The sequence below is a fragment of the Pseudoxanthomonas sp. UTMC 1351 genome, assembly GCF_040948865.1.
Lineage (GTDB): Bacteria > Pseudomonadota > Gammaproteobacteria > Xanthomonadales > Xanthomonadaceae > Pseudoxanthomonas_A.
In genome coordinates this window covers 230687-346029 of sequence record NZ_JAVGJT010000006.1, presented here as the reverse complement: position 1 = coordinate 346029, position 115343 = coordinate 230687, and the positions used below count along the sequence as shown (strand labels likewise).

The 115343-nt window shown below is 62.6% G+C and carries 98 protein-coding genes, 1 tRNA gene and 3 pseudogenes (2 of these 102 running past the window's edge); 38 read left to right on the top strand and 64 right to left on the bottom strand.

All coding sequences use genetic code 11. The features are described from left to right. The 3 genes from ahpF to AB6O04_RS05455 all read left to right on the top strand — a co-directional run. A protein-coding gene (ahpF, locus tag AB6O04_RS05465; protein ID WP_368562807.1) for an alkyl hydroperoxide reductase subunit F crosses the window boundary here: on the top strand, window positions 1–310 show its 3' portion. It extends 1286 nt beyond the left edge of the window; the window shows 310 of its 1596 coding nt (coding positions 1287–1596); its start codon lies off the left edge, out of view; it ends in the stop codon at window positions 308–310. Window positions 311–539: 229 nt separating this feature from the next. Beyond that, window positions 540–1502 carry a DNA-binding transcriptional regulator OxyR gene (gene oxyR / locus AB6O04_RS05460; protein ID WP_368562805.1) on the top strand — a complete coding sequence of 321 codons (963 nt, stop codon included), beginning with the start codon at window positions 540–542 and terminating at the stop codon, window positions 1500–1502. A gap of 134 nt (window positions 1503–1636) precedes the next feature. Further along, window positions 1637–2620, top strand: coding sequence for a transaldolase (locus AB6O04_RS05455; RefSeq protein ID WP_368562804.1), 984 nt, complete (start codon window positions 1637–1639; stop codon window positions 2618–2620). Window positions 2621–2795: 175 nt separating this feature from the next. Here AB6O04_RS05455 and msrA read toward each other — a convergent pair whose 3' ends face one another. The 3 genes from msrA to AB6O04_RS05440 form a co-directional block, all read right to left on the bottom strand. Further along, entirely contained in the window at window positions 2796–3470 is a 675-nt protein-coding gene (gene msrA, locus AB6O04_RS05450) for a peptide-methionine (S)-S-oxide reductase MsrA (protein WP_368562802.1), read from the bottom strand. A gap of 48 nt (window positions 3471–3518) precedes the next feature. Next, complete coding sequence (locus AB6O04_RS05445; RefSeq protein ID WP_368562801.1) at window positions 3519–3782, bottom strand: DUF2007 domain-containing protein; 264 nt, start codon at window positions 3780–3782, stop codon at window positions 3519–3521. A gap of 201 nt (window positions 3783–3983) precedes the next feature. Beyond that, window positions 3984–4652, bottom strand: coding sequence for a glutathione S-transferase family protein (locus AB6O04_RS05440; RefSeq protein WP_368562800.1), 669 nt, complete (start codon window positions 4650–4652; stop codon window positions 3984–3986). A gap of 97 nt (window positions 4653–4749) precedes the next feature. Between AB6O04_RS05440 and AB6O04_RS05435 the strand changes: the two genes are divergently transcribed. From AB6O04_RS05435 to AB6O04_RS05410, 6 genes are all read left to right on the top strand, one after another. Beyond that, a complete protein-coding gene (locus AB6O04_RS05435; RefSeq protein WP_368562798.1) occupies window positions 4750–6498 on the top strand; it encodes a glutamine--tRNA ligase/YqeY domain fusion protein in 1749 nt (582 codons plus the stop codon). Window positions 6499–6608: 110 nt separating this feature from the next. Continuing rightward, a complete protein-coding gene (locus AB6O04_RS05430) occupies window positions 6609–7022 on the top strand; it encodes a hypothetical protein (protein ID WP_368562796.1) in 414 nt (137 codons plus the stop codon). Next, window positions 7022–7582 (top strand): nucleoside deaminase, encoded by a 561-nt coding sequence (locus tag AB6O04_RS05425; protein WP_368562794.1) that lies wholly within the window; start codon window positions 7022–7024, stop codon window positions 7580–7582. Before AB6O04_RS05430 ends, AB6O04_RS05425 begins: the two co-directional genes overlap by 1 nt. A 123-nt stretch (window positions 7583–7705) precedes the next feature. Next, window positions 7706–8749 carry a 23S rRNA (cytidine(2498)-2'-O)-methyltransferase RlmM gene (gene rlmM, locus AB6O04_RS05420; protein ID WP_368562792.1) on the top strand — a complete coding sequence of 348 codons (1044 nt, stop codon included), beginning with the start codon at window positions 7706–7708 and terminating at the stop codon, window positions 8747–8749. A gap of 171 nt (window positions 8750–8920) precedes the next feature. Next, entirely contained in the window at window positions 8921–9259 is a 339-nt protein-coding gene (locus AB6O04_RS05415; protein ID WP_368562790.1) for a hypothetical protein, read from the top strand. Between the two features lie 183 nt (window positions 9260–9442). Next, window positions 9443–10165, top strand: coding sequence for a hypothetical protein (locus AB6O04_RS05410; protein ID WP_368562789.1), 723 nt, complete (start codon window positions 9443–9445; stop codon window positions 10163–10165). Window positions 10166–10451: 286 nt separating this feature from the next. On the opposite strand, the gene AB6O04_RS05405 is transcribed toward AB6O04_RS05410, so the two are convergent. The 3 genes from AB6O04_RS05405 to ubiH are packed head-to-tail and all read right to left on the bottom strand — an operon-like array spanning window position 10452 to window position 13991. After that, window positions 10452–11558, bottom strand: coding sequence for a Gfo/Idh/MocA family protein (locus AB6O04_RS05405; protein ID WP_368562787.1), 1107 nt, complete (start codon window positions 11556–11558; stop codon window positions 10452–10454). A gap of 49 nt (window positions 11559–11607) precedes the next feature. After that, window positions 11608–12786, bottom strand: a complete 1179-nt coding sequence (locus AB6O04_RS05400; protein ID WP_368562786.1) for a UbiH/UbiF family hydroxylase — start codon at window positions 12784–12786, stop codon at window positions 11608–11610. Further along, complete coding sequence (ubiH, locus tag AB6O04_RS05395) at window positions 12783–13991, bottom strand: 2-octaprenyl-6-methoxyphenyl hydroxylase (protein ID WP_368562784.1); 1209 nt, start codon at window positions 13989–13991, stop codon at window positions 12783–12785. The genes AB6O04_RS05400 and ubiH overlap by 4 nt, the downstream gene beginning before the upstream one ends. 109 nt (window positions 13992–14100) lie before the next feature. Between ubiH and AB6O04_RS05390 the strand changes: the two genes are divergently transcribed. From AB6O04_RS05390 to AB6O04_RS05345, 10 genes and pseudogenes are all read left to right on the top strand, one after another. Then, window positions 14101–14700, top strand: coding sequence for a hypothetical protein (locus tag AB6O04_RS05390; RefSeq protein WP_368562782.1), 600 nt, complete (start codon window positions 14101–14103; stop codon window positions 14698–14700). 25 nt (window positions 14701–14725) lie between these two features. Continuing rightward, window positions 14726–15283 (top strand): cob(I)yrinic acid a,c-diamide adenosyltransferase, encoded by a 558-nt coding sequence (locus AB6O04_RS05385; RefSeq protein ID WP_368562781.1) that lies wholly within the window; start codon window positions 14726–14728, stop codon window positions 15281–15283. Window position 15284: 1 nt separating this feature from the next. After that, window positions 15285–16193 carry a histone deacetylase family protein gene (locus AB6O04_RS05380; protein WP_368562779.1) on the top strand — a complete coding sequence of 303 codons (909 nt, stop codon included), beginning with the start codon at window positions 15285–15287 and terminating at the stop codon, window positions 16191–16193. A 159-nt stretch (window positions 16194–16352) separates the two neighbouring features. Next, window positions 16353–18785 carry an LPS assembly protein LptD gene (lptD, locus tag AB6O04_RS05375; RefSeq protein ID WP_368562777.1) on the top strand — a complete coding sequence of 811 codons (2433 nt, stop codon included), beginning with the start codon at window positions 16353–16355 and terminating at the stop codon, window positions 18783–18785. Between the two features lie 2 nt (window positions 18786–18787). Continuing rightward, window positions 18788–20116 (top strand): peptidylprolyl isomerase, encoded by a 1329-nt coding sequence (locus AB6O04_RS05370; RefSeq protein WP_368562876.1) that lies wholly within the window; start codon window positions 18788–18790, stop codon window positions 20114–20116. Between the two features lie 5 nt (window positions 20117–20121). Then, window positions 20122–21129 carry a 4-hydroxythreonine-4-phosphate dehydrogenase PdxA gene (pdxA, locus tag AB6O04_RS05365; RefSeq protein WP_368562775.1) on the top strand — a complete coding sequence of 336 codons (1008 nt, stop codon included), beginning with the start codon at window positions 20122–20124 and terminating at the stop codon, window positions 21127–21129. A gap of 232 nt (window positions 21130–21361) precedes the next feature. Beyond that, on the top strand, window positions 21362–22153 hold the full coding sequence (gene rsmA / locus AB6O04_RS05360) for a 16S rRNA (adenine(1518)-N(6)/adenine(1519)-N(6))-dimethyltransferase RsmA (RefSeq protein WP_368562773.1): 792 nt from the start codon (window positions 21362–21364) through the stop codon (window positions 22151–22153). Between the two features lie 109 nt (window positions 22154–22262). Further along, on the top strand, window positions 22263–22643 hold the full coding sequence (gene apaG / locus AB6O04_RS05355) for a Co2+/Mg2+ efflux protein ApaG (protein ID WP_368562772.1): 381 nt from the start codon (window positions 22263–22265) through the stop codon (window positions 22641–22643). Further along, window positions 22643–23461: pseudogene (locus AB6O04_RS05350) on the top strand (symmetrical bis(5'-nucleosyl)-tetraphosphatase); the annotation flags it as partial. The gene apaG and the pseudogene AB6O04_RS05350, both read left to right, overlap by 1 nt. A gap of 111 nt (window positions 23462–23572) precedes the next feature. Then, window positions 23573–24289: a DUF1287 domain-containing protein gene (locus AB6O04_RS05345; RefSeq protein ID WP_368562771.1), complete on the top strand. Its 717-nt coding sequence runs from the start codon at window positions 23573–23575 to the stop codon at window positions 24287–24289. Window positions 24290–24353: 64 nt separating this feature from the next. On the opposite strand, the gene AB6O04_RS05340 is transcribed toward AB6O04_RS05345, so the two are convergent. From AB6O04_RS05340 to AB6O04_RS05320, 5 genes are all read right to left on the bottom strand, one after another. After that, window positions 24354–24848 (bottom strand): dihydrofolate reductase, encoded by a 495-nt coding sequence (locus AB6O04_RS05340; RefSeq protein ID WP_368562769.1) that lies wholly within the window; start codon window positions 24846–24848, stop codon window positions 24354–24356. 4 nt (window positions 24849–24852) lie between these two features. Next, window positions 24853–25647: a thymidylate synthase gene (locus AB6O04_RS05335; RefSeq protein WP_368562767.1), complete on the bottom strand. Its 795-nt coding sequence runs from the start codon at window positions 25645–25647 to the stop codon at window positions 24853–24855. After that, the gene (gene lgt, locus AB6O04_RS05330) at window positions 25644–26546 is read right to left on the bottom strand and encodes a prolipoprotein diacylglyceryl transferase (protein ID WP_368562766.1); all 903 of its coding nucleotides are present in this window, start codon (window positions 26544–26546) and stop codon (window positions 25644–25646) included. The genes AB6O04_RS05335 and lgt overlap by 4 nt, the downstream gene beginning before the upstream one ends. A 323-nt stretch (window positions 26547–26869) precedes the next feature. Next, on the bottom strand, window positions 26870–27619 hold the full coding sequence (locus tag AB6O04_RS05325) for a TerC family protein (protein WP_368562765.1): 750 nt from the start codon (window positions 27617–27619) through the stop codon (window positions 26870–26872). Between the two features lie 33 nt (window positions 27620–27652). After that, window positions 27653–28033, bottom strand: coding sequence for a diacylglycerol kinase (locus AB6O04_RS05320; protein ID WP_368562763.1), 381 nt, complete (start codon window positions 28031–28033; stop codon window positions 27653–27655). 123 nt (window positions 28034–28156) lie between these two features. Here AB6O04_RS05320 and AB6O04_RS05315 point away from each other — a divergent pair, with 123 nt between their 5' ends. Further along, window positions 28157–28999, top strand: a complete 843-nt coding sequence (locus tag AB6O04_RS05315; protein WP_368562761.1) for an SGNH/GDSL hydrolase family protein — start codon at window positions 28157–28159, stop codon at window positions 28997–28999. Between the two features lie 105 nt (window positions 29000–29104). Here the strand turns inward: AB6O04_RS05315 and AB6O04_RS05310 are convergent, their stop codons facing one another. The 8 genes from AB6O04_RS05310 to AB6O04_RS05275 all read right to left on the bottom strand — a co-directional run bounded on the left by AB6O04_RS05310 (window position 29105) and on the right by AB6O04_RS05275 (window position 37323). Further along, window positions 29105–29485 carry a VOC family protein gene (locus AB6O04_RS05310; RefSeq protein ID WP_368562760.1) on the bottom strand — a complete coding sequence of 127 codons (381 nt, stop codon included), beginning with the start codon at window positions 29483–29485 and terminating at the stop codon, window positions 29105–29107. A gap of 26 nt (window positions 29486–29511) precedes the next feature. After that, a complete protein-coding gene (locus AB6O04_RS05305) occupies window positions 29512–30144 on the bottom strand; it encodes an RNA polymerase sigma factor (protein ID WP_368562759.1) in 633 nt (210 codons plus the stop codon). A gap of 150 nt (window positions 30145–30294) precedes the next feature. Beyond that, a complete protein-coding gene (locus AB6O04_RS05300; protein WP_368562757.1) occupies window positions 30295–31266 on the bottom strand; it encodes an isoaspartyl peptidase/L-asparaginase family protein in 972 nt (323 codons plus the stop codon). 278 nt (window positions 31267–31544) lie between these two features. After that, window positions 31545–32783: an ABC transporter permease gene (locus AB6O04_RS05295; protein WP_368562756.1), complete on the bottom strand. Its 1239-nt coding sequence runs from the start codon at window positions 32781–32783 to the stop codon at window positions 31545–31547. A gap of 106 nt (window positions 32784–32889) precedes the next feature. Beyond that, window positions 32890–33645: an ABC transporter ATP-binding protein gene (locus tag AB6O04_RS05290; RefSeq protein WP_368562755.1), complete on the bottom strand. Its 756-nt coding sequence runs from the start codon at window positions 33643–33645 to the stop codon at window positions 32890–32892. Window positions 33646–33647: 2 nt separating this feature from the next. Then, window positions 33648–35183, bottom strand: coding sequence for an efflux RND transporter periplasmic adaptor subunit (locus AB6O04_RS05285; protein WP_368562754.1), 1536 nt, complete (start codon window positions 35181–35183; stop codon window positions 33648–33650). 90 nt (window positions 35184–35273) lie between these two features. Further along, window positions 35274–36545, bottom strand: coding sequence for a sensor histidine kinase (locus AB6O04_RS05280; protein ID WP_368562753.1), 1272 nt, complete (start codon window positions 36543–36545; stop codon window positions 35274–35276). A gap of 76 nt (window positions 36546–36621) precedes the next feature. Beyond that, entirely contained in the window at window positions 36622–37323 is a 702-nt protein-coding gene (locus AB6O04_RS05275; protein ID WP_337343237.1) for a response regulator transcription factor, read from the bottom strand. Between the two features lie 236 nt (window positions 37324–37559). Here AB6O04_RS05275 and AB6O04_RS05270 point away from each other — a divergent pair, with 236 nt between their 5' ends. Beyond that, the gene (locus tag AB6O04_RS05270) at window positions 37560–37898 is read left to right on the top strand and encodes a DMT family protein (RefSeq protein ID WP_368562751.1); all 339 of its coding nucleotides are present in this window, start codon (window positions 37560–37562) and stop codon (window positions 37896–37898) included. Between the two features lie 173 nt (window positions 37899–38071). Here AB6O04_RS05270 and AB6O04_RS05265 read toward each other — a convergent pair whose 3' ends face one another. The 5 genes and pseudogenes from AB6O04_RS05265 to nudE all read right to left on the bottom strand — a co-directional run bounded on the left by AB6O04_RS05265 (window position 38072) and on the right by nudE (window position 41158). Next, window positions 38072–38374 carry an Mpo1-like protein gene (locus tag AB6O04_RS05265; protein ID WP_368562750.1) on the bottom strand — a complete coding sequence of 101 codons (303 nt, stop codon included), beginning with the start codon at window positions 38372–38374 and terminating at the stop codon, window positions 38072–38074. A 28-nt stretch (window positions 38375–38402) separates the two neighbouring features. Then, window positions 38403–38726 carry a YnfA family protein gene (locus AB6O04_RS05260; RefSeq protein WP_368562749.1) on the bottom strand — a complete coding sequence of 108 codons (324 nt, stop codon included), beginning with the start codon at window positions 38724–38726 and terminating at the stop codon, window positions 38403–38405. Between the two features lie 200 nt (window positions 38727–38926). Continuing rightward, complete coding sequence (gene mazG, locus AB6O04_RS05255; RefSeq protein ID WP_368562748.1) at window positions 38927–39754, bottom strand: nucleoside triphosphate pyrophosphohydrolase; 828 nt, start codon at window positions 39752–39754, stop codon at window positions 38927–38929. Between the two features lie 46 nt (window positions 39755–39800). Next, window positions 39801–40610, bottom strand: a pseudogene (gene cysQ / locus AB6O04_RS05250) (3'(2'),5'-bisphosphate nucleotidase CysQ); the annotation flags it as partial. After that, on the bottom strand, window positions 40607–41158 hold the full coding sequence (gene nudE, locus AB6O04_RS05245) for an ADP compounds hydrolase NudE (RefSeq protein ID WP_368562746.1): 552 nt from the start codon (window positions 41156–41158) through the stop codon (window positions 40607–40609). The gene nudE and the pseudogene cysQ, both read right to left, overlap by 4 nt. A 110-nt stretch (window positions 41159–41268) precedes the next feature. Between nudE and bioA the strand changes: the two genes are divergently transcribed. Together bioA and AB6O04_RS05235 are read left to right on the top strand one after the other, a co-directional pair. Beyond that, window positions 41269–42636, top strand: coding sequence for an adenosylmethionine--8-amino-7-oxononanoate transaminase (bioA, locus tag AB6O04_RS05240; RefSeq protein ID WP_368562744.1), 1368 nt, complete (start codon window positions 41269–41271; stop codon window positions 42634–42636). Continuing rightward, the gene (locus tag AB6O04_RS05235) at window positions 42633–43367 is read left to right on the top strand and encodes a 16S rRNA (uracil(1498)-N(3))-methyltransferase (RefSeq protein ID WP_368562743.1); all 735 of its coding nucleotides are present in this window, start codon (window positions 42633–42635) and stop codon (window positions 43365–43367) included. The genes bioA and AB6O04_RS05235 overlap by 4 nt, the downstream gene beginning before the upstream one ends. A gap of 426 nt (window positions 43368–43793) precedes the next feature. On the opposite strand, the gene AB6O04_RS05230 is transcribed toward AB6O04_RS05235, so the two are convergent. The 7 genes from AB6O04_RS05230 to pilG form a co-directional block, all read right to left on the bottom strand. Then, window positions 43794–44171: a hypothetical protein gene (locus AB6O04_RS05230; RefSeq protein WP_368562742.1), complete on the bottom strand. Its 378-nt coding sequence runs from the start codon at window positions 44169–44171 to the stop codon at window positions 43794–43796. Between the two features lie 227 nt (window positions 44172–44398). Further along, the gene (locus tag AB6O04_RS05225) at window positions 44399–44869 is read right to left on the bottom strand and encodes a chemotaxis protein CheW (RefSeq protein ID WP_368562741.1); all 471 of its coding nucleotides are present in this window, start codon (window positions 44867–44869) and stop codon (window positions 44399–44401) included. A 264-nt stretch (window positions 44870–45133) separates the two neighbouring features. After that, window positions 45134–46366, bottom strand: a complete 1233-nt coding sequence (locus tag AB6O04_RS05220; protein ID WP_368562740.1) for a chemotaxis protein CheB — start codon at window positions 46364–46366, stop codon at window positions 45134–45136. After that, window positions 46353–52721 carry an Hpt domain-containing protein gene (locus AB6O04_RS05215; protein WP_368562738.1) on the bottom strand — a complete coding sequence of 2123 codons (6369 nt, stop codon included), beginning with the start codon at window positions 52719–52721 and terminating at the stop codon, window positions 46353–46355. The genes AB6O04_RS05220 and AB6O04_RS05215 overlap by 14 nt, the downstream gene beginning before the upstream one ends. 86 nt (window positions 52722–52807) lie before the next feature. Continuing rightward, window positions 52808–54844 carry a methyl-accepting chemotaxis protein gene (locus AB6O04_RS05210; protein ID WP_368562737.1) on the bottom strand — a complete coding sequence of 679 codons (2037 nt, stop codon included), beginning with the start codon at window positions 54842–54844 and terminating at the stop codon, window positions 52808–52810. Window positions 54845–54896: 52 nt separating this feature from the next. Further along, window positions 54897–55427, bottom strand: coding sequence for a chemotaxis protein CheW (locus tag AB6O04_RS05205; protein WP_368562875.1), 531 nt, complete (start codon window positions 55425–55427; stop codon window positions 54897–54899). A gap of 56 nt (window positions 55428–55483) precedes the next feature. Then, window positions 55484–55885 carry a twitching motility response regulator PilG gene (gene pilG / locus AB6O04_RS05200; RefSeq protein ID WP_337343250.1) on the bottom strand — a complete coding sequence of 134 codons (402 nt, stop codon included), beginning with the start codon at window positions 55883–55885 and terminating at the stop codon, window positions 55484–55486. 248 nt (window positions 55886–56133) lie between these two features. On the opposite strand from pilG, the gene gshB reads away from it, so the two are divergent. Beyond that, window positions 56134–57081: a glutathione synthase gene (gene gshB, locus AB6O04_RS05195; protein ID WP_368562735.1), complete on the top strand. Its 948-nt coding sequence runs from the start codon at window positions 56134–56136 to the stop codon at window positions 57079–57081. Window positions 57082–57092: 11 nt separating this feature from the next. Continuing rightward, a complete protein-coding gene (locus AB6O04_RS05190) occupies window positions 57093–57965 on the top strand; it encodes an energy transducer TonB (protein ID WP_368562734.1) in 873 nt (290 codons plus the stop codon). Window positions 57966–58124: 159 nt separating this feature from the next. On the opposite strand, the gene lepB is transcribed toward AB6O04_RS05190, so the two are convergent. From lepB to mrcB, 5 genes are all read right to left on the bottom strand, one after another. After that, complete coding sequence (lepB, locus tag AB6O04_RS05185; RefSeq protein ID WP_368562733.1) at window positions 58125–58745, bottom strand: signal peptidase I; 621 nt, start codon at window positions 58743–58745, stop codon at window positions 58125–58127. A 186-nt stretch (window positions 58746–58931) separates the two neighbouring features. Further along, window positions 58932–59627, bottom strand: a complete 696-nt coding sequence (gene tsaB, locus AB6O04_RS05180) for a tRNA (adenosine(37)-N6)-threonylcarbamoyltransferase complex dimerization subunit type 1 TsaB (protein ID WP_368562732.1) — start codon at window positions 59625–59627, stop codon at window positions 58932–58934. A gap of 54 nt (window positions 59628–59681) precedes the next feature. After that, entirely contained in the window at window positions 59682–61751 is a 2070-nt protein-coding gene (locus AB6O04_RS05175; RefSeq protein WP_368562730.1) for an ATP-dependent DNA helicase, read from the bottom strand. 8 nt (window positions 61752–61759) lie between these two features. Continuing rightward, complete coding sequence (locus AB6O04_RS05170) at window positions 61760–62368, bottom strand: hypothetical protein (RefSeq protein WP_368562729.1); 609 nt, start codon at window positions 62366–62368, stop codon at window positions 61760–61762. 4 nt (window positions 62369–62372) lie between these two features. After that, complete coding sequence (gene mrcB, locus AB6O04_RS05165; RefSeq protein WP_368562728.1) at window positions 62373–64787, bottom strand: penicillin-binding protein 1B; 2415 nt, start codon at window positions 64785–64787, stop codon at window positions 62373–62375. A 95-nt stretch (window positions 64788–64882) separates the two neighbouring features. On the opposite strand from mrcB, the gene AB6O04_RS05160 reads away from it, so the two are divergent. Further along, window positions 64883–67009 (top strand): glycosyltransferase, encoded by a 2127-nt coding sequence (locus AB6O04_RS05160; protein WP_368562727.1) that lies wholly within the window; start codon window positions 64883–64885, stop codon window positions 67007–67009. Window positions 67010–67227: 218 nt separating this feature from the next. Here the strand turns inward: AB6O04_RS05160 and AB6O04_RS05155 are convergent, their stop codons facing one another. Next, on the bottom strand, window positions 67228–68829 hold the full coding sequence (locus AB6O04_RS05155; RefSeq protein WP_368562725.1) for a hypothetical protein: 1602 nt from the start codon (window positions 68827–68829) through the stop codon (window positions 67228–67230). A gap of 180 nt (window positions 68830–69009) precedes the next feature. Beyond that, window positions 69010–71169, bottom strand: a complete 2160-nt coding sequence (locus AB6O04_RS05150) for a bifunctional (p)ppGpp synthetase/guanosine-3',5'-bis(diphosphate) 3'-pyrophosphohydrolase (RefSeq protein ID WP_368562724.1) — start codon at window positions 71167–71169, stop codon at window positions 69010–69012. Between the two features lie 74 nt (window positions 71170–71243). Here AB6O04_RS05150 and AB6O04_RS05145 point away from each other — a divergent pair, with 74 nt between their 5' ends. Next, window positions 71244–71753: a hypothetical protein gene (locus tag AB6O04_RS05145; protein WP_368562722.1), complete on the top strand. Its 510-nt coding sequence runs from the start codon at window positions 71244–71246 to the stop codon at window positions 71751–71753. A 29-nt stretch (window positions 71754–71782) separates the two neighbouring features. Continuing rightward, a complete protein-coding gene (locus AB6O04_RS05140) occupies window positions 71783–72256 on the top strand; it encodes a hypothetical protein (protein WP_368562720.1) in 474 nt (157 codons plus the stop codon). 19 nt (window positions 72257–72275) lie between these two features. Here AB6O04_RS05140 and hrpA read toward each other — a convergent pair whose 3' ends face one another. Continuing rightward, entirely contained in the window at window positions 72276–76415 is a 4140-nt protein-coding gene (gene hrpA / locus AB6O04_RS05135) for an ATP-dependent RNA helicase HrpA (protein ID WP_368562719.1), read from the bottom strand. A gap of 103 nt (window positions 76416–76518) precedes the next feature. Between hrpA and AB6O04_RS05130 the strand changes: the two genes are divergently transcribed. From AB6O04_RS05130 to AB6O04_RS05120, 3 genes are all read left to right on the top strand, one after another. Further along, window positions 76519–77058 (top strand): Dps family protein, encoded by a 540-nt coding sequence (locus AB6O04_RS05130; protein ID WP_368562717.1) that lies wholly within the window; start codon window positions 76519–76521, stop codon window positions 77056–77058. A 760-nt stretch (window positions 77059–77818) separates the two neighbouring features. Next, on the top strand, window positions 77819–79615 hold the full coding sequence (recQ, locus tag AB6O04_RS05125) for a DNA helicase RecQ (protein ID WP_368562715.1): 1797 nt from the start codon (window positions 77819–77821) through the stop codon (window positions 79613–79615). A 142-nt stretch (window positions 79616–79757) separates the two neighbouring features. Further along, on the top strand, window positions 79758–80192 hold the full coding sequence (locus AB6O04_RS05120) for a hypothetical protein (protein WP_368562714.1): 435 nt from the start codon (window positions 79758–79760) through the stop codon (window positions 80190–80192). Window positions 80193–80558: 366 nt separating this feature from the next. Here the strand turns inward: AB6O04_RS05120 and AB6O04_RS05115 are convergent, their stop codons facing one another. Both AB6O04_RS05115 and bglX read right to left on the bottom strand, forming a co-directional pair. Then, window positions 80559–81731: an MFS transporter gene (locus AB6O04_RS05115; protein WP_368562713.1), complete on the bottom strand. Its 1173-nt coding sequence runs from the start codon at window positions 81729–81731 to the stop codon at window positions 80559–80561. Window positions 81732–81775: 44 nt separating this feature from the next. Then, window positions 81776–83956 carry a beta-glucosidase BglX gene (bglX, locus tag AB6O04_RS05110; RefSeq protein WP_368562711.1) on the bottom strand — a complete coding sequence of 727 codons (2181 nt, stop codon included), beginning with the start codon at window positions 83954–83956 and terminating at the stop codon, window positions 81776–81778. Window positions 83957–84148: 192 nt separating this feature from the next. Here bglX and AB6O04_RS05105 point away from each other — a divergent pair, with 192 nt between their 5' ends. After that, complete coding sequence (locus AB6O04_RS05105; RefSeq protein WP_368562710.1) at window positions 84149–84517, top strand: VOC family protein; 369 nt, start codon at window positions 84149–84151, stop codon at window positions 84515–84517. A 628-nt stretch (window positions 84518–85145) separates the two neighbouring features. After that, complete coding sequence (locus tag AB6O04_RS05100) at window positions 85146–85913, top strand: hypothetical protein (protein ID WP_368562709.1); 768 nt, start codon at window positions 85146–85148, stop codon at window positions 85911–85913. Between the two features lie 870 nt (window positions 85914–86783). On the opposite strand, the pseudogene AB6O04_RS05095 reads toward AB6O04_RS05100, so the two are convergent. Then, window positions 86784–86927, bottom strand: a pseudogene (locus tag AB6O04_RS05095) (IS110 family transposase); the annotation flags it as partial. Window positions 86928–87123: 196 nt separating this feature from the next. Here AB6O04_RS05095 and AB6O04_RS05090 point away from each other — a divergent pair. Beyond that, on the top strand, window positions 87124–87519 hold the full coding sequence (locus tag AB6O04_RS05090) for a RidA family protein (protein WP_368562708.1): 396 nt from the start codon (window positions 87124–87126) through the stop codon (window positions 87517–87519). A 492-nt stretch (window positions 87520–88011) separates the two neighbouring features. Here the strand turns inward: AB6O04_RS05090 and AB6O04_RS05085 are convergent. The 11 genes from AB6O04_RS05085 to ruvB form a co-directional block, all read right to left on the bottom strand. Continuing rightward, a tRNA-Lys gene (locus tag AB6O04_RS05085) sits at window positions 88012–88087 on the bottom strand. A 110-nt stretch (window positions 88088–88197) separates the two neighbouring features. Then, window positions 88198–88863, bottom strand: coding sequence for a 7-cyano-7-deazaguanine synthase QueC (gene queC / locus AB6O04_RS05080; RefSeq protein ID WP_368562706.1), 666 nt, complete (start codon window positions 88861–88863; stop codon window positions 88198–88200). Between the two features lie 225 nt (window positions 88864–89088). After that, the gene (queE, locus tag AB6O04_RS05075) at window positions 89089–89766 is read right to left on the bottom strand and encodes a 7-carboxy-7-deazaguanine synthase QueE (protein WP_368562705.1); all 678 of its coding nucleotides are present in this window, start codon (window positions 89764–89766) and stop codon (window positions 89089–89091) included. Window positions 89767–90000: 234 nt separating this feature from the next. Beyond that, the gene (gene ybgF / locus AB6O04_RS05070; protein ID WP_368562704.1) at window positions 90001–90822 is read right to left on the bottom strand and encodes a tol-pal system protein YbgF; all 822 of its coding nucleotides are present in this window, start codon (window positions 90820–90822) and stop codon (window positions 90001–90003) included. A gap of 15 nt (window positions 90823–90837) precedes the next feature. Continuing rightward, a complete protein-coding gene (gene pal / locus AB6O04_RS05065) occupies window positions 90838–91353 on the bottom strand; it encodes a peptidoglycan-associated lipoprotein Pal (protein WP_368562703.1) in 516 nt (171 codons plus the stop codon). Window positions 91354–91406: 53 nt separating this feature from the next. Further along, window positions 91407–92726: a Tol-Pal system beta propeller repeat protein TolB gene (tolB, locus tag AB6O04_RS05060; RefSeq protein ID WP_368562701.1), complete on the bottom strand. Its 1320-nt coding sequence runs from the start codon at window positions 92724–92726 to the stop codon at window positions 91407–91409. A 137-nt stretch (window positions 92727–92863) separates the two neighbouring features. After that, complete coding sequence (tolA, locus tag AB6O04_RS05055) at window positions 92864–93868, bottom strand: cell envelope integrity protein TolA (RefSeq protein ID WP_368562700.1); 1005 nt, start codon at window positions 93866–93868, stop codon at window positions 92864–92866. Next, window positions 93858–94298, bottom strand: coding sequence for a protein TolR (gene tolR, locus AB6O04_RS05050; protein ID WP_368562699.1), 441 nt, complete (start codon window positions 94296–94298; stop codon window positions 93858–93860). The genes tolA and tolR overlap by 11 nt, the downstream gene beginning before the upstream one ends. A 12-nt stretch (window positions 94299–94310) precedes the next feature. Further along, on the bottom strand, window positions 94311–95087 hold the full coding sequence (gene tolQ, locus AB6O04_RS05045; protein WP_368562697.1) for a protein TolQ: 777 nt from the start codon (window positions 95085–95087) through the stop codon (window positions 94311–94313). A gap of 57 nt (window positions 95088–95144) precedes the next feature. Continuing rightward, window positions 95145–95558, bottom strand: a complete 414-nt coding sequence (gene ybgC, locus AB6O04_RS05040) for a tol-pal system-associated acyl-CoA thioesterase (RefSeq protein ID WP_368562696.1) — start codon at window positions 95556–95558, stop codon at window positions 95145–95147. A gap of 220 nt (window positions 95559–95778) precedes the next feature. Further along, on the bottom strand, window positions 95779–96831 hold the full coding sequence (ruvB, locus tag AB6O04_RS05035; protein ID WP_368562695.1) for a Holliday junction branch migration DNA helicase RuvB: 1053 nt from the start codon (window positions 96829–96831) through the stop codon (window positions 95779–95781). 153 nt (window positions 96832–96984) lie between these two features. Here ruvB and AB6O04_RS05030 point away from each other — a divergent pair, with 153 nt between their 5' ends. Both AB6O04_RS05030 and AB6O04_RS05025 read left to right on the top strand, forming a co-directional pair. Further along, window positions 96985–98319, top strand: a complete 1335-nt coding sequence (locus AB6O04_RS05030) for a TrkH family potassium uptake protein (protein ID WP_368562694.1) — start codon at window positions 96985–96987, stop codon at window positions 98317–98319. Continuing rightward, window positions 98312–98983 (top strand): TrkA family potassium uptake protein, encoded by a 672-nt coding sequence (locus tag AB6O04_RS05025; protein WP_368562693.1) that lies wholly within the window; start codon window positions 98312–98314, stop codon window positions 98981–98983. The genes AB6O04_RS05030 and AB6O04_RS05025 overlap by 8 nt, the downstream gene beginning before the upstream one ends. A 361-nt stretch (window positions 98984–99344) precedes the next feature. On the opposite strand, the gene AB6O04_RS05020 is transcribed toward AB6O04_RS05025, so the two are convergent. From AB6O04_RS05020 to AB6O04_RS04985, 8 genes are all read right to left on the bottom strand, one after another. Continuing rightward, on the bottom strand, window positions 99345–101267 hold the full coding sequence (locus AB6O04_RS05020; RefSeq protein WP_368562692.1) for a potassium transporter Kup: 1923 nt from the start codon (window positions 101265–101267) through the stop codon (window positions 99345–99347). Window positions 101268–101320: 53 nt separating this feature from the next. Next, on the bottom strand, window positions 101321–101905 hold the full coding sequence (gene ruvA / locus AB6O04_RS05015; RefSeq protein ID WP_368562690.1) for a Holliday junction branch migration protein RuvA: 585 nt from the start codon (window positions 101903–101905) through the stop codon (window positions 101321–101323). Window positions 101906–102041: 136 nt separating this feature from the next. Then, complete coding sequence (ruvC, locus tag AB6O04_RS05010) at window positions 102042–102563, bottom strand: crossover junction endodeoxyribonuclease RuvC (RefSeq protein ID WP_368562689.1); 522 nt, start codon at window positions 102561–102563, stop codon at window positions 102042–102044. 516 nt (window positions 102564–103079) lie between these two features. Beyond that, on the bottom strand, window positions 103080–103811 hold the full coding sequence (locus AB6O04_RS05005; protein ID WP_368562688.1) for a YebC/PmpR family DNA-binding transcriptional regulator: 732 nt from the start codon (window positions 103809–103811) through the stop codon (window positions 103080–103082). Between the two features lie 191 nt (window positions 103812–104002). Further along, a complete protein-coding gene (locus AB6O04_RS05000; RefSeq protein WP_368562686.1) occupies window positions 104003–104611 on the bottom strand; it encodes an esterase/lipase family protein in 609 nt (202 codons plus the stop codon). A 277-nt stretch (window positions 104612–104888) separates the two neighbouring features. Beyond that, entirely contained in the window at window positions 104889–106013 is a 1125-nt protein-coding gene (locus tag AB6O04_RS04995; RefSeq protein WP_368562685.1) for an efflux RND transporter periplasmic adaptor subunit, read from the bottom strand. Then, a complete protein-coding gene (locus AB6O04_RS04990; RefSeq protein WP_368562684.1) occupies window positions 106010–109228 on the bottom strand; it encodes an efflux RND transporter permease subunit in 3219 nt (1072 codons plus the stop codon). The genes AB6O04_RS04995 and AB6O04_RS04990 overlap by 4 nt, the downstream gene beginning before the upstream one ends. Before the next feature lie 144 nt (window positions 109229–109372). Next, window positions 109373–110362, bottom strand: a complete 990-nt coding sequence (locus tag AB6O04_RS04985) for an aldo/keto reductase (protein ID WP_368562874.1) — start codon at window positions 110360–110362, stop codon at window positions 109373–109375. A 191-nt stretch (window positions 110363–110553) separates the two neighbouring features. Between AB6O04_RS04985 and AB6O04_RS04980 the strand changes: the two genes are divergently transcribed. Beyond that, on the top strand, window positions 110554–111504 hold the full coding sequence (locus AB6O04_RS04980) for an AraC family transcriptional regulator N-terminal domain-containing protein (RefSeq protein WP_368562683.1): 951 nt from the start codon (window positions 110554–110556) through the stop codon (window positions 111502–111504). A 99-nt stretch (window positions 111505–111603) separates the two neighbouring features. Here the strand turns inward: AB6O04_RS04980 and AB6O04_RS04975 are convergent, their stop codons facing one another. The 3 genes from AB6O04_RS04975 to aspS all read right to left on the bottom strand — a co-directional run bounded on the left by AB6O04_RS04975 (window position 111604) and on the right by aspS (window position 114588). Then, window positions 111604–112116, bottom strand: a complete 513-nt coding sequence (locus tag AB6O04_RS04975; RefSeq protein ID WP_368562682.1) for an N-acetyltransferase family protein — start codon at window positions 112114–112116, stop codon at window positions 111604–111606. A 268-nt stretch (window positions 112117–112384) separates the two neighbouring features. After that, a complete protein-coding gene (locus AB6O04_RS04970) occupies window positions 112385–112660 on the bottom strand; it encodes a DNA primase (RefSeq protein WP_368562873.1) in 276 nt (91 codons plus the stop codon). A gap of 179 nt (window positions 112661–112839) precedes the next feature. After that, the gene (aspS, locus tag AB6O04_RS04965; protein WP_368562681.1) at window positions 112840–114588 is read right to left on the bottom strand and encodes an aspartate--tRNA ligase; all 1749 of its coding nucleotides are present in this window, start codon (window positions 114586–114588) and stop codon (window positions 112840–112842) included. 166 nt (window positions 114589–114754) lie between these two features. On the opposite strand from aspS, the gene AB6O04_RS04960 reads away from it, so the two are divergent. After that, window positions 114755–115343, top strand: the 5' portion of a protein-coding gene (locus AB6O04_RS04960; protein WP_368562680.1) for a DUF3011 domain-containing protein. 143 nt of this gene lie beyond the right edge of the window; the window shows 589 of its 732 coding nt (coding positions 1–589); the start codon lies at window positions 114755–114757; the stop codon falls past the right edge of the window.

Here is a 115343-nt window from a genome sequence, read left to right as displayed (position 1 = left end):
TTACAAGGACCGCACGGGCGGCGATTCGCATCGCCTGGAGCTGGAAGGCATTTTCGTGCAGATCGGCTTGCTGCCGAACACAGAATGGTTGAAGGGCACCGTTGCACTGTCGCCGCGCGGCGAGATCATCGTCGACGACCGCGGCCAGACCTCCGTGCCGGGCGTGTTCGCCGCCGGCGACGCCACCACGGTGCCTTACAAGCAGATCGTGATCGCGATGGGCGAAGGCTCCAAGGCGGCGCTCAGCGCGTTCGACCATCTGATCCGAACCTCGGCTCCCGCCGAGGCCCCGGATGCGGTGGCGGCCTGAGGCGTAGTAGGGGAAGTCGCCCGCTGTGCGGGCTGTTAAGGGCAAAGTCGGCGGCGACGCCGCCTGCCAAGGTAAACGGCGGTCAATCGTTTGCCGTTTACCCTTTGCAGCGCCAAAGGCGCGACTTCTCCCTTCACCGCAGCGCAGCGGCGACTTCACTCTCCACAGCCGGCGCAGCGGGTAACTTTCCCGCTAAAGTGGCTGCCATAGGCTCAGGAGCGGCCCCGCCATGAATCTTCGCGATCTCAAGTATCTGGTGGCGCTGGCCGACCACAAGCATTTCGGCCATGCCGCCGCTGCGTGCTTCGTCAGCCAGCCCACACTTTCCACCCAGATCAAGAAGCTCGAGGACGAACTGGGTGTCTCGCTGGTGGAGCGTGCGCCGCGCAAGGTGATGCTGACCCCTGCTGGCCGCGATGCCGCGGAACGCGCCCGGCGCATCGTGGCGGAAGTGGAACAGATGAAGGAAGCCGCCCGCCGCAGCCAGGACCCGGAAGCGGGCACTGTGCGTCTGGGTATTTTCCCCACGCTGGGACCATATTTGCTGCCGCACGTGGTGCCAACCATCCGCGCACGGTTTCCGCATCTGGAATTGTTGCTGGTCGAAGAAAAAAGCGACCTGCTGCTGTCGTATCTGCGTGAAGGCAAGTTGGACGCCGGATTGTTGGCGTTGCCGGTGCAGGACGAGCAACTGCATACCGAATTCTTGTTCGAAGAACCTTTTGTGCTGGCGGTACCGGAGTCGCATCCTCTGGCTAACCGCGAGTCGCTGAGCCTGCACGAGCTATCCGAGCAGAAACTGTTGTTGCTGGAAGACGGCCATTGCCTGCGCGAACAGGCGCTGGATGTCTGCCGTATCTCAGGAGCCAACGAGCGCGCCGAATTTCGCGCCACCAGCCTGGAGACGCTGCGACAGATGGTGGCGGCCGACGTGGGCATCACGCTGTTGCCTATGTTGGCGGTGAAACCGCCGGTGGCGCGTTCGGAAAACATCCACCTGCTGGGCTTCAGCGATTCGCACCCCAGCCGTCAGATCGCCATGGTCTGGCGCAAGAGTTCGGCCATGAGCGGCTTTCTGACCGAGTTGGCGAAGATCATCCGCGCTCTGCCCGTGGATCTGCTGTCCATGGACACGCGCTCGACCGCCGGAAAGACCGGCTCCGTGATCCGGCCGAAACCGAAGGCCGCCTAAGGCGTGCCATCAGCCGGTGGCGCCAGCGTATCGGATACCAAATCCGGTATCGCTCCCATGCTTCTTGAAGCTGAAGCGACGGGCATTCCCGGGCATACTGGCGGGCCCCTCCCGATTCCCCACGAAGAGAGCCGATGAATACCGCTGCGACACCTTCCAAATTGGACCAGCTACGCGAACTTTCCGTGGTAGTCGCCGACACCGGCGATTACGAAGCGATCCAGCGCCTCAAGCCGGTCGATTGCACCACCAACCCCACGCTGGTTCGCAAGGCGTTGGTCCTGCCTGTCTATAACGATCTGATCGAACGCGAACTCGCCTGGGCGCGGCAGCAGGGCCAGGCCAGCGACGCGTTGATCGAGGAAGTGGCCGACCGCCTGACCGTGGGCGTTGGCGCGCGTTTGAGCGCATTGATCCCCGGCCGCGTCTCCACCGAGGTGGACGCCGACCTGGCGCACGACACCGCCGCCACTGTGAAAAAAGCACACAAGTTCATTGCGATGTACGCCGACCAGGGCATCGCCCACGACCGCGTGCTGATCAAAGTGGCTTCCACCTGGGAGGGCGTGGAGGCCGCGCGCCAGCTGCAGGCCGAAGGCATCGATTGCAACCTGACGCTGATCTTCAATAAGACTCAAGCACTCGCCTGTTCCGAAGCCGGCGCTTTCCTGATCTCGCCTTTCGTGGGCCGCATCCTCGACTGGTACGTTGCCAACGGCCAGACGCCGGCCAGCATCGATGAAGATCCGGGCGTGGTGTTCGTGCGGGGGGTCTACGATGAATTCAAGCGCCGTGGTTCCGCTACGGTGGTGATGGGTGCCTCGTTCCGCTCCACCGCACAGATCGAAGCCCTGGCCGGCTGCGACCGGCTGACCATCGCACCGGATCTGCTGGAAAAGCTGAGCCAGGATTTTGCCCCGCTACCACGCAAGCTCATTGCTCGCGAAGTTGAGCCGGTGACCGCATCGCCGGTGACCGCCGAGAGCTTCGCGCAAGCGCTGGAGGAGGATGCGATGGCCAAGGAAAAACTCGCCAGCGGCATCGATGCCTTCGCACAGGATCTGGTGGGATTGCGTAAGAGCATCGCTGAGCGCTTGGCGGAAACCGTCAACGCGTAAGCGGCGCATGTTCGCAAAAAGCTTTGGACGCGGATAAAACCGATAAATACGGATAAGGCTCAAAGCTTTATCCGTCGTAATCCGCGTTGATCCGTGTCTAAGCTTTTTGTTTGGTTCAGATCGCGGCACGCCCGTGCCGGCATGCCGGCACGACTCCCACATGGCCCGCGACGGATCAGGCTTCCAGGCCGATCGCGCAACTCACGCCGGTACCGCCGATGCCGCAATAACCACCGGGATTCTTCGCCAGGTATTGCTGGTGGTAGTCCTCGGCGTAGTAGAAGACCGGCGCGGGGTACAGGATCTCGGTGGTGATGTCGCCGTAGCCGGCCGCGTGCAGGCGCTCTTGATAAGCGTCGCGGCTGGCAATGGCGGCGTCGTACTGCGCTTGGGTGTCGCAGTAGATCGCGGAGCGGTACTGCGTGCCGGTGTCGTTGCCCTGGCGCATGCCCTGGGTAGGGTCGTGGTTTTCCCAGAACACCTGCAGCAGCGCTTCGAACGATGTCTGCGCGGAGTCGTAGACCACCAGCACCGCTTCGGTGTGACCGGTCATGCCGGAACAGACTTTCTCGTACGTCGCATTCGGCGTGCTGCCGCCGGCGTAGCCCACGGCAGTAGTGAAAACGCCCGAAAGGCTCCAGAACTTGCGCTCAGCGCCCCAGAAACACCCCATGCCGAACTGCACCTTTTCCAAACCGGCAAAGCTTGCGCCGGACTCCGATCCAGCCTCGCCGCGCAGCGGACGGCCATGAACGAAGTGGGCATTTTGCAGCGGCAGCGCGTCGGCGCGCCCGGGCAGAGCCTCTTCGGGACGTGGCAAACGTTGTTTATAGGCACCGATACCCAGCATGGCCGACCTCACTTTGTTTGGGATGCGGAACGGGAACCGCCCCATCGCTCAGGCTGGCAGGATGCCTAGCCCGTCGCTGTCGGATATGGGGTCTTCCGGCGGCGATTCCAGTCCCAGCCCGAGCACCACTTCGCGTGCCTCGGGCAGCGCGGCGTCAGGCACGCAGACTCGCAGCACGCCGAACAGCGGCAGCTCGCCCATCCCACCGATCAGCGATTCGCCGAACACGAACGCCGGCAATCCGGCATCTTCCAGCGCATGTTTGACCAGATGGGCGTCGAACAGATTGTCGGCAAGATAGGCGATGCGCATCGAAGTTGTTTCCTCAGGGTGAAGCGGTAGCGGTAAGGCTCTCGCTTTCGCCCCCTTTTTAAAGGGGGCTACGGGGGATTTGCTTTGGCTGTTGCTTCTAAAGAGCAAAAAGCAAATCCCACTGAATCCCCCCTTTAAAGGGGGAGGCAAAGCAAGTTTTTCGCTCACCCGCTCCCGGCTACCCGCTACCGGCTCCGTTCCTCAAGCAGGTTTGCGGAAAGCCTCCGTTCCCGGCACCAATTCAGTTTCGGCTTCCGCCGCCTCTCGCCATTCCCGCATGGCCGGCAGCGCGAACAGCGCCTGCATGTAGCGGGTGGCGACTTCATCCACAGGTACGCCGTAGCCATCGAAGCGGATCGCCACCGGTGCGAACATGGCGTCGGCAATGCTGAATTGACCAAACAGGAATTCACCCGCTTCGCCGTAGTTTTGCCGAAGTTCGCGCCACAGCGCCTGGACCCGGTCGATATCGCGCTGCGCCGCTTCATCCCAGCGGTACGCATCCGGCCGGCGGCGACTGTTCATCGGTAGCTGCGAGCGCAAACCGGTGAAGCCGGAATGCATCTCGGCGGCGGCCGTCCTGGCCATGGCCCGCGCTTCCAGTTCGCGGGGCCAACCGCGTCCGTCCAGCCAGCGCTCATTGGCGTATTCGCAGATCGCCAGCGAATCCCACATGGACAGACCGCCTTCCTGCAGCGCCGGCACTTTGCCCGATGGCGAGTACCGCCCGATTTCCGCGAAGAATTCCGGGGTATCCAGCAACAACCGGACTTCACGGAACTCCACGCCGAAATGCCGCAGCAGCAACCAGGGGCGCAACGACCAGGAAGAGTAGTTCTTGTTGCCGATGACCAGGACGGGAAGGCTCATTCAGGGTGACGCCGCACGAAAGGGGCGCTCAGGATAGACCAGAGCTGGTGCCCGCTCAGCTAAACTTGTGGTTTGCCCCGCGCAGTTGCCCAAACGCATGTCCGATACCCCCATTCCCGCCGCCATCGACGAAACCCCGGAAAAGAGGGACTTCATTCGTCAGATCGTCCGTGACGACCTGTCCAGCGGCAAGCACCATGCCGTCAAGACCCGCTTTCCGCCGGAACCCAACGGTTACCTGCATATCGGCCACGCCAAGTCGATCTGCCTGAACTTCGGCATTGCCGGCGAATTCGGCGGCGTCTGCAATCTGCGCTTCGACGACACCAACCCCGCCAAGGAAGACCCGGAGTACGTGGCAGCCATCCAGGACGACGTGCGCTGGCTTGGTTTCGAATGGCACTCGCTGCGTCATGCCTCGGATTATTTCGAGGTGTATTACCTGGCCGCGGAAAAGCTGATCCGCGACGGCAAGGCCTTCGTTTGCGACCTGAGCGCCGAACAGGTGCGCGAGTACCGCGGCACTCTGACCGAGCCCGGCCGCAATTCGCCCTACCGCGACCGCAGCGTGGAAGAGAACCTGGACCTGTTCCGCCGGATGCGCGCGGGCGAATTTCCCGATGGCGCGCGCACTCTGCGCGCCAAGATCGACATGGCCAGCGGCAACATCAACCTGCGCGACCCTGCGCTGTACCGCATCAAACACGTCGAACACCAGAACACCGGCAACGCCTGGCCGATCTACCCGATGTACGACTTCGCGCATGCGCTGGGCGATGCGGTCGAAGGCATCACCCACTCGCTTTGCACGCTGGAGTTCGAAGATCACCGTCCTCTGTACGACTGGTGCGTCGACAACGTCGACCTGACCGGTCATGCGGAACTGCTGCAGCCGGTGCTGGAGAAAGGACTGCCACGGGAGGCCGCCAAGCCACGCCAGATCGAGTTCTCGCGGCTCAACATCAACTTCACGGTGATGAGCAAGCGCAAGTTGATGGCACTGGTCAACGATGGCCTGGTCGACGGTTGGGACGACCCGCGCATGCCGACCTTGCAGGGTCTACGCCGTCGCGGCTACACGCCGTCGGCGATGCGCCTGTTCGTCGACCGCGTGGGCATCAGTAAGCAGAATTCGCAGATCGACTTCAGCGTACTGGAAGGCGCCCTGCGCGAAGACCTGGACTCTGCCGCGCCGCGCCGCATGGCCGTGGTCGAACCGTTGAAGCTGGTGCTGAGCAATCTACCGGAAGGCCACGAAGAAACGCTGACGTTCTCCAACCACCCAAAGGATGAGACGTTCGGCAAGCGCGATATCCCGTTCTCGCGCGAATTGTGGATCGAGCGCGAGGATTTCGAGGAAGTGCCGCCCAAGGGTTTCAAGCGCCTGATTCCCGGTGGCGAAGTACGCCTGCGCGGCGCCGGCATCGTGCGCTGCGATGAAGTGATCAAGAACGACGCCGGCCAGATCATCGAGTTGCGCGGTTGGCTGGACCCTGAGTCCCGCCCCGGCATGGCAGGTGCGGAACGCAAGATCAAGGGCACCATCCATTGGGTCAGCGCGCAGCATGCAGTGCCTGCGGAAATTCGCCTTTATGACCGCCTGTTCACCGTGGCTGATCCGGACGACGAATCCGAAGGCAAGAGCTACCGCGACTACCTGAATCCGGAATCCCGCAAGACCGTGCAAGGCTACGTGGAGCCCGCCGCCGCCATTGCCGCACCCGAGCAGTCGTTCCAGTTCGAACGTACTGGTTACTTCGTTGCCGACCGCCGTGATCATCAGGGTGATCGCCCGGTGTTCAATCGCAGCGTGACGCTGCGCGACACCTGGGCCGCCAAGGGCTGAGCAGGGCGAAATTTACGACGCGGGCGTGCGGTGCCGTTCACATGGCGCCGTGCGTCGTCGTCGTGTCCTGAGTAAGCTGCCCCCACTCCACACCGAAAGGAACGCCTACCATGCGCCGCTTAGCATTGATCCTCAGCTTGGCCACATGGATGCTGGCCGCCTGCGCCGCACCTGCCGCGGTATCGCCAGCCACGGATCCTACTGCTGTTGAAACGCCGGCCAAACCGGCGCCGCCAACGACCAAGCCTTATCCACCGCGCCAGGTTTCGCAGCCCGTCACGGTCGATTACAGCTGCAGTAACAACAACGATTGCGCGGTGAAGGATGTCGGCAACTGCTGCGGCACAATGCCGGCATGCGTCAACAAAGACAGCCCCACCGATCCGCAGGCGGTGCGGGCGCAATGCGCCGCCAGCGGCCAGATGGGCATCTGTGGTTTTCGGGAAATTTCATCTTGCCAGTGCGTGAGTGGCCGTTGCGAATCCGCGCAGTCCGGCGGCGCCAATCCTGTGCAGGTGAATTGATGCTTCATGCGCAAGTCCATCTGACACTGCCCGCATGGACGCACGACACCATTGATCTGTCGCGTGCTTATTCCAGCGACCAAGACAAAGTGACGCTGGCAATCGAACTGTCGCGCCGCAACGTGGAAGCTGCCAGCGGCGGGCCGTTCGGCGCGGTGGTGTTTGGTCCGGATCACCGGGTGATCTCGATCGGCGTCAACCGAGTGATGCCGCACACCTGCTCGCTGGCGCATGCCGAAAACATGGCGTACATGCTGGCGCAACAGCGCCTGCAAACGCCGCGTTTGAATGAGCGCATCGCGCCTATCACGCTGGCGACATCTTCCCAGCCGTGCTGCCAGTGTTACGGCGCCACGGTGTGGGCAGGCATCGATCGGCTGCTGATCGGCGCGCGCGCCGAGGATGTGATGACGCTGACCGAATTCGACGAAGGCCCATTGCCGGCCGATTGGATAGGCGAATTGAACAAGCGTGGCATCGAAGTCGTCCGCGATCTGTGCCGCGACGATGCGCGCGCGGTGCTGCGTGCGTATGGCGAGATGGGCGATGATCGTTATTAAGCGCGCGAACTTCCCTTGTGGGAGCGACGTGAGTCGCGACTGGAAACCTTGTGTACTGGAGATATCCCGGGTGGTGAAAATTGGTCGAGTCGCGACTGACGTCGCTCCCACACGGCAGGAATTATGACCGGCTTGATTTGCTATTGCCGCCAGGGTTTCGAGCCCGAACTCGCTGCCGAATTGACGGAACGTGCCGCACTCGCCAGCCTTCCAGGTTATGCCAAGGCCGGCCGCAATGACGGCTATGCCGTCCTGGTGGGCGAAGACGGCGAAGCGCTGCAACGTGCTCTGTCCTGGCGCGATCTGATCTTCGCCCGGCAGAGCTTGCGCATGATCGCGGAGTTACGGGGACTGGACCCGAAAGATCGCATCACGCCGATGCTGGAAGCACTGGGCGGTGGCGGACGCTTTGGTGATCTGTGGGTCGAGCACCCCGATTCGGATGTCGCCAAGCCGCTGGCCGGGTTGGCACGCAGCTTCGGCAATGCGCTGCGGCCGGCGCTGCGCAAACGCGGGCTGCTGACCGACAAGGAAAACCTGCGCCTGCCCCGGCTGCACGTGGTCTTCGTCGACGGCGACCACGCCTTCCTCGCCAGCAGCGTTCCTGGCGACAGCGCACCGTGGCCGCTCGGCATCCCGCGGCTCAAACTGCTACCGGATGCCCCTTCGCGGTCAGCACTGAAGCTGGAGGAAGCGCTGTTGAGCCTGCTGGATGCGGAAGAGCGCAGTGCGCTGCTGAAGCCCGGCATGACCGCTGCCGATCTGGGCGCCGCGCCAGGCGGCTGGACCTGGGTACTGACGCGCCACCATCTGCGGGTCACCAGTGTCGACAACGGACCGCTGCGCCAGCACGTGATGGACACTGGCTTGGTCGAGCACCTGCGCGCGGACGGGTTTCACTGGAAGCCTGCGCAACGGTTGGACTGGATGGTCTGCGACATGGTGGAACAGCCGCGCCGTGTCGCCGAGCGCATGGCAACCTGGTTCCGCGAAGGCTGGTGCCGCCACGCCATCTTCAATCTCAAACTGCCGATGAAGAAGCGCTGGGATGAAACGCGGCTGTGTTTGGATCTGTTCGAAGAGCAATCCGGCAAGTCGTTAACCGTGCGCGCCAAGCAGCTGTACCACGACCGCGAAGAGATCACCGTATTCGCCACCTCGCGATAATCGACACCTCGGTAATAGCGATTTCCAGGTAGGAGCGCCGTCTCGGCGCGAGCTCTTCGCTTCTATTGCGAGCCGCCAGGAAGAGCTCGCGCCGAGACGGCGCTCCTACCAGGCGAAGACGCTTCTACAATCCGCTTGAATCCAAAACAATCTGCATTGCCGGAGACCACCATGGCCGCCAGTTGGATCACCATCGTTGCACCGTACTTGCCGGAAATCATTCGGCTTGCACGCCCCATGTTCACTCGCACGCCGGTGCGCGACGCCAACACCGAAAAACTTCGCCTGGATGTGTTGAACGAGCAGATCGCCGAATTGCAGAACGCGGCAACCCAGAGCGCCGATTCCATCAAGCTGCTGGCAACCGATATGCAGAAGACCATTGAAGTCCTGCAGCTGGGTGCGGAAAAACTGGAGCGGCAGTCCAAACGTTCCGAGCGGTTGGCGTTGATTGCCGCGACCATCGCCGCACTGTCGTTTGCCCTGGCGGTATTCGCGTTGGTGCGCTGAGGTAGCTCCTTGTAGGAGCGGCGTCCCGCCGCGAGCTCTTCCTGTCAGATCGCGACAGAAGCGAAGAGCTCGCGGCGGGACGCCGCTCCTACACGGCCGGACACATTTGCGACGAACCGCACAGGTGATCTCACTCCATGCAAACCAGAGGTGGCACTATGCTCCCCGGACCAGGAGGCCGTCATGTTGCCGATCGAACTCAAAGACCCCGCCGGCTTCGGCAATGAATTCCTTCGGCTGACGTTGCTGCAGGGATTCCAGTCACTTACCAAGCGCGATCTGGAACTGCTGATCTTCGTGCTGCTGGAGCGCGATGGCGCCATCGACCGCAGCGAATCCAACTTCACCGTGGCTGGCAAGCTGCGGGTCACGCCAGCCAAGGTCAAGGCACTGCGCCGCGACGGCTATGCCCGCTGGCGCGCACTGGTGCCGGAGGAGCACGATGCCGCGCTGCAGCGCATCGTGGCCACCGTGTTGACGGAAGCCAATCTGCGCGCCGGCGCAAAACATGTCAGCGAACGTGCCCGCAAGGAGGGCTTCCTGGCCGTGCGCATCGAGCACCCCGACGATCAGCAGCAGTTCGAGCAGGCGATCCTGGATGTTGGCGCGCTACCCGTCTACGAGCGCAATCGCGACGTTGTCGCGGTGCGATTCGATACGCTTCTGACCATTGCCGAACGCTGGGGCTATCTGCAGAAGGACCCCGCCGTCATTGCCGCGGAACTCAAGAAACTGGCGCCCACTTCGGAAGAAGTGGCCGATCTATTGAAGAAAGACATCACCAAGCTGCGCTGGCAGGATGCGCGCAACGCGCTCAACAGCCTGGGCGCGAAAGCGATCGCCAGCACCGCCGAGGGTGCCTTGAAGGGATTACTGAAGATCGTCTTCCCCTTTATTCCCGGTTGACTTGTAGAGCGGAGCTGCGCCCCGTGATAGCGACAAGTCAGTGGCAATGAGGCCGTCGCAACGGCAGGCAATAGCGAATGGAAGCGCTTCCCGTAGAGCGGAGCTCGCTCCGCTGTTTTTTGCTTGTCACGTGTGGCTAAAAAAATAAGAGCAGCGGAGCAAGCTCCGCTCTACGAGAGCGTAAGCGGCTATTCGCGATCGCCTGCCGTTGCGACGGCCTCATTGCCACTGACTCGGTGCTATCGCGGGACGCAGCCCCGCTCTACGAAGACGAGGCGAGTCGGATTTACCTCTGCGACACCTGCACACGCTGGCCGCTGCGTACTGAAGCGAAAATCGCATCGACCACCCGCATATCACGCAGGCCTTCCTCGCCCGGCACCAGCGGTGGGGTTCCATTGAGAATGGACAAGGCGTCGTCATCCATCTGCCGCGCTTGCTGGTTCGGCACGCGTACGTCCAGTATTTCGCCGCTGCTAGTGCGGCCACGGATGCCGTCATAAGACTGGAAGGGCGATAGTTCGTACCAGCCGCGTTCGCAGTCCGCGCGCAGCAGATTCATATTCGCGCCGAGACTGGTCGAACATTCGGCAGTGATGCCGCTGGGAAATTCCAGACGGAAGCGCGTGGCTTCATCCACGCCGCGAAAGATGCCGGGGCGGTGAACTTCCTGCGTGGCAGTCACTGCCATGGGTTCCTCACCCGAGGTGTAACGGGCGGCGTTCAAGGCATACACGCCCATGTCGTACATCGCGCCACCGCCGCGTGCCGGATCCAGCCGCCAGGCATCACTCCAGCCTTCGTTGAACCCCTCGAATCCCGCGTCGGCTCGAATACTTTGACGACGACCGTACGGCTTTTCGTTCGCGAACCCGATGATGCGGCGTGTATTCGGCTCATGCTGCATGCGGTAGCCGATGGTCAGTTGCACACGATGCTGGCGACAAGCGTCGATCATCGCCTGTGCCTCGGTGGCATTCATCGCCATCGGTTTCTCGCACCACACATGTTTACCGGCAGCGGCGGCGACCAGCGTGAGCGGCTTATGCAGATGATTGGGTGTGGCGATATAGACCACATCGATATCGTCGTTGTCGGCGATGCGCGAGAAACCGTCATAGTCGTAGACGTTCTCGTCGGCAATGCGATAGCGCTTCTGCCATTCCGCCGCCTTGTCCGGAGAACCGGTGACGATGCCCGCCAGATGGCAATGCCGAGTCAATTGCAGCGCCGGCGCCAGCTGTTCGCGACTGTAGTAGCCCAACTCGACCAGCGCCACGCCCAGACGTTTCCTGGTGGTCTGCTTCGACCACAGCGGCGTGGTGACGCCTGCCAGTCCCACGCCAGCGATGGTCCTGATCAAATGACGACGCGACGCGTGACTACTGTTCATAGAAGGTCACCGATGCGGGGAGGGAAGTGTCGGGACTTGCCAGTAGGCCCTACGTGCCAGAGGCGTGCCGCCAAAAGGCATTGACCAGGGGCGGCAATCGCCCGGCCAAGCCCAACACGCCACCCCGCAACAGGGTGGTGTGCATTTCATCGTTGGAAAATACACGGTTGATCGTATCGAATGCGTATGCAGCCGTCGTATTTTCGCTGCGCCGCTGCCGCGACCAGCGCGCAAGACGGTGTGGGGCGCTCCAATCGGCACGCTTGGCCTGGGCATCGTGCATGACGTCACGCAAACCGCCGACATCGCGCAATCCCAGATTCACACCCTGCCCCGCCAGCGGGTGCACGACGTGCGCCGCGTCGCCGATTACCAGCACGCGGCCGCTGACATATTGGTTGACCAAGCGACGGCGCAGGGGGAATGCCACACGCGCCGACACGGCTCGCACGTGGCCGAGCCGTCCTGCGAAAGCGAGCGTCAGTTCGCGATCAAAGGCTGCGTCATCCAATCCCAGGACGCGTTGAGCTTCGTCATCGGGCAGCGTCCAGACAATGGAGCTGCGGCCCTGGGTGAAAGGCAGAAACGCCAGCGGTCCGGTAGGCAAGAAGCGCTGCCAGGCCGTCTCTTCATGTGGATGTTCGGTTTCGACGAAAGCGACCACACCGCGTTGCGCGTAGTCGTGTTCCGACACGCCAAGACCCGCCAGCCCACGCAGCGTGGATTCGGCGCCATCGGCGGCAATCGCCAATCGCGCGTCCAGTTTGCCGCCGTCGTCCAAGCGTAGACGAACGCCGCGTTCGTCCTGTTCCATCGCCTCGACCCGGGCCGGGCAATGCATCTGCACGCCGGCGGCCGGCAATGCTGCCCATAAGCGATCGACCAGTAGGTCGTTTTCGACGATCCAGCCCAATTGCGCGCGGCCCAACATATCCGCGTCGAACTTCAGCTCGCCGCCACCAGCCGCATCCCACACCCGCATGCGCCGGTAGGCCTGCGCGCGCGCATCGCGCACGCCGGCCCACACGCCGATGCCATCCAGCAAAGCGGCATTGTCCGACGCGAAGGCATAAACGCGCAGGTCAGGCTTTGCTTCCGACCAGCGCGGCGGCTCGCGTCCTTCTACCAGCGCTACGTCCAATCCCAACTGCGCCAACGCCAGCGCGCAGGCACTGCCGACCACGCCGCCACCGACCACCGCGATATCGATCTGTCCGCGTCGATTCATGCTGCGCTCTCCCTGCAAAGCACCGGCACGTCGCCGCGGAATCCCATGGCGCTACCCACCAGCAATGACTGCAGAGAAGGCGATGCGTCGGCGGCCAACAATCCCAAGCTGCGTAAAGGCCGCAACAACGGCGCTGGATTGGCGGTCAGCCGCGCCAGTCCATCGGAAAAATCCAGCGTGCGTTGGCGGTCCTCGGCGCGCCTCGCGGCATATGCGGAAAGCAGAGCGGCACTGCCTGGATCGCCGCCCCGCTGCACCATTTCCGCAAGCGTCAGGGCATCGCGCAAACCCAGATTGAAACCCTGCGCACCAATGGGGTGGATCGTCTGCGCCGCGTTGCCCAGCAATACCGCGCGTTCAGAGTGAAGACGCCGGGCGACCACGCGGGCAATGGGATAGGTACTGCGCGGACCACTGGAGAGCAAACGCCCCACGCGCCAGCCAAAGATCTTCTGGATGCGGGCCAGCCATGCGCCGTCGTCCAGGCCAGTGACGGCATCCACGTGCTCACTGGCGACGCCGTGCACCACGCCAAAATGGCGATCACCTCGCGGCAACAGCGCAGTGGGGCCGTCATTGCAGAAACGCTCGTAGGCAGTGCCGTCCGGCACCCGTTCGGCACGGACCCGGGCGACGAATAAGGTCTGCCGATAATCGTGCTCATCGGCGGCGATGCCCAACGCTTCGCGTACCCCGCTTCGCGTCCCATCAGCGGCGACCACCAGCCGCGCATGCAATGTGCGCTCGCCCGTTGTATCGACGATACGGACTTGACGCTGCTGATCTTCCATGGCGCCGAACCCGACGAAACGCGCAGGCCGATAACGTGTGAGACTGGACAGTTCGTCCAGCCGCGCTTCCAGCGCGTCGCCAAAATCCCGCGCCACGACGACCTGGCCGAAGCTATCGCGCCCGTATTCGGCCGCGTCCAGTTTGACCCGTCCGAAATCGCCTTGACGGCTGATGTGGATGCGGCGGATCGGTCCTGCCGGCGCGCGCAACTTGGCCATGACACCCAAGGCAGTCAGCGCATTGACGGTCGTCGCGGCAAAGCTGAGGTTGCGCTGGTCGAATACCGCCGGCATTTCCCCGGCTGGGGTCGCTTCCACCAGACCCACATCCAGGCCTAGGCGATCCAAGGCTATCGCCAGACTGGCGCCCACCAGGCCACCACCTACTATCAACACGTCATGCGATTCAATCATGGCGCCATGATACCGGCTCAGTCCGGCGGCCCCGCGCACTGGCTGTTGATCAGCACGCGGGGCCGCCCGGCTCGGCTAGAATGGCGACCTGAGTTCCTGGAAACCGCACATGAACAGCAACACCCAGCGCGCCATCATTCTTGCCTTGCTCACCTTGCTGCTGGTGGCCAGCAGACTCCACCTTCCCACTTCGCTCACCCATTTCGGACCCGTGCCGGATGCATCGTGGGCAGTGTTCTTCATCGCGGGGTTCTACTTGCGCGCCTGGACCCGCTGGGCCTTCCCGCTGCTGATGGCGGTGGCGGTACTGGTGGACTATGTCGTGATCAGCGGCCAAGGCCTCAACTTCTGGACCCACTACTGCGTGTCGCCCGCCTATTGGTTCCTGCTGCCCGCGTATTTCTCGCTATGGGCCGGTGGCCTGCTGGTCCGGCGCTTTTATAAAGGCAGTGATGGCAAGTCGCTGGCCATGCTGGTCGCCAGCCTGGCTGGCGCCGTCGCGGTCTGCCATCTGCTTAGCCAAGCCAGCTTTTATTGGATCAGCGACGTTGTGACGGCGCCCACCTTCGCCGGCTGGTGGAAGAACTACAGCGACTGGTTCCCTTCCTACCTGCGCGTGGCAGCGATCTATGTCGGCTTGGCGGTCATCGCCCATGTCGGTGTGCAGCAATTGGCTCGTCTGCGGGCCTGGGCCAAAGCCGGGCACTGAGCTGCACGGAACAGGAACCTGGGCGATGGGCAACCGCCTTTCCAAGATCTACACCCGCACCGGCGACGACGGCACCACCGGCTTGGGCGACGGCAGCCGGGTCGGCAAGGACTCGGCACGGGTGGATGCCTACGGCACCGTGGACGAAGCCAACTCCGCCATCGGCGTGGTGCTGGCGGCGGCCAATGTGCCCGAAGACATCCGCGCGTTGTTGACCACCGTGCAACATCAGATGTTCGACCTGGGCGGTGAGTTGTGCATTCCCGGTCATGCGGCCATCACCGCCGCCGATGTGGACGCGCTGGAAACCCAGTTGGACCATTACAACGAGCCCTTGCCGGCGCTGAAGGATTTCATCCTGCCGGCCGGAGGCGAAGCGGCGGCGCGTTGCCACTTGGCGCGCACCATCGTGCGCCGTGCCGAGCGCGAGACCGTCGCGCTGTCGCGGCAAGAAGCAGTACGCCCGGAAGCCATTCGCTACCTCAACCGCCTGTCCGATCTGCTCTTCGTATTGGCGCGCGTATTGGCGCGAGCAGGCGGGCAAGGCGAAGTGCTCTGGAACCACGAACGCCGGCACGGCTGACGTGATCATCTTCACCCACCCCGCCTGCCTGGCCCATGATCCCGGCCCCCAGCACCCGGAAAGGCCGGCGCGCCTGGAAGCGGTATTGGAGTCGTTGCGCGCCGCCCATGGCGACCTTGAGTGGCGCGAGGCACCGGCGGTGAAGTTGGGCGATCTGCGCCGTGTCCACGGCGAGGCACTGATACAGGCGGTATCGGAAACCGACTTCCAGGGCTACCGGATGCTGGACCCGGATACGGTGATGGTGCCCGCTTCACGCATGGCAGCACTGTATGCCGCGGGTGCCGGCGTGGCCGCGGTCGACGCCGTGATGAAGGGTGACGCTGCGACCGCCTTCTGTGCCGTGCGCCCACCCGGCCACCATGCCACCAGCGACACGGCCATGGGGTTCTGCCTGTTCAACAACATCGCGGTCGCAGCCGCTCACGCCTGCGACAAGCACGGCCTGGAGCGCGTCGCCATTGCCGACTTCGATGTGCACCATGGCAATGGCACGCAGGCCATATTCGCCAATGATCCGCGGGTGGCGTATTTCAGTACCCACGAATCGGGCATCTACCCCAACAGCGGCGCACCGTACGAGCGCGGGGTAGGCAACATGTTCAACGCGCTGCTACCGCCGGGAAGCGGCGGGTTCCGCTTCCAGAACACCTGGGCCGACGAGCTATTGCCAGCGCTGGACGATTTCAAGCCGCAGCTGCTGCTGATCTCGGCCGGCTTCGATGCGCATATGCGCGATCCGCTGGCCGACCTGATGCTGGAAACCCAGGACTTCGCCTGGCTGACCCGCCAGTTGCGCAGCATCGCCCGCCGGCACGCCGCCGGACGAGTGGTCTCGATGCTGGAAGGCGGCTATGACTTGGAGGCGTTGCGCGAATGCAGCGCCGCGCATGTGGACGAACTCCGATAAGCTGAGAACCTGTCCGCGACCCGTCGTGAACAGGTTCTGAGAAAACGCCTACGCTGAACCAGGCCCCACACCAGCCGGCTGTTTTCATTGCCCGCGTCCATGGGATACGGCAAGCTAGCGGCCAATTTTGACCCTGAATTTCATGGAGCCCTGCACCGCGTGCGTCCCGTCCTTCGCCTGCTACCGTTGCCGTTCAGTATCGCCCTTTGTCTGCCGGCGATGGCGGCCGACGACAAGCCCGAAAGTTGGGCCCTATGCCCCGTGCAGGATGTAATTCCCGCCTTTAGCGAGGCGCCGAATTCAACAACGGACAACGCACAGGCGCAGCGTGACCAGCGTGCCGAACAGCCCACCTCCATTGAAGGCGACGCCCTGGGCGGTACCGAGTCCAATCTGGAATATAGCGGTGATGTCGCGCTGGTTCGTGGCGACCAGTTCCTTGGCGCGGACAACCTGAAATACGATCAGGAAAAAGACACCTACGTGGCCGACGGCCATGTGCGCTACCAGGACGCCGGTCTGCGCGTCATTGCCGACAGCGCCAGAGGTGATCAGAACGCCGACTCGCACCAGATCGACAACGTGCGTTACCAACTGGTGTCGCGCCGCGGCAACGGCGGCGCCGATCGCATCAACTTGAAAGGCCCCGAGGGCGAGTTGTTGCACTCCACGTATTCCACCTGCGATCCAGAAGACCGGCGCTGGGAATTGCGTTCCCGCCGAATCGACGTGAATACCGACAAGGGCTGGGGCGTGGCCCGCGGCGCCACCATCCGGATAGGCAAGATCCCGGTGATGTACGTACCGTGGCTGAAGTTCCCGATAGACGACCGTCGACACACCGGTCTGCTGTACCCGGCCATCGGCCAGTCTGGCCGCAATGGCTTCGACTATAAGCAACCCATCTATCTGAACTTGGCGCCTAATTACGACGCGACCATCTCGCCGCGCATCATGACCAACCGCGGCTTCCAATTGGGTGGCGAATTCCGCTACTTGTACGAAGGAGGTCGAGGCACGTTCAAGGGCGAATGGATGCAAAGCGACGATCTGCTGAAGGATCGCGCAAGCGAACCAGGCTACAACCCCGCCCACCCCAACAATCCAGATCCGGACGACAGCCGTGGCGTGTTCGGCTTCGCCGGCGTCCACAGCCTCAACCGGAACTGGCAAGCGCAGGCGAAGCTGACCTGGATCAGCGATGCGCGCTACACCGAAGACTTCAGCAACGCACTCTACGGACTATCGGCGACCTCGATCACCAGCACGGCCGGGCTGTACGGTGCCGGTGAGTACTGGAGTGCCGGCGTCATGGCCGATAGTTGGCAGCTGTCGGATTACACGGGCAGCGAACGGAACCTGCCGTACAACCGCTTGCCGCGTATCTACGCCAACTTGGAAAAGCCGTTTGGTCGCTGGCTATCTGCAGGCGTGAACGTCGAGGCAGTCCACTTTCAGCATAACGAGAAGCCAGGCGCTGACCGCCTGGACATCAAGCCGTTCGTTTCGATGCCCCTACAAGGCGCTGCCTGGTATATCACCCCGACCTTGGCTTGGCGGCATACCGAATACCGCCTGGAAGGGGATCTCAGGGAACATGCCGCTATCGCCTATGGGGTTCGACCAGATCAGGTCACGCCTGCCATGCTCGCCACTTTCAACGACGCATCGCCCAGCCGCAGCCTGCCCATCGCCTCGCTCGACGCCGGCCTGTATTTTGACCGCGAAACCGAGATCAAGGACAGCCCTTACCTGCATACACTCGAGCCACGGCTGTACTATCTCAATGCGCCGTACCGCGACCAGGACGGCATTCCGCTGTTCGATACCCGCGCTTTCAGCTTCAGCTGGGGTCAGCTGTTCCGTGACAATCGCTATTCGGGGCCGGACCGACAGACCGACGCCAACCAGCTCACACTGGCGCTGAGCACGCGCTTCCTGCGCCAATCCGACGGCTTCGAGCGTCTGTCCGCCAGCATCGGCCAGATCATCTATTTCGACGACAGCCGCGTTACCACGACGCCTAACGAGGTCCCAGTCGAACAAAGCAAGTCCGCCTGGGTCGCCGACACCACCTATTCTCCTACCGACCGATGGACCATTGGCGCCTCGTATCAGTGGGACCCCAAGATCCGCCGCGAGAACCTGATCAGCACGCGCGCCCGCTACCTGATTGGCGACGACGGCGTGGTCAACCTGTCCTATCGCAAACGACGGGACCTGTTGGAAGAAGCCGACTTCTCCTTCCTGTACCCGGTCACGCCATCCTGGAGCGTGGTTGGTCGCTATTACCGCTCGCTGGAAACCGACAGCCTGCTGGAAGGCATCGCCGGCGTGCAGTGGGATAGCTGCTGCCTGGCCGTGCGCGCGGTGGTGCGCCGTTACGTGCGCAACCGCGAAGGCGACATGAACAACTCGATCCAGGTCGAGTTCATCCTCAAAGGTCTCGGTTCGGCCGGCCAGAATACGGAGCGCACCTTGCGCCGTGGTATTCTCGGCTACTACCGAGACGACCTATATCTCGTCCCGCCGAGCAATACCAGGCCCGACCCGGACGACGACGACAACTACGCTCCGGATCCAATCCCATGAAAATGAAGTTCCTCCGTTTCCTTGTGGCCGGCCTGTTGGCTGCCACGACTGTCTCACCGGCATTCGCCCAATCACTGCAGCCGTTGGACCGCATCGCCGCAGTAGTCAACGAAGACGTGATCCTGCAGAGCGAACTGGACCGCGCGGTGCAGAACGTCCTGGGCCAGTACGCCAATCGGCCCGAGCAGTTGCCGCCGCGCAATGTGCTGGAACGCCAGGTGCTGGAACGGCTGGTGCTGGTCAAGCTGCAGGTTGCTCGCGCCAACGAAAGCGGCATCCGCGTCAGCGACCAGGAGTTGAACAACGCCGTGGCCAGCGTCGCCCAGCAGAACGGCACCACCGTGGACGGCCTGCGCCAGAGGCTCGAAGCCGACGGCATGTCGTTCGGCGATTTCCGCAATTCGTTGCGCGACGAAATCATCGTCCAGCGCCTGCGTCAGAGTTATGCGCAGAGCCGCGTGCAGGTGAGCGAAAGTGAAGTCGACGCTGCCCTGGCGGCGCAGACTAGCGGCGGCTCGCAATACCACTTGGCCCACATCCTGGTAGGACTCCCGGAAGGCGCCACCGCCGAACAGATCGCCACGGGCGAGCAAAAGATCGCTGGCGTCAAGGCACTGATCGACAAGGGCGAACTCGATTTCTCGGCGGCCGCGGTGCGGTATTCCGACAGTCCCAACGCCCTGGAAGGCGGCGATCTGGGCTGGCGCAGCCTGGATGAAATTCCGGTCGCCTTTTCTCAGATGCTCAAGGATATGTCGCCCGGGCAGGTGGTCGGCCCCCTGCGCGGTCCCAGTGGATTCCAGCTGCTGAAGTTGGTGGAAGTACGCGATGCATCGAAAGCGGAGGCGCGGACGGTCACTGAATTCAACGCCCGTCATATCCTGATCCGAGTCACGGACGTGCAGGACAGCGCCGTGGCCAAGGCCAAGATCGATACCTTGCGCGCCCGCATCGAAGGCGGCGCCGATTTCGTCGAAGTCGCCAAGGAGTCTTCCGAAGACCCCAACAGTCGCGATGAGGGCGGCGACCTGGGCTGGTTCCCGGCCGACGCCTACGGCCCCGACTTTGGCCGGCAGATTTCCAATGTCAGCGACGGCCAAGTGACCGCGCCGTTCCGTACCGATGCTGGCTGGCATATCGTGCAACGCGTTGCCACCCGCCAGACCGACGTCACCGGCGCCAATCAGCGCGCGCAGATCCGTGAAACCATCGGCCGCCGCAAGGCGGAGGATGAGTACAACCGCTTCCTGCAGGAGTTGCGCGGCGAGGCGTACGTCAACTTCCGCAACAGCGATAGCGCTGAAGGCGGCGCTGCCACCAAAGGTAGCTGAGCACCATGAAGCCTCGGCTCGCGCTGGTCCCGGGCGAGCCGGCAGGCATTGGGCCCGAACTCTGCGTCCGGCTGGCACAACAGCCACGCGATGATTGCCGCCTGCTCGCCTTCGGCGATCCCGACACGCTGCTTGCTGCAGCCGGGGCCCTGAAGCTGCCGCTGCGATTGCTGGATGAAGAGGAAACGGCCACCGCACCCGGTGATCTGGCGATCCGCGTGGTCGCCAACGCCGTCTCCAGCCTCTTTGGTCAGACCGATCCCCGCAACGCTGCCGCCGTCATCGAGGCATTGAACCAGGCCTCCGATGCCTGCCTGCACGGTGAACTGGCCGGCTTGGTCACCGGTCCGGTGCACAAAGCCGCCATCAACGCCGGCGGTATTCCCTACACTGGCACCACCGAACTGCTGGCTCAACGCGCGGGTCGCGACGTAGTGATGATGCTCGCCAACGACATTGTCCGCGTTGCCTTGGTCACCACTCATCTGCCGCTACGCGAAGTACCGAACGCACTCACCGCAGACAGTCTGGCGCGCGTTCTACACATCATCCACGCCGCCCTGCGCGACGATTTCGGCATTGATGCTCCCTCCATCGCCGTACTGGGCTTGAACCCGCACGCAGGCGAAGCCGGGCACCTGGGACGGGAGGAGATCGATGTCATCGCCCCGGTATTGCAGCGTTTGTCGGCCGAAGGCATGCGCCTGATCGGTCCGTTGCCGGCCGACACGGCTTTCCTGCCGCAAAAACTGAAAGGCTTCGATGCCGTGCTCGCGATGTATCACGATCAAGGCTTGCCCGTGTTGAAGTACAGCGGCTTCGAGCAGGCGGTGAACCTGACCCTGGGCCTGCCCTATCCGCGAGTCGCGGTGGATCACGGCACCGCCTTGGAGCTGGCGGGTAAGGGCGAGGCCGATCCTTCGAGCTTGTTCGCCGCGGTGAGGATATGCGCGGCGATGGCGGAGAGGCGCATTGCGCAAAAGCGGGAACGGGGAACGGGGAACGGGGAATGAAATTCACCGGCGTTTGCTGGTTCCCCATACTCCCCATTCCTGCGCGGACACCGCCGAACCGATCACTTCATAACGGGAACCTGGAAACGGGGAACGAAAGAGGATCGGTGTCTACCCAGCGCACCATCCACAGACCTAAACGCCGATATTGCGAAACCTAGTCGGCTCAAATCCACGCACGCCGATCTTACATTCCCTGTTCCCCGTTCCCTGGTCCCCGCATAATCACCCCATGTCGCACTTCAAAGCACCGCCCAAGAAATCGCTAGGCCAGCACTTCCTGACCGATCGCAGCTACATCGACAAGATCGTGCTGGCGGTGAATCCGCAGCCCGGCGATCGTCTGGTCGAAATCGGGCCGGGCCAGGGCGCGATCACGCTGCCGCTGCTGAGGAAGCATGGCGAATTGACCGCCATCGAGTTCGACAGGGACCTGATCACGCCGCTGATGGAGTCTTCCGAAGGTGTCGGCCGCCTGACGATCATCCACAAGGATGTACTGGCGGTGGATTTCACCAAGCTGGCGGCTGGCGAAGACAAACTGCGGCTGGTCGGCAACCTGCCGTACAACCTGTCCTCGCCCATTCTTTTTCACGCCATCGAACACGCGGCCGTCATCCGCGATATGGTTTTCATGCTGCAGAAGGAAGTGGTGGACCGCATGGCGGCCGAACCGGGCAGCAAGGTCTATGGCCGCCTCAGTGTCATGCTGCAGGCTTACTGCGCGGTGACACCACTGTTTGTGGTGCCGCCGGGCGCGTTCCGGCCGCCGCCGAAGGTCGATTCCGCGGTGGTGCGATTGATACCGCGAGACCCGGACAGCATCGGCGTCCAAGCGCCTCAGCGTTTTACCGAAGTCGTACGCGCGGCATTCGGCCAACGCCGCAAGACGTTGCGCAACGCACTTTCAAGCGTCTGCAATGTCGAACAAATCGAAGCGGCCGGATTGCGCCCGGATGCCCGCGCCGAGCAAGTGGAAGTTGCCGGCTTCATTCGCTTGGCCAATCTGCCCCCGACCGAGTAGGTCGATCGCCTTGGGCGCCACCCTGATTCGGCGCATGCGCCGCTGCCCGGCACAGATGCTGGCAAGTGCATTCCCTACACAAATTATCGCTTTTGCATAAACTGTCACTATGAACGACGCCGACTACGCCATCGATATCGACGTAGCCACCCGTTTCCTGGCCGATCAATCCGCGCCCGAGGAAGGGCGCTACGTCTTCTCCTATACCATTCGCATCCGCAATACCGGCCGGGTCGGCGCAAGATTGCTGGGACGCCACTGGACGGTCACCGATGCCAACGGCAAGGTGCAGGAAGTGGACGGTGAAGGCGTGGTGGGCGAGCAGCCCTGGCTGCGGCCGGGCCAGGATTTCAAGTACACCTCTGGCGCGGTACTGGAAACCTCACTGGGAACCATGCAAGGAAGCTACGACATGCTGGCCGACGACGGCACGCGCTTCGACGCGCCGATCCCGCAATTCACGCTCTCCATCCCGCGGACGCTGCACTGATGGCGGTCTGGGCAATCGGCGACCTGCAAGGTTGCTACGACGTCACCCAGCGTTTACTGGAACGGATCCGCTTCGACCCGGCAGTGGACAAGCTCTGGTTCTGCGGGGATCTGGTCAATCGCGGTGGCCAGTCGCTGGAAACCCTGCGCCTGGTGCGTTCGCTGCGTGAGCAAAGCGTCGTGGTGCTGGGCAACCATGATCTATCCTTGCTGGCCGTCGGCGAGCGCACGCCGGACGAACAGCGCAAGGTGAATCCAGACCTGCAGCGCGTGGTCTTCGCCGACGATGCGCGCGAACTGCTGGACTGGTTGCGCATGCAGAAACTGCTGCATGCCGACCGGCAGCTGGGATGGATGATGGTCCACGCCGGCCTGGCACCGAAATGGACGATTGCGCTGGCGGAACGACACGCGCGCGAAGTCGAGCAGCAGCTGCACGGCAACAGTTACCGCAAGCTGTTTCGCAACATGTACGGCGACAAGCCGAGCTGGTCGCCCAACCTGTCTGGTTATGAGCGCTCGCGCGCTATCATCAATCTGTTTACCCGTATGCGTTATTGCACCCCGCGTGGTCGCATGGCCATCGAGGAGAAAGGCGCCCCAGGAACGCAGGCGCAGGGACTTTATCCTTGGTACGAGGTTCCAGGCCGGGTGCAGCGCGAATTGAAGATCGTCTGCGGACACTGGTCGACCTTGGGCCTGATGATCGGCCACGGCATTCACGCTATCGATACCGGCGCGGTCTGGGGCGGAAAACTAACCGCTTTACAGCTGGATACCGATGAGCTGCGTGTGGTGCAAGTGCCGGGACGGGAAGTGTCGACACCCGACTGAAACATCCTCATTGTTGCAGCTCGGCTGTTGCAGCCTGGTTGTTACAGCCTGGCGAACACAGTCTAGATCGTACCCACTTACACGGGAGTCTTGGGATTGAGCGACTTGATAGCCAAGGAAACCGCAAATCCGTTGCACCACATGCGCGCCCGCTCGGGCGTCGCGGTCGTACTGTTGGCCCTGACGCTGGCGAGCTTGTCTGTCGCCTGCCATGCCGATGCCCCGGCGGCGCAGAAGACCGCAGTAGCGAAGCAGGCATCTTCGCCTTCCCGCATGCCTATGCAGGCGCCGCCATCGCCGCCGCTGGTGGCAGCCGCGCGCGGACAGATCAGCGTCACCCGCCTCTATGATCCCGCGTATGTCGAATTGGACTATCCCGGTGGCGACGTGCCCCGCGATCGCGGCGTCTGCACCGACGTGGTTATCCGTGCACTGAGGACGCAAGGCCTGGATCTGCAGCAGACCATCCACGAAGACATGCGCAGGAACTTCGCGGCTTATCCGCAACTCTGGGGGCTGAAGCGGGCGAACCGAAACATCGATCACCGCCGGGTACCGAACCAAATGCATTGGTTCGAACGGCAAGGCTGGGCGCGACCAGTTGATTCCACTCCCGACAGCTACAGCGCGGGCGACATCGTTGCCTGGAAGCTCACGGGCTCCGGCCTGCTGCATATCGGCATCGTTTCCGACCGCACTACCTACGACGGCATACCGTTGATCATCCACAACATCGGCCAGGGCACGCAGGAAGAAAACCTGCTTTTCCAGCACGCCATCATTGGCCACTATCGACCGGCGCTGCCTTTGTAGGATCGTTGCCGGCGTGCCTGCCGGGATTGGGATTGCCGCGGCTTATCGAGCTCTTGCAAGAACATCACGCCCTAACGTAGTCGACAAACTCGAAAGCAAACGCATGCTTGCTATCGGCCGGATGCGGCTCACGATCGACTACTCGCCACTGCGCCGCATCGAAATCCGGAAAGAACGCGTCTGCGTCTTCCACTTGCGTATCTACATGGGTGAGGTGGAGACGATCGGCCAGAGGCAGCGTCTGCGTGTATATCTCCGCCCCACCGATAACGCAGAGTTCTTCGGCGTTTTTCGCTTCCGCCAACGCGCGAGCCTCTTCCAATGAACCGACCGCTCTCATATCCGCGTATGGCGACCGGCCGGATCGCGTCAGCACCAGATTGAGCCGGCCGGGTAAAGCCCGGCCCAGCGATTCGGCCGTTTTGCGACCCATCAACACCGGCTTGCCCAGCGTCAGCGCTTTGAACCGCTTGAGGTCGTCAGGCAATCGCCAGGGCAGATCGTTGCCTTTGCCGATAGCGCGATGACGATCCAATGCGGCGATAAGCGAAATCACCACCGTGTTACACCGCCACCGGCGCCTTGATGGCGGGATGCGGATCGTAGCCGTGTATCTCGATATCGTCGTACGTGAAGGCGAACAGATCGCGCACGTCGGCATTCAGATGCAATCGAGGCAACGCGCGCGGTTCGCGAGACAGCTGTTCGCGTGCCTGTTCGTAGTGGTTGGAATACAGGTGCGCATCGCCCAGCGTGTGTACGAAATCGCCCACGCCCAGCCCCGTCGCCCGCGCCACCATATGCGTCAGCAGCGCATAACTGGCGATGTTGAACGGCACACCCAGAAAGATGTCGCCGCTGCGCTGATACAACTGGCAACTCAGCTTCCCATTCACGACGTAGAACTGGAACATCGTATGGCACGGCATCAGTGCCATCTTCGGCAAGTCCGCAACGTTCCAAGCCGAAACGATCAATCGGCGCGAATCGGGATTGCGCTTGATTTCTTCCACCACCCAGCGGATCTGATCGATCTCGCCGCCTTCGGCGGTCGCCCAACGGCGCCATTGCTTGCCGTAGACCGGGCCCAACTCGCCCTGTTCGTCCGCCCATTCGTCCCAGATGCTGACCTTGTTGTCCTTCAAATACGCGATGTTGGTTTCGCCTTTCAGGAACCACAGCAACTCATGGACGATGGAACGCAGGTGCAGCTTCTTGGTGGTGACCAGCGGAAAGCCATCGTTCAAATCGAAGCGCATCTGCCAGCCGAACACGCTGCGCGTTCCGGTGCCGGTGCGGTCGGATTTCTCCGTGCCGTGTTCCAGCACATGCCGCAACAGATCGAGATATTGCTTCATGCGGACTCCTTGGCAGGTTTCGTCCCGGCGGGAATCACAGGCTGCAGCGTGGGCGACCGACGCGACCGCCACAGCAGATACAGACCCAGCGCAATCAGCGGCACGCTGAGCACTTGCCCCATGGTCAGCCAGCCAAACGCGAGATATTTCAATTGTTCGTCCGGCACCCGCACGAACTCCACCACAAAACGGAAAATGCCGTACAGCAACGCGAACAGACCGGAAACCGCATAGCGCGGACGCGGCTTGCGCGAAAACCACCACAGCACACAAAACATCACCAGCCCTTCCAAAAAGGACTGATAAAGCTGCGAAGGATGACGTGCGAACTGATTCAACGCGCCAGAGGCGTACTGCGCCTGCAACTGCTGCGCATCCAGGCCCAGCTTGACGATATTGGGGTCGGTGGTGGGAAAGATCACACCCCAGCCAGCCTGGGTGTATTTGCCCCAGAGCTCGGCACCAACGAAGTTACCCAGACGTCCGAACCCCAAACCCAGCGGCACCAGTGGGGCCACGAAATCCATGGTGTCGAAGAAGTGCGTGCGATGCCGGCGCGTCCACCACCAGGCCGCGGCCATGACGCCCAACAGGCCACCATGGAAACTCATGCCGCCTTCCCACACCTTGAATATCGACAACGGGTTCTGCACGAAGGCTTCGAAACCATAGAACAGCACGTAACCGAAGCGCCCGCCCAGCACGACCCCCAGCATGGAATAGAACAGCAGGTCGGAGAATCCATTGGCGTCCACGCCCGGCAGGCGGCCAGCCCCGATCCGCAGCCGCCCCAACCACCAGGACGCAAGGAATCCCAACAGATACATCAAGCCGTACCAATGCAGCTTCAACGGGCCCAGCGAAAAGATGATCGGATCGATCTGATGAAGGTAAATCATGCGCCTCGGCTTGACCGTCCAGAGATAGAGGCTATTTTGCCCGAGTAGGGAGCCGGCTGCTTGTCGGATGCCATCCGCCGAAACCCGAATGGGAGCGCTTCTCGTAGAGCGGAGCTGCGCCTCGTGATAGCACCGAATCAGAAGCAATGAGGCCGTCGCAACGGCAGGAGGAGAACGAATGGCCCTTAAGCCCCATTAAGAGCAGCGGAGCAAGCGCCGCTCTACGAAACCGCCTTATCCCGCACATGTGAGCAAAAATGCCGGCATGGGCGGGCGACGAAGGCATCCAGCTCAGCGCCGTCCGCCTTCAGGCCTTCAGCAAGTCACCACTCGCCGGCGCCGGGGACATGCCGGCGCGCCGCACGGCGGCGCATCAGCAGGTTCAGCCATTCCACCATCACCGAGAAACCCATGGCGAAATAGACGTAGGGCTTGGGCACATGCACTTCCAAACCGTCCAGGATCAACACCGCGCCGATCAGCACAATGAAGGCCAGCGCCAGCATCTTGATGGTGGGATTGGCGTCGATGAAACGGCCCAGCGGATTGGCCGCCAGCAGCATCACCGCAACGGCCAACAGGATGGCGGCAACCATCACCGGGATGTGCTCGGCCATGCCGACGGCGGTAATGACCGAGTCCAGCGAAAACACGATGTCAATGATGGCAATCTGGGCAATGACCATCCCGAATACGGCCGAGGTCTTGGTGGTGGAAGGATCTTCATCGTCGCCACCGCCGATCAGCTCCTTGATCTCCATGGCGCCCTTCACCAGCAGGAAGATGCCGCCCAGGACCAGCACCAGATCGCGCACTGAAATGCCCATGCCGAACAGGGTGAACAGGTCGTACTGCATCTTCGCCAGGAAGGCCAGCGACACCAGCAGCGCGATCCGCGTGATACAGGCCACCGCGATGCCGATCCGGCGCGCCAGCGGCCGCTGGAGAGGGGGCAGCTTGGCGACGGCGATGGAAATGAACACCAGGTTGTCGATGCCCAGCACGATCTCCAGTGCGCTCAGGGTCACCAGCGTCAGCCAGACGTTGGGGTCGGCCAGGAATTCAAAACTCATTTGGGTGCGATCCTTTCTTTTTGGTTATGTCGATCAAAACAGCCGTGGCCCCAGAATGAAGACCCAGCACAGCAATACGTTCATCATCAGCACGAACACCGCGGCCGATCCCATGTCCTTGGCGCGCCCGGCCAGCTCGTGGTACTCCGGCCCGTAACGCTCGATCAGCGCTTCCACCGCCGAATTCAGCAACTCCGCCGCCAACACCAGCAGGCAGCTGCCGATCATCAGGCTGCGCTCGATGCCATCCCGGCCCAGCCAGATCGCCAGCGGCGCGAGGACCACCAGCAAATAGACTTCCAGGCGGAACGACGACTCGTGCAGCCAGGCCGCCTTCAAGCCCTGCATCGACCACACCGTCGCCTTCAGGATGCGGGCGGGGCCGCGTGGCATGTGTCCGATTTCATCGGCCATGAGATGTCATCCGGAAGTCAGGCAAGGCGTACGGCAGCGACGCCGAACAGGGAAGAACAAGCGCCACGAAGCGCATGCGCGATCGGACGGTGGCCTGGCGAAAACAGGTCATGGGACGCCGCGATGGGAAAGCGCATGAGCAGAGCGGGGGATCGTTGGAAAGGGCGATTTTGCCATAAGGAGGCCACCAGCACCCGCCACGCCGGGTTTACAAGCGGCTGTCAGGGCTGTTTCACTAAACGAGTAGACACAGATCGCCGCAATATGCCGCCCATTCCCGCATTCCGCCTCGTTTTCCTGACCTCGGCACTGCTTCTGACCGCATGCGCCGGAATCTCCGCCAGGCCAGAAAGCCCACCCCGGGTGCCTGAGCAGGTATCGAATGCGGCCTTTGAGCAGGAGATACGGCAGTTTGAGGCGACCGATGCGATATCGCCGCCGCCCAAAGGCGCGGTGCTGTTCATCGGCAGTTCCTCGATCCGCTTGTGGGGCACATTGGCCGCCGATTTCCCAGGTGTGCCCGTGATCAATCGGGGCTTCGGGGGCTCAGAGCTGCGCGACAGCACCTACTACGCCGACCGCATTATCGTGCCCTACGCGCCACGCAAGATCCTCATCTATGCCGGCGACAACGACCTGGGCAGCGGACGCAGCCCGCAACAACTGCGCGAGGATTTTCGCGCCTTCGTCCGGCGCGTACGGCACGATCTACCAAACGTAGAGATCGCCTGCATCGCCATCAAACCCAGCCCTTCCCGCGCCCATCTGCTGGATGCGCAGCGGCAGGCGAACGCACTGATCGCGGCGGATGCCAAAATGCTGGGGGTGGAGTTCATCGATATCTTCACCCCCATGCTGGATGCCACTGGCCAACCGCGCGAAGAACTTTTCGTGAAAGACCGGCTGCATATGAACCGCGCGGGCTATGACATATGGCGGAGTGTCATTTCGCCTTATCTTCGCTAAAAAACGGCGGGCTATTCGAAGTCGCCCGCCTCTACGCGTTCCCTCGTCCAAGCCTGTCATTACGGACATTCTTCCCGCCCATGCAGAAAAGCGAAGCCTGAAACCTCAGGTTCTCCTGCGCTGGGCACCTGCTAGCTGATACAGGCTGAGCACATTGCGGTCCGGGTCAACGAAATCCAGCGTCAATCCGCCGCTTGGCGCTTCGCTGACCGGCACGATGATCTCCACGCCGCGCGCGACCAGTGCGTCGGCATAGTCATCGATGCCGCCATCAAGATGGAACACGACCACCGGTGAGTCGCCGACGGTAGCGGTCCGCGGAATGAACACCAACGTCAACCCACCCATGTCGGCAGTGGCCCACGGACCGTCGTGGCCATCCAGCGATTGGACCGGCAATCCCAATGTATCGCCATAGAAGGCGACCGAGCGGGCCAGATCCGCGACGAAGAAAACGATGGCGCCTATTTTGCAGTTGCTCAGCATGGGAGATCTCCTCTTGTGGTTCCCAGCTATTCGTTGCCGGGCGGGGCCGATGTGTGAGCTCCCGTGTTGATGACCAGCAAATGGCCGTCGGCATCGTGCGTACCCAGGCCTTCCCCCACCCGCATGGCGGCTTTCAACGCGCGCCGCACCAACCCGAACTGCAGGTCGACGCTGCGGGCCGGATTTCGCACATATGCCAGGGCGAGGCTTTCCGCGCGCAGTTCCGGCGGCAGCTCGCCAAGCGCTTTGCGAATGCGTGTCAGGCGCTGGCGCAGAGCGGTGGATTCGATCCGCAATATCCAACGGATTTCATCGGCGGACAATCCATGCAACGCCAGCACCGCGACTCGGCGCGCGGACGGCGGCAATGCCGTCAACCAGGCGCGCGTCACTGGCATGGTTGCTTCTATGGGCACATCCTGTTGCTCGATGCCCCATTCATCGGCCGCAGACTCCACTTCGCGCTTGCGCCGCCGGATCGCGCCGCGCCCCGCCATGGCGGCTTGATTGCGCAGCACGCCGGATAACCACGCGAGATCGGAACGACGCGCCTCCAGTCCGGCCAATAGCGTGTCCTGGACCAGGTCTTCCGCTTCGTCAGCGCGGCGCGTCAGCCGGATCGCCTGTGCGCGCAACTGACGATAGGTCTCCATATCCATGAGCGGATTCTGACACCGAATGCGAGCCCCCTCGGCTACCGATCGTCCGCCGCCCACAGCAATGTAGGATGGGTTGAGCGCAGCGGCTTTCAACGGCATAGCCGGTCTACCATCGTTTGCGATGATGGGTATCGCTGCGCTCAACCCATCCTACGACCCGTGCAGGTCGCCATCCCGATAAATCGCAGTACCGCGCGACCCATCCGGACGTATCCAGCCGCGGTACATGCCCAAGGTATTGAACGCCATCGCGATATTGCCATCGCTGTCCAAGGCGACAGCACCACCGTCGCCGCCATGGCTCGGCACCACGTTCCTGATCACGTCTTCGGCCGCCGCGGTGATGCTGTCTCCGCGATAGGCGACGCGCGCGCAAATGTCATGGGCCACTGCGTTGCGTATGAAGAATTCGCCCCAGCCGGTTCCCGACACGCCACAGCGATCATCGGCCCAGGTTCCTGCGCCGATGATCGGCGAATCGCCCACGCGGCCCCAGCGTTTGTTGGTCATGCCGCCTGTGGAAGTCGCAGCGGCGATACGGCCGTGCGCATCCAATGCGACCGCACCGACCGTGCCGAAATACCGGCCGCGCAAGTCCTGGCTGGTCTGCCATTGCTCCTGTTCCAGTGCCTGCGTCAGCTTCAATTGTTCGCGACGAACGTCGGTATCGAACCAGTGATTGGCGACGCGCTCGATATCCGGCTGAGTATCGGCGAACTGCTCGGCACCTGCGCCAATGAGAAATACATGTGGAGAATCCTCCATCACCGCGCGCGCCAAGCGAACAGGATTGCGCACCGTCCGCACACCCGCCACAGCGCCGGCGCGCCGGCTATGCCCTTCCATGATGGAAGCGTCCAACTCGTGCTCGCCGCTGGCGTCGAAAACCGAGCCCTTGCCCGCGTTGAAACGCGGAGATTCCTCCAGCGCAATGACGGCGGCTTCCACCGCATCCAAGGCACTGCCGCCTTGGGACAGCAGCGCAGCATGGCCGGCTTCCAGGGCTTTGTTCAGATCGGCCAGTATCTCTCGCTCGTCAGCGATGCTGAGTTGGCCGCGCTCGATGACGCCGGCGCCGCCATGGATCACCAAGGCTATCGGGGAGGATTTGCGAGCTGTCATTGCGAGCGCCGGCATCCGTGATTGGGGGTGGTCAGGATACCTTGCCCATAGAGCCGGTGAATCTGATGAAGACACGTGCCAGGACATCTTTGCGCCGAGTCGTGACAGCTTCGTCACTTCAGTGCGGACCTTCACATGGCAGAAACACTGCGTCCCGGCCCGCGCCGGAGGCGCTTTGACCAACTGGATTTAGAAGGAAGTTCGATGCAAAGACGTTCTTGCGACCGACTTGGCTCTGATTCCCGATTCCCGTTTTCCCCATTCCCGATTCCCGCCATTCACTGCGAACGCAAGGCTTCGATCGGATCCAGCTGCGACGCCTTGCGCGCAGGGTAGTAGCCGAAGAACAGGCCCGTGGCCACCGAGAAACCTGCTGCCAGACCGATCACCTGTCCGTTCAGCGCCACCGGCAAATCGCTGAAGCGCCCCACGAGCAGCGCGCCGGCAATGCCGATCGCGATACCCAGCGCTCCGCCGATCAGCGATATCAGCATCGCTTCGGCAAGGAATTGCCTGCGCACATCGCTAGGGCCAGCACCCACCGCCATGCGCAAGCCGATTTCGCGGATGCGCTCAGTCACCGAGACCAGCATGATGTTCATGATGCCGATGCCGCCGACGATCAATGAGATCGTCGCCACCGCCCCCAACAGCAACGACATCAACCGAGTCGTCGCGGTGCGGGTAGCCACGATTTCGGAAATGTTGCGCACGTTGAAATCGTCTTCTTCGCCAGGCGATATTTTGTGGCGCTGGCGCAGCAACGCTTCCACTTCACCCTGCACGTAGGATAGATCCTTGGCATTGGCGACCGTCAGCGAGATCTGCATCACCGCGCCGGCGGGCAGACCCATGGCGCCCATCAGTCGGCGGCGCGCGGTCTGCAAGGGCACCATCACCACCTCGTCCTGGTCCTGGCCGAATCCACCCTGCCCTTTCGGCTTCAAGGTTCCGACCACGGTGAACGGAACACGGCCAAGCCGAATGGTCTGACCTATGCCGCTGTCTTCGCCAAACAATGTGCGGCGCACGGTTTCGCCCAGGATCACGACCTTGTCGGCGCCGGTATAGTCCTGTGCATCGAAGCTCTCGCCTTCGTCAATCGTCCAGCTGTTGATGTCGAAGAAGTCCGGCTGCACGCCTTGCCAACTGGTGGACGCGTTGTTTTCAGCGTAGATGACCTGCGTATTGCCTCGTAGCGCGCCGGCCACGTACTGCACTTCCGGAATTTCGTTGCGGATCGCGTCCACATCGCCCTCGTTGAGGGTGAAGAAACTGGCGGAACTGGCCCGCACTGCGCCGCCGGGACCACGACGGGCGCCCGGACTGATGTCCAGGCGCTGCGAGCCCAGGCCGGACACCATCTTGTCGATCTCGGCCTGGGTGCCCTGGCCTACCGACACCATCACGATGACGGCGGCGATGCCGATGATCACGCCCAGAGACGTCAGCGCGCTGCGCATCCAGTTGCCACGCAACGCGAAGATCGCCGTGCGCAAGATGTCGGAGAATTTCATGGCGAGGAGCCGGGAATGGAGAATGGAGAATGGGGAATCGCCAAAGCGCGATCGCCACGTATGTGTCCACGATCGGGCAGATCACCACAGGTAGAAAGTACGCGAGTCATGGCACGTCTTCTCCCATTCCCGTTTCCCGTCTTCCCATTCCCAGCTCTTCATGCAACTCACCGTCACGCATCACCAGCGTGCGGTCCGCGTGCGCCGCTACTTCGGCGTCATGGGTGATCAGGATGACGGTGTGGTCTTGGTCGCGCAGCCGCTTGAACAAGGCGAGGATCTCTTCGCCGGTCTTGCTGTCGAGTGCGCCAGTGGGCTCGTCGGCCAGCAGGATGGGAGGTTGATTGATCAACGCGCGCGCAATCGCGACGCGTTGCTGTTGACCGCCGGAGAGCGCATTGGGACGATGATCCGCACGGTCGGACAATCCCACCGAAGCCAACGCCACGCGCGCGCGCTCCAGTCGTTCGCGCGGCGGCACCTGCGCGTACCCCAGTGGCATGGCGACGTTTTCCAGCGCGCTCATGCGAGACAGCAGGTTGAAGCCCTGAAACACGAATCCGATCTTGTCCCGCCGTAGCCCCGCCAGCTCTTCGGCGTCCAACGTCGAGACATCGATTCCGTCGCAGAAGTAGCTGCCGGAAGAAGGCGTATCCAGGCAGCCGATCAGGTTCATCAGGGTCGACTTGCCGGAACCCGAAGGCCCCATGATGGCGACGAAATCGCCGCGCTGGATGTGCATGTCCACGCCCTTCAGCGCAATCACTTCCGCCTCGCTGCCTGGCGAGTAGACCTTGCCCAGGCCATGAGTCTCGATGACCGTCACGCGGGGGGACACAGCCGTTGCGGTCGTTACCGGCACGCTCATTCCTTGGGCCGCTCGCCGACGATCATCAGGTTGCCTTCCTTGATGTCACCGGACACTTCGGTATTGGTGCCGTCGCTCGCGCCAATGCGCAACGTGACTGGCTGCGGCTTGCCATCGGCCAGCCGATACGCGGTCGCGCGCTTGGCGCTGAGCAAATCCCGAAGTCCGCTGTCCCACCGGCGAGCTTGCTCTTCGTCGAGGCTGGCGCGGAACGCCGCGAAGTCCTGCTGGAAACGCTCGATCATGCGTTGCCGCATCTGGCCCCCGCCAGTAGGCGCGCCAACGGTTCTCATGGACACGCCGCCTCCCGCACCGCCGCCGAACAGGCGATTGCCACCACCGCTCTGCGATGCCTGCGCCGCGCGCGCCGCCTGGCGTTCGCGGACCTTGGCGATGGCCGCATCGAATGCCGCCCGCTGTTCCGGCTTCAACTGCAGGCTCGTCGCCACACGCGCCAGATCTTCGGTCATACCGCCGCCGCGCGGCATCGCCACCGGACCCGCGGATTGAACGCCGGCGGTTGCGGCATCGCCGTTGGCCGGCTTGTAGCGCAGCGCGGCATTGGAAATCTTCAGCACGTTGTCGCGCTTGCTGACTTCTATCTCGGCATTGACGGTCAACCCCGGCAGCAATGTGCCGTCGCTGTTGTCGACGGTCACCACCACCGGATACGTCACCACGTTATTGGTGGTGGTGGCCGCCAAGCGCACCTGTTCCACCGTCCCTCGGAACTGACGGTCGGCGAAAGCATCCGCGGTGAACGATACCGCTTGGCCTACCTTGACCTGGCCGATGTCGGATTCGTCGACGGCCAGCTCTATCTTCATCTTGCCCAGGTCTTCGGCAATGGTGAACAGTTCCGGCGCCTGCAAGCTGGCGGCGACGGTCTGCCCAGGTTCTATGGTGCGGGTCAGCACCACGCCGTTCACCGGCGAACGGATCACCGTGCGGTCCAGATTGACGCGCGTGGTTTGGGTCGAAGCCGTTTGCTGGCGGATCTGCGCCTGCGCGGAATTCACTTGCGCGCGCGCCTGATCCAGCGCCGCACGGGCCAAGTCCACGTCGCTTTGTGCCACCAGTCGCTGCGCACCCAGATCGGCCTTGCGCCGGTAGTCCAGTTCCGCGTTGCGCAACGTCGCTTGCGCTTGCCGCAATGTGGCCTGTGCGTTGGCGATCTGCGCGTTGCCTTGCGCGATCTGCGCCTCGTAGCTACTGGGATCGATGCGAGCCAGCACCTGTCCTTCCTTCACTTCGCTGTTGAAATCAACCAGCACGTCGGTGACCTGCCCGGAAATCTGACTACCCACGGTGACCGTGGATATCGCGCTCAGGGTACCGGTGGCGGAAATGGCAACGCGGATATTGCCCCGCTCCACGGGCGCAGTTCGATAAGCGCTCTGTGCGGCCTCGCTCTTGTGAGCATTCCAATACCAGGCACCGCCAGCGAGAAGTACGACGACCGTGGCGCCGACCAGCAGGTTGGGAAGCAGGGACTTTTTCTTGCGGGGTGCGCTCGGGCGAGGCTGGCTCATCAGTGAGTCGGCAAGGTGGGGGTGTGGTGATTAACGCACGGCAGAAGGCTGGGTTGACAGGCGCGCAATCGGTTCGGTTCCCGTACAGATTCAGGAGACGAAACGAATGGTCGCGCTGGTCCCTTCGCCAAGCACGCTGTCCAGCTCCACCTTCCAGCCGAACCGCTCGCACAGCCGGCTGACGATGGAAAGGCCCAGTCCGCTACCGTGCGGCCGGGAAGGATCCGCCCGGTAAAAAGGTTCGAACACGCGTGACATGGATTCGGCCGACATGCCGATGCCGGTGTCGCGCACCGTCACCCGATCGGCCTCCAGGATCACGTCGATGCGTCCCTTGTCGGTATAGCTGCAGGCGTTGCGCAACAGGTTGCTGACCACCACCTGGAACGCCCGCGGTGGCGCGTGCAGGCGTGGTTTGGCGTTGCAGGTGACTTCCAGGTCCACCGGTTTTCCGATCAGCAATGTGCGCGCGTTTTCTGCTTCGTCCTGCACGATATCGGCGACATCGAAGTCCTCGCGCTGGGGCTCCACTTCCGCTTCGCGCGCCAGGATCAGGAAGGCATCGATCACCGCTTCCATGTCGCGACCGGCACGTTGGATGCGCTGCAGTGCGCGCGCGACGCGCGGCGGCGAGTCCTCGGCCATCGCCATATCGCTGGCCACCCGGATCACCGTCAGCGGCGTCCGCAGTTCGTGGCTGGCATCGCGGGTGAAGTCGCGCTCGCGCGCCACGTGCGCGGTCACGCGCTGGGCCAGGCCGTGCAGAGCCGATGCCAACTGGCGCGCCTCGCCTTGCACTTCCTTCGGCAGACGATCCGAAGCCAACGAGCTGACGTCGGGTCGGCGCGGGTCCCACTCGCCCACCTGGCGGGCCAGCCAGCTGACCGGCGATACCAGCCGCTTGGAGGACCGATAGGTCAGCCAGGACACCAGATAGATCGCGATCAAGGTCATGATGATCGGCAAGGTACCGAAGTAGAACGCCATGCGCTCGGCCTGCGACCGTAGGAAAACCAGATACAGGCGGCCGGCCGGCTTCTCGTCCACCAGCACCAGCATGTCGTCTTCCTTCAGCTCGTGGAAGCCCGGCTTCAGATCACGCAGGTTCGCCGGCAAGACCAGATTCGAATGCCCCTTCATCACCAGATAGCCGCGCAGGTTGAAGGTGTTGGGCGGCGGTTGCGCCTCGGACGCGTTATACAGGTCCCAGAAATGGGCCGCTTCCTCCTGCAGCGCCGTATTCATCAGGCTGTGCTTGATGACGGCGGAAATCAGGTACACGCCCAGCACGATGGCCAGGCTCACCATGACCGCCTGCAGGATGAAGGCGATCCTGAGTTTGCGTGGCAGGCCTTGCGGCATCGGCGCGTCCCTATCCCGGTGGCGTTAACAGGCCCAAGTCGAAGCGCCGATTATGCCGCGATTCCCACCGCTCCCGTCAGCCGATGTCCGCGATGCGGTAACCGGCGCTCTGCACGGTGTGAAGCAGCGGCTTGTCGAACGGTTTGTCGATGACTTTGCGCAAGTTGTACAAGTGGCTGCGCAACGTATCCGAATCGGGTAGGCCGTTGCCCCAAATCTCCCGTTCGATCTCCTGCCGTGTCACCACCCGTGGCGACTCGCGCATCAGGATGGTCAGCAGGCGCAGGCCAATGGGCGAGAGCATCAGCTCGGTGCCACCACGGGTAGCACGCATGCTGACCGGATCCAGCACCAGGTCGGCCACCTTGAGCACCTCCGCCCCGACCTGCCGGCGCTCGCGCCGGATCAGCGCGCGCAGGCGGGCTTCGAGCTCCTGGATGGCGAAAGGCTTGGTGAGGTAATCGTCCGCGCCGGAGCTCAGGCCTGTGAGTTTGTCGTCCAGGGTGTCGCGCGCCGTCAGCATCAGCACGGGGGTCGATTTGCGCGCCTCATTGCGCAGGCGGCGACAGACTTCCATGCCGTCCAGGCGCGGCAACATCAAATCCAGCACCAGCACGTCGTAGCTGTTCTCCACTGCCAGTCGGTAGCCGTCCAGCCCGTCGCTGGCGTAATCCACCTCGAATCCTCGGCCTTCCAGATATTCGCCGATCATTTCCGAGATGTTGCGATTGTCCTCAACTACCAAAACCAGTCCCGCTGTCTCCTGAGTGTGGCGCATGATGTCTCCGACATTTCTTCAGGTTTGTGAACGTACCCCGTTGCGGGTTGACGGCGCGTGAAGAAGCGGAGGTCAGGGGCCAGAGACCGGGGATCAGGGACCTTTTGACTTTTGACTTTTGACTTTTGACTTTTGACCTCTGACCTCTGACCTGGTCTCTGGTCTCTGCTTGATCGGTCGGCACTTGCTACCAAAACGTTTTAGCCTTGGCGCTCCTTCCCTTCCAATCCCGCACCATGACAGCTCGTCTGCTTCCGATATTGCTGCTGCTCGGCTCCAACATCTTCATGACCTTCGCTTGGTATGGGCACCTGAAGTACAAGGCGTCGCCGCTATGGTTGGCGATCATCGCCAGCTGGGGTATCGCTTTTTTCGAGTACACCTTGATGGTGCCCGCCAATCGCTTGGGCAGTTCCGTGTATTCGGTAGTGCAGCTGAAGACCATCCAGGAAGTCCTGACGCTGCTGGTATTCGCCGGCTTTTCGGCCTGGTACCTGGGACAGCCGCTCAAATGGAATCACTACGCGGCATTCGCGCTGATCGTCGGGGCGGCGTTCTTGATGTTCTACGAATAGTAGAAAAATCGGGAACGGGGAACAGGGAACGGGGAATGACACAAGGCTGGCGTGATTGCTTTAGTCATGCTTCCGGCATGCCCACACCCCGCTCAGCAATGACGCGCCGTTGCACTTTCATTCCCCGTTCCCCGTTCCCTGTTCCCTATTCCCCACTCCCTATTCCCGGCTCTTCAAAACTTGATCTTCCCCACCAGGATGTCCTTGAACATCACCCAATCACCAAGAAAAGAATAGAACGGGTGCTTGAAGGTGGCGGGGCGGTTTTTTTCGAAGAAGAAATGCCCCACCCAGGCGAATCCATAGCCGCAAAGCAACGCGCCCAGCAGCCACCACGAATTGCGTTCGATAGCAAAGGCGATCACCAGCGCCAGTACTCCGCAGCTGCCGATGAAATGCAGGCGGCGCGATGTGCGATTGGCGTGTTCGCTCAGATAAAACGGATAGAACTCGCGGAAACTGGCGAAGCGGCTCATGTTCCCTCCTAGGAGCGTGTTCTGGATTTCAGGCGGCTCGCGGCGAGAACATGATGATCGCCATGCCGGCCAGACACAAACCCGCGCCCAGCAGATCCCACCGCGTCGGCTTTACTTCGTCAATCAGCCATAACCAGAGAATGGCGGCCGACACGTAGACACCGCCGTAGGCCGCATAGACCCGGCCAGATGCGGTGGGGTGCAGCGTCAGCAGCCAGGCGAACAGCGCCAGACTGAAGGCCGCCGGCAACAGCAGCCAGGCGCTGCCGCCTTTGCGAAGCCAGAGATAAGGGAGATAGCAACCGACGATCTCGGCCAGTGCGGTGACGGCGAACAGCAGAAAGGTTTTCATGTGCTCGGTTCCTGATCGGCGTCAATTCTCTGTTCCCTTCTCCCTCCGGGAGAAGGTGCCCGAAGGGCGGATGAGGGAATGGCAATGACTCGCCAGCGGCCTTTGCTACAAGCGGACACTCCATTCCCTCATCCGTCGCTGCGCGCCACCTTCTCCCGGAGGGAGAAGGGAACTGAAGCTGCCGCCAATCAGAATCCCACTTACGCAGAACTCTCGGCGCCTTCCATCAACTTGACGCGATCCCAATAGGCATCCTGTTGTTCCAACGACAACGCCGACAGCTCCACACCATCAGAATCAGCCAGCACTTCCATCGCGCGGAAGCGCCGTTCGAATTTCAGATTGGCACGACGCATCGCGGCACCGACGTCGACTTTGGCGTGCCGGGCGAGATTGGCGGCGACGAACAACAGATCGCCGATTTCATCTTCCAGCCGCTCGTGATTCGCTGCTACGTCACCGTGTGCGAACTCTGCACGCACCTCTTCGATTTCTTCATGCAACTTGGCGATTACCGGCTCCGGACCGGGCCAGTCGAAGCCGACTTTGGCCGCACGCGTCTGCAGCTTCACCGCGCGCTGCCATTCGGGCAGTCCGCGGGAAATGCCCGCCAATGCGGAGGCATCTTGTTCGCCGGCGGCTTGCCGCTCGGCTTTCTTGATGTCTTCCCAATGACGTGTCTGTGTTTCGGCGTCGGCAACATCCATATCGCCGAACACGTGTGGATGACGGCGCACCATCTTGCCGCAGATCGCCGCGACCACATCCGGGAAGGCAAAAGCACCCTGCTCCTGCGCCATCTGCGCATGGAACACCACCTGCAGCAGCAGATCGCCCAACTCGTCCTTCAATGCGGGCAGATCGCCACGATCGATCGCGTCGGCGACTTCGTATGCTTCCTCGATGGTGTACGGCGCGATCGTGGAGAAATCCTGTTGCAGATCCCAAGGACAGCCGCCATTGGGATCGCGTAGCTTCGCCATGATGGCCAGCAGCTGGGCGATATCGCCATCAGCCATGTCGCGCATGCCCTGTTCCGCCATGCTCCATTCCGTTCTTGTGTTGCTCGTCATTGGCCAGCCAGTCGCGCCAGGGGAGCGAGGGATCGCCCAACGCGATGAAATCGCCGTTCAACAACGTGTCGCGGCGGTTGTAGCGGAAGGCGCGCCCGTCCGGCGCCAGCAGCGCACCGCCAGCGGCCTCCAGTACGCATTGCGCCGCCGCGGTATCCCATTCCGAAGTTGGGCCGAATCGCGGATAGACGTCCAGCGTGCCTTCGGCGATGCGGCAGAACTTGAGTGAAGAGCCCAGTCCGACGATTTCGATATTGCCCATGCGCTCCAAGAACGCCTGCGTGCTCGCATCGCGATGCGAGCGGCTGGCGGCTACCCGCAATGGCGCCTGCGCCGGAACGCGAGTGCGTAGCAGCACATCTACCTCACCCTGGCGTCGATACGCGTTCCGACCTTGTTCGGCGTGCCACAGCTCGCCGGTGACCGGTGCGTACACTACGCCGAAGATGGGCTCGTTGTGCTTGATCAGAGCGATGTTGACGGTGAACTCGCCGTTGCGCTTTATGAACTCCCGCGTGCCATCCAGCGGGTCCACCAACCAGTAAGTCCCCCATTGGCTGCGCGCCGACCATGGAATATCAGCAGCCTCCTCCGACAGCACCGGCCACTCCGGGGCCAGACGCTGCAGGCCTTCCACGATAGCGTGGTGTGCGGCCATGTCCGCGGCGGTCAAGGGGCTGGCATCTGCCTTGTGCTCCACTGCAAGTGCGTTTTCGTACGACACGTTGTCGTATACGGCCATGATCGCCGCGCCAGCTTCGCGGGCGATGACAATGACGGCTTCGTTGAGATCGGCGGCCATTCGTATCATGGATGGCTACGCAGCCATTCGCGGGCAATGAACAAAGCGGCCAGCGAGCGACCTTCCGAAAAGTCCTCGCGCAGCATCAGGCTATCGAGGGCATCAAGTTTCCACGGCACTACTTCCAACTCCTCAGGTTCGTCCCCGGGCAAGCGCTCCGGGTAAAGATCACGTGCCAATACCAGCCAGGACTGGTGGCTCATGTAAGTGGGCGCCAGACTCAGCGTCCGCAGTACGTCGATGCGGCGGGCGCCGTATCCGGCTTCTTCCTTCATTTCCCGGTCGGCGGCCTGCTCAGGCGTTTCTCCGGCATCGATACGGCCCTTCACCAGCCCCAGTTCGTAACGGTGGACGCCGGCGGCATATTCGCGCACCAGCAGCACGGTGTCGTCATCGAGCATGGGTACGACAACCACGGCGCCATGCCCTTGCGTCTTCAGCCGATGGAAGCGCCGGCGCTCGCCATTGCTGAACTCCAGGTCCAGCTCCTCCACGCTCCGCCCCGGGCCTTCGACGCGCTCGGTAATGCCATGGATGGTGGGCAGACGGCGGCTCACGTGGGGTCTGCAATCAATGGGATAGCCATGCGTCGGCAGAAGAGGCAAGGACGGCCGGTGGGTGCGACCGATATGATGGGGGAATGCAAAAAACGGGTCATGAAGAGAGAATGCTAACAGAGGCCGATGCTTGGCGTAGCCGCGATCTGTCGGTGGTGTGGCACCCCTGCACGCAGATGCGGGAGCATCCTGACACCTTGCCGCTGGTGCCGATCGCCCGCGGCGAAGGCGCCTGGTTGGTCGGCCACGATGGGCGCCGCTATCTGGATGCCGTCAGCAGTTGGTGGACCAATCTGTTCGGCCATGCTGAACCACGCATCGGTGCCGCCATTGCGCGCCAAGCCAGCCAGTTGGAACACGTGATGCTGGCCGGATTCACCCACGAGCCGGCAGTGGAGCTGGCGGAAAAACTGCTGGCCATCGCGCCGCAGCAGCCTGACCGGGCGCCGTTGGCCAAGGTGTTCTATGCCGACAACGGTTCAGCCGGGGTAGAGGTGGCGCTGAAAATGGCCTTCCACTATTTCCACAATCGCGGTGAGACGCGGCGCACCCGGTTCATTGCGCTGGAAAACGGTTACCACGGTGAAACCATCGGTGCACTGGCGGTCGGCGATATCCCGTTGTACCGGCGGGTCTACGCGCCGCTGCTGGCCGAAGCCTTGTTCGCGCCCTCGCCGGATGCCTACTTGGCGGGCGCTGGCGAATCCGCTGAGGATCGCGCACGGCACAGCGCGGATGCGCTCGCCAACCTGTTGGACCAGCACCCCGGCGAAGTCTGCGCGGTCGTGCTGGAGCCGCGCGTGCAGTGCGCCGGCGGCATGCGGATGCACCACCCGGAATACCTGAAGCGAGTACGACAGCTGTGCGATGCCAGTGGCGTCTTCCTGATCGCGGACGAGATCGCGGTGGGCTTCGGGCGCACTGGCACCATGTTCGCCAGCGAACAGAGCGGCGTCATGCCTGACCTGCTCTGTTTATCCAAGGGGTTGACCGGCGGCTTCCTGCCGCTGGCTGCGGTACTGACCACGCAAGCAATCTACGACGCTTTCCTGGACGACTCCCGCGAACGCGCCTTTCTGCACTCGCATAGTTACACCGGCAACCCACTGGCCTGCGCGGCGGCATTGGCTACGTTGAGAATTTTCGAGGAAGACGATGCGCTTGCACGCAATCGGGCTACCGCGAAGAAAATGGCGGCTCTGGCAGCGCCTTTCGGTACACATCCGCATGTCGCCGACGTGCGCCAGGCGGGAATGATCGTGGCGTTCGAACTGACTCAGGACGGTGACAAACGCACGCCGTTTCCCGCGTCCGCCCGGATCGGCCTGCGGGCTTACCGCGCCGCGCTCGCCCGTGGCGTCGTGTTGCGCCCGCTCGGTGACGTGCTGTACTGGATGCCGCCGTATTGCGTGGATGATGAACAACTGACGCTACTGGCGGAAACGACGCACGCTGCCATCGACGAGGCCACGGCATGAGGCTGACGCGGAGCCACGTAGACACGGCGCTTTCCCCAGGCAATCGCGTCACGCTGCCGGAATCCGCCGCCAACCACCTCACCCGCGTACTGCGCCTGCGCGAAGGCGACAACTGCGTGCTGTTCAACGGCGACGGACACGACTATGCCTCGCGAATCGGCAGCGTCGGCAAACGAGAGGTGACCGCCGACGTGCTGTCATCGCAGCCGGTGGACAACGAATCGCCCTTAGCGATCACGCTGATGCAAGGCATCGCACGTGGCGAAAAAATGGATTTGATCCTGCAAAAAGCCACCGAGCTGGGTGTGGTTGCCGTGGTGCCGGTCATCGCTGAGCGTACGGAGGTGAAGCTGGATGCCGAACGCGCCGAGAAACGCGTGGCCCATTGGCGCAGCGTCATGGTGTCGGCTTGCGAGCAGAGCGGCCGCGCGCGCATTCCCAGTCTGTCCGCACCGCTGCCGATTCTTCAGGCGATCAACGAGCCAACGGAGAAATCGCTGCGATTGACGTTGGATCCGTTCGGCGAAACGTCATTGGCGACACTGGCGGTACCTGCGGCTGCGTCGATCACTATCGCGATTGGACCAGAAGGCGGCTGGTCGCCGCGTGACCGCGAAGCCTTGCGCGCGGCGGGCTTCGTCGGGTTACGCCTGGGACCGCGCGTATTGCGTACCGAGACTGCCGGATTGGCGGCTATTGCCGCGTTGCAGTCGCGCTTCGGGGATTTGTAGGCCCGCAGGGTTGGTGTGATGGAAGAGGTGGGGTATTGGTCGATCGTTGGGGAAGAGCTCGCGGCGGGACGCCGCTCCGCGCCCCGGCAGACCTTCGGCGCACGCGATCAAAAGCGCGCCGCAGCGCGCCCGCATGGCGAACACTCGGGCTTCCATTGCTCTTGGCTCTATAGCGGCATGATGGAAGAGCCCACCACAGCAACAGAGACACAAAAATAGAGCCATCTTTCGATGGCTCTAAATTCGCTTCGTTGTAAGTCGAAGAAGTCGTCGTCCCCGCGCCAGTGAATCCAGTGGCTTTGGGATTTAGGAGGATTGGCGCTGGATCCGCCCGCGCAGGGACGACGAACACGAAAACATCTATGGAAGGTCGTTATAGGCAGCGAAACAAGCGTTCGCTGATCGCTGTAGTACGAGTATTGCGGTTCAACGCCAATTTTGTAGCTCAGCTGCCGTGATCTTACCGTCGTGATTGCGGTCCACCAGCTTGAACTCACTGCTCAGCGCATGGTCGGGCGGGACTTCCGCGCGGCTCAGCACCCCGTCACCGTTGCGGTCCAGGTCGGGGACTTTTGTTTGATAGTCAGCGGCGTTCGGCAATGTTTGCGACTGACCCCAAGTCACTGTGACTGGCCCACTGGGTTCTTGCAACGTGACGCTACGGTGGGTGCCGGATGGAGCAGTGGAGCTGGCGGTCGGCTGCGTGGGTGCCTGGGAATGATTTTGCGCAGCCGCGGACGCCGCGATACCAGCGGAAAGCAGAAGCGTCAGGATAGGAACCTTCAGGATGGGAGCATGTTTCATCAGTGCCTCCTCGCTTCAGAAAAACAGCGAGGAGAAAGTTGGCACCGATCAACAGAATCCGCGATGAATCGTCCGATTCACTGCCAGCAGAGGTTCAGCGCGGTGGAGTCGGCGTGAACATCCACCAGGAAGCGTGAAACGGAACCTGTAGGAGCGACATGAGCCGCGACTGAGAAGATGGCAGCGAGCTATCGAACCGCGTAGTCACACGCTACAAAAAACAGTGCTTAGGCCGCCCGCGCCAGAGCGTCCACGATCATGGACTCCACCGTTTCCAGATCCGGCAGAACAGCGGTTTCGTCACCCAGCAATACGCGCACCTGTACGCCGACGGGCAGCTCGTCTTCAGTTGCGTCGGCCAGCAAACCATCGCGCGGCACCGACACCAGCCGTGGGAACGATGGCGTCAGCAAAGCGAAGTAAGGCATCGCCTCGCTGCCGCTGAGCGACTTCAACACCACGATCTTGCTGTTGAGCGAAATAGCGTCGTTGGGATTACCTGTCAGTCGGCCAAAGGCGACCAACGGCACCTGCCAACCTTGCCAGTCGATTTTCCCGGGCAGCCATGCCGGCGTGCCTTCGATCGGTTGCACCGGTGCACGCGACAGCACCTCGGCAACGGTCGCGTTGGGCAGCAGCAAACGGTCCTGTCCGGCCTGGATCAGGACGCCGCGGATTTCGTCGTTGGAATGGGCCATGTGTTTTAGGACCTGTTAACGCTTATGGAGTGTGCCGCGCCGAGCCTGTGGACGCGCGGGGCAAGGAAGAACGAGGGCGCGTATGCCGATACGCAACCGAGTGATGACGCCGTCCTGCGCGTCCACAGGCCAGGCCCGTCGGGTTGTACCCCAATGGCCGCCATGCGGAGCCGCGCGCTTGGCCCCTGCCTTCGCTGCGCTGCGCAACGCACCTGGCGGCCATTGGGGAACAACGCGGCATACTCCATAAGCGTTAGCAGGTCCCTAGATCCAGCGATCGGTAAGGCGTTGCGCGAGCTGTGAAGGCGTGCCGATGTCGCCGCCGAGCGCGGCCAGGGCATTGGATGCCGCCGGATCGTAGCAGCCGTCCGGCGCTTGGCCGGCGACCAGCGCGCCCTGCCTGGCCAGCGCCACCGCAGCCTCGACGTAGGTGGTATCGGTACCGCTGAGCAGCAGCACGCCGCTGTCCTTGGGAGGCAACTGAGCGATCGCTTCGCGCACGTTATCGCCGTTGCGGAAGCTCACTGCTCCATTGTTCACGCCCAGCGTCACGTCGCCGGGCAGCACGTAGATGCGGCCTGCTTCGGCAGCCTTGCCGGCTTCGGCCAGTTCCACCGGCATTGATGCGACGCGCTCCATCTGCCGAATCAGATTGTCGTAGCGGCCGCCATCCAGCCGCAGATGGATCAACACCGCCCGGGGAAAATCGATAGGCAATTCACTCAATAGTTTGCGCACCGCGTCTGGACCGCCGATACCGGCGAATACCAGCACCGCACCGGACTGGCGCGCGGCGGAAGAAGCGCCTCCAACCGGTTCCAGTTCCACCAGCGACAGCTCCAACTTGGAACTGGCCAGAGCGGGTTCGGCCGCTGGCTCAGGAAGCTCCGGCGGCAGTGGCGGCGGCTCCGGCAACGGCGGCGGCGTTGCCACGCGCAGCCAATCGTCGACATCAACCACTTTGTCGAAGTCAGGCTTGGACGATATCTCGGTGAACGCATAGCCATCGCGCGGCAATTCGAACGCCATGTCGGCTGCTTCTTCCAGATGCAGGTCTATCTCGGCATCGGCATGCAACTGCGCGGGCGTAGGCGGCAGGCCCGGTTCCAGCTGCAGTGCGCCACCGGTGTCCTCTTCCTCGCGCCCAGGCGGCAGCACGTCGTGGTGACCGTACAGTTTGGCAGCCAAGTGACGGGCCCAACGCTGTGCCTCCCAACCTTCGCGGCGGGCGGCCAGATCGGCTTCATCGAAGATCACCGCCACGGCCGGATCGTGCAGCACCGCATCGAACCGGGACAGACTGTCCTCGATCGCCGGCTCCAGCGCCACCAGCACTACCTGCGGTGCGCTGTCGCTCAAGGCCTCGCCATCGACAGTGTTGGGGTCGTCTTCCAGCACGATCTCCGCGCCGGCTTCGTGCAGTGCCACGCGCAACCGTTCGCGCGCCTGGCCCGCGCGTGCCAGCAATGCAACACGCCTGGATTCATTCGCGGACACGGGCGATCCCCAGCAGGTCGTAAACGTTCCGCATCAAATCCAATTCCTGATAAGGCTTGCCCATGTAGCGCTGCACGCCGATGTCGAACGCGCGTTGGCGATGCTTGTCGCCGGTACGCGAAGTGATCATCACGATGGGTACGTTCTTGAAGCGCGGATCGGCCTTCATGGCCGTCGCCAGTTCATAGCCATCCATGCGCGGCATCTCGATATCCAACAGCATCAAATCCGGCACGCGCTCTTCCAGCCGCTCCAGCGCCTCGATGCCATCGCGCGCGGCGGTGACTTCCAGATTGTGGCGTTCCAGCACGCGGCTGGTGACCTTGCGCATGGTCAGCGAGTCGTCGACCACCATCACCAGCGGTACGCCGCGCTGTTCCTGCGTCAGTACGCGGGCGGCAGGCTGCTGCGGTTGCGCCTGGTGACGGCGCACCAGCGGTGCCACGTCCAGGATCACCACGATGCTGCCGTCGCCGGTGATCGTGGCGCCGTAGATGCCGGGAATCGAGGCGATCTGCGGGCCCACCGGTTTGACCACGATTTCGCGGTTGCCGAGTACTTGGTCAACCGCGACAGCGACCCGCAGGTCGCCCGCGCTGACCAGCAACAGCGGTACTTGCGGCTGCCCTTCGGCACGTGCCGGCGCATGTCCAACCAACGTGCCCAGGTCGTACAGTGCGTACTCTTCGCCGCCATACATGTAGCTGCCGTCGGCGGCTTCGAAACGCGCGTGGCTGATGCGGCCGATACCGCTGACCGCCGCCACCGGCACCGCAAACTGGGTTTCGCCGATCTGCACGAACACGGCCTGCGTGACCGCCAATGTTTGTGGCAGCCGCAACGTGAAGGTAGCGCCCTGCCCTGGCTTGGACTCGATATCCAGCGTACCGCCCAGCTGGCGCACCTCGTTGTGCACCACATCCATGCCGACGCCACGTCCGGCGAGCTGGCTGACGCTGTCATAAGTACTGAAACCAGGCTCCAGGATCATGCGATCCAGATCCATGTCGGCGATGGTGACGCCCGGCTGGAGCAGGCCGCGCTGTTCGGCGCGGCGGCGGATGGCTTCGCGGTTCAGGCCGGCACCGTCGTCGGTCACCCGCAGCACCATTTCCGACCCCTCGCGGCGCAGGATCACCTGCACCGTGCCTTCTTCCGGCTTGTTCGCCTTGCGGCGCGCCTTGGGCGACTCCAGACCATGCGCGACAGAGTTGCGCAGCAGGTGCTCCAGCGGCGCCGTCATGCGCTCCAACACGTTGCGGTCCATTTCACCGTGAGTGCCGGACAGCTGCAATTTGACCTGCTTGCCGGTGTCGGCGGCAGCCTGGCGAAGCACGCGGCGCAAACGCGGCACGATGCCTTCGAACGGCACCATGCGCGCGCGCATCAGGCCGTCCTGCAATTCGGAACTCACGCGTGACTGCTGATGCAACAAGCTGTCGTACTGGCGGGCCAGATCGTCCAACACACCTTGCAGACCGGTCAAGTCGGCTGCGGATTCGGCAAGTGCGCGACTGAGCTGCTGCAAGGTGGAGAAGCGATCGAGTTCCAGCGGGTCGAACGTCGGATCCTGTTTGTCCTGTTCGCGTTGGTAGCGCGCGACGATCTGGGCTTCGGTTTCCAGATCCAGGCGGCGCAACTGATCGTGCAAACGCGTGTTGGTGCGGTCCAGTTCCGACATGGCGCCGCGGAACGCGCCCAACTGTTGTTCCAGACGCGCGCGATAGATCGCCACTTCGCCGGCATGGTTGACCAGTCGGTCCAGCAGATCGGCGCGAACGCGCACCTGCTCCTGCTGGCCGGTGGGGAAGAACTCTTCTTCCTGCAGGACCGGAGCAAGCTCGGTTTCGACGGGCGCGGAAAGCGGTGCCAATGGCGCCGCGGGCGCGGTGTCCACCGCTTCGACGGCCGGCAGCGCAAGACCGCGGGCGCGGGCATTGAACTCAGCGATCAACGCGTCCGGAATGGCGACAGCACGGCCTGCGGTAACGCGGGCCAACTGACCATGCAAGCCATCGAAGCCACGTTCCAACAGATGGATGGCGTCGCGGTCCAGATCGGTGCGCTGACCGACGATGGATTCCAGCATCGATTCGATGGCGTGACCCAGATCGCCGACCGGGTGAATGCCGGCCATGCGGGCACCGCCCTTCAGCGTATGCAGGTCGCGCTGCAGACCGGTCACCAAGGTGCGATCTTCCGGCGTTTCGCGCAGCTTGGCCAGAAGGTCGTCGGAATGGTCGAGCAGATCGTTGCCTTCCTCGATAAAGATCTCGACGAGATCCATGTCCAGGCCGGTGGTATCGAGCGCGTCATCGGGAAGATCGGCAGCGGCACTGGCGATGACAGGCTCCTCGACTTCGGTATCGTCTTCGGCTTCGAAGGCGCCGACATCAACGTCGGCGTCCGTAGCATCGGTCTGGGTATGCGTCGTGGCAGGTTCTTCGACCGCTTCCGTGATGTCAGTGACTTGGTTGTCTTCCGCTTCCCCAGTCGGCGCCGCTTCGACGGCAGCGGCCTCGAAGGATTCGGATTCGGATTCGGATTCGGATTCGGCTTCGGCTTCAGCTGCTACTTGAGCTTCTGCTTCTTCTTCGACCTCAGCTTCGGCCTCTACTTCTGCAGGAGCTTCGGCTTCGGCTTGAGTTTCGGCTTCGGCTTGAGTTTCGGCTTCGACTTCGGCTGGGGTCGCTGCGTTGTAAGCAAGTTCGGATTCCGACTCGATCTCGGCTGCTGCCGATTCGAGGCCTGCCGGCGCAATGTCTTCGGATTCGGGCGCGACCGCTTCCGTGACCGCTTCCGCGTCCACTTCAATGAGCGCAGAAGCCGGCTCCTGTTGCGGAACGTCGTCGGCCGCCAAGGTATCGGACGATGGAGCACCGATCGAGAGATCGGACGACAGAAGAATTTCGTCGCTCTCTTCCTTGACGGCCGCTTCGTCGTCCGTGGTTTCCAACGTTATTTCTTCCACCTCGAACTCAAGGCTCTCGAAGGAGATGCCCTGATCTTCGGCTGATGCCTCGCTGATCGCCGCTTCATCGGCAGCTGACGATCCCGCGGCGAGAACTTCGCCGTTCATGCGGTCGTCGTCGGATGAGGAGAGAACGATTTCCTCGATTTCCGACAGGTCTTCCGTCACCGCGTCTTCTAGCGACGCGTCTGCTTCTTGCCGCGATACGTCTTCTACTTCCAGTGGCGTTTGGCCAGTCGCCTCGACAGCCGGTTCTTCCGTGGTCAGCGCATCGAGATCCATCGGTTCAGCCGATGCTTCGGCCGGCATCTCATCGACCGGCTGCTGTTCAAGCGTCTGTTGTCCGCTCGCCTGCGACTCCGCGGCTGCGTCATCGATCGGCTGTGGCTTGCTGTCGTCCGCGGCTACTTGTTCGCTGTCGACCGGCGCGTCAACAAAAGCAATGCCTTCTTCCGCGAAGGTTGCTTCATCCCATTCCGCTGTAGCCGGTTCCTGCTCGGGTTCGGGCGCCCACGGTTTGAAGTGGTAGTCGACATCGAAGAACGTGACGCCCTGCTGCGTGGAAGAATCGGGCGGGATGCTTGCAGCCGCATCATCGGACAGCGAGGCTTCGCCGATGCCGGCGGCGGTCGGCTTATCCATGTAAGCGGACAGGTCCAGCGCCGATAGTTCGATATCTTCCGGTGCCAGAGGTGCTGCGATGTTCGGCAGCGTCTCCATGTAAGTGCCCTGGGTATCGGCAACGATCTGGGCGGATGGCTTCACTTCGGGCAGGCTGTCGCACAGTGTCGCCAGCCGTCCGGCCAAGGCCGCGAATACCGGGATACGCGGCGATGGCGCCTGCAGTGCCGCAACACTGCGGCGAACCGCTTGCGCAGCGTCGCCCAGCGCGGCTACGCCGTCCGGTGTTGGAGTCGCCGCTGCCTGCAGCAGGCGCTTGATATATTGCTCGGCCCGCGTGGTGACTTCGGTGATCTCGGGTACGTCGGCCATCGCCAACGCGCCGTTCATGGTGTGCATGGCCCGCAGCAGCGCCTCGCTGGCAGGCTGAGGAGCCGCCTGCGCCTGCATCAACCACACGTCGACCGTATCCAGATGATTGTCGACCTCGACTTCCAGGATTTCGCGCAGCACGGCATCGACCGATGCGGGTGTGCCTTCGATTTCCGTGTCATAGCCGATCGGTGCTACCGCGGCGGGCGTGGCCGCATGCAGGGGCTCTGCCGGCGGTTCCTGCTTTTCTTCAGCGGTACGCGAAGGCGCGGGCGTGGCGCTGTAGTAAACCTCTTCGCCTGCCGCCAAGCGGTCCGCCAAATCCTGCAAACCGGCCAGATCGGCGGTGACGACGCCTTGTCCGCGCAACGCGGCATAGAGTTCCGGCAACGCTTCGCAGGCGAGCTCCAGCAGCGCGGCTACGGCGTGGCTGGGCGGCCGGGTGCGGTCGAGCACGCGGTTAAGCATGTTCTCGACTTTCCAGCTGAACTCACCCAGGACTTTTGCGCCGACCAATCGGCCACTGCCTTTGAGGGTGTGGAACACGCGCCGGATGGGGCGCAACTGCTCAAGATTGTCCAGCTGCGCGCGCCATGCGGGCAGCAGCTGGCGCAGATTGGCGATTTCCTCTTCGAACTCTTCCAGGAAGACTTCGCGGATTTCGTCGTCGATATCAGCGGATTCGCCATCGAAGCCGGCACTGGAGAGCGGAATCGCGGGTGCCGCGGCCACGGGCGAAACAGGAGGCGCGACATCCGGTGCCGTTTCCGGCGTTACGGTCGCCGCCGGCTCTTCCAGGCCCGTTTCGAATGCGATCGGCGGGAGTGATTCGTCGAGCTCAGCGGAGACAAATGGAGCGACCGACTCCTCGGCTTCGAGTGAAGCGACGTCGGAATCGGGTGTTGTTTCCGTCGGCAACTCGAATTCCACCGCGTCATACCGCGGACTGCCGGCGTCCGACCTTGGCGCGTTGGACAACTCGGCTTCGTCGAAACTGACCGGATCGAAGCTGTGGCTGGCCGGAGGAACGGAAGCGACAGGAGCTTCGGCTTCGGACGCAGGAGCACTGGATAGAGATGGCAGCGGCGGTGGCCCGGCGAAAGGCATCGCGGCAGGCGCGGCTTCCGTGATCGCGGATTCTTCCGGCAACGGCCAGTAGCGCAGGTTTTCCAGACTGGCGCGAGTGATCTCCAGGATTTCTTCGCGGTTGGGGCGACGCTCCCGCAGCGCCTCCAGGTAGTACTCCAGGCTGGCCATGGCGTCGGCCAGCGTGTCCAGCTGCTGCCCTCCGGGCACGCGGCGTTTTCCGATGAGTTCGTTATGCACATACAGGCGCACACCGATGAGATAGTCGGAAGCCTGTCCCAGCTCCAGCATGCGCAGCGCGCCGGCCACCTCGTCCAGCAAGCGCGGCACGTCGGCGAGCTCGGTGTGATCCCAGTTGGTTTCGATGAATGCGACGAATTTCTCGCGCGCCGCCGCGAAATTGATGATGGCCTCTTGCGCCAACACTTCAACCGTACGCTGCGATTCGGCAGCGCTGGCGTCGTTGGCGCTTGCGCCTTCCAAATGGCCCAGCCGTGCGACCTGATCGTCCAAGGATGCATCGACGTACAACAGCGCACCGGCGATGTCCAACAACGTGTCTTCGTCGGCCGGACGCGCGCCTTCCGTCACTTCGCGCAAGGTATCGCGTTGCTGCAGCACCACGCTGCGCGCCATGCCCAGGCCCATCATGCCCAAGGTATCGGCGACATTGCCCAGCTCGGCGACCTGCGCTCCCAGTTCCGCCGCATTTCCCTGGGTACGCAGATGCAGGTCCAGCGCATCCTTTACCCGCAGCAGCTCTTCTTTCACCGCGCTACCGACGGTATCCAACAGCTCACGGTTGCGGCCACTGAGGCTACCGCGGGCGTGGTCGATTTCGGCTTCGCTGGGAACCGACCGATCATCGCTGCCCGGCGGGAACAGCATGCTTTCGTTCAAGCCCGGTGCGCCGCGTGCCGCGCGGATTTCGTTGAGCAGCGGCAGCAGCACGATCGGAATATCGCGGTGGCCGTCCTGCAGCCGTTCCAGATAATCCGGCAGCAGCACCGCGCCACGCATCAAGGTGGAACAGGCTTCATCGCGGTCGGCGGTGGCGTCCTCCTGCAATGCCTGCGCCAGCAATTCCAGCTCTTCGGCCACCATCGCCGGTGCGTACAGCTCGACCATGCGCAGCGTGCCCTGCACCTGGTGCATGTATCCAGCGCAGAAACGCATGCGGCTGACATCGGCCGGCGACTCGACGAACGCCTCGATTTCCGAGCGCGCCAAGCGCAGGGTTTCGTCCAGTTCCGGCTTGACCCAGCCGAGAACGGCGTGACTCATGGCTTCGCGCAGCGCACTCATGGGCGCACTCCCGGGGCGACGGGCAAGCCATCGTCCTGACGCAGCCGAGCAAGGAGAATTCGCACTTTCATCCGTGATGTCCGTCCTCAGCCCGGCAGTTTGAAGTCAGCCACCGAGCGGCGCAGGTCCGCGGCGAGCTGTGCCAAGTGGCCGATCGATTCGGCGGTCTGTCCGGCACCCAGCGATGTCTGCGAGGTGATCTGACGAATGACGCCCATGGTCTGAGTGATGTCCGAGGCCGCGGCGGACTGCTGCTGGGCGGCGCCGGAAATGTTCTTGATGAGGTTGTTGAGGTCGTGCGACACGCGCTCGATTTCGCCCAGCGCGGTGCCGGCGTCCTCGGCCAGGCGTGCGCCGGAAACCACTTCCGCGGTGGTCTGCTCCATCGAGCTGACCGCCTCGTTGGTATCGGCCTGAATGGTCTGCACCAACGATTCGATACGGCGTGTCGCGCCGGAGGTGCGTTCGGCCAGGCGCTGCACTTCGTCGGCCACCACCGCGAAACCACGGCCGGCCTCACCCGCCGAGGCCGCCTGCACCGCCGCATTCAACGCCAGGATATTCGTCTGTTCGGAAATGTCGTTGATCAGTTCCACCACCGAACCAATCTCCTGCGAGGACTCGCCCAGGCGCTTGATGCGCTTGGAGGTCTCCTGGATCTGGTCGCGAATCTGGTCCATGCCGCGAATGGTTTCGCGCACCACGCCCGCGCCTTCGGTCGCGATCTGCACCGAGCGCTGCGCCACTTCGGCAGATTCGGTGGAGTTGCGCGACACCTGATCGATGCTGACTGCGATTTCGTTGATGCGTTCGGACGCACTGTTGATCTGATCGGACTGGTGTCCGGCCGCTTCCGCCAGCTGCAATGCGGTGGCCTGGGTCTCCTGGGTGGACGCCGCCACCTGTACCGAGGTGTCGTTGATCGTCGTCACCAGGTTGCGCAGTTCGTCCACGGCGTAGTTGATAGCGTCGGCGATGGCGCCGGTCATGTCTTCCGTCACCGAGGCCTTCACGGTCAGATCGCCTTCACCCAGCGAGCTGATTTCGTCCAGCAACCGCATGATCGCCTGCTGGTTGCGGCTGTTGTATTCCACCTGGGTCTGGTAGCGCATGTCCTGCTCGCGCTGGCGAGCGCGGTAGAAGCTGTAAAGAAAGCCGCCGATGGAGACGAGCAACAGCGCGCCGGCCACCACCGAAATCCAGAAGTTCGGAAAAATACGGGTATCGCGGGCCGAGCCGAACGCGGTGAAGGCGTCGAACAGCTTCTTGCTGTCTTCCAGCATCTGGCCGGCACCATGCGACAGCGAGGTGGCGGCGGATTGCGCGGCGAACAGGTTCTTGGAACTGCCCATGATGGCGTCCAGATCCTTTTTCATGTTGTCCCACAACGTCTGCGACTGCTCCAGCGCCGACAGCGCGGCGGGGGTGCGCACAGCAGCCACGCCAAGGTCAGGATTGCCGTTGCGCAGGCCGTCCAGGACCTGACCGAACAGCACCGCGTCGCGGGCCAGCGCATCGCCGGCATTGGAGGCGCCCGCACCACCGGCACGGATTTCGGTGACGCGGCGGGCCATGGTGCTGGCCAACACCACCTGCTGCAGCGCGCTATAGATCTGGGAAGACGGCGCGCCGCCGGCAGACATCGCGCGCACCACTTCGTTCAACTGCGCTTGGAGCTGGGGAATCTGGGTGGCGAAGCGATCGGCGTTACCCGCCAGCGCCAACACCGCCGACTCACTGCTGAGGATCTGGTCGGCATTCTTGCCCAGCGGGCCCCAGGTGGCGTTGAGTTTCTCCAGCGGTCCGGTCACCGAACCTTCGCTGCCGAAGCGCGACTGCAGGCCGCTGATGGTGGATGTCACCTGCTCCCGGGTACCGCGGAAGACCTTGAAGGCCTCGGCGTCACCGGCCACCGCGTCGCGGCCTTGCACGGCCAACTGCTGCGATAACACCTGCAGGTCGGCCGCACTCGTGCCCGCCCCCGCCAAGCGGCTGCCCTCATAGGTAGCCACGCCGGTATTGGCGCCGAACACGACGACGGATATCGCCAGCATGACCAGCCAGAAGCTGCTGCCGAAACTACCGACTTTAGCGGCGGCGGGAGAATCCGTTGCGGTGCTCATCAATTCAACCCCTGAAAAATTCGAGTGAAACTTCGTTCAATTGCGACCGCGTTCAAAGCGCGGCTTGGCGAAACTCTGGCGTTCGCGCCAGCAAGGACAACGCAAACACACCCCAATCCTGCTCGTCGCTGCGGAACGCGCGATCGATGAAATGCTCGTAGCGGCCCACGGCCAGTTCACCGGGATCGGTCTGCTGCGCTTCGCTGAAACTGCGCTGTCCATACAATTCATCGATGGTCAGCGCCACATCGCCGCCGGGCTGGCGCATGACCAGCACGCGCTGGCCTTCATGCAGCACGGTGCGCTCGCCTTCGAGGAACTGTTTCAGGTCGATCACCGGGAACAGATTGCCACGCAGATTGCCGATACCCAGCAACCACGGCTGCGCACCCGGAACGGGCGTCATGGGCGGCAACGGCACGATTTCGACCACGTCGCCGAAATTGGAAATCAGCCGGCGCTTGCCGACCCGGTAACCGACGCCGCGATACTGGTCCGGCGCGGTTTCCCGTGCCGGCAGCACCACTGCGTGCGCCAGGCTGCGGCGCTCGTATTCGGCCAAAACGTCGAACGGTGTACGAATCACGACCCGCCCCCTGTATGCGATGTCGGAATGAACGGCATGTTCCGTATCTTAAGTCAGGTGCTGACGTGCGAACGGATCGCGTCGAGGAGTTCCTCGCGCGTAAACGGCTTGGTGAGGTACTGCTCCGACCCAACGATACGTCCGCGCGCCTTGTCGAACAGGCTGTCCTTGGACGACAGCATGATGACGGGCGTGGATTTGAACACCTGGTTGTTCTTGATCAACGCGCAGGTCTGATACCCATCCAGACGCGGCATCATGATGTCCACGAAGATGATCTGCGGTTGCTGGTCGGCGATCTTGGCTAAGGCCTCGAAACCGTCCGTTGCGGTCACCACTTCGCAACCTTCACGTTTTAGCAGGGTCTCTGCCGTGCGCCGTATGGTTTTCGAATCATCGATCACCATGACCCTGAGGCCGTTAAGTTCACCGGCCTGGCCTTTGTTCTGCATCATTGACTTTATTTCCCCGTGCGCGCGGCGCTTCTTCGACCTGCCGGCCCCGCTGCGATGTTACCTATATCCCAGCCACGGCGCACACTGTCAAGCGGCGCTTTCGCATACCCCCAAGCTGAATGCCGCGATGCGAACCCCGTCGCACTTGTGCCAGCGGCCCGAAACACAGTGGTTTACCGGCGAACCAGCCAAGCCACCGCGGCCTGCTAACATCGCGCGGTCTTCCGAATGCCCCCGCAAAACACTCCATGCCCCTCGATGTCATCGTCGTCATGGACCCCATCGGGTCCATCAAGATCGCCAAGGACACCACTTTTGCCATGCTGCTGGAAGCCCAGCGGCGCGGCCACCGGCTGCACTACGTGATCCCGGGCCGACTGTCGCTCCGTGACGGCGTGGCGGTCGCCCAGGTCGCCCCGCTGGCGGTCAAGGACGACAAGGCTGGCTGGTTCACCCTGGGCGAGGCGCATGAACTGACGTTTGGCCCCAGCCACGTGGTGCTGATGCGCAAGGACCCCCCGGTGGACGCGGAATATCTCTACGACACCCATGTCCTGGGCGTCGCACAACAGGCGGGCGCGCTGATCGTCAACGATCCGCAGGGCCTGCGCGACTTCAACGAGAAGCTGGCGGCGCTGCTGTTTCCACAGTGCTGCCCGCCCACGCTGGTCAGCCGCGATCCGGCCGCGCTGAAGGCTTTCGTCGCTGAACATGGCGAGGCGGTGCTGAAACCGCTGGACGGCATGGGCGGGCGTTCGATCTTCCGGGTGAAGGCCGGCGACCCCAACACCAACGTGATCCTGGAAACCCTGGTCGGCCCCGGCAAGCTGACGCTGGCCCAGCGCTTCATCCCCGGCATCAAGGACGGAGACAAGCGCGTGCTGCTGATCGACGGCGAGCCGGTGGACTATGTGCTGGCGCGCATTCCGCAGGGCGACGAGTTCCGCGGCAACTTGGCCGCCGGCGGCCGCGGCGAAGGCCGCCCCATATCCGACCGCGACCGCTGGATCGCCCAGCAGGTCGGCCCCGAAATGAAGCGCCGCGGCATGCTGTTCGTCGGTCTGGATGTGATCGGCGACTATCTGACCGAGGTCAACGTCACCAGCCCCACGTGTGTACGCGAGCTCGATGCGCAGTTCGGCCTGAACATCGCCGGCCAGCTGTTCGACGCCATCGAGCGCAAGCTCGCTGTCTGAGAGCCTGTTTAATGTCCGCGGTCGTGGCAGCACCCAGGATTGGCGAGAACGAGCGTCTCAGCGCCACGCTGGCGCTGTCCCTGATCGTGCACGGCATGCTGGTGCTGGGCCTGGGCTTCGCCCTGGACGATGCCGCGCCGGTGGTGCCCACGCTGGACGTGATCCTCAGCCAGACCCAAACCCCGCTGACACCCAAGGAAGCCGACTTCCTGGCCGCGGCCAACCAGCAGGGCGGCGGCGAGTCCGACCAAGCCAAGCGCCCCCGCGACAGCCAGGCCGGCTGGATACCGCAACCAGAAACCGGGCTGGCGCCGCAGCCGTTGCGCGCGCAATCACCGCAGACGGTGCCGCCGCCGGAAACCCGGGTGATTACCGCCCCCCGCAGCGAAACCTCGGTACCGCCGCCGGAAACCCGCCCGCAACCGGACCAGCCGGAGCTTCCTCCCAGCGACCGCAAAGTACAGCGCGACGCGGAAATGGCACGCCTGGCAGCGGAGTACCACCTGCGCTCGGAGCTTTACGCCAAGCGGCCGAAGCGGAAGTTTGTGTCGGCCAGTACGCGCGAATACGAATACGCCAACTACCTGCGCGCCTGGGTGGACCGGGCGGAGCGCGTTGGCAATCTCAACTATCCCGACGAGGCGCGCCGCAAGCGGCTGAGCGGCCAATTGGTGATCAGCGTGGCCGTGCGGCGCGACGGCTCGGTGGAACAGACCCGCATCATCCGCTCAAGCGGCATCGCCTTGCTGGATTCCACTGCACTGCGCATCGTCAAACTGGCCGAGCCTTTCCCGCCGCTGCCGGACGTCGAAGAGAAGATCGACGTCCTGCACGTCACCCGCACCTGGAACTTCCTGGCCGGCGGCGAAGTTCGCGACGAGTGAATGCGTTTTTGAGACAGAACCAGAGCAACGGCGCCGCCGGTAGGAGCGCCGTCCCGGCGCGAGCTTTTGCCTCTGGCGCGATCTGACAGTCAAGAGCTCGCGGCGGGACGCCGCTCCTACGGTCTCTCCGGCTGCCTTCGCGATAGGCGATTCAGCGCGCTACAGCTCTTTCCAGACAAAGCCCTGATCGCGCCGGTAATAGACGGCCACTGCCTTGCCGTAGACCTGATCGGCGGAAACCCAGCCGAAGAAGCGCCCATCGGCGCTGTTGCCGCGGTTATCGCCCAGCACCAGCACCTTGCCCGCCGGCACCACCGATGCGGGAATGTCGGGGCCGCCGCCGCGTCCGAGGTTCAACACGGAATGGCGTTCGCCGAATACTTCCACATCCGGCTGCGTCTCGTTCGAAAGCGCTCGGCCGTTCACACGCAACCTGCCTTGTGCCAACTCAACCGTATCACCCGCTACCGCTACCACGCGTTTGATCAAGCGCGTGCCATCGCCAGGCGAATCGAACACCACGATATCGCCGCGTTCGGGCTGATCCACCGCGATCAGATCTGTTTCCGTAAACGGGAAGCGCACGCCGTACGCCATCATGTTTACGGCTACTCGATCACCGGGAAACAGCGTGTTCTCCATCGAACTGCTGGGCACCTGATAGTGATTGGCGAACGACGCGCGAGCGGCGGTTAGCATCAGAAGCATCAGCAAGAGCTGCCGGACTTCGACGCCCCAACGGCGTGATGGCTGCGTGCCTTCGGAAGAATGAGCGGGCATGGTGCACCTGGGAAAGCCGTCTGTTCGGCCAGGATAGACATCCCGCCCACGCCCACCACCGCCGGAAGTCACGGCGTCCCATTTAGTCGGCTGTTGTAGGAGCGACGTGAGTCGCGATGAGGCTTGACCAGTAGAGCTTCATCGCGACTCACGTCGCTCCTACAACAGGCGATTCGTGTTCGTGGATTACCGCGAAGCGCGTAATGCCTTCTGCTCTTCCAAGGTCAGTGCGACGTTATTGCGCAGGTACGCAGGCTCCACGCGCTCCGGCGCCACCGCTTCGCCGCGTGCGTAGGCCTGCGCCGCCAGCCGCGCCAGGTCGGCGGCATGCGGCAGCGCGGTGGCATCGATATGGACAAAGCGCTCAGCCAGCCGGGTCTGCAACCGTCCTTCGGCGGCAGCAAAGCCGGTACCGACGCCGCACCAGTCCTGCTCGTCCCCCGCCAGCCCATAGTCAGCGGGCGCAATCACCGCCTCCGCTGACGTGGCTTCCAACGTATCGCCGCTACGCAGGAACGTGCCGGTGTAGACCTCACCCATCCGTGCATCGATGGCCGCCAGGATGCGTGCGCCGTCGGATTGCGCCGCCAGCACCGCCAATGTGGAAATGGGCACCAGTGGGCGATCCAGTGCCAGCGCAATGCCTTGCGACAAGGCAATCGCCAGGCGAACGCCGGTAAACGCGCCCGGGCCGCGACTAAAAGCGATGGCATCCAGTTGCGACTTGGCGATGCCCGCTTCGGCTAGTAGTGCATCGGCCCAAGGCAAGGACAACTCGGCGTGGCGGCGCGGTGCTATTTCGAAGCGCTCGATGATCTCGCCATCGGCGTATAGCGCGACGGAACAGGCTTCGGTGGCGGTTTCGAACGCGAGCAGTTTCATCTGGAAGCCGGAGGTCGGAATGTGGGAAGCATAACCGTGCGCGACGATCGCTCTTCAGAACCGCGCCGCGGCATACCAGTCGGTCGGATCCTGCGGTGCATCCTGCGCTTGCCCGTCCGTCTCCGGTACCGTCACGCCGAAGAACGTCTGCACGTCCTCCACGCGCCGGGTGCGGGCGAATGGCGGCAACGAGTCGAGAAATATCCGGCCATAAGGCTTACCGGTAAGCCGGGGATCGCACAGCACCAGCACGCCGCGGTCGGTTTCGCTGCGGATCAGGCGGCCGACACCCTGTTTCAGCGCGATCACCGCCTGCGGCAGTTGTTCATCGCGGAAGGGATTGCCGCCGCTGCGGCGGATCGCTTCCAGGCGTGCTTCGAATACCGGATCGTCCGGCGCCGCGAACGGCAACTTGTCGACGACGACCACCGACAACGCATCGCCAACGACGTCCACCCCTTCCCGGAAACTGGCCGCGCCCAGCAGCACGCCATTGCCCGATTCGCGAAAACGTTGCAGCAGCGTGGCGCGCGGCGCTTCACCTTGCACGAATAGCGGCCAGGGCCCGTCGCGCAGCGTTTCGGCTGCTTCTCGCAAAGCGCGATGCGAAGCGAACAACAAAAAAGCGCGGCCTTGCGAGGCTTCCAGCACCGGCCACAACGCCGCGATCAAAGCGGTGCCGTAGCCGCGCGCGTTGGGGTCTGGTAATCCTGTGGGCAAATAGCACAAGGCTTGGCGTGGCCAATCGAATGGGCTGGGTTGCAACAACGTGTGCGGATCGTCCAATCCCAGGCGCACCGCGATATGGTCGAAACGGCCACCCACCGCCAGCGTGGCGGATGTGAATACCCAGGCGGCATGGGAACGCTCGCGATGCTCGCGCAACGGTCCTGACACGTCCAGCGGCGTGCGTTGGCAGCGGAACCCGCGCTGAGTCAGTTCGTACCACAGGACGTCGCCGGACGTGGCTGCGGTTTCAGGCACATCGGGCTGCCCTGAATCGGCCGGCTCAGCGTCCGTTTGCGGAGATCCTCCTGCCGCTTCAGCTTTGCCCCGCCAACGCGCCAAACGTGTCATCAGATCGCCGATGCGCGCCGCACAGGTCTCCAGGCCGACTGCGCTTTCGGCCAAAGGTGAAAGCGCTTCTGACAACTGGGCCAAAGATGTAGCCAGCGTTTCGAATCCTTCGCAGACTTCCGGCTTGTCGAGCGCACGTTCGCGAGTACCGCGCACCGGCAGGCCTTCCATTGCCGCGCGCAACTCGCGCAGTGCCTGTTCCAGCGCGCGCACCGGTGGTTGCAGCGTGGCCAATGCGCCCGGCACCTCGTTGCTTTCGGTCAGAGCATCGCGTGCCAGTTCCTGCAGCTGGCGCATGCCGAAGCCTTCGCCGAAAAAGTTGGCCGCCAACTCCGGCAGTTGATGCGCTTCGTCGATAACGAACGCTTGTGCGCCCGGCAGGATTTCGCCGAAGCCTTCCTGCTTCAGCGCCAGGTCGGCCAGCAACAAATGATGATTGACCACCACAACGTCCGCGGCTTGCGCGCGTTGACGCGCCTGCACCACGAAACAGTCGTCCCAGAAAGGGCAGTCACTGCCCAGGCAGTTGTCGATGGTCGAGGTGACCAACGGCAGCAACGGCGAATCCTCCGGCAATGCCGAAAGTTCCGCCATATCGCCGAACTTGGTGCGCCCGCTCCATGCAACGACGCGTTGAAACTGGTCGACTTGCTCGCGCGACGTAAAACGCGGTTCACCCTTGGCCTGTTCCAAACGATAGCGGCACAGGTAATTGGCGCGACCTTTCAGCAATGCCGACTTCAGGCCCACGCCCAATGCATCGCGCACGCGCGGCAGATCACGGTGATACAGCTGGTCCTGCAATGCCCGTGTACCGGTGGAAACAATCGTCTTCAAACCCGACAATAGCGCTGGGACCAAGTAGGCGAATGTCTTGCCGGTGCCGGTGCCTGCCTCGGCCAGTAGCACGTCGCGCTGTTCGAACGCATCGGCAATCGCACCCGTTAGCCGCTGCTGTGCAGCGCGCGGCACGAAGGCGTCGAGTTGGGTGGCCAGCGCACCGCCCTCGCTGAGGGCTTCGCGGCTGGCTTGAGCGAGCTGCGGCATGCCTGGGCCTACATTCTGTTGATGCCGGGCACCGTGCATGCATCACGCTGCTCTGCGGCTTGGGCGACTGCAGTCTTCAGGGTGGCGATCGACGTCGCCTGGCGAGCCGCTTCTTCCGCATTTTGTCGCGCTGCCGGAGCCGAAGCGATCTCGAGCCGGCGCTCACGTATCTGGCGAATGGTTTCCCAATGCTGGCGGCACAGCGGTCCGACTTTCGACCCCAGATCGAAAGCCCGCTGCGCCAGTGTTTCAGCGCGGTCGAAATCCCGTTGCAGCAGCGCGACTTCGGCCCTTTCCTGCAGTACGGCCGGATCCTCCGGCACGACCAGGATGGCCTGGTTCAATGCCTCGGCGGCGGCGGCGTAATCGCGAGCGGCCATCGCTTTGACAGCGGCCTCGCGCAGGTCTTCGACCTGCGGATCGCGCAGCGGCTGCACGGCCAATTCTTTGTCGTCAACGCCAGCGGCGGCCCGAATCGCGGCCACACGCTGCTCGGGTGTCGTGGATTCCACTACCGTGGGAGGAGCGGGCTCCTGCATGACAGCGCAGGCGGATACCAGCACCGTCAGCATTGCGATACCTGGAAAACGGAAATCCTTGGTCTTTGTGTTCGGCATGAGCTTACGGTTGTTGTTGCGGCTGCGGTTGCGGTTGCGTTGAAGGCTCGACCGGTGGAGGGGATTCTTCTTTCTTGTCCAAGCCAAACCAGCTACGCCAGCCGCCCTCCTGCTCTTCTTCCGGCACCGGCATCTCGATAATGCACGGCGCATAAGCAGGCGCATAACCGGTCACGAAAGGCAGGCGCCGCGCGCCAGGGCAGTCAGGATCGGTGGTGTTGGAGTCGATTACCCACTGCCAGTCCAGGCCCTTGTTGGAAACTCTCAGCGGCGCGCTGGGCAGTCGGCTGAAGATACCCGACCATACGCGCATGGCGCCGGTGGCGCCGGCAAGACCGGTTTGTTCGTTCTGGTCGTTGCCCATCCACACTACCGCCAAGTGATCACCCGTATAGCCGGCGTACCAACTGTCGCGGCCATCGTTGCTGGTGCCGGTCTTACCCGCCGATTGCAATCGGCCCAGACCGTCGTTCAGCAGCTGTCGCCCGGTGCCGTTACTGACCACCTGCTGCAGGGCGATGCTGATCAAGTTGGCGGCTATCGAGTCGCCCTCCTGCGCAGGCGCAGGCGTCTTGTCGTAGCGCTTCAACAGCTTTCCGTTAGGATCCAGCACACCGCGCACGGCGTGCAGCGGCTGAATCTCTCCGCCAGAAGCGAGGAACTGATAGAGCTGGGCCATGGCATAAGGACTCTGGTCGGTCGCTCCCAGAATCAACGCGGGGTTCGGATCGGCCTTGATGCCGGCCAGTACCCGGATGAGGTCGGCAAGCCGCTCCGGATCCACCTTCATGCCGATGCGTACGGTGGCTTGGTTATAGGAACGCGCCAACGCGTCGACCAGCCGCACCGTGCCGTGGCTGCGCCGGTCGGAATTGGTGGGCGTCCAGCGGCGGTTCTTGCCCAGCTGCACCGTCACCGGAGAGTCGTCCACCCACGTTGCCAACGAATAAGTATCCGGCTGCGCCAAAGCCAGCAGGTACACGAAGGGCTTCAGCAGCGAACCCACCGGCCGTTGCGCTTCGACCGCGCGGTTGAAGCCATGTACCGAGACATCGCGGCCACCGACCACGGCCAGCACATCGCCGTCGTGCACATCGGTCAGCACCAGTCCGGCCTGCAATGGCGCGCGACGGTTGTTTCCCAGTGACTTGATCGTGCGCGTCACCGCGCCTTCGGCGTAGGCCTGGGCGGACGGCGACATGCCGGTTAGCACGGACAGGCCGGCGCCCTGCAGGGCACTCTCCGGATAATCTCGCGCCAACTGACGACGCACCAGGCCGACATAGGCGGGGAAGCGATTCGCCGCGGCCATGCCCGGCGTCTTGGTGACGCCCAGCGGCGCGGCCAAGGCACGCTTGTATTCGGCATCCTCGATCAGGCCGGTTTCGTGCAGCTTGGCCAGCGCGTAATCGCGGCGCTCCTTGGCTCGCTCGGGATTCCTGCGCGGGTCGTAATACGACGGTCCTTTGACGATACCGATCAACAGTGCGATCTGTTCCGTCGACAAGGAATCCAGGTCACGGCCGAACCAGAATTCCGCACCTGCCGAAACGCCATGGATCGCCTGGCTGCCACGCTGACCTAGATAAACCTGATTGAAGTAGGCCTCCAGGATGGTGCGTTTGTCGTAGCGCGCCTCCAGGATCAACGCATACAGGATTTCGTTGAACTTGCGGCTGGGCGTCACTTCCTTGCCGATTCCCAGCAATCCGCTGCGCGCCAATTGCTGTGTCAGCGTGCTGGCGCCCTGACGGGTTTCGCCGCCGGACCGCACCGCGACCCAGATGGCGCGCGCGATGCCGCTGAGGTCGATGCCGTGGTGCCGGCTGAAATCGCGGTCTTCCACTGCCTGCAAGCCGGTGACCAGCAGCTCCGGCACCTCCTCCAGGCGGACCAACCGGCGTTCTTCCTGCTTCTGGCCATACAAGGTGGCGATGCGTGCGGGGTCCAGCCGCGCTGCCTTGAGGTTCTGCTTGCTCTTCACGTCGCGCACGCTGGCGACCTGGCCGCCCGACAACGCTACCTGCAACTGACGCGGAGCTACCTTGCCGTCCACGTCGATGAAGCCGCGGCTGGAGATCGTGAAGCGGTTGCCGTCGCGCGCATACGTGCCGGGCTTGCTGCCGGTGCCGTCATCGAAGTACGACGCGGCATCCAGCTCGGTCTTCAGCGTCCTCGCATCCATCGCCATGCGCGGCGCTAACTGCAACGGACGCGCATAGACGCGGGTTGGAATTTGCCAACGCAGTTCACCGAACCGCTCGGTCACCTGATGGTTCAGGTACAACGTATAGGGGATCAGAAACCCCAGCCCCAGACCGACTGCCGCCAGTCCCCAGGTCAATAGCCGCTGGCGCCAGAATGGCGCGGCCGGCTGCTCGTCGTCGTGGTTGTCTTCGTCGTAGTCGTTGTGGGCCACAGGGGATGCGACAATGGGAATTCAGGCGAGTCTAACGCAGCCGCTCCGATGCGGCCCGGCCTGAACACCTTTTGCTCAGCTGGAGTTGCAACGGAATGTCGATGTCCCTGGCCGATGTACGCTTTCTGTTCGATCGCGTGCGGGGCCTGATTCGTCGCGGCTCGGCCAGCCTGCGCATGCGCGGCTGGCGCGCCACCTGGGACCGCGTCCAGCGGCAGTTCCGGCGCGCGCCTCCCCCTGCCCTGGAGCCGCTGTACTTCCCTGCGCGGAGGCCTTTCACCCCTTTCGCGGTGCCATTCAGCGAGTCCGCCACTGCCAGCATCATCATCCCGGTCTACAACCAGGCGGATCACACGCTGAACTGCCTGTGGGCGTTGGCGGAACATCCGCCGGCCACGAGCTGCGAGATCATCGTGGTGGATGATGGTTCATCGGACGAAACGGTGCGATGGCTGCCGCAAATCGTCGGACTGAGATATCACCGGCGTACGGAGAACGGCGGCTTCATCGCCGCCTGCAATGACGGCGCTTTGTTGGCCCATGGCCGCTTCCTGGTATTCCTCAACAACGACACAGTCCCGCAGCCGGGCTGGCTGGATGCGCTGCTGGATACCTTCCATGCGCATCCGGAGGCTGGCTTGGCCGGTGCGCAACTGCTCTATCCGGATGGGCGTTTGCAGGAAGCTGGCGGCGTGGTGTTCTCGGATGGTTCGGCCTGGAACTACGGGCGCCTGGAATCGCCGGAAGATCCACGCTTCGCGAGCTTGCGTGACGCGGATTACTGCTCGGGCGCGGCGATTGCAATTCCTACCGCTTTGTTTCGCGGCATTGGCGGCTTCGACTCGCGCTACGCGCCGGCATACTACGAAGATACCGATCTGGCGTTCGCCGTGCGTGCGCTCGGCAAGCGCGTTCTCTACCAGCCTCGCGCCCGGGTCGTACATCTGGAAGGCATCACCTCAGGCACCGACACCAGCAGCGGCATCAAGGCATACCAGGTACGCAACCGCTCGATTTTTGCGCAAAAGTGGCAGCAAGCACTGGCGCATCACCTGCCACGCCAAGTACTGCCTTCGCCAACGAATCTGCACGCGAAACAAAGGCAGATACTGATCATTGATGCGACGGTCCCGCAGCCGGACCGGGATTCGGGATCGCTCCGGTTGATGAACCTGCTGCGCCTGCTGATCGAGCAAGGCGCGCATGTGGTGTTCCTGGCCGCTCACGGCTATCGCGACGGCGATTACCCTGCCGCACTGCAAGCGATAGGCGTGGAGACCTGGTTCAAGCCCCACATTGGCAGTGCGACGGCGTGGATGGGCGAACATGGGGCGCGGTTCGACGCGGTCATGCTGTCACGGCACCATATCGCCAACGAGTTCCTGCCATTGGTCCGGCGCCACGCGCCGAGTGCGCGCGTAATCTTCGATACCGTCGACCTGCACTATCTGCGCGAGTCTCGCGGAGCCGATCTCGCGCGCAACACCGCACTGAAACGATCCGCGGAAAGGACACGCGAAAAAGAACTGCAGTTGATCCATGGCAGCGACATCACGTTGGTGGTCAGTCCGCTGGAAAAGCAACTGCTGGCAGATGATGCACCTGACGCACGCGTGGAGATCCTTTCCAACCTGCACGAAGTTGCCGGCAACGGCGGCAGCTACGCGCAACGCAAGGACCTGGTCTTCGTCGGCGGATTTCACCATCCGCCCAATACCGACGCCGTGCGATGGTTCGGCGAGCAAGTCTTTCCGCTCATTCGGCGACGCCTGCCTGAAGTGCGCTTCCATTGCATCGGCAGCGATCCGCCGGAGGCGATCACCGCGCTTGGCGAGCAAGCAGGCATACAGATCCATGGCCACGTTCCCGATTTGTCGCCGTATATGGATGACGTCCGGATAGCCATCGCGCCGCTGCGTTTCGGGGCGGGGGTGAAAGGAAAGGTCAATCTGAGCATGGCGCATGGCCAGCCTGTGGTGGCGACGTCTTGCGCGGTCGAAGGCATGTATCTGCGCGACGGAGTGGATGTACTCGTAGCTGACGAATCACAGGCCTTCGCGGACGCGGTGGTTCGCCTGTATCAGGATGAAGTTTTGTGGAATCACCTAGCGGCTAATGGACTGGAGAATATTCGCCAACACTTTTCGCTGGATGCAGCGCGCGACGTGGTGAAGCGGGTTTTCTTTTCGTCCACCGTAGTGAATCAAAGTGGAGTCATGTAGAGCCGAGTTTGCTCGGCTGCTCTTCGATCCTGACGTGACGTACTAAGAGCAGCGGAGCAAGCTCCGCTCTACGAAACGCCTTCAAACGGCTATTCATTGACGCTTGCCGTTGCGACGGCCTTGTTGCTACTGACTTTGGAACGATCGCGGGGCGCAGCTCCGCTCTACGAAACCGTATCGTGGGAGCGGCCTCGTTGCTATCGACGCCTGGCGCTCCGTTAATTCCCGCCCGCCTGCGCGGTACGCACACGAACCGCGAAATCAGCCACGCCAGGCGCGTATGCATCCAACGTTTGAGCTTCCCGCAACGCATTGGCAGCGAAGTTCACGTCACCCGCTCCCAGCCGCTCATTGCCTACGGCGACCCATTTCTCCGCTAATCGCCTGCGTGTTCCGGCCAACCTGGGATCGCGTGGCTGCAGCGTCTGCCATGCCTGTTGGCAGGCCTGCGCCCGCCGAACCCGGTTGTCGCGCAGTTCGTCCTCGAAGCATCGTTGCACGCCCGGCAACAGACGCGCGGCGGCCTGCCTGACAGCACCATTGCCCGGCGCCAACGCCTGCGCCGCACGCAACTTGTCGTAAGCGCTCTCGCCCGGCGGCGAAAGCCAATCGCCTCGCTCCTCAGCCTGGGCCATTTCCGCCAGCAGGGTTTGTACTCGGCGCTCACGCTCATGGGGAGATGCCGGGGAACCCAACCGCGCCTGCGATTGCCGCGCTCGCGACAGGTGCTGTTCCGCTTCTTTGACGGCCGGCGACTGCGGGGCGATTGCAATGGCCTTGTCCAGAGCCACTCGTGCCTGGTCGAAATCGAAATCCGCCGCTTTGCGGCTGGCGTCCTGTGCGTAGGCAGCCGCGATGCGCTCAATGCCCTGCCTGGCCGCCGCGTCGTCCGGCTTAGCCTCGATCACGGCCTGGTAACCCGTCAGCGCCTCCTCTCGACGCCCGCTACGTAAGTCCTTGTCTGCTTGCTGCCGCCGCTGTTCCAGCGTACTGGCGAGCGTGGCCTGCGCTTCGGGCAGATCGGCGTGCCCCGCATCGAAGCGACGGGCCTGCGCGATCAGTTCGGCGGCCTGAGTCACATCGCCCGCCTTGAGCCGCTCTTCGGCCCGTTTAAGCAGATCAGACAGTGCGTCCTCGCGGCCTTCCAAGGCTTCGGTCTGATTGGATTCCAGTTCCAGCACCCGCTGATACAACGGCAATGCTGCTGCCGGGTCCGGGCCATCGGGCTTGGCGGCCGCCTGCGCGTCCTGGGCTTGTTGCAGCAACGCGTCAACGCCGCCGCTCTGGGACTCCTTCTCTTTCGTCCGCAGCTGTTCGGCGGCGAGGTTGATATTCGCGCGCGGCACCTGCAGGTCGCGCGCCAGCTCCAGATACTGGTGGGCTTCCTCCAACCGGTTTTCGCGGGTGGCGGCCTGCGCCTGTTGCAGCGCCGCATAACCGACCCGCACCAGGCCGGTACGCGCCTCGATCCGATCCGAGTCCAGCGCTTGAGCGGCCTCGAAACGTTCGCGCGCGCCGCTACCGTCTTCGGCGGTCAGGCGACCTCGCTTCAGCGCAGCTTCCGCGTCGTCCAGCAGGCGCTGCACGCGGGTGTCGGGCCACAAGGCCTCAGCCAGTGGCTGGCGGAAAACGGCCAGCGCGACGGCAAGCGCCACCAAAGCAAGTGCAGCCCACGGCCATATGCGTCGCCGCTCCTGCCAATCCGGTGGAGGATCCTCCGGCGGCTCTCGCCCATCGGCACGAAATTCCACCTCGTCCCAGCGCAAGACTGGGTCGATACGACCTTTCTGCCCTTCGCCGTCAGGTTCGCGCTCTCGCATCTCTCAAAGCATACCTCAGAGCGTGTTATGGCCTTTGGGGTGAGTGCGAAGGTGTCCGTCGCGGTGCCAGGCAAGGCGTGCGCCGCCGGGCAAGCCGGCCGTGTGGCCAAGGCGCAACAGAGCATGGCGCCGCGATAGGCACCTTCCCGAAGGGTCTCATCCCAAAGGCCATAACACGCTCTAGCCTGAACGTCGCGCGTCTTCCACCCCGGGCAGGGCGTCCAGCTTGCCCAGCAGCGTGGACAGCTGGCCGAAATCCGAGACCCGCAGGCGTAACCGCAGATGCACCCGGCCGCTGCCGGCGACGTTGTTGCTGTTGATATCCAGCACGTTGGCGTCTTCCTGGGCGATCAACGTGGTTACGTCCTTGAGCAGCCATTTGCGGTCGATGGCGGCAATCTGCACGTCGACCTCGTAGCCGCCACCGGACTGCCCCCATTCCACCGGCAGCACGCGCTGCGGGTTGGCCGCTGCCAGGCGCGCGAATGCAGCGCAGTGGCTGCGATGCACGGTGACGCCGCGTCCGCGGGTCAGGTAGCCGGCGATGGGTTCACCAGGAACCGGCTGGCAGCACCGTGCCAGTTGCACCAACAGATTGCCGACCCCTTGCACGGTGAACTTGGATTTCGACACCGGCGGCGGCCGCTTGGGAGGACGGCGTTGCGGCAGACCCGAGGGTGGTGGCGCCTGCGTCTGTGCGCGCTGCTCTTCATGCAGTGCACGGCCGATCTGATTCGGCCCCACATCGCCCAGTGCCACTTGGATATACAGATCGTCCACGCTCTCGGCGTGGAATTTCTTCGCCATCGGCTGCAGATCAGCGTGATGCAGGCCAATGCGCCTGAGTTCGCGTTCCAGCAGTTCCCGGCCGGCTTGCACGTTGCGTGCGCGGTCCAGTTTGTGGAACCAGGCCCGCACCTTGTCGCGGGACCGTCCGCTGGCCAAGAAACCGTTGGCCGGCAGCAACCAGTCGCGGCGCGGCTCGCCCGTCTTGGACGTCAGTATTTCGACGCGATCCCCGCTGTGGAGTTTGTAATGCAGCGGCACGATGCGGCCATTGACCTTGGCGCCGCGCGTGCGGTGTCCGACCATGGTGTGGACGTGATAAGCGAAATCCAGCACCGTGCCGCCCTGCGGAAGATCGATCACTTCGCCTTTCGGCGTCAGCGTATAGACACGCTCTTCGACCAACTCGGCACCCAGGTCGCCCGCCAACCTCTCATCGCCGTCATGGCCGCTTTCGCCGGCGTTGTCCAGCAACCGTCTCATCCAGGCGATTTTGCGATCGAACGCCTTGTCGGCGCCGCCTTCCTTGTAGCGCCAATGCGCGGCCACGCCCAGTTCGGCCTGGGCGTGCATCTCGTGCGTCCGTATCTGTACCTCCAGCGTTCGGCCTTCCGGGCCGATCACCGCGGTGTGCAGCGAGCGATAGTCGTTCGCCTTGGGACGGGCGATGTAGTCGTCAAATTCACTGGGGATGGGAACCCACAGGGCATGCACGACGCCCAGTGCCGCGTAACAAGCCGCCACATCATCGACTGCGATACGCACCGCCCGCAGGTCGTAGAGCTCATCGAACGATACTTGCTTCTTCTGCATCTTCCGCCAGATGCTGTAGATGTGCTTTGGCCTGCCGCTGATTTCTGCGCGAATGCCCTGCTCGTTCAGCGCATTACGCAATGTCGCCTTCACCGATTCGATATAGCGTTCGCGCCGGATGCGCGTTTCGTGCAGCTGTGCGGCTATCTGGCGGTAGGTCTCGGGTTCCAGATAGCGAAACGCCAGGTCTTCCAGCTCCCATTTCAGCTGCCAGATGCCCAGGCGATTCGCCAACGGCGCGTGGATATCACGGGTGAGCTGCGCCAAACCGCGCCGCTGGCTTTCCGGCAGCCGGTCCGCTTCACGCATGCGTGCAAGTTGCCGCGCCAGCAGGATCGGCACCACACGCAGATCCCTGACGATGGCCAGCAACAATCGGCGCAGACCTTCGGTATTCGCTCCCCGGGATTGCTCCGCGTGCAGCGCCCATACCTGGGCGGCGGCGTTCTGGCCTTCGATCAAACCGGCGATACCCGGATACGTTTTACCGATGAGCTCGGCCAGCTTCTGACGGCAGCGCGGCATGCCGAACAACAGCGCTGCCGCCATCACCTCACCTTCGGCGGAGAGCTCCGCCAAGGTGTCCAAGGTATCGGCCACTACCGACAATGTATCCGGCAGCTCCTCCAGCGCGCCCGATTCGCGCAGCGCTTCTTCCAGCGCGCCGCGGAGCGCAGGCGCGATAGCGCCGGCAGCGGGACGCAGGAGCACGGTGGCGATGTCGGGAGCAGCGGTACTCATGGGGCGCTATGAAGCGGCGGCACAGCGCCGCCAGTTGCGACTACACTACCGGCCAGCCGCCTTCAGGAACAGTCATGAATACGATCCGCTTGTTTCTATTTTCCCTTCTGTTCACCGTCGCGCTTGATGCCTCAGCGCAGGAAAGCGCCACCCAACGCGATCTGCAACAGGCGATGACGGAGGCGGAATTCAAGGCCGCCGGACTCGACAAACTTTCCGCCACCGAGCTCGCCGCGCTCAACGCGTGGCTGCAGCGCAAAGTGATTCAAGAGACCGAAGTAGCTGTGGCTGCGGCAAAGGAAACCACACGCAAGGAAGTGCAGCAGGAGAACCGTGGCTTCTTCGATTTCGGATCCAAAGAGCCGATCGAGAGCAGCATCGCCGGTGAGTTTGCGGGGTTCGCGAAAGGCAGACAGTACACGCTGGCAAACGGCCAGGTGTGGGAGCAGGTCGAGCCGGCCTCGCTGGCGGGCGTGCGCAAATCCAATCCGGCCGTGGTGATCAAACCATCGGTCATCGGCAACAGATGGTTCATGCGGATCGAGGGCTATAACACCGCGGCACCGGTTCGCCGCATCAAATAGGTTATTCGGTTTCCACGACAGGCCCTAACATGCGCATCTTTCTCGCCCTTGCTGCCGCCCTACTCATGCACACTGCCGATGCCCGGGCGGAACGCGATTACGTACCCATCGAAAAGCGCCTGAGTGCGGAGCAGTTGAAAGCCACGGGCCTGGACCAACTATCTTCCACCCAACTGGAACTACTGAACTCGCTGCTGAGCGAAGAACAGAAGACCGTTGTCCAGGCCATCAAGGCCGAAAGCAAAGGACGTCCGTCCGGCAGCTTGCTTGGCGGCGGAACCGAGCCCATCAGCACAGCCTTGAAGGGCGAATTCAAAGGCTGGTCGAAAGGCACGGTCTTTAATCTTGAAAACGGCCAGCGCTGGCGTGTCATCGACGGCGACTACTATGTCGGAAAAGCGGTCGCCTCCCCAAGGGTGCAAGTGACGCCCGGCAAGATAAGTGGCTGGTATCTGAAGGTCGAAGGCCACAACCCCAGCGCAAAAGTGCAACCGCTCGACTGAGCTAAGCGCGAGGGGCTCATTACCCGCGCAGTGCCTGAAGGCGCTGCGCAAGCTTTTTGGGCGATATGCCGGCGCGAGCACCCAGCTCCTGCGCGAAGATCGATACGCGCAGTTCTTCCAGATCCCAACGTAGCGCCTGCCACTCCGGGTCGGCCTGCCTGCCAAGTGCCGCCGAATCTTCCAACGCATCGACGAATGGCTTGATCTCCAGCATGCGTGCCTGGTCTCTGACCGGATCCCGTTTGGCGCGCTCGGCGCGCAGCGACATCGCCTTCAAGTAGCGCGGCAATTGCGCCAAAGCATCCGCCGGCGTCTCACGCAGGAAGCCGGGATGGATCAACGCATCCAACTGCGCGCGCATGTCATCCAGGTTGCCACGCGCCCAACCCATCAGCGGTGACTCCAACTGTGGCTTCACTTCCGCTACGGCCGAGAGGATCGTTTCTGCAAGCTTCAGGCGCTCCATGGCCTCCCCGAACAGCCGTTTGCTGGCATCGTCGCGGCGCTGCTCGAACGCAGCGCGGTCACGGATGTCGCCCAAGCCATCGGCGAGCAGTGCGTTGAGCGCCGCATCCACCAGATCGCCACGCAGCCGTTCCTGCGATTCGATCGCCGCGTACAACAAGCCGGTCTTGGGAGGTATCGGCAATTGCTTGCGCGCCTGCTTGGCTTTGTCGGCCATGGCGAGTTCCAACAGTCGGCGCACACCCTGGGGGTGTGCCGCGTCGGCCTCCGCGCGGTCGGCAAAAACGCGCAGCGCGGCGGAATCTTCCTGATCGACCAATGCGGGATACGCCGGCACGCCCGCTTCGCCGGGTACTTGGACAGGAATTGCGTCCGGTGGGAATTCGCGCAAACCCTCGGCGGCCAATTCACGGCCCGCGCGTGCGGCAAAGGCTTGCCCAGCGCGTTCGCCGAAACGTGCGCGGAGTGCGTCCAAATCACGGGATTCGGCCAGTATGTTGCCGTCGCGTTCCCGCAGCCGGAGATTCATGCGCAGATGCGGTTCCAACGCACTCTCGTCAAAATCGATCGCGGTGACCGCCACGCCGGTAGCGCGTGAAAGGAAACGTGCCAGTTCACCACGGATATCGTCCGCGCTGGGTTGCGGATAGGCCTCAAAGAAGGCGCGCCCGAAATCCGGAGCTGGCACGTAATTGCGCCGCATCGCTTTGGGCAGCGTACGGATCAGACCCGCTGCTTTCTCAGCGATGAAACCAGGTGCCAGCCACGACAAGCGGGCCGGGTCCAGCGCGTTCAACAGGTGAATCGGTACATCCAGAGTCACGCCATCATCCGACGCACCGGGTTCGAACTTGTAGTGCAGTGGCAGCCGTGCGTCGCCCAAAACGAAATACTTGGGGAACCGGTCTTCCTCGCTGCCCTCGCCCGGTAGTAGGTCGGACAGTTGCCATCGCAGCTTCTGGCGCGCTTCCGGCGACAGATTTTTGTACCAGGCGTCCAGCCCAACCGCCGAATGGATGTCGCCCGGGACGCGATCCAGATACCAGCGCGCCTGCCAGTCCTCATCGGCGATCAACCCCGCACGGCGCAGCTTGGCTTCTTCCTCGCGTGCTTGTGCCAGCGTCTTCAGATTGTCGGAAACGAAACTCGCACGCGTGTTGATCTCGCCAGTGACCAACGCCTGTCGCACGAAAATGTCATGCGCTTCGACCGGCGCGATGCGGCCGTAGTGAACCGGCTTCTTAGGCGCCAGCACCAAACCAAACAGGCTAATCTGTTCCGATGCCAGCACGTGCCCTTGCGCGCGTGACCAGTGCGGGTCGAAATGCTTGCGCGCCAGCAGGTGCGGGACTTCAGCGATTACCCAATCCGGCTCGATGGCAGCATTGGTAAGGCCCCACACGCGCTGAGTGTCGAGCAATGTGGCACTAAGCAGCCACGGCGGCGGCTTCTTTGCCAATGCCGAACCGGGGAACACATGGAACCGGCGTTGCCTCGGCGCTTGGAAATCGCCTTTTTCGGTGCGGTGGCCGACCTGTGTCGGGAGGCCGGCTATCAGGGCACGGTGCAGCGCGACATAAGCCGCTTGTCGCTGCTTTTCCGATAGCGTATCGACGGTTCCCGGTTGCTCGTTCCTTCTGGAGACGGGAAGGGTATTGCGCGAGGCTGCGTGTGGATTTGCTTCTGTTTTGATTGCCTTTTGCGCGGAAAGCAAATCCCCCCTGCCCCGCTTTTGCAAAGAGGGGATGTTCCTCTGTCCACTGTTCTTATTTCTTGAGGACGGATTTTCTGTCTCAGGGTTACCAGTGGCAGGCGCGTCCTGCGTCCAGCCTAATTCCTCGCACAACAGCAACAGCTGGCGGTGCAGTTCGCGCCACTCGCGCATGCGCAGGAAGCCAAGGAAGTGGCGTTCGCACCAATCGCGCAATTTCGACTGGGTCAGGTCCTCATGGGCTTGGCGATAGGCGTCCCACAACTTCACGATGCCGAGGAATTCGGAACGCGTATCGGCGAATTTCGCATGCGCGTTGTCGGCGGCTTCGCGCGCTTCAGGCGGACGTTCGCGTGGATCCTGGATGCCGAGGAAGGCGGCAATGACGATCATCTCGCGCAAACAACGATGTTGCTGCGCGGCCACCAGCATGCGGGCCAGTTTGACGTCCACGGGCAGGCGCGCCATTTGCCGGCCGATGGCGGTGAGCTTCCTGTCCTTGTCGATGGCGCCCAGTTCGGCCAGTTGCTGCCAACCGTCAGCGACAGCGCGTTCGTCCGGCGGTTCCAGGAAGGGAAAATCCTCGATCCTTCCCAGTCCCAGTTGGAGCATTCGCAAAATGACGCCCGCCAGACTGGAGCGGCGGATTTCCGGGTCAGTGAACTCCGAGCGCGACTGGAAGTCGGCTTCCGAATACAGCCGGTAACAAATGCCTTCGGCGATGCGGCCGCAGCGGCCTTTGCGTTGGTTGGCACTGGCTTGGGAGACCGGTTCGATATGCAGCCGGTCCAGTTTCTGGCGTGGACTGTAGCGCTTGACGCGCGCGTAGCCCGGATCGACCACGTAGCGGATGCGCGGCACGGTGAGCGAGGTCTCGGCCACGTTGGTCGCCAGCACCAGCCGGCGTTTCGGTCCGGGATTGAACACACGGTCCTGGTCCTTCGCCGACAGCCGCGCATACAGCGGCAGCACTTCGGTCTCGCGATACTTGCGCCGCTCCAACGCCTGATGGACGTCGCGAATCTCGCGCTCGCCGGGCAGGAACATCAGCACGTCGCCGCGCGGATCCAGGCGGGTGATTTCATCGACGGCCGCCACAATGGCATCTTGGGTCGACACAGGATCGGATTCCTTTTCCACCGCTCCGCCGCGCTTGCTGTCGGGCGGCGGAGAAGATTCCGGCCGATCTTCGCCCGGCGGGCGATAGCGCACTTCGACCGGATAGGTGCGGCCTTCCACGCTGATGACCGGCGCGTCGTCGAAATGGCGCGCGAAACGCTCGGTATCGATGGTGGCCGAGGTCACGACCACCTTCAGATCACGACGCTTGCGCAGCAGCTGTTTCAGATAGCCCAGCAGGAAATCGATGTTGAGGCTGCGTTCGTGCGCTTCATCGATGATGATCGTGTCGTAAGCCGACAACCAGCGGTCGCTGGCTATCTCCGCCAGCAGGATGCCATCGGTCATGAACTTGATGCGGGTGTCCTGGCCGACCTGATCGGTGAAGCGCACCTGGTAGCCGACCGCGCCGCCAATCTCCGAATTCAATTCCTCCGCCACCCGGCGCGCCACCGCACGGGCCGCGATGCGGCGTGGCTGCGTGCAACCGATCATGCCGGCCGCGCCACGGCCGGCCGCCAGGCACAGCTTGGGCAACTGGGTGGTCTTGCCGGAGCCTGTTTCGCCGGCGATCACCACCACCGGGTGGCGGCGGATGGCTTCGACAATGCGCTCGCCTTCCCGCGCGATGGGCAGCGACTCGTCCAACGTGATCGCCGGCACCGAGGCGGCCCGCGCCTCGCGTGCTGCGGACGATGCGGCCAGCGCTTGCCCGAATGCGGCGCGCGCGGCAGCATCGCCAGGCTTGGCCTGCCAGCGCGACCACAGGCCATGCAGACGGCCGCGATCACGGCTGAGGGCGCCATCAATGGCGCGCCGGCCGGCGTCCAGATCGGCCGGCGATGGGGTTTCAATAGACTTCATCAATTAGGGGGTTGTGAAACGTTCGATTACACAAGATGGTTTAGCTTGGCTATTGTGAACCCAACGGATGACCCGACCTATACCCCTGAAGGAGAGTGCCTGTATGGCTAAGACCAAAACCAAGACAAAAAGCAAACCCACCCCGCTGGTTCAGGCGGCCACTTCGCCGAACATCGATATCGGGATCAGTACGCCGGATCGCAAGAAGATCGCCGAAGGACTGTCGCGCTTCCTGGCTGACGCCTACACCTTGTACCTGAAGACCCACAACTTCCATTGGAACGTGACCGGGCCGATGTTCAATTCGCTGCACACCATGTTCGAAACCCAGTACACCGAGCAATGGACAGCCTTGGACGAGATCGCCGAACGCATCCGCGCGCTGGGCTACAACGCGCCAGGTTCCTATGGCGAGTTCGTGAAGTTGTCCTCTATCCAGGAAGAGCCCGGCGCCACCGGCGTGCCGGCCTGGCAAGGCATGGTCCAGCAGCTGGTCACCGGCAACGAAGCTGTCTGCCGCACGGCCCGCAAGGTCCTGCAAGTGGCTGACGAGGCCGGCGATGATCCGTCGGTGGATCTGCTGACGCAGCGCCTGCAGACGCACGAGAAGTACGCCTGGATGTTGCGTTCGCTGCTGGAGTGAATGCTCTCGCTTTCACCCCCGAAAAACGCCCGGCTTGAGTCGGGCGTTTTTTTGTATTGGCACTGGAGATTCTCTTCCTTGAAAGTACAAAGCATCGGCGCACGTTTGTGCGCTGGCGCGGACGGCTCATTGGTGCTGACGGCTTACGCGCTTGCAGCGGGCGTCACTTTTCTTTGCTCGTGCAAAGAACAAGTAACCAAAAGAAACACGCCCCAGGCGGCGCGCCCCTTCGGGGTCCGCAATCGGGCCGGGATTTTCGGAAGGCACATCCATGTGCCTGCCGAAAACGACGCACATCCTGTGCGCCGCCCCTGCGGGGTTTTACCCGTCCCGCTTGCCGCACCTAGACGGGGCCCCGAAGATCAAAAGCCAATGCCAAAGCCACAGCAACTGCACGAGCAAAGGCAAAAATGCAGATGCCTTGCCTTTCGCTCTTGCTCTCGCTGCTGCCCTTCGCTTTTCGGGGTCCCCTTTAAGGCGCGGTGGCGCCGGTGGGTACAACCCCTTGGGGCGCCGCGCACGACGCGCGGCGTTTTCGGCAGGTACATGGATGTGCCTTCCGAAAATTCCCGCCGGCGACACGTACCCCGAAGGGGCGCGCTGCCAGGGGTGGCCTTCTTTTGGTTACTTTTCTTGGCCACACAAGAAAAGTGACGCCCGCTGCAAGCGCGGAAACCGCCCGTTCAGATCATCTATCCGAAAGCCTCCGCTACGACGAAACCCGAAGCAAAAACAGGCACTAGCCTGCTACCCTATCCCCATGTCAGAACTCCCTCAGGACCTGCTGCAGCGGGTCTTCGGCTACACGCAATTCCGCGGCCCCCAGCAAGCCATCGTCGAACACCTGGTCGCCGGCAACGACGCCTTGGTGCTGATGCCCACCGGCGGCGGCAAATCCCTTTGCTATCAGGTGCCTGCACTGCTGCGCGACGGCGTTGGCATTGTGATATCGCCGCTGATCGCACTGATGCAGGACCAGGTGGAAGCCCTCCGCCAAGTCGGCGTGCGCGCCGAATTCCTGAATTCATCGCTGGACGCGGAATCTGCGGCTCGAGTGGAGCAAGCGCTACTGCGCGGCGAGCTTGACCTGCTGTACGTGGCGCCGGAGCGATTGCTGACCAACCGCTTCCTGTCCCTGCTGGAACGCAGCCGCATCGCTTTGTTCGCCATCGACGAAGCCCATTGCGTATCCGCGTGGGGTCATGATTTCCGCCGCGAATACCTGGAACTGACGATCCTGCACGAGCGCTGGCCTGACGTGCCGCGCATCGCCTTGACCGCGACCGCCGACCCGCCCACCCAGCGCGAGATCGCCGAACGGCTCAACCTGACCGAAGCGCGTCGTTTCGTCAGCTCCTTCGATCGGCCCAATATCCGTTACACCGTGGTGCAGAAGGACAACAGCAAGCGCCAGCTGCGCGATTTCCTGCAAACCCACCGCGGCGAGGCGGGCATCGTCTACTGCCTGTCGCGCAAGCGCGTGGACCAGACGGCGGAATTCTTGGCGGAACAAGGCTTCAATGCCCTGCCGTATCACGCGGGGCTGGATGCAAAGGTCCGCGCGCACAACCAGCGCCGCTTTCTGCGCGAAGACGGCATCGTCATGGTCGCCACCATCGCTTTCGGCATGGGCATCGACAAGCCGGATGTCCGGTTCGTGGCGCATACCGATCTGCCCAAGTCGCTTGAGGGCTATTACCAGGAAACCGGCCGCGCGGGCCGTGATGGCGAAGCCGCCGACGCATGGTTGTGCTATGGATTGGGCGACGTGGTGCTGCTGAAGCAAATGATCGAGCAGTCCGAAGCCGGCGAAGAACGCAAACGACTGGAGCGCAAAAAGCTTGACCAACTGCTGGGCTATTGCGAATCGATGCAATGCCGCCGGCAGGTACTGCTGGCTGGCTTCGGCGAGGCCTACGCGCATCAGTGCGGCAACTGCGACAACTGCCTGTCGCCGGCACAGACCTGGGACGCCACGCTGGCCGCCCAAAAAGCCCTGAGCTGCGTCTACCGCAGCGGGCAGCGCTTCGGCGTGCAGCACATCATCGATGTGCTGCGCGGCAGCGATGGCGAACGCATCAAACAATGCGGTCACGACCAGCTGACCACCTACGGCATCGGCAAAGACTTGGACGCCAGAACCTGGCGTAGCGTATTCCGCCAACTGGTGGCTTCCGGCTTGTTGGAAGTCGACGCCGAAGGCTACGGTGGCCTGCGCCTTACCGAAGCCAGCCGCTCGCTGCTGCGTGGCGAACGCACGTTGCATCTACGGCAGGAATCCCAGGAGAAGCGTGAACGCGAGCGCGGCCCCCGCAGCGGCGTTGCGGTGCCATCGAACGACCTGCCGGTATTCCAGGCGCTGCGCGAGCTGCGGGCGCAACTGGCACGCGAACAGAACGTGCCCGCCTACGTCATCTTCCACGACAGCACGCTGCGCAACATCGCCGAACACCGCCCCTCTAGCCTGGGCGATCTGGCCCGCGTCGGCGGCATCGGCGGTACCAAGCTGGCCCGCTACGGGCAGCAGGTGCTGGACGCCGTACAAGGCGCCGGCTGAAGTTGTTGCAGGAGCGCTTGCAAGGCGCTTTTCCAGGAGTTCCCGTCAAGGCGATGAACCCATCAGCCCGCGTTCAAACGCCGGTTGGTAGCTTTCGATGCATCGCGCACGCGTTAACGCGCCCTCCTGCATCGAGACCGTCATGAAAACCTTGCCCCTCGCGCTGCTGGTCGCCCTCACCGCGTCGCCGGCCTGGGCGCAATCGGAGGCCGAAAAGCTGGACCTGACGCTGCCGCGCGAGGCGGTGCCTTATACGGCGGATCCGCCCGGCACCTACTACGGCGACAAAAGTGGGCCGCCTCTGGCGACAGTGGCCGATGACGGCGAGCGCGACCCCTGCGTCATCATGCACAACGACCGCGACGGCGATGGCGTGACCGGCAGCTTCACCACCGGCATCGGCTATAGCAAAGGCTACGGCCGCAGCACGTATAACGCGGCCACGATCAATCTTTGCAAATCCTACAACAACGATAACGGCGATGCCCGCACGTTCAATCTGAACATCCACGTCGACCGTTCAGATGGGCCTGGCTTCTATGGCCCCTATCCCGGTTACTACGGGCCCCATCGCTAAGCCTATGTAGAGCGGAGCTTTGCCCCGCAACGGCGCCGAGTCAGTAGCAATGAGGCCGTCGCAACGGCAAGCAAAAACGGCTGCGAGCTTCTCGTAGAGCGGAGCTTGCTCCGCTGCTTTTTGCCTGACGCACACGCTGATCGATGGGGAGGCGAAGAGCAGCCGAGCAAGTTCGGCTCCAGAAGGCATGGATCAACTCCTTGTGGGAGCGACGTGAGTCGCGACCGGAAAACATCAGCGTCATGACCGTCGCTCCCACACAAGTCAGTGCATGCGCGTAGAGCTGAGCTTGCTCCGCTGCCTTGGCATTTTCTGCACGACCCAATAGAAGAGCAGCCGAGCAAGCTCAGATCTACAAGGCGCACATCATCGCGTCACTGCGCGCGCAGTCATCGCGACCGCCACCAACAACGCGGCCAGCAATCCCAGTGCAAACGACAGCGTGGTGGCCTTGGCGACAAAGCCCAACAACGCCGGCCCCAGCAGGACTCCGGCATACCCCATCGTGGTGATCGCCGCGACCGCCAGATGGGTGGGCATTACCTGCTGACGACCCGCCGCCGAAAACATCACCGGCACCACATTGGACGCGCCGGCTCCCACCAAGCCGAAGCCTATGATCGACAGCACCCACGACGGCGCGAGAATCGCCAGCAGGAATCCTGAAGCGGCCAGCAGCGCACCGAACAGCACCACCCGCGTGGCGCCCAAACGATGCACTACGCAGTCGCCAGTCAGCCGACCCAGCGTCATCGTGGCGGCGAAGGCGACGTAGCCGAACCCCGCCGTTGCCGGGTCGACGTTACGTACGGCGGTCAGGAATACCGCGCTCCAATCCAGCACCGCGCCTTCGGCCAGGAACAGCGCGAAGCAAATGGCTCCTATCAACAGAACACTTCCACGCGGCAACACGAACGCGGGCGCACCGCTTTCGGCCGCATAGGGCAGCAGCGCCTTTGCGATGGCGGCCAGCGCCACCGCCGCCAGCAGTGCCACCACCACGGCGGCCACCAGCGGCGAGGAGCCCAACGCCATCAATGCAGATGCGCCACCCGCACCAGCAATGCCACCGACGCTGTACATGCCATGGAATCCGGACATCATCGCGCGGTGTGCGGAACGCTCCACGATCACGGCCTGGATATTCATCACGACATCGAAGATGCCGATTCCCGCCCCGAAGATCAGCAGTGCCAACGCCATTCCCAGCATCGTCGGGGCAATGGCGAGGAACGGCAGTGCGATACAGAACATGGCGCCCATGCACAACAACACCCTGCGACAGCCGAAGCGTGCTGCCAATCCGCCTGCCAACGGCATGCCGGCGACCGATCCAATGCCCAGACACAGGAGCAGCAAGCCGAGCTGGGCGTCATCGACGTGTAGCCGCTGCCGTGCATAAGGAATCAGCGGCGCCCAGGCGGACACCGCCAGGCCCGCAATGAGGAACGCTATCCGTGTGGAGAACTGCTCGCGCGCTCCTGGCGCGGTTCCTGCCTTGTGACCGCTGAAATGCGGTGTCGAACGATGCTCTTCCAAAAGACCAACTCTCGCGTATGCAAAACGGACCGGACGCGCGGGCGCTACGGCGCCAGGAGTTCGAACGCCACCGCTTCACCGGCGGCCGACGAAGGCGCTATCCAGGCATCGAACCATCCGGGTTCTGCGATTGGCTGGTTGTCTGTTCCGTAGAAAACGAAGTCCTGTCGCGACAACGTGAACACCACGTCGTGCGATTCTCCCGCTGCCAGCGTTATTTTCTCGAACCGCTTCAGCTCGCGCACGGGCCGCACGCGGCTGGCGACACGGTCGCGGATGTACAGCTGCACGACTTCCTCACCATCGCGATTGCCGGCATTGGTAATGCGGGCACGCAATGTCAGCGTGCCATCCCACGTGAGTTGCTCGTCGCTGAGTGCAGGCCGGTCGTACTCGAACCGGGTGTAGCTCAAGCCGTGGCCGAACGGGAACAGCGCCGTATGCGTAACCTCGCGCCAGCGAGTCTGGAAAAATCGCGGCTGACCCGGCGTGTTGGGGCGACCCGTGCTGGGATGGTTGTAGTAGAACGGCTGCTGCCCCGCATCCTGCGGAAAACTGACAGGCAATTTTGCCGAAGGGTTGTAGTCGCCAAAAACGACGTCCGCTACGGCCGGGCCCGTCTGCGTGCCCAGAAACCAGGTAACCAGAATCGCCTGCGCATCGCGGACAGCACCGGTCAGCGCCAAGGCACGACCATTGCGCAGCAGTACCACGACGGGCTTGCCGACGGTAGCGACAGCTTCCGCCAATGCCTGTTGCGCAGGGGGAATGATGATCTGCGTGCGCGACTGCGCTTCGCCGCTGAAATCGGAAGGCTCGCCGATCGCCAGCAGCACCACGTCGGCCTGGCGCGCGGCTTCCACTGCCGCTTCGATGCCGCCTTCGACGGGTGCTTCGAAATCGCAGCCCTGGGCCACCATCAACAGATCGGGATCGGTCATTGCAGCGCGCAGGCCGGTTTCCAGATCGATCTCGCGCGCTTTGTCGCCGAAGATGTTCCAACAACCGCCAAGATTGCTGCGATCACTGGCGAACGGTCCGATCAAGGCGATGCGCTGGCCTGACTTCTTCAACGGCAGCACTTCGCCTTCGTTTTTCAACAACACGATGGAACGGCGCGAACAGTCGCGCGCCAGCGCATCGTGGTCCGCGAGGTGCGACGTATCCTGTTCACGCTGCGGATCCAGTGAACGATACGGATTCTCGAACAAACCAATCGCTGCCTTGACGGCCAGCACCCGTCTCACGGCTTCGTCTACCACCGCCATCGGTACTTCACCACGCTCCACCAGGTCGGCCATATGCGCGGCGTACAAGCCGCTCTGCAGGCTCATATCCAAACCGGAAACCAACGCCTTCTTCGCTGCGTCGGCCTCGTCCTCGGCAAAACCATGAGCGATCAGTTCGAAGTCGGAGGTGTAATCGGACACAACGAAACCGCGGAAGCCCCATTCGTCCCGAAGGACATCGGTCAACAACTCGCGGTTGGCCGAAGCCGGCACACCGTTGATGTCGTTGAACGAGCTCATCAAAGTCAATGCGCCCGCTTCGATAGCGGCCTTGAACGGTGGCAGGTGCACTTCGCGCAGCGTCTGCGGCGAGATATCCACCTGGTTGTAGTCCAGCCCTGCCGCGACCGCCCCATAGGCGGCGAAATGCTTGGGGGTGGCCAGCAGCGAATCCGGTGCAGTCAGATCGTCGCCCTGGAATCCCCGCACCCGCGCCGCGGCAAAGACGTTGGACAGATGCACGTCTTCGCCGGAGGTTTCAGCCACCCGGCCCCAGCGCTGGTCGCGGGCCACATCGACCATCGGCGCGAAGGTCCAGTGGATGCCCGCGGCAGTGGCCTCGACGGCGGTGGCGCGAGCGGTGCGTTCGGCCAGGTCCGGCTCGAAACTCGCCGCCTCGCCCAGCGGAATCGGGAACACGGTCCGCATGCCGTGGATCACGTCGGCAGCCAGCAGCAACGGAATGCCCAAACGGCTTTCTTCCACTGCGATGCGCTGGGCCTCACGCCCCTCAGCCGCCCCCACCCCGTTGAACAACGCCCCGACCCTACCGGCACGAATCTGCTGACGCACCTGCTCCGCATCGCGTGCAAAGGTTTCCGGGTTCACCTCGAACGCGAACGGGCGCAGCGCATCGGCGAACGCGCCCAGCTGGCCGATTTTTTCCTCCAGCGTCATCCGTGAAATCAGGCCTTGGATCCGGTCCTGATGAGGCATGAGTAGCTCCCGGGGATGCGGCAAAGAATAGGAAGGCCATTATGAAAACGTTTACATTGACGGTCAAACGGAGAACAGCAGCGCCTATTCGTTCCGCCACTGGTACGCCAATGGTCCGCGCATGACGCGAACCTTTCTTCGGTCAACGTTCTCCCGTCAGACTATGCCGCATCTCTTTCCCAGAAACCCAGCATGAGCAATGCCGAAAACCATCACCGCATCGACTATGTGGAGTTCAAGGTCGCCTCGATTGCCGCTGCCAAGGCGTTCTACGGCCAAGCGTTCGGCTGGACCTTCCAAGATTACGGTCCCGATTATTGCGAATTCCGTGATGGTCGCCTGACAGGCGGCTTCGCCCATGGCGAACCCAATCCCGGCGGCGCGCTGATGGTCATCTATTCGACTGACCTGGAAGCCACTCTTGAGCGAATCGAAGCGGTTGGCGGTGCCATCGCGCAACCCATCTTCGCTTTCCCCGGTGGCCGCCGATTCCACTTCCGCGATCAGGACGGGTATGAATTGGCAGTGTGGTCTGACAATGAAGTCGTTCGGCAGACATGATGGAACCGGCCGGCACAGATGGTGATGTGATGATTCGTTGAACCAGCGAGCCGTTATCTAACGATCCATACTTTCTGCTAGATCATCCAGGCGAACGTCGCCTTGGGTCGGCCAAACTCTCGTGCGGAATGCCGAATCATTGCCACGGGCATGGGAATGAAGAAACTCATGATTCGCTCATTGGAAACAGTAAACGCTATCGCTTATTCCTGACTGTCGCGTGGCTCACACTTGCGGGTTTCTTCGCGCTCACGTCGGCGGAACGACTGTATCGCCAGCGCTCCAGCAGAGTTTCCGATCGGCTTGTTTCGTTCTAGTTGGCGCGGTTTGACCAAATGTTTTAAAGCTACCGACGAAATTCGAACTCTTGTTATCTACAGGCGCCACTGACGTCGTGGATATTCCTCTTGGATTTCGTTTTTACCCCATTGTCGTAGGGATTTGCGCCGTCACGCTGCTATCACTTACATTAATGCGGCCGGGAGAAAAGCTAGTTTCTGCAGCTCCCTTGGCGAAAAGCGCTCCAGAAAGATTGCAAACCTTGCAACCGCCTGATCAATATATGACACCTTTATGACGTGTCCGTCACCCAGCCTTGCGGACGACAGGTCTTCCCTCAGGAGGTCATATGTACGTCGCGACGGGCTACCGGGCCTATTCGATCCCCTACCTCGCTCCTCGTTGCATGCGGCTCGCGCGGAATTTTTTGATTCTTCCGGATCGTTTGCATCGATGGACTGTCGCAGTCGTGATCGGTGTGATCGGGATCTTGATCACCTGCTTCGTCAGGTATGCGTATGTGGAAAAGCACAACCTGACGAATAGCTTCTTCTATGACCGCCTGCAGTTTTCGTTCGTCGATGGAGGCTTTCCCGAAACCTTCGGTTACGGCTTGGAGCTGGCGGCGTGCGTCTTGTTTGCCATGTTCGCCTGGACGCGCCGCAAACGGCATTGGTACGCCTGCGCAGCGATCTTGCTGCTGACGTTTGTCGACGACGCGTTCGGGCTGCATGAAACGATTGGCGCGATGTTGACAGCGGAATTCGGCTTGTCGCCAGTGGCCGGCGAGGTGATCGGATTCGCTTCATTGGGATTATTATCGGCGGCACTCTGGCTCGCCGGCGCACGCCTGATTCGCGACGAGGACGACTGGCTTCCCTATCTCGTTTTCACCGCCTATCTAGGAATACTGGTTTTCTTTGGCGTCGGCGTGGATGTCGTGCATGGAACGGTGGCAAAGAATGCGTCGCAAACGTTGCTGACCTTGATTGAAGATGGCGGCGAACTCGCTACCACTGCCCTCATCAGTCTGTCGGCATTCGGGATGTGGCTGCAGCCCAAGCGTGCCATGATGGCCAGCAATTTGCCGATCAGTTCTGCATTGCCGAATCCTTGAACGCAGAGACCTGACTGATTCGACGTGCGCGATTGCCGAGAATAGTGAAGTTTGCCGTTCTGTTCGATATCGAAAGATAAAGACACCGGGCATTGCATACGACAGCTGCGCGGTGAACTAATGCGCCAGCGTTTCCGGCTTCTTCAAACCTTTGGCGATGAACTTGGCGCTTAACTTTGATTGGTGGGTCGTGAAAGATTCGAACCTTCGACCAAAAGATTAAAAGTCTGGCGATTTTTGCCGTGGTAACAAGCACTTAGCCTGGCGAATTTTTCCGAAATCACCCCGTGAAACCCGCTTTTAGCCAAACGGGCTGGGCTTATTTTTCCGACCGTTCTGCGCCGACGCTGGTCGGTTTGCCCCTTTGCTCGCGAGGGCCGCCTGGGCCCGGCTATACGCCAGGTTGTTAGCCGGACCGCAGCGACATAAGATCAATCCGAATCAAAGGGATAGGGCACCATACGGCGCTCTGTGGATAAGTCGTATAACCGGACCTCGGGCTCCGGCTATTAGGTAGTTAGGCGGCGTTGGAGATTTCAGTGAAACTGATACTTGTATTGGTCGCAGTGGCTGCACTTATCAACATCGCTGCATCCGTCGTAGTGCTTCGAGTCTCGGCCTTTTCCTCATCTCAACGTTTACTGCAACTAGCTTTCATTTGGCTCGTGCCAATCATTGGGGCGGCGGTGTGCGTGGCGTTCGCCTCGTCCCAGGCACTTGGCTCGACTTCGCCCAGAGCAATAGACCCGCTTTATCTGCCATCTAATGGTGGCGTAGCGGACGGTCCAGGTATCGGGATCTGTGGATGCAGCGGTACTGATGGTGGTGGAGACGGCGGCGGTGATTAATGTCGTCGCCGCCTAACAATTCGCGCAGCGCAGGCCGCTGCTCCAGCGTGCGGGCAAAGGCCTTGCGGGAGAGCCGCTTGCGCTCAATCACCTGGCCCTGGGCGTCGGCGAAAGCCAGTTCAAAAACGTCTTTTGCCAAATCGATGGCGACGGTCGTAGCATGCATGTCGTGGACTCCTCTCGTGATCCCGTGTCCTGATGCTAAACATCAGTCTGGCTCTTCGAAGCCGTTTGGCGACGCGGGAGGAGTCCATCTCATCATTCAATCCGACGCCGCTTCGCGGCGCGGCTTAACTAAGGCGTTAGGCCCCGCATCAAGCTAGTCGGATTCTCAATAGCAGAAGGCTCAGGAGAAGTACTCAATGACGCTCAAGTGCATTAATCCTGCTGATCTACCGCCGCAGCAAACGTACACCCATGTCGTCGTGGCGACGGGCAGCAAGTTGGTATTCATCGCGGGGCAGGAGCCCGAAGACATACACGGCCAGCTCGTTGGCCGTGGTGATCTTGCGGCTCAGGCGCGCCAGGTGTATGCCAATCTCGGCCGTGCACTTGCCGCTGCGGGTGCCAGGCCGGACCAGGTCGCTAGAATCACGATCTATGTCGTCAATTACGAACGCGACACATGTTTGCCGATTATCGAAGCTGCCCGGACTGCGTTATTCGGCGCTCACAAGCCCGCTGACGTAGTGCTCGGCGTAACAGCGCTGTCCCCGGGCTACCTGATCGAGGTTGATGCGATTGCGGTCTTGGATTGAATTCGGCAACAACGATTCTGACAGGCACGTGAGAGACCTGGGCGGCTGCAGTGACGACCCTGAGATCGTTGACCTACAGAAAAAGATCTATTGGACTTGCTAGGACATGAGTTCGGTGCCTAACAATACCGTAAGGAGCTTTCCGTCAACTCCGGGTACATGATGCTCTTGCTTGTAGCTTGAAGGCGATTACTGGGTTGCATGTTGTCATGCGGTATTGCGTGTTGCAGGGTACTCGTCAGTGCGATGGCGGCAACCGACGCCAGACTGCATTTCCGTAATCTGTCTTGTTGGGTGGCGGTTGCTTACCCGGACGCTCGGTATAAACCGCACCCGAAGGCCTCATTCAAACCGACATCGCTTTGCGGCGCGGCTTAATTGTGGCGTTACCGTGGAACAAATAGCACGCGTCTTCGTGCTACGAAAAGACCGGTTTCGGAAAAATTCGCAGAGCCGGTGATACGCAAAAATCTCACAAGCTGTTGATTTGATTGGTGGGTCGTGAAGGATTCGAACCTTCGACCAAAAGATTAAAAGTCTTCTGCTCTACCGACTGAGCTAACGACCCACATTAGCACCCCGGCTTTGCGCCGGGGTGTGCATTCTAACCTAGGAGACGCTGGCTGCGAAATCCACGACTGAATTTGCTGGAACGGGAGGGCTGAGCAGTCGAAACCGCTAGAGGTAGCGGGTGGGATCGGCCACGCCGGCATCGGCGAATCCGGCTGCGCGCAGTTGGCAGGCGTCGCAATGACCGCAGGCACGGCCCTGGTCGTCGGCGCGGTAACACGACACCGTCTGCGCAAAATCCACGCCCAGCCGCACGCCCTCGCGCACGATATCGGCCTTGCTGAGCTTCAGCAGTGGCGCGTGGATGCGTAGGCCTGCCCCTTCCACGCCTGCCTTGGTCGCCAGATTGGCCAAGTTCTCGAAAGCTTCGATGAACTCGGGACGGCAATCCGGGTAACCCGAATAATCCACCGCGTTGACGCCGCAGAAGATATCCGCGGAGCCCAATACCTCCGCCCAGCCCAATGCGACCGACAGCATGATGGTGTTGCGCGCGGGCACATAGGTCACCGGAATGCCGGCACCGCCTGCTTCCGGCACTTCGATATCGTCGGTCAGCGCTGAACCACCGATGCTGCGCAGGTCCACATGCACGGTCTTGTGTGCCGCGGCTCCCAGCGATTTTGCTACGCGTTCGGCCGCATCCAGCTCGGACGTGTGGCGTTGGCCGTAGCGCACGCTCAATGCATGCACGGCGAAACCTTGTTCGCGGGCAATGGCGACTACGACGGCGGAATCCATGCCACCAGAGAGAAGGACGACGGCTTTTTTCATGGGTGAATGTGGAAAGGGAAAAGGGAAAAGGGAAAAGGAGGCATGCGGCTGTAGCCCCCTTTTTAAAGGGGGCTACCGGGGATTTGCTCTTGCTGTCGCTTCCAAGATCAAAAGCAAATCCCCCTCAAATGCTTTTCAACCGCCGAATGGCGGGTCATCCCCTTTTTTAAGGGGGAAGTAAAGCAAGAGCCTTCCCGCTCATTACCCACGCTTCCCGCTCCTGGCTCATCGCCCCGGCTCGTCATTCCATAGCAGCTTGTGCAGCTGCATCTGGAAACGCACCGGCAGGCGATCCTGCACGATCCAGTCAGCCAGGTCACGCGGATCCAGCTCGGATTTGCTGGGTGAGAACAGCACGTCGCAGCGCTCAGGTAGGCGGTGTTCGGTCAGCATGTCGCGCGCCCATTCGTAGTCGGCGCGACCGCAAAGCACGAACTTCACTTGGTCCCGGGCGGTCAGCAACGGCAGGTTTTCCAACCGGTTGCGAGCCATTTCCTTTGATCCAGGCGTCTTCAGATCGACCACGCGGGACACGCGCGGGTCGACCTCGGCGATGTCAATCGCGCCAGAAGTTTCCAGCGACACCTCGTAGCCAGCATCGCAGAGCTTTTTTAGAAGGATCAGGCAGCGCTTCTGAGACAAGGGCTCGCCACCGGTGACGCAGACATGGCGCACGCCGTGTTTGGCGACTTCCGCCAGGATCGCGTCGATGTCCCACCACTGGCCGCCATAGAACGCATATTCGGTATCGCAGTACTGGCAACGCAGCGGACAACCCGTCAAGCGCACGAACACAGTTGGCCAGCCGACCGTATTCGCTTCGCCTTGCAGCGACAGGAAGATTTCGGTCAGCTTCAGGCGTTCCTGGGCTGCGGTAGGGTTTTCGCGGACGGCGACGTTCATGACGTGCGTATTATGAGGCTTCGCGGTGATATCGGCTTTCGGCCGGCTCCAGGCCCAGCCGAAAAGCACGACGGCGCGACGTAGGGGCGCCGTCTCGGCGCGAGCTTTTCGGCGAGGATGCGGGGGCGCGAGGGCATCTTGGGAAGAGCTCGCGGCGGGACGCCGCTCCTACAGGAGCGAAAAGCCGACCCTACACCGCATGAGCCACTCTTCCGGGAGGTTAGGCGACTCGCCTCAGCGCAAGCGGCCGAGCTGCATCGACCGGAGGTGGCCGCTGGCGATATTGGCCACATCGCTGCCAGGATAACGGGCAACCACGTCGGCCAGGATACGTTCGGCTTCGTCCATCTTGCCCAGGCCGAACTCCGACAGACCCAGCTTGAGCAAAGCGCCCGCCGCCTTTTCGTGAGTGGGGTAGCGATCGATCAAGGCGCTGAACTGTTGCGACGCCATCTGATAATTCTGAGTGACGTAGTAGCTCTCGCCCAGCCAATACAAAGCATTCGGCGCATAAACGCCGTTGGGGTACAGCGTCAGGAAACTGGTGAACAGCTCAGCGGAATCGGCGTACTTCCCTGCTTTCAGCTGATCGAACGCAGCGTTGTAAGCGGCGCGCTCGTCGCCAGCAGAGGCCATTGCACCGACATCGCCGTGCACCGTGGGCGCAGGCTCGGCGACCGTGGGCGCAGCGGAAGCCGGGGCAGCAGCCGGTGCCGGAGCATTCGCGCCGCTCACCGGTGGCGAAATCGGAGGAGTTGCAGCCGGGGCACCGCTTTCCAGGCGCTCCAGACGGCTATCCAGATCGAGGTACTGATCGCGGTTGCGCTGCTTCAGTTGTTCGTTTTCGTTCTGCAGCTGTTCCAGCTGTGAACGCAACTCTCGCAGTTCCGTCTGCTGTTGCTCGATCCGGTTCAACAAATCCAGGTTGGCCTGGGGATTGTTGGCCTTGGCTTCGAGTGCGGCCACGCGGTCGGCCAGACTCTGGCGCTGTGCGTGGGCGGGTGCGGCGGCCACGAGGGCCGCCGCGATTACCAGCATGTACTTCTTGAAAATCATCAGAGCGATGACGGCTTACTTGGCGGTGTAGACGATTTCGACGCGACGGTTCTGCGACCAGCACGATTCGTCGGACTGGGTGCAAACCGGACGCTCTTCACCGTAGCTGACCACGGTCAGCTGGCTGGCGGAGCCGCCGTTGGCCTGCAACGCGGATGACACGCCGTTACCACGACGCTCGCCCAGACCCAGGTTGTACTCGCGGCTGCCGCGCTCGTCGGCATGGCCTTCCAGCGTGATGCGCGAGGACGGACGGTCACGCATGTACTTGGCGTGGCAACCCATGATGGCCTGAAATTCCGGCTTCAGAGTGTCCTGGTCCAGGTCGAAGTAGACAACGCGCTGACGCAGGCAGGCGTCGGTGTCGAGGTCTTCCGGACCATAGGCGCCGGCCGTGGTGGGAGCGGTCGGGGTGGTCGGGGCAGTGGTGGTGGTGTCGGTCGGCGCTTCGGGCTTGACGGCCTTTTTGCAACCGGCCAGGACGGCCACGGACATCAGGGACAGCATCAAGATACGGGCAGTGTTGTTCATGGTCATTCCTTAGTTGTGCGGGGGGTTACAGGCGCGACATTCTAGACGGAAACTTAACGCGGTGTCCTATAGGGCGACCACGACGGCTCACGAACGTCGCCATCGGCCAATACCAATCGCTGCCGGACGCGGGCGTCGGCAGATACAGCGTACAGAACGCCGCGTCCACCTTCGCGCGCTGCGTACAGCACCATGCTGGCATTGGGCGCGAAGCTGGGAGATTCATCCAATGAGCCCGGCGACAGCGAGGACCACCGCGGCGAGCCCAGACTGCTGTCCATCATCGCAATGCGATACGTGTTGCCACTGCCCTGCGCCACCGCGATCTTCTTGCTGTCGTAGGACACGGTAGCGGTGGCGTTGTAGCTTCCTTCGAACGTCACTCTTGATGCCGAACCGCCACTGGCCGGTACGCGATAGATCTGCGGGCGGCCACCGCGGTCCGAGGTGAAATAGATGCTGCTGCCGTCAGCGCTCCAGGTCGGTTCGGTGTCGATGCTGGACTGGTTGGTCAACTGGCGCAGCTGGCGGCTGCCGATGTCCATGACATAGATTTCCGGGTTGCCGCTGCGCGACAGCGTCAGCGCCAGCTTGCTGCCATCGGGCGAGAACGAGGGCGCACCATTGATACCGCGGAAGCTGGAGACCTTTTCGCGTGCGCCGGTGGCGATGTCCTGGATGAAGATGGCGGAGTTACCACCCTCGAAGCTGACATAGGCCAATCTGCGGCCATCGGGGCTCCACGCCGGAGACAGCAACGGCTCGGCCGAACGCACGATGACCTGCGGGTTGTAGCCGTCCGCATCGGCCACCATCAGCGCGTAGCGCATGTTGCGGCCGCTGCCGCTGGCGGTGACATAGGCGATGCGGGTCCAGAACGCACCACGGACACCCAGGATTTTCTCGTAGACGGCATCAGCGATCTGATGCGCGACATCGCGCATGGCATTGGCGCGCGCCGTCATGGCCAGGCCGAGCAACCGCTCCTGCTTGGCGACATCGAACAATTCGTACTCCACGCGGTAGCTGCCCTCGCCCCCGTCCACCACGCGGCCGACGACGATGAAGTCCTGCCGGAGCGCACGCCAGGTGGGGTATTGGATTTCGCTGCCCCGGGTCGGACGTTCGACGATGCTGGCCTCAGGCAAGGCACGGAAGGCGCCGGAACGCTCCAGATCGGCCCGCACTACCGAGGCGACATCGGTCTGCGGCGCCGTCGCGGAACCCTGGTAGGGCATCGGCACAATGGTGATCGGCAAGGCCGAGGCATTGCCGCCGATGATGTCGATTTCCAGGCCGCGCTGTTGAGCGGAGGCCAACATCGGCAGCAGCAACAGGGTCAGTACGGCAAGCCAGTGCAGCGATCTTTTCATGAGCAAGGGTCAGATCCGTGATGAATAAACAAGAAGGGATAGCAGCTTGCGCGTGAATGCTTTCGCAATTGTGAACGGAATTGCGTTAAAGCGGATGTGAAATCAAGCCTGCCAACGTTTGTCGGGCAAGCCGCGCCCTAACGATCCTGCGCTTCGAAGTTGAGGATCAGGGTCCGGTTGAACACTGACTCAAAGCCACTGTAGGGCAACGGCTGGGCTTTCAGCACCGCCGCTTCCACCGAGCGCTTGCCCATTTCGTCGAAGGGGCAACCAGGCTGAACCTGGGCTTCGATGACCTCGCCGCCCGGGATTTGACGGATAACGATGCGGCAGCGCGTTCCCAACGGAACCGAATCCGGGCGAGTCCATTTGTCGGTGATGGCCTGCTGCAGGGCAGCCTGGTATTTGGCCAGCAGATCGTCAGCCGTGCCGCCCTGCCCCGGCGGCGGACTGCCGGTGGTGCTGGTGGCGGCCGAAGTGCTGGCGGCGGCAACCTGGCGATTACGCGCGTTGGTGATCTGCTGCAAGCGCTGTTCGGCCAGTTGCGTCTCGCGTGCGGCCTGGGCGCGCTTGCGGCGGATCTCTTCCAGCTTCGTCTGGCGATCTGTCTCTTCCTGCTGCTTGGCCAGGCGTTGCTTGCGCTCCGCTTCTTCCTGGCGCTGACGCTCGGTCAGGTCGATCTGCTCCTGGCGCCGCTTCTCTTCTTGTTCTTTCAGCGCCTTCTCTTGCGAGATCGCCAGCCGGCTAGCGGCTTCCTGTTCCTCGGTATCCGGCACCGGGATGCGTTCCTGCGCCTGTTGCTGCTGCGGCACGGGCGAATCCTGGGGGCTCGGTTCGGGAATCGGCTGCGGCGGCGGTACAGTTTCCTCTTCCGCCACTTCCTCGACAGGCTGCGGCAGCGGTTTGGGCGCGTCCTGCATGGCCTGTTCGGCCGCACGGATATCGGCACTGGAAACCACCAGCGACGCTTCGATCACTGGCGAGCCCGCCGCCGGTTCGAAGCTACGCGTCGGCGACCACAGCCAGGCCAGCACGAACAGCAGCGCCACCAGCACATGCACGCCCACCGCGAGGGCGACGGAGACCCACAGATCTTCGTTATTCTTCTGCGGGCGATGGCGGTAGGCGGCGTCAGCGTGCATTGCCACCCGGCTGGCTCATCAGGCCGATCTTCTTCACCTTGGCCTGTTGCAGCATGACCATGGTATCCATCACCCGCTGGTAGTCCGACGCTCCAGGCGCGGCGACGAAAACAGGCACGTCCGGGTTCTGCTCAACAAAGGCCTGCAGCTTGGCCTGCAGGCTCACCCCGTCGATGGGTTCCGGTTTGCCGTTCTGCAAGGTCAGCGTGTAGCGACCCTCGGAATCAACGGCGACGATCACCGGGTCTTTCTTACTTTCCACCGCGCGGGCGCTGGAATCGGGCAGATCGACATCGACGCTGAGCGTCAGCAGCGGTGCGGTCACCATGAAGATGATCAGCAGCACCAGCATCACGTCGATATATGGAACGACGTTGATCTCGGATTTGAGCTTGCGGCGCTTGCGGTGGCGGGCAATGGCGGCGGTCATGGCGAACTCCGCTTATTCGTCGGCCGACGATTGGCGTTGCAGGATGGAACTGAACTCTTCGGCGAAGGTTTCATAGCGCACCGACAGCCGCTCGACGCGGTTGGTGAAGCGGTTGTAGGCCCACACCGCTGGAATCGCCACGAACAAACCGATGGCAGTGGCGAACAACGCTTCAGAGATACCCGGCGCCACTGAGGCGATGCCGGTCTGCTCGCCGCTGTTGAGCATGTCGTGCATGGTCACCATGATGCCGAATACGGTGCCGACCAGGCCTACATAAGGCGCGGTGGACCCGATATTGGCCAGCAATTCCAGATTGCGCTCCAGCTGATCGACTTCACGCGCGTAGGTGGCGCGCATGGCGCGCTGGGCGCCTTCCAGCTGCGCGCGGCCGTCCAACTTGCGTTTGTCGCGCAAACGCGCGAACTCGCGGAAACCGGCTTCGAAGATAGCTTCCAGACCGTTGACCACACGGTTGCGATCGGCCGTGCCTGCGTAAAGCTTGTTCAGTTCGGCGCCGGACCAGAAACGGCTTTCGAAATCGTCGGCATGCCGATTGGCGGCGTTGAAGATGCGCGCCTTGCGGAAAATGATGACCCAGCTGATCAGTGAACCGACCAATAGCAACAGCACTACCAGTTTGACCGGCAGGCTGGCCTTGATCATCAGGTCGAAATAGTTGATGCCGCTATGGACCGTCGCGGCGGTAGCCTCGGCAGCGGCGCCGACGGCTTCTTCCGGCAGGGCTTCCACCACGGTGTCCTGAAAAGCCAGGAGCGTTGCGATCATCCGTTGTTCCTCGGTATCAAATAGGTCTTGTTGCTGGGGCGGGCTTGGGCGAGCTGGTCATGGCTGCGCGGGCAATTCTTGTTGTTTGAACGATTCGTATAACGCATCGGGCAGCGGTTTGGGTTTGAACACGGATGCACTGAGTGCGGCTACTTTCACCTCAGCGCTCAGCAGGATCTCGCCGTTGCGCAGGATGGATTGGGCGAACACCACACTGGCGCGCTTGCATTGTTGCAGACCGGCCGTCACTTGCAGCAGATCGTCCAAACGCGCCGGGCGCAGGAAATCCAAGCGCATGGCACGAACGGCGAACACCAGATCATGATCCTGACGCAAAAGTTCCTGCCCGTGACCGCCAGCACGCAACCATTCGGTACGAGCACGTTCGAGGAAAGCAACATATTGCGCGTGATAGACCACGCCACCAGCGTCGGTATCTTCCCAGTAGACCCTTGTCGGAATGCTGAACATGGTCAAAAAAGCGGGAAACGGGGAGCGGGGAACAGGGAATGCGAGTGCACCGGCACGTTTGTTTCTGTGCTTGGGGACAGGTTTAGGGTGAAGCCAAGGCGGTCTTTCACTCCCAGTCCGAAAAGCGAGGAACAGGGAACCGGGAACAGGGAATGCGGAGGTATCGGCGATTTTATTGCCGCGCTTGGAGAACGGTTCAGGGTAAAGCGGAGGTGGTCTTTCATTCCCCGTTCCCGGTTCCCTGTTCCCCGATTTCATCGAATAGGCTTTCTCGCCCTTTCGGCTTCAGTCCCAAATGGCGATAGGCCTTCGATGTCGCCATGCGGCCACGCGCGGTGCGGATCAGGAAGCCTTGCTGGATCAGGTAGGGTTCGATGACGTCTTCCAGCGTGCCGCGCTCTTCCGACAGCGCGGCGGCCAGCGATTCCACGCCCACCGGACCGCCATCGAAGCTGTCGACGATCGTGCGCAGCATCCGGCGATCCAGCTCATCGAAGCCCTCCGGGTCCACCTTCAGCATCTGCATGGCGGCTTGCGCCACGTCCAGGTCGATGTGGCCTTGCGCCCTGACTTGCGCGTAGTCGCGGACGCGGCGCAACAGCCGGTTGGCGATGCGGGGCGTGCCGCGCGCACGGCGCGCGATTTCCGCGGCGCCCTCGGGTACGCAGTCGATACCCAGGATTTTCGCGGAGCGGCGGACGATCTTGGTCAGTTCTTCCGGCGTATAGAACGCCAGCCGCTGGACGATGCCGAAACGATCGCGCAACGGCGCGGTCAGCAAACCGGCGCGGGTGGTGGCGCCGATCAGGGTGAACGGCGGCAGGTCGAGCTTGATCGAGCGCGCGGCAGGGCCCTCGCCGATCATGATGTCGATCTGGAAATCTTCCATGGCCGGATACAGCACTTCTTCCACCACCGGCGACAACCGGTGGATCTCGTCCACGAACAGCACATCGTGCGGCTGCAGGTTGGTCAGCAGCGCAGCCAGATCGCCGGCTTTTTCGATCACCGGGCCCGAGGTAACCCGCAGGTTGACGCCCAATTCATTGGCAATGACGTGGCTCAAAGTGGTTTTGCCCAAGCCGGGCGGCCCGAAGATCAGGACGTGGTCCAGCGCTTCGCCGCGCCCCTTGGCGGCTTCGATATAGATCGACAGTTGCTCGCGTACGGGTTGTTGGCCCAGGTATTCGTCCAGTCGCTTGGGACGGATGCTGGCTTCGATGGCTTCGTCCTCGCGGGTGGCCCGGGGGGCGATGATGCGGTCTTCGGTCATGCCGACATTATGAGGGACACGATGCGTGAGAGGCGCTCCGATTCGCCTCCCCTTCCGCCAAACTGGCCAAGACAGGCTGTGTGCTCGCCGCACCTGATCACCCATGGCACAATCCGCGGCCGTTCCGCCCATTCCCCACCCGGGAGACATCGCTTGCTACGACGTGGTATCCAACACCCGGCGCGGCTGATTCCACTGACGTTTCTCGGCACCATCCTTCTCGGAACCGTGCTGCTGATGCTGCCAGTGGCGCGGGCGGGCGATGGCTCGGCGCCGTTTCTGACCGCGATCTTCACTTCGACCTCGGCGGTCTGCGTTACCGGCTTGGCCGTGGTCGACACGCCGGTGTACTGGTCGATGTTCGGGCAGGTTGTGATCCTGGGTCTCTGCCATATCGGCGGCTTCGGCATCATGACCGGCGCCACCTTGCTGGGCATGCTGGTCATGCGGCGGCTACGCCTGGGCACGCGACTGATCGCCCAGGCCGAAACCCGCAGCCTGGGCCTGGGCGATGTGACGGCGGTGTTGAAGCTGATCCTGCTGGTGACCTTTAGTGTCGAGGCGCTGGTTGCCGCCGCGCTGACTCTTCGCTTGCACTATGGATATGGGGAATCCTGGGGCCTCGCGTTGTGGAATGGCGTATTCCAGTCGATCTCGGCCTTCAACAATGCCGGCTTCTCCACCTATTCCGACAGTCTGATGGGCTTCGTCACAGACCCACTGATCGTCGTGCCGATCATGCTGGCCATCATCATCGGTGGCCTGGGTTTCCCAGTATTGTTCGAACTCAAGCGCGAGCCGGGCCAGTGGTCGCGATGGTCGATACATACCAAGATCACCTTGCTGGGCAGCGGTATCCTGATCGTCGGCGGCGCCCTGGCGATCCTGCTCTATGAATATGGAAATCCCGCCACGCTGGGTCCGCTGGATACGAGCGGAAAGCTGCTAGGCGCACTGTTCCATTCGGTGACCGCCCGCACCGCCGGCTTCAATACTCTCGACGTCGGCAGCATGGGAACTGAAACGCTGGCGGTGAACTACGTGCTGATGTTCATCGGCGGCGGTAGCGCAGGCACCGCTGGCGGCATCAAGGTCACTACTTTCTTTCTGCTGGGCTTCGTCGTCTGGACCGAAGTGCGCGGCAGCCAGGACACCACGGCTTTCCGGCGGCGTATTTCCGCCGAAACCCAACGCCTGGCGCTCACGGTGGTACTGCTGGGTGTTGGCGCTCTGGCCGTGGCGACTTTGCTGATGTTGAGCGTGACCGACCTGCCGTTGGAGGTCGTCATGTTCGAAACCATCTCGGCTTTCGCCACGGTCGGGCTGTCGACCGGCATTACCGCCGGCCTGCCCCCCATGGGACAATGGATCTTGATCGCCCTGATGTTCGTGGGCCGTGTCGGTACCATTACCGTGGCCACCGCCCTGGCCCTGCGCAGCAAGGCGCCGGCATACCGTTATCCAGAGGAGCGCCCCATCGTTGGCTAAACAACAATCCATTCCCGCCGACAATGTCGTCGTCATCGGCCTGGGACGGTTCGGGGCCGCGGTCGCCACTTCGCTGATCCGCTTGGGCCATGAGGTCTTGGGTATCGACGAGAACCCTGAGATTGTCCAGCGATGGTCCGATGAGTTGACCCATGTGGTCCAGGCCGACTCCACCGACAGCGATGTGCTGCGCCAATTGGGCGTCAGGGATTTCAACCGCGCCGTGGTCGGCATCGGTTCCGACATCGAAGCCAGCGTGCTGACCGTGCTGGCGCTGGAGGAATTGGGCGTCCGCGACATCTGGGCCAAGGCCACCACCACCAAGCACGGACGCATACTCGAGCGCACCGGCGCGCATCACGTCGTGTATCCAGAAGCGGCGATGGGCGAACGCGTCGCGCACCTGGTCACCGGCAAGATGACCGACTTCATGGAATTCGACGATGGCTTCGCCGTCGCAAAAACCGGTGCGCCGCCGGAAAGCTGGGGCAAGACGCTTAGCGAATCCGCCTTGCGCAGCAAGTACGGCGTGACCGTGATTGCGGTCAAACGGACCCGCGCCGATCTGACCTATGCCAAGGCCGATACGATCGTTGAAGCCGGCGACACCCTGCTCGTCACGGGTGCCGCTGCGATTGTGGAGCGTTTTGCGGCGTTGACGTGAGGGAAAAGCCGGGAACAGGGAACGGGGAACAGGGAATGAAACATCGCAGCATCGACACCGAACCGCGGCATCGCAGGGACGCCTCAAGAACGCTTGATGTTTCGCTGAACCCACCGAACCCGAAATGTCGCATTCCCCGTTCCCTGTTCCCCGTTCCCGCTCTTGCTAAGTAAAAAACGGGGACAGGGAAACATCCGTGCGGCATCGACACCGAACCGCGGCATCACAGAGGCACCTCGCGAACGCCTGAGGTTCCACTGAACCTGCCGGTCCAGGAACGCTGCATTCCCCGTTCCCTGTTCCCCGTTCCCGCTCTTGCTATACAGCCCCAAGCCACGCGCGACCAGATCGCGCTGCAACATCAGATCTCGACCTGCGAACCCAGTTCGACCAGCCGGTTGCCGGGAATCCGGAAAAATCCCGTCGCCGAAGCGGCATTGCGGTGCATCAGCGCGAACAGCTTGTCGCGCCAGATCGGCATGCCGCGCCGCGCCGAAGCCACCACGGTTTCGCGGCTGGCGAAATAGGTGGTATCCATGGGATCGAAATAGATGCCGCCGTTGTCGCAACTGCGCATCAACCCCAACGGCACATCCGGCGTTTCCATGAAACCGAAACGCAGCACCACGCGATAGAAACCCTCACCAATCTCATCGATCCGCAATCGCTTATGCGAGTAAGGCACCGTCAGCGTTTCCACGGTGAGGAACACATTGCGTTCGTGCAGCACCTTGTTGTGCTTGAGGTTGTGCAGCATCGCGTGCGGCACCACGCCGGTCTGCGCGGTCAGGAACACCGCCGTGCCCTGCACCCGCACGGGCGGCGCCAGCATCAGCCCGGGAAGGAAAGTGTCCAACTGGATGCCTTCCTTGCGGATCTCGGCACTCAACAGCTCACGCCCGCGCCGCCAGGTGCGCAGCAGCGTGAACAAGGCGATGCCCAGCACGACTGGAAACCACCCGCCCTGCAGGATCTTGGCGCCATTGGCGATCACGAAGGCGATATCACCGACCAGGAACAATACGCACAGCGGCAACACCCAACGCCTGGCGCGCGGCCACAATGCACGTGCAACGATGGCCAGCAGCAATGTATCGATCAGCATCGTCGCCGACACCGAGATGCCGTAGGCGGTCGCCAGCGCCGAGGAACTGCGGAAGCTCAGCACCAGGCCGATCACGATCACCATCATCATCCAGTTGATACCGGGGATGTAGATCTGCCCTTCGGTACTGCTGGACGTGTGCTTGACGTGCATGCGCGGGATGTAGCCCAGTTGCATGGCCTGCCGGGCGACCGAGAAACCGCCAGTGATGACGGCCTGCGAAGCAATGACCGTGGCCGCCGTCGCCAGCACGATCATCGGATATCGTCCCCACTCGGGTACGCCGATATAGAACGGGTTTTTCACCGCGAGCGGGTTTTCCAGCACCAGCGCGCCCTGTCCCAGATAGTTCAGCATCAGCGACGGCAGCACGAACCAGTACCAGCCCAACCGGATCGGGCGCGCACCGAAGTGGCCCATGTCGGTGTAGATGGCCTCGCCACCGGTTACCGCCAGCACCACCGCACCGAGAATGAAGACGCCGTGCCAGCTGTAATCGAAGAAGAAGTACGCCGCCCAGATCGGGTTGATCGCCTGCAATACTTCCGGCTCGTGCAGGATGTTGACCACGCCCAGCACCGCCAGCGTGATGAACCAGATGACGGTAATCGGCCCGAACACCCGTCCGACCTTGGCTGTGCCGTAGCGCTGGGTCGCGAACAGCGATACCAGCACCAGCACGGTGATCGGCACGATCCAGTTGTGCAGCTGCGGCGCGACCACTTCCAGCCCCTCGACCGCCGACAACACCGAGATGGCCGGTGTAATCACGCCGTCGGCGAAGAACAGCGAGGCGCCGAAGATGCCGAGGATGCCGACCAGATACGCCGATTTGGAGCCCTTCGGCAGACTGCGCTGGGCCAGCGCCATCAAGGCCATGATGCCGCCTTCGCCTTCGTTGTCCGCGCGCATGATGATGGTGACGTACTTCAGCGTCACCACCATCATCAGCGACCAGAACACCAGCGACAGCACGCCCAATACGGTGTCGTGGTCGGCGATCAGACCGTAATGGCCGGAGAACGCTTCCTTGATGGTGTAGAGCGGACTGGTGCCGATATCGCCGAAGACAACACCGATCGCACCGACGACCAGCCCCGCCAGCCCCACCTTGCCGCCGCCATGGCCATGAACGCCGGGTTGGCCCGCGTTCGTATTAGAAGAGGATGTTTTGGACATGGCTAAGGAAGGCTAACCCGTGATTTCCGAGAGGGAGCTCTAGACGGTCCGCTTCAACGAAGCGCCGACTGCAAAGCCTTGCGGATGATGGTGGCGACATCGTCGCCGTTGGCGGTGGCCTCGCGCGCCATGCGCACGGCATCGGCGGGCTTGTAGCCCAACTGTTGCAGGGCACTGACGGCTTCCGATTGCGGATCCTGCGGTAACGACGAAGAGCCAGGAGGTCCGCCACCCAGGTTGGCAGCGCGGTCGCGCAGTTCAACTACCATGCGCTCCGCGGTTTTCTTTCCGATTCCGGGAATACGGGTCAGCGCAGTCACATCGCTGGTCTGCACCAGCCGCGCGAACTCATCGACACTGACTCCCGACAGCACGGCCAAGGCGATCTTCGCGCCGATGCCGCTGACTTTCTGCACGTCGCGGAACAGCCTGCGCTCGTTCTCACGCAAAAAGCCATACAGCGACACGCTGTCTTCCTTTTGCGCGTAGTGGGTGAACAGCGTCACCTCACGGCCGACCTCGGGCAGATCGTAGAAAGTGCTCATCGGCGCTTCCAACTCATAACCCACGCCGCCCACGTCGATGACCAGCCAGGGCGGCGACTTGTAGGCCAAGACGCCGCGCAGACGGCCGATCATGGGTTGGCACTCTGTGCCAACGGGGAACGGGGAACGGGGGACGGGGAATGAAAAATCACCGCCGTCGACCGGCAACGTGTCTGCGCCAGCGATACGTCATTCCCCGTTCCCTGTTCCCTGTTCCCGCTTTTACTTTTCATTTCCTGCTCCAGGCCGCCCGGACGTCGACGCCGATCCGATTGGCGGTGGCGCGCACGTGCGCATGAGTGATGGCGATCGCCAAGGCATCGGCCGCGTCGGCCTGCAACTTGCCCTGCAATCCCAGCATGATGCCGACCATATGTTGAATCTGTGTTTTTTCCGCGCCACCGCGGCCGACCACCGCCAGCTTCACTTCCTTGGCCGCGTATTCGTGCACAGGCAGGTCGCGCAGCACCACTGCACAAATCGCCGCGCCGCGCGCCTGGCCCAGCTTCAGCGCCGAATCGGGGTTGCGCGCCATGAAGACTTTTTCAATGGCCACTTCCTGCGGCTTCCAGGTCTCGATGATCTCACCTAGTCCATCGAGCAAGCGCTTGAGGCGCTGTGGAAAATCATCCGCGCCCAACAGTACCAGCGGCGCATGGAAGACATGCGTCGTCTTGCCGGCATCATCGATATCGATGATGCCGACGCCGGTGCGTTGGGAACCCGGATCGATGCCGAGGATGCGGGTCATTGAAGCGGGGAACAGGGAACGGGAAACAGGGAATGAAACATCCATGCAGCTTCACTATCGCCGCGTGGCATCGGCTGAGAAGCTGCCCGCGAAGGCGTGGGATCCCGTTGAACCTGCCGAAGCGGGAATTCCACATTCCCTGTTCCCCGTTCCCCGTTTCCGCGTTCGCTACGTAGAAGCGGGGAACGGGAAACAGGGAACGGGGAATGAAGCGTCCAAGCAACTTCACTATCAATGCGCGGCATCAGCCAGGAAGCGCCGTGGGAAAGCTTGAGGTTCCGCCGAACCTGCCGAACCGGGAATCCCACATTCCCTGTTCCCCGTTCCCCGTTCCCGCTGTTGCTACGTAGAAGCGGGGAACGGGGAACGGGGAACGGGGAATGAAGCGTCCAAGCAACTTCACTATCAATGCGCGGCATCAGCCAAGAAGCGCTGTGGGAAAGCTTGAGGTTCCGCCGAACCTGCCGAACCGGAAATTCCACATTCCCTGTTCCCGGTTCCCCGTTCCCGCTGTTGCTATGCATAAGCATCCGCTTTCAATTCGGCATTCGAATAAACGCTCTGCACATCGTCCAGGTCTTCCAGCATCTCCAGCAGCTTGACGACCTGCTTGGCGGTGTCGCCTTCGACAGCGATATCGTTGTCGGCGCGCATGGTCACTTCCGCTTCGTCGGCGGTCAGGCCCGCGGCCTCCATGGCGTCCTTCACGGCTTGGAAACTCTCCGGCGCGGTCACTACGTCGATGGAACTATCGTCCGGATAGACGATCACGTCCTCGGCACCGGCCTCAATGGCGGCACCGGTGATCCGGCCTTCGTCCGCACCCGGCGCGTAGCTGAGCACGCCCAACCGCTTGAACATGAAAGCCACCGAACCCTCCGTACCCATGTTGCCGCCGCACTTGCTGAAGGCATGGCGCACATCGGCCACGGTACGGACGCGATTGTCGGTGAGGCAGTCGACGATGACCGCCACGCCGCCGGGCGCGTAGCCCTCGTAGCGGACTTCCTCGTACACCACGCCTTCCAGCTCGCCGGTCGCTTTCTTGATCGCCCGCTCGATCACGTCCTTGGACATGTTGGCGGACAACCCTTTATCCATTGCTGTGCGCAGGCGCGGGTTGTTGGCCGGATCGCCTCCGCTAGCGCGCGCGGCCACTCCGATTTCACGGATGATCTTGGTGAAGATCTTGCCGCGCTTGGCGTCGGTAGCGTTCTTGCGGGCTTCGATAGACGGTCCACGACCCATGGGGTTTCCGGATGCTGCGTTGGTGAAGCCGCGAATTATAGCGCTGCGGCCACGGGAGCGCCCTGCGCCCCAAAAAGCAGTCAGTGCGCGCGAACAAGAACGCGCCGCGGCGCGCGCGGCCACATGGCGAACAGGAGGGGATTCAATCCCTTACAGGGATTGACGGGAAGAGCCCACGCTCACGGACGCTCTCATTGCACGTCGAAGTGGCCTTCCCTGAGGAAACACGCAGCCTGGCGCGCAGCATCAGCCGAGAACACCAGCCCGGTATGGCTGGCGGCGACCGTGCAATGGTCCGCCAAGCCAGGCAATCGGGTTTCGGCGACTGCCACTGTGCCATCGGATTCGCCGTCGAAACGGACGAACAGCCGCCCCATACCCCGCGCGATAGTGCCGGCCACCATGCCCACCCGGGTTTGCCCCTGCCAGGGTTCGCAGCCTTGTTGCAGCAGGCTTGCACTGCGCCCCAACAAGGGAGAGTGGCGGCTCAAGCGGCGCGCGGCTTCACTGCCGCATAAGGGCGAACCAATACAGACCATGCGCGGTACGGGCAGATCAGGCTGCCGCCGCAATGCCTCCAAACCGACCAAACCGCCGAGGCTATGCCCCACCAGATTGATCGGTTCCGATACGGATAACCGTTCGATCAGCCGGGTGATGGCGATTTCCGGCCCACCGAAGACGCTGGGATAGCCGAATACATCGACGTCGAAACCTTCAGTGCGCAGCCGCCGGGCCAACGGCGCCAGCCATGATTTCGCGTTCCAGATGCCATGCAGAAGCAAGATGCGGTTGTTCATGCTGAGAGCATAGCGGTGAACGGTGAACGGTGAACGGAAAAGGCTCTGCTTTTACTTCCCCCTTGACCAGCCATTCGGCTGTTAAAAGCGCAAAAGGGGGATGACCCGCCATTCGGCGGTTGAAAAGCATTTGAGGGGGATTTGCTGTTGCTCTTAAAAAGCGACAGCAAAAGCAAAAGCAAATCCCCCGTCGTCCGCTGCGCGGACGCCCGCCCCCTTTTTTTAAGGGGGGTTTCTATTCCGGTCTTTTTTTAGATGGATGTATGCGAACGCGCCATCAAGACTTAGCAGCAACGCTCGGCTTGACCCTCACCCGGCTCCCCGCCGCCAGCAACGCATTCGGCGACAACACAACCGTTTCGCCCGCCGCCAGCCCTTCCACGACTTCCACCTCGTTGCCGAGATTGCGTCCCAGCCGGACCGGCCGATAGTTCACCACCGAGTCCTTGAGCAACGCGACCCTGGCACCATCGGCGCCTTGCAACACCGCACTGATCGGCAGCACCACGGCAGGCGCGGTGCGCGGCACGCTCAGGCGAACCTGCCCCACCATGCCGGCAGGAATCCGGCCCTCCGGGTTGGGCAACCGCAGTTCCACCCGCATGCCACCGACCGCGTCGGAGATACTTTGCGCGGAACGCACCACTTCTGCTTTGAAGCGTTCGCCCGGCATTTCCACAAAATCCACATCGGCCTGCAAGCCGGGGCGCACCTGCAAAGCCACGCTTTGCGGCACATCCACCACGATCCGCAATGGATCCAGCGCATTGATTTCGAACAACGGCGCTGTTGCCGCTGCGGAATCGCCGACCACGCGATCGCCACGCTCGACGTTGCGCTGAGAGATCACGCCTGCGAACGGTGCACGCATCACTTGGAAACCCTGCCGTTCACGCGCACTGGCCCAACGCGCCTCGGCTGAAGCCAGCGCGGCGCGACTCGCATCGCGCGCGGCAAGCCGGTCGCTATAGAGTTCGCGCGAGATCACTTGCGATTGCACCAGCCGTTCCGCACGTTCGTAGTTGGTTCGCGCCAGCTCCAGATCGGCACGCGCCTGCAGGACATCCGCCTGGGTTTCGCGCACCGCCTGGTCGATCTCCGGTGCGGAGATCACTGCCAGCACTTGGCCTGCGGTGACGCGATCGCCCAAGTCCACACGACGCTCGCTGACGAAGCCGGTGGCACGCGGGAACAAACGCGCGGTCTCGCCGGCCACGGTGCGTGCCGGCAATCGCAGTTCATAGGAATCGCCCGCTGGCTTGGCCTGCGCCGTCAGTACTTCCGGCGGCGCTGTGTCGCCGGATTGCTGAGCGGCGCTGCGGTTGCAGCCAGTGAGCGAAATACTGGCGGCAACCCCGAACAAGGCCCACAAGATATTTCTTCCGCGTGTCGTGCTTTTCATCGAATGACTCCTGTACCGGGTGCGGTGTCTGGATTGCCGGGTGCAATGGCAGCCGATGCTTCTGAAGCCGATGCGGCACGGTTGTGGCGCCGGCCCAGCACCGCGAGCAGGGAAGGCACCAGCACCAACGTGGCTGGAGTGCCGAACAGCAAGCCACCGATCACCGCGCGGCCCAATGGCGCGTTCTGTTCGCCGCCCTCGCCCCAGCCCAGCGCCATCGGCACGATGCCCAGCACCATGGCGCTGGCGGTCATCAGCACCGGGCGCAGACGCACGGCCGCGGCTTCGTACGCAGCCACTTCCGGGTCGTGACCGGCGGCGATCAAGTCGCGCACAAAACTGGTGACCAGCACGCTATTGGCGGTGGATACGCCAATCACCATCATCACGCCCATCAACGCGGGTACGCTCAACGGCGTACCGGTCACGAACAGCGCCACCGCCGCGCCAGAGATCGCCAACGGCAATCCGCACATCGCGGCCAACGGCAGGATCCACGACTGGAAATTCACCACCAGCACCAGGAACACCAGCACCGCCGCCATCAATAGTCCGCCCGCCAGTTCGCTGTAAGCGCTCTGCATCTCGCCCGCCTGGCCGGCGATTTCGATGCGATTGCCAGGCTGTAATGTGGGTTGCAACTCCGCGGTGATCTCGGTCAGGCGATCGTATACGGCACCCAGATCACGGCCCTGCACATTGGCCACCACGCTGATCGTCGGCGCCAGGGTGCTGCGACCGATGCTGGCCGGCACGCTGCGTGTGGTCGCCGTCGCGACATTGCGCAGCAAGACGGTGCGGCCGTCGGTGTCGACGCGCAGCGGCGTGTTGAGCAGTGTTTCGACGTCGCTCAGGTCGGCCGGTGGCGCCTGTACCTGCACGGTGTACGACATGGCGTTGGCGGTATCGACCCAGTACACCGGCGTAACCGTGCCCGCCGAACCCAACACCGCCAGCACCGCGCGGCTCGCATCCTGCGCGCTCACGCCCAGTTGCGCCGCACGGCTGCGGTCGATCGCAATGCGGTATTCCGGCAGATCCAGAACTTGGCGCAAGGTCACGTCGACCGCGCCCGGAACTTCGCGCAGCCGCGATTCGATCTGTTGCGCCGCAGCCAGATTTCCGGCCACATCGCGACCGGTCACCTGTACTTCGAATGCACCCACGGCGGAGCCGGCCAATGTGCGGCTGGTCGCATCGGGTGGACGCTCGAAGATTTTGACTTCCGGGAATTTTTCGGCGATCCGCTCGCGTATCTGCGCCAGGTAATCGGCACTGGGCGCATGTGGGCTGCGTAGCTGCAGCATCAGCTCCGCTTCGAACGACCCCACCACCGCGCTATCCACCAACGCCAGGTTGATCGCATCCGGTGTGCCGATCTGTTCGTAGACCGTTTGCAGTTCGGCCGCTGGAATGATGGCGCGGATCTCGCGCTGTATGTCGGTCAAGCGTGCCGCTGTCTGCTCCAGGCGTGTGCCAGCCGGCAAGCGGACTTGAAGGCGTATCTGCCCTGCGTCGACCTGCGGAAAATATTCACGGCCTAGCGATACCGCCGACAGCGCACCCACTCCAATCAGCACGCATGCCGCCAGCGTCAACACACCGCCGTGGTGACCCAGCTTGACCAGCAGCGCATGGTGGCGCTCGCGCAGCCCCTCCAGCGTGTGTTCGACCCGATGATTGATTGCCAGCAATCGGCGCTCCACTGCCCAGCGCGGATTGCGACGGCTTTCCACATCGGCCGGCAGCAACAGCGAGCACAACACCGGAATCAGTGTGCGCGAGAGCAGGAACGATGCGGCCATGGCGAAAATCACCGCCAATGCCAGCGGCGTGAATACCCACGCTGAAAGACCGGTCATCAGCAGAATGGGCGTCAGCACGATACAGATACAGATCGTTGAAACCAGTTCCGGAAACACCACTTCCTTGGCGCTGTCCAGGATCGCGGCACGCACGTCCTTGCCCAACGCGATATTGCGGTTGGTGTTCTCCACATCCACCACTGCGTTATCGACCAGGATGCCGATCGCCAACGCCAATCCACCCAGCGTCATCACGTTGAAGGTGTAGCCCAGCAGATTGAGCATGGCCACGGATGCCAGCAACGCCAGAGGAATTGCCGACAACACGATCAAGCTGGAACGCCAGGACCCGATGAACACCAGTACCACGAAAGCCACCAGCAGACCGACCAGCAGTGCTTCGTGGCGGATCGACGCGATGGCGTTGTCGACGAATACGGATTGATCGAAGATGGGCTCAATGCGCATGCCCGGCGGCGCGGAGGCGATGATCTCGGGCAGCCTTTCCCGTACGCCGCGGACTATTTCGACTGTCGACGCGCCACCCAGCTTGATCAGCGCCACCGAGACAGCCGTGGCACCATCCAGGCGCGCGACATTGGTCTGCAAGGCGCCACCATCGCGCACGGATGCCACATCGCGCACATAGATGACGTTGCCGCCGCGGCTAGCGATTGGCAGGTCCAGGAAACCCGCCGCCGTTTCAGGGCTGGTTTCCAACGAAATCTGCATCTCGCGAGCGCCTTCGCGGATGTTGCCCGATGGCAGTGTCGGACTGCCGCGTTCCAGCGCGGAGGTGACGTCGGATGGAATCAGGCCATAGGTCTGCAACGCCCGGGGATCCAGATCGACCATGATCTGCCGCGCGGCGCCGCCGTACGGCAGGGTCATGCGAATCCCAGGAACGGTCTGGATCTGCGAGCGCAATTGAAGGCGCGCATAATCGTAGAGCTGCGCCTCGGTCAGCGAATCGGACGACAGCACCAGTTGCATCACCGGCGTGCTGGAGACGTTGTTGCGAATGACCAGCGGCGGCGAAGTGCCGGGCGGCATGCGCCGCAAGATGGTCTGCGAAACAGCGGTGATCTGGCCCAGCGCACGTTCCAGACTGACATTGGGCTGGAAATCGATACGCACGATCGATGTGCCGTTGAGCGACACCGAGCTGACCTCTTTGAGGTCATCGACGGTGTTCATGATCGCCACTTCAGAAAACGACGTGATCTTGGCCGCCATTTCCGCCGCAGGCAGGCCGCTATAGGTCCATATCAGATTGATCGACGGAATGCCGACCTCGGGCAGGATGTCGGTGGGCATGCGGCGCGCGGCCAAGGTGCCGAACAGCAGGATCAGGATGGCCAACACCCCGATGGTGTAGCGGCGGTTCAACGCGTATTGGACGATCCACATGCCTGGATTTCCTCACTTCGCACCAAGACAGCAGCACGGCATGCTTCGATGGCATACCTATGCTGCACTGCAATATAACCCGGCCGGTGCCCGCTTCCCGTGACATGGAACTAACAGACGAGCTGGTGCCGGGCTGTCGATCCGCTATCCGTTCAGCAGCGCCCGGCCGACTTCCGCATAGCGTTCACCCACGACTTGCTGGGTTTGGAGGATTTCTTCGATCTGGCTGCGCTCTCCATCGCGCAGTTGAATCGAGGTAGCGGCGGCGTTTTCCTCCAGCCGCGCGATGCGCCTGGTGCCCGGGATCGGCACTACGTCCGGCGCGCGATCCAGCAGCCAAGCCAGCGCCAGCTGCGCGGGCGTGCAGCCCCGTGCCTGCGCGATCATTCGGATCGCTTCGACCAGATTGGCGTTGCGCTCGAAATTGCCAGGTTGGAACCGCGGGTTCTGGCGGCGGAAGTCGCTGGCATCGAGGTCATTGGTCGATTGGATAGCGCCGGTCAGGAAGCCGCGTCCGAGCGGGCTATAGGCAACTACGCCGATGCCCAGCTCGCGGCAAGCCGGTAGGACTTCGTCTTCAATATCGCGCGACCACAACGAGTATTCGCTTTGAAGCGCGGTGATCGGGTGCACGGCGTAGGCGCGCTTCAACGTGGCCGCCGAGGCTTCCGACAAACCCAGGTGACGCACTTTTCCGGCATGCACCAGCTCGGCCATGGCGCCAACCGTTTCTTCGATCGGCACATTCGGATCGACGCGGTGCTGGTAATAAAGGTCGATGTGGTCAACGCCCAGTCGCGCCAAGCTGGCGTCGGCGGCCTGCTTCACGTATTCGGGCCGGCCATTGATCGGCCGCGCGCCGGGATCGGCCGGGTCGCGCATGAAACCGAACTTGGTCGCCAGCACCACTTCATCGCGGCGCGTGCTCAGAATCTTCGACAGCAAGCGCTCGTTCTCGCCACTGCCGTACATGTCGGCGGTGTCCAGAAAGTTCACGCCAATGTCGAGCGCGCGGTTCAATACCGCCAGCGATTCGGCTTCATCGGACGGACCATAGAATTCGGACATACCCATGCAGCCAAGGCCGATGGCGGACACGGACAAGCCGGAAGCGCCAAGTTGGCGGCGCGGGATTGCGGATGCGGTAGACATCGTGGACTCCGTAGGCGGGGGAAGGAGTACGGATACGGTAAATTCGATGGCACGGCGGGCGTTAGCTCATTGCTGCCGCAGACTTGCCTGATCCTGCAAATCATCACCATGGGCACGCCACGCGCCCATTACCATGCCGATAATCGGCGCAACCGCCCCCACGCGCGAATGCCATGAATCATCTGAGCCCTTCTGAAGTAATTGCGCAACACGCGCTTCACGCGCCGCAAACGGAATTGGCCGACCGGATTGCCCGATTGGCGCCCAGCGACGGAATCCACGACACCGCACTGCCCCAGCTGCAGCTGGTGCGCATCAGTACGCTGACGCCTTGCTCACCCACGGTGTATGAGCCGCGCCTATGTATCGTGGTGCAGGGGCGCAAGATCGCCATGCTGGGCGACCAGACCTATCACTACGATCCACTCAATTATCTGGTGGTGTCGATGACGCTGCCGATGTTGGGCCAAGTGATCGAAGCAACACCTGAGAAGCCTTATCTATGCCTTCGGCTGGATATCGACCCTGAACAGATCGCCGACTTGATCATGGACACCGAAGCCGTCGCCAACGGCGGCGGCGATAACGGTAATGGCACGGGTTCGACCTGCGCTGCCTTCGCCGCGCGCGTCACGCCACCGTTGCTGGACGCGGTGTTGCGCCTGATGCGGCTGCTCGATGACCCGGGGGATCTGCGCATCCTCGGCTCCATGGCCATGCGGGAAATTTTCTACCGGGTGCTGCTGGGCGATCTGGGCCACCACCTGCGCGACTTGGCGGTGCGTGATAGCGGGCCGCAGCGCATCGCCAAGGCGGTGGAGCTGCTGCGGCAACGCTATCTGGAACCACTGCGCATCGAAACGTTGGCACGCTCGGTTCATATGAGCGTCTCCTCGCTACACCACAACTTCAAGGCGGCTACCACGCTGTCGCCGCTTCAGTACCAGAAGCAACTGCGCCTGCATGAGGCCCGTCGCCTGATGTTGGCCGAGGGCTTGGAAGCAGCCACCGCCGCGCACCGTGTCGGCTACGAAAGCCCTTCGCAGTTCAGTCGCGAATACAAGCGACTGTTCGGTGCGCCGCCGCGGTCGGAGATCAGCCAGGTGCGTCTGGCGACGCGGTGATCTTCGCTTCTGGTTCTTGGCTCTCGGCGCTGGCGCTGTCGACTCATCGGATCCGATGAGCTATCCGCGCCAGCGCTAAGAATAAAGATGCGCGAATACTCAAGGCATACGCTTCAAGATGAATTCGTCATCCAAGGTCTTACCGACTGCAAACTTGTACTCACCGACACGCTTAAATCCATGCCGCTCGTAGAAGCGCTGCGCGCCGTGGTTCTGCGACCAGACGCCGATCCATAGCGTGCGTGGTCCATCGCGCTCCAACCAATCCAATGTGGTGCGGAACAAATGTCCGCCCCAGCCGCCGTTCTGCAGCGATTTCAGTACATATAGCCGTTTGAGTTCACCGTCGCCAGGCTGCACGTCCGGATGCGGCAGACCGCACGGACCGGCAGCGGCATGGCCGATGGCGACGCCGTTGTCTTCCAGCAGCCAAACGGCGTAATCAGGATGCGCGAGGATGGTGCGCTGCTTGCCGACTTCGTAGGCGTCGGCGAGGAAGGCCGCGAGGTCCTCAGGTGGATACAAGTGGCCAAACGTTTCGGTGAAAGTGCGAGCAGCCAGGTCCGACAGGACCGGCGCATCTTCGACGGTGGCACGACGGATGATAGGCATGGGGTACTCACATGGGGTCAAGCTCCCTTCTCCCTCCGGGAGAAGGTGGCGCGCAGCGACGGATGAGGGAATGGAGTGTCCGCTTGTAGCAAAGCCGAATGGCAAGTCGCTGCCATTCCCTCATCCGCCCTTCGGGCACCTTCTCCCGATGGGAGAAGGGAAAGAACTTCCGCTTGTGCCGGGGTGACGAGCAAGCGGCATAGCTTCGGCGCTAGTCAGAATCAGAAGACGGCACTTCCGTCAGTCGGATTTCCCAACAGAGTGACGGTTACTTCTCGTCTTCCTCGTCGAGGTCTTCTTCCTCCTCGTCCTCGCCTTCCTCTTCTTCCTCTTCTTCTTCGTACTCGTAGTCGTCTTCGCCGAAGTCCTCGCCGTCCCAACGACCCTCACCATCGGGCACAAAGGTCAGCGCCATCGCTGCGCCGGCGTGGCCCACGCGCACCAGCCAGCCGCCGAACACGCGGGCGCGTTCGGTTACCAAGCCTGCTTCCGTACCCTCATTGCCCAGCTTTTCCCACTCCAGCGCGAATGCATGCTCTGTCATGTCAGTCATCTCTCTCGATCAATGCTCTTCCACGCGCGGAAGAGCGAAATTGGAAAAGTATCGCCTGCCCCTTGCCCCCGTCCCGTTCCCTACCCCCGCAGGCGGAGGTAGGAAGGTGCCATGCGGGAGTCGTTTCGGTGCTGGCGTGTGCATCTTTGTCCGCAGAAGCTTCGGCGACGTTATTTTTTGGGGCGTACCTGGATATGCACTTCCGCCAGTTGCGCTTCCGGGATCGGCGACGGCGCGCCGGTCATCAGGCACTGCGCGGTGGTGGTCTTCGGGAACGGGATCACGTCGCGGATCGATTCGGTGCCCGCCATCAGCGCGGCGATGCGATCGATACCGAACGCGATGCCACCATGCGGCGGCGCGCCGTATTTCAACGCATCCAGCAGGAAGCCGAACTTGGCCTCCGCTTCTTCCGCGCCGATTCCCAGCAGCTCAAATACCGCACTCTGCATTTCGGGGCGGTGAATACGGATCGAACCGCCGCCGATCTCGTTACCGTTCATCACCATGTCGTAGCCACGCGACACGGCCGTCTTGGCGTTGGCACGCAGATCAGCGATGTCATCGACTGCCGGCGCGGTGAACGGGTGATGCAGCGCCACATAACGTTGCGCTTCCTCGTCCCACTCGAACATCGGGAAGTCGGTGACCCACAGTGGGCGCCAGCCTTCGGCGACACGATGTGTATCCTTGCCGACTTTCAAGCGCAGCGCGCCCATGAAGTCGCTGACAGTCTTGTAATCGCCCGCGCCAAAGAAGGCGATATCGCCATTCTGCAGAGCGACTGTTTTGACTAGCGCCGCGAAGGCGTCTTCCGCAAAGAACTTGGCGATCGGCGAGGTCACTTCGCCGTTCTCGCCCAGCTTGATATAAGCCAGGCCTTTGGCGCCGTACTTGGCCGCATGCGCGGCGTAGTCATCGATCTGTTTGCGCGAGAACGCAGCGCCGCCCGGTACGCGCAGCGCGGCCACGCGGCCATCCGGATTGGCGGCGGCATCGGCGAACACCTTGAACTCCGTTGCCTTGACCAGTTCCGCCACATCCACCAGTTCCAGATCGATGCGTAGGTCGGGCTTGTCCGAACCGTAGCGGCGCATGGCTTCTTCATAGCTCATGCGCGGGAAGGGATCGGCGAGTTCGACATCCATCACTTCCTTGAAGATGTCGCGGATCATGCCTTCCACGGTGTCCTGTACATCGCGCTCGCGCACGAACGCGAACTCCATGTCCAGCTGGGTGAATTCGAGCTGGCGATCGGCACGCAGCGCTTCGTCGCGGAAGCAGCGCGCGATCTGGTAATAACGATCGAAGCCGGCCACCATCAGGATCTGCTTGAACAGCTGCGGCGACTGCGGCAACGCGTAGAACTCGCCCGGATGCATGCGCGCCGGCACCAGGAAGTCGCGCGCGCCTTCTGGGGTAGCCTTGGTGAGGATGGGCGTTTCGATATCCTGGAAACCGCGCGCGTCCAGCCAACGGCGCAGCGCCTGTACCAGCTTGATGCGGGTGCGCTGCTTGCGCTGCATTTCCGGCGTGCGCAAATCTAGATAGCGGTATTTCAGGCGAATGTCTTCACCGGCGTTCTCGTGCGCATGGAACGGCAACGGCTCGGCTTTGTTGAGCACTTCGATCTTGGTGGCGACAATCTCGACCTTGCCGGTCTTGATCTTGTCGTTGACGCTGTGGCGCGCCCGCACGACGCCTTCCACGCGCAATACGTCTTCATAGCCCAGGCTGGCCGCCACCGCGAACACATCCACGCTGTCGGGTTCCACCGTCACCTGCACGATGCCTTCGTGGTCGCGCAGATCGATGAAGCAGACGCCGCCGAGATTGCGAGCGACGTCGGTCCAGCCGCAAAGGGTAACGGTCTGACCGATCATGGCCTCATCGATGAGGCCGCAGAAATGGGTACGCATGGGGGCTCCGCAAATATCGTCCGGCGGCTGCCGGACAGTTTCATAACAGCCGTAGGCTGATCAAGCCGCGTAGTTTAACCCGGCGCGGCCCAAATCAGCCTCGGAATGACGCTTGCGCCCGGGAAAGCGATTGGGATTAAGCTATGCCCTCCGAGAGGAGACCGCCATGAATAAGCCGTTGATGCAGTTCGCTTTTGCGCTGTTGCTGGCCCTCATGGCTGGCGGCGTGTCCGCTCAAGCGCAGACCCGCGCCTACGCACCGGAAAACCTGCGCACCCTGTCGGTATCCGATCAAAGCCGGGTGATCGGCCAGGAGTATTCCGAACAGTCGCGAGGACGCCGTATTCCGGACGATCAGCTGCGCTTCTACCTGGACCAGGTCAACCGATCCAACTGGACCTTCAGCCGCATCAAGCAGGACATCGCCACCTCGCTGGGCGGCGGTTCCGGCGGCTGGAATCCGAATCCGGGCAATGGTTATCCGGGCACCGGCCGAGTCATCCGCTGCGAAAGCATCAACATGCGCGAACGTAGCTGCCCAACCGGCTTCCGCAACCGCGCGCGCTTGGTGCGCAATCTGTCGAAAGGCCAGTGCATCGAAGGCAATTCCTGGCGCCAGCAGCCCGGCACCATCTGGGTCCGCAATGGCTGCCGCGGCGAGTTCGAGGAGATCACCGGCGGCGGTGGCTGGAATCCGGGTGGTGGAAACGGCTACAGCGTGACCTGCGTTAGTGAAAGTAACCGCCACCGCACCT

Bases quoted from the DNA above. Each gene is read 5' to 3' on its own strand.
- AB6O04_RS05005 (WP_368562688.1), bottom strand. From the start codon at position 103,811: ATGGGTCGTGGACCGTCTATCGAAGCCCGCAAGAACGCTACCGACGCC.
- AB6O04_RS04995 (WP_368562685.1), bottom strand. From the start codon at position 106,013: ATGAAAAGCACGACACGCGGAAGAAATATCTTGTGGGCCTTGTTCGGG.
- AB6O04_RS05390 (WP_368562782.1), top strand. From the start codon at position 14,101: ATGAACAGCAACACCCAGCGCGCCATCATTCTTGCCTTGCTCACCTTG.
- AB6O04_RS05140 (WP_368562720.1), top strand. From the start codon at position 71,783: ATGCGCATCTTTCTCGCCCTTGCTGCCGCCCTACTCATGCACACTGCC.
- AB6O04_RS05120 (WP_368562714.1), top strand. From the start codon at position 79,758: ATGAAAACCTTGCCCCTCGCGCTGCTGGTCGCCCTCACCGCGTCGCCG.
- tolB (WP_368562701.1), bottom strand. From the start codon at position 92,726: ATGAAAAGATCGCTGCACTGGCTTGCCGTACTGACCCTGTTGCTGCTG.
- queC (WP_368562706.1), bottom strand. From the start codon at position 88,863: ATGAAAAAAGCCGTCGTCCTTCTCTCTGGTGGCATGGATTCCGCCGTC.
- ybgF (WP_368562704.1), bottom strand. From the start codon at position 90,822: ATGATTTTCAAGAAGTACATGCTGGTAATCGCGGCGGCCCTCGTGGCC.
- msrA (WP_368562802.1), bottom strand. From the start codon at position 3,470: ATGCTGGGTATCGGTGCCTATAAACAACGTTTGCCACGTCCCGAAGAG.
- AB6O04_RS05265 (WP_368562750.1), bottom strand. From the start codon at position 38,374: ATGAGCCGCTTCGCCAGTTTCCGCGAGTTCTATCCGTTTTATCTGAGC.
- AB6O04_RS05105 (WP_368562710.1), top strand. From the start codon at position 84,149: ATGAGCAATGCCGAAAACCATCACCGCATCGACTATGTGGAGTTCAAG.
- AB6O04_RS05215 (WP_368562738.1), bottom strand. From the start codon at position 52,721: ATGAGTGCGCTGCGCGAAGCCATGAGTCACGCCGTTCTCGGCTGGGTC.
- AB6O04_RS05410 (WP_368562789.1), top strand. From the start codon at position 9,443: ATGTTGCCGATCGAACTCAAAGACCCCGCCGGCTTCGGCAATGAATTC.
- hrpA (WP_368562719.1), bottom strand. From the start codon at position 76,415: ATGAAGTCTATTGAAACCCCATCGCCGGCCGATCTGGACGCCGGCCGG.
- aspS (WP_368562681.1), bottom strand. From the start codon at position 114,588: ATGCGTACCCATTTCTGCGGCCTCATCGATGAGGCCATGATCGGTCAG.
- AB6O04_RS05425 (WP_368562794.1), top strand. From the start codon at position 7,022: ATGCTTCATGCGCAAGTCCATCTGACACTGCCCGCATGGACGCACGAC.
- AB6O04_RS05280 (WP_368562753.1), bottom strand. From the start codon at position 36,545: ATGCCGCAAGGCCTGCCACGCAAACTCAGGATCGCCTTCATCCTGCAG.
- AB6O04_RS04990 (WP_368562684.1), bottom strand. From the start codon at position 109,228: ATGTGGATCGTCCAATACGCGTTGAACCGCCGCTACACCATCGGGGTG.
- AB6O04_RS05225 (WP_368562741.1), bottom strand. From the start codon at position 44,869: ATGGCCCATTCCAACGACGAAATCCGCGGCGTCCTGATCCAGGCCGGA.
- tolR (WP_368562699.1), bottom strand. From the start codon at position 94,298: ATGACCGCCGCCATTGCCCGCCACCGCAAGCGCCGCAAGCTCAAATCC.
- ybgC (WP_368562696.1), bottom strand. From the start codon at position 95,558: ATGTTCAGCATTCCGACAAGGGTCTACTGGGAAGATACCGACGCTGGT.
- AB6O04_RS05235 (WP_368562743.1), top strand. From the start codon at position 42,633: ATGAGGCTGACGCGGAGCCACGTAGACACGGCGCTTTCCCCAGGCAAT.
- AB6O04_RS05430 (WP_368562796.1), top strand. From the start codon at position 6,609: ATGCGCCGCTTAGCATTGATCCTCAGCTTGGCCACATGGATGCTGGCC.
- oxyR (WP_368562805.1), top strand. From the start codon at position 540: ATGAATCTTCGCGATCTCAAGTATCTGGTGGCGCTGGCCGACCACAAG.
- AB6O04_RS05315 (WP_368562761.1), top strand. From the start codon at position 28,157: ATGGGAAAGCGCATGAGCAGAGCGGGGGATCGTTGGAAAGGGCGATTT.
- AB6O04_RS05320 (WP_368562763.1), bottom strand. From the start codon at position 28,033: ATGGCCGATGAAATCGGACACATGCCACGCGGCCCCGCCCGCATCCTG.
- AB6O04_RS05020 (WP_368562692.1), bottom strand. From the start codon at position 101,267: ATGTCCAAAACATCCTCTTCTAATACGAACGCGGGCCAACCCGGCGTT.
- AB6O04_RS05175 (WP_368562730.1), bottom strand. From the start codon at position 61,751: ATGCCGCAGCTCGCTCAAGCCAGCCGCGAAGCCCTCAGCGAGGGCGGT.
- AB6O04_RS05455 (WP_368562804.1), top strand. From the start codon at position 1,637: ATGAATACCGCTGCGACACCTTCCAAATTGGACCAGCTACGCGAACTT.
- pal (WP_368562703.1), bottom strand. From the start codon at position 91,353: ATGAACAACACTGCCCGTATCTTGATGCTGTCCCTGATGTCCGTGGCC.
- tsaB (WP_368562732.1), bottom strand. From the start codon at position 59,627: ATGAAACTGCTCGCGTTCGAAACCGCCACCGAAGCCTGTTCCGTCGCG.
- AB6O04_RS05305 (WP_368562759.1), bottom strand. From the start codon at position 30,144: ATGGATATGGAGACCTATCGTCAGTTGCGCGCACAGGCGATCCGGCTG.
- pilG (WP_337343250.1), bottom strand. From the start codon at position 55,885: ATGATGCAGAACAAAGGCCAGGCCGGTGAACTTAACGGCCTCAGGGTC.
- AB6O04_RS05190 (WP_368562734.1), top strand. From the start codon at position 57,093: ATGTCCGCGGTCGTGGCAGCACCCAGGATTGGCGAGAACGAGCGTCTC.
- AB6O04_RS05405 (WP_368562787.1), bottom strand. From the start codon at position 11,558: ATGAACAGTAGTCACGCGTCGCGTCGTCATTTGATCAGGACCATCGCT.
- apaG (WP_368562772.1), top strand. From the start codon at position 22,263: ATGAACGACGCCGACTACGCCATCGATATCGACGTAGCCACCCGTTTC.
- lepB (WP_368562733.1), bottom strand. From the start codon at position 58,745: ATGCCCGCTCATTCTTCCGAAGGCACGCAGCCATCACGCCGTTGGGGC.
- AB6O04_RS05130 (WP_368562717.1), top strand. From the start codon at position 76,519: ATGGCTAAGACCAAAACCAAGACAAAAAGCAAACCCACCCCGCTGGTT.
- bioA (WP_368562744.1), top strand. From the start codon at position 41,269: ATGCTAACAGAGGCCGATGCTTGGCGTAGCCGCGATCTGTCGGTGGTG.
- gshB (WP_368562735.1), top strand. From the start codon at position 56,134: ATGCCCCTCGATGTCATCGTCGTCATGGACCCCATCGGGTCCATCAAG.
- AB6O04_RS05300 (WP_368562757.1), bottom strand. From the start codon at position 31,266: ATGACAGCTCGCAAATCCTCCCCGATAGCCTTGGTGATCCATGGCGGC.
- AB6O04_RS05090 (WP_368562708.1), top strand. From the start codon at position 87,124: ATGACGCTCAAGTGCATTAATCCTGCTGATCTACCGCCGCAGCAAACG.
- AB6O04_RS05210 (WP_368562737.1), bottom strand. From the start codon at position 54,844: ATGAGCACCGCAACGGATTCTCCCGCCGCCGCTAAAGTCGGTAGTTTC.
- bglX (WP_368562711.1), bottom strand. From the start codon at position 83,956: ATGCCTCATCAGGACCGGATCCAAGGCCTGATTTCACGGATGACGCTG.
- AB6O04_RS05260 (WP_368562749.1), bottom strand. From the start codon at position 38,726: ATGAAAACCTTTCTGCTGTTCGCCGTCACCGCACTGGCCGAGATCGTC.
- AB6O04_RS05445 (WP_368562801.1), bottom strand. From the start codon at position 3,782: ATGCGCATCGCCTATCTTGCCGACAATCTGTTCGACGCCCATCTGGTC.
- AB6O04_RS04980 (WP_368562683.1), top strand. From the start codon at position 110,554: ATGAATCATCTGAGCCCTTCTGAAGTAATTGCGCAACACGCGCTTCAC.
- ruvA (WP_368562690.1), bottom strand. From the start codon at position 101,905: ATGATCGGCCGTCTGCGCGGCGTCTTGGCCTACAAGTCGCCGCCCTGG.
- AB6O04_RS05385 (WP_368562781.1), top strand. From the start codon at position 14,726: ATGGGCAACCGCCTTTCCAAGATCTACACCCGCACCGGCGACGACGGC.
- ubiH (WP_368562784.1), bottom strand. From the start codon at position 13,991: ATGATTGAATCGCATGACGTGTTGATAGTAGGTGGTGGCCTGGTGGGC.
- lgt (WP_368562766.1), bottom strand. From the start codon at position 26,546: ATGATTTACCTTCATCAGATCGATCCGATCATCTTTTCGCTGGGCCCG.
- recQ (WP_368562715.1), top strand. From the start codon at position 77,819: ATGTCAGAACTCCCTCAGGACCTGCTGCAGCGGGTCTTCGGCTACACG.
- mazG (WP_368562748.1), bottom strand. From the start codon at position 39,754: ATGCGCGACATGGCTGATGGCGATATCGCCCAGCTGCTGGCCATCATG.
- tolQ (WP_368562697.1), bottom strand. From the start codon at position 95,087: ATGATCGCAACGCTCCTGGCTTTTCAGGACACCGTGGTGGAAGCCCTG.
- AB6O04_RS04975 (WP_368562682.1), bottom strand. From the start codon at position 112,116: ATGCCTATCATCCGTCGTGCCACCGTCGAAGATGCGCCGGTCCTGTCG.
- ruvB (WP_368562695.1), bottom strand. From the start codon at position 96,831: ATGACCGAAGACCGCATCATCGCCCCCCGGGCCACCCGCGAGGACGAA.
- AB6O04_RS05335 (WP_368562767.1), bottom strand. From the start codon at position 25,647: ATGAAGCAATATCTCGATCTGTTGCGGCATGTGCTGGAACACGGCACG.
- AB6O04_RS05145 (WP_368562722.1), top strand. From the start codon at position 71,244: ATGAATACGATCCGCTTGTTTCTATTTTCCCTTCTGTTCACCGTCGCG.
- AB6O04_RS05415 (WP_368562790.1), top strand. From the start codon at position 8,921: ATGGCCGCCAGTTGGATCACCATCGTTGCACCGTACTTGCCGGAAATC.
- AB6O04_RS05150 (WP_368562724.1), bottom strand. From the start codon at position 71,169: ATGAGTACCGCTGCTCCCGACATCGCCACCGTGCTCCTGCGTCCCGCT.
- AB6O04_RS05100 (WP_368562709.1), top strand. From the start codon at position 85,146: ATGTACGTCGCGACGGGCTACCGGGCCTATTCGATCCCCTACCTCGCT.
- AB6O04_RS05325 (WP_368562765.1), bottom strand. From the start codon at position 27,619: ATGAGTTTTGAATTCCTGGCCGACCCCAACGTCTGGCTGACGCTGGTG.
- AB6O04_RS05370 (WP_368562876.1), top strand. From the start codon at position 18,788: ATGAAGTTCCTCCGTTTCCTTGTGGCCGGCCTGTTGGCTGCCACGACT.
- ruvC (WP_368562689.1), bottom strand. From the start codon at position 102,563: ATGACCCGCATCCTCGGCATCGATCCGGGTTCCCAACGCACCGGCGTC.
- rlmM (WP_368562792.1), top strand. From the start codon at position 7,706: ATGACCGGCTTGATTTGCTATTGCCGCCAGGGTTTCGAGCCCGAACTC.
- queE (WP_368562705.1), bottom strand. From the start codon at position 89,766: ATGAACGTCGCCGTCCGCGAAAACCCTACCGCAGCCCAGGAACGCCTG.
- AB6O04_RS05270 (WP_368562751.1), top strand. From the start codon at position 37,560: ATGACAGCTCGTCTGCTTCCGATATTGCTGCTGCTCGGCTCCAACATC.
- AB6O04_RS05000 (WP_368562686.1), bottom strand. From the start codon at position 104,611: ATGAACAACCGCATCTTGCTTCTGCATGGCATCTGGAACGCGAAATCA.
- AB6O04_RS05310 (WP_368562760.1), bottom strand. From the start codon at position 29,485: ATGCTGAGCAACTGCAAAATAGGCGCCATCGTTTTCTTCGTCGCGGAT.
- AB6O04_RS05230 (WP_368562742.1), bottom strand. From the start codon at position 44,171: ATGAAACATGCTCCCATCCTGAAGGTTCCTATCCTGACGCTTCTGCTT.
- AB6O04_RS05295 (WP_368562756.1), bottom strand. From the start codon at position 32,783: ATGAAATTCTCCGACATCTTGCGCACGGCGATCTTCGCGTTGCGTGGC.
- rsmA (WP_368562773.1), top strand. From the start codon at position 21,362: ATGTCGCACTTCAAAGCACCGCCCAAGAAATCGCTAGGCCAGCACTTC.
- pdxA (WP_368562775.1), top strand. From the start codon at position 20,122: ATGAAGCCTCGGCTCGCGCTGGTCCCGGGCGAGCCGGCAGGCATTGGG.
- AB6O04_RS04970 (WP_368562873.1), bottom strand. From the start codon at position 112,660: ATGACAGAGCATGCATTCGCGCTGGAGTGGGAAAAGCTGGGCAATGAG.
- tolA (WP_368562700.1), bottom strand. From the start codon at position 93,868: ATGCACGCTGACGCCGCCTACCGCCATCGCCCGCAGAAGAATAACGAA.
- AB6O04_RS05155 (WP_368562725.1), bottom strand. From the start codon at position 68,829: ATGCGAGAGCGCGAACCTGACGGCGAAGGGCAGAAAGGTCGTATCGAC.
- AB6O04_RS05275 (WP_337343237.1), bottom strand. From the start codon at position 37,323: ATGCGCCACACTCAGGAGACAGCGGGACTGGTTTTGGTAGTTGAGGAC.
- AB6O04_RS05160 (WP_368562727.1), top strand. From the start codon at position 64,883: ATGTCGATGTCCCTGGCCGATGTACGCTTTCTGTTCGATCGCGTGCGG.
- AB6O04_RS05285 (WP_368562754.1), bottom strand. From the start codon at position 35,183: ATGAGCCAGCCTCGCCCGAGCGCACCCCGCAAGAAAAAGTCCCTGCTT.
- AB6O04_RS05440 (WP_368562800.1), bottom strand. From the start codon at position 4,652: ATGAGCCTTCCCGTCCTGGTCATCGGCAACAAGAACTACTCTTCCTGG.
- AB6O04_RS05400 (WP_368562786.1), bottom strand. From the start codon at position 12,786: ATGAATCGACGCGGACAGATCGATATCGCGGTGGTCGGTGGCGGCGTG.
- AB6O04_RS05170 (WP_368562729.1), bottom strand. From the start codon at position 62,368: ATGCCGAACACAAAGACCAAGGATTTCCGTTTTCCAGGTATCGCAATG.
- AB6O04_RS05435 (WP_368562798.1), top strand. From the start codon at position 4,750: ATGTCCGATACCCCCATTCCCGCCGCCATCGACGAAACCCCGGAAAAG.